Annotated in this window: 95 protein-coding genes, 2 tRNA genes and 2 riboswitches (2 of these 99 running past the window's edge); of the genes, 50 read left to right on the top strand and 47 right to left on the bottom strand. The window is 68.8% G+C overall.

From position 1 onward, the window contains the following. Positions 1–985, bottom strand: partial view of a tyrosine-type recombinase/integrase gene (locus tag MLG87_RS14290; protein WP_243294390.1) — the 5' portion only. Its footprint begins 383 nt before the window's first position; the window shows 985 of its 1,368 coding nt (coding positions 1–985); its start codon is at positions 983–985; its stop codon lies off the left edge, out of view. A gap of 510 nt (positions 986–1,495) precedes the next feature. Continuing rightward, positions 1,496–2,245: a cytidylate kinase-like family protein gene (locus tag MLG87_RS14285; protein ID WP_243294389.1), complete on the bottom strand. Its 750-nt coding sequence runs from the start codon at positions 2,243–2,245 to the stop codon at positions 1,496–1,498. Positions 2,246–2,413: 168 nt separating this feature from the next. Here MLG87_RS14285 and MLG87_RS14280 point away from each other — a divergent pair, with 168 nt between their 5' ends. Next, positions 2,414–3,490: a VanZ family protein gene (locus MLG87_RS14280; RefSeq protein WP_243294388.1), complete on the top strand. Its 1,077-nt coding sequence runs from the start codon at positions 2,414–2,416 to the stop codon at positions 3,488–3,490. On the opposite strand, the gene yihA is transcribed toward MLG87_RS14280, so the two are convergent. Next, on the bottom strand, positions 3,479–4,066 hold the full coding sequence (yihA, locus tag MLG87_RS14275; RefSeq protein ID WP_243294387.1) for a ribosome biogenesis GTP-binding protein YihA/YsxC: 588 nt from the start codon (positions 4,064–4,066) through the stop codon (positions 3,479–3,481). The two genes, MLG87_RS14280 and yihA, sit on opposite strands and share 12 nt — an antisense overlap. 88 nt (positions 4,067–4,154) lie before the next feature. Further along, positions 4,155–4,841 carry a cell division ATP-binding protein FtsE gene (gene ftsE / locus MLG87_RS14270; RefSeq protein WP_243294386.1) on the bottom strand — a complete coding sequence of 229 codons (687 nt, stop codon included), beginning with the start codon at positions 4,839–4,841 and terminating at the stop codon, positions 4,155–4,157. Between the two features lie 171 nt (positions 4,842–5,012). Here ftsE and purU point away from each other — a divergent pair, with 171 nt between their 5' ends. Then, positions 5,013–5,867, top strand: a complete 855-nt coding sequence (gene purU / locus MLG87_RS14265; protein ID WP_243294385.1) for a formyltetrahydrofolate deformylase — start codon at positions 5,013–5,015, stop codon at positions 5,865–5,867. Between the two features lie 8 nt (positions 5,868–5,875). On the opposite strand, the gene MLG87_RS14260 is transcribed toward purU, so the two are convergent. The 5 genes from MLG87_RS14260 to zwf all read right to left on the bottom strand — a co-directional run bounded on the left by MLG87_RS14260 (position 5,876) and on the right by zwf (position 11,014). Then, positions 5,876–7,048, bottom strand: a complete 1,173-nt coding sequence (locus MLG87_RS14260) for a thiolase family protein (protein WP_243294384.1) — start codon at positions 7,046–7,048, stop codon at positions 5,876–5,878. A 73-nt stretch (positions 7,049–7,121) separates the two neighbouring features. Next, positions 7,122–7,964: an SHOCT domain-containing protein gene (locus tag MLG87_RS14255; protein WP_243294383.1), complete on the bottom strand. Its 843-nt coding sequence runs from the start codon at positions 7,962–7,964 to the stop codon at positions 7,122–7,124. 60 nt (positions 7,965–8,024) lie between these two features. Continuing rightward, entirely contained in the window at positions 8,025–8,867 is an 843-nt protein-coding gene (locus MLG87_RS14250) for an SIS domain-containing protein (RefSeq protein ID WP_243294382.1), read from the bottom strand. Continuing rightward, on the bottom strand, positions 8,864–9,553 hold the full coding sequence (gene pgl, locus MLG87_RS14245) for a 6-phosphogluconolactonase (protein WP_243294381.1): 690 nt from the start codon (positions 9,551–9,553) through the stop codon (positions 8,864–8,866). Before pgl ends, MLG87_RS14250 begins: the two co-directional genes overlap by 4 nt. Then, positions 9,554–11,014: a glucose-6-phosphate dehydrogenase gene (zwf, locus tag MLG87_RS14240; protein ID WP_243294380.1), complete on the bottom strand. Its 1,461-nt coding sequence runs from the start codon at positions 11,012–11,014 to the stop codon at positions 9,554–9,556. It abuts the gene before it with no gap. Positions 11,015–11,122: 108 nt separating this feature from the next. On the opposite strand from zwf, the gene edd reads away from it, so the two are divergent. From edd to MLG87_RS14220, 4 genes are read left to right on the top strand one after another with little or no spacing between them, the layout of a single operon-like run. Beyond that, positions 11,123–12,955 carry a phosphogluconate dehydratase gene (edd, locus tag MLG87_RS14235; protein ID WP_243294379.1) on the top strand — a complete coding sequence of 611 codons (1,833 nt, stop codon included), beginning with the start codon at positions 11,123–11,125 and terminating at the stop codon, positions 12,953–12,955. Beyond that, a complete protein-coding gene (locus MLG87_RS14230; protein WP_243294378.1) occupies positions 12,952–13,578 on the top strand; it encodes a bifunctional 4-hydroxy-2-oxoglutarate aldolase/2-dehydro-3-deoxy-phosphogluconate aldolase in 627 nt (208 codons plus the stop codon). The genes edd and MLG87_RS14230 overlap by 4 nt, the downstream gene beginning before the upstream one ends. A 22-nt stretch (positions 13,579–13,600) precedes the next feature. Continuing rightward, the gene (gap, locus tag MLG87_RS14225; RefSeq protein ID WP_243294377.1) at positions 13,601–14,599 is read left to right on the top strand and encodes a type I glyceraldehyde-3-phosphate dehydrogenase; all 999 of its coding nucleotides are present in this window, start codon (positions 13,601–13,603) and stop codon (positions 14,597–14,599) included. A gap of 60 nt (positions 14,600–14,659) precedes the next feature. Further along, positions 14,660–16,144 (top strand): AGE family epimerase/isomerase, encoded by a 1,485-nt coding sequence (locus MLG87_RS14220; protein WP_243294376.1) that lies wholly within the window; start codon positions 14,660–14,662, stop codon positions 16,142–16,144. Between the two features lie 374 nt (positions 16,145–16,518). Here the strand turns inward: MLG87_RS14220 and MLG87_RS14215 are convergent, their stop codons facing one another. The 11 genes from MLG87_RS14215 to MLG87_RS14165 all read right to left on the bottom strand — a co-directional run bounded on the left by MLG87_RS14215 (position 16,519) and on the right by MLG87_RS14165 (position 32,647). Beyond that, the gene (locus tag MLG87_RS14215; protein WP_243294375.1) at positions 16,519–18,786 is read right to left on the bottom strand and encodes an alpha-amylase family glycosyl hydrolase; all 2,268 of its coding nucleotides are present in this window, start codon (positions 18,784–18,786) and stop codon (positions 16,519–16,521) included. A 19-nt stretch (positions 18,787–18,805) separates the two neighbouring features. Further along, entirely contained in the window at positions 18,806–20,458 is a 1,653-nt protein-coding gene (glgP, locus tag MLG87_RS14210) for an alpha-glucan family phosphorylase (RefSeq protein ID WP_243294374.1), read from the bottom strand. Between the two features lie 71 nt (positions 20,459–20,529). Continuing rightward, on the bottom strand, positions 20,530–22,185 hold the full coding sequence (locus tag MLG87_RS14205) for an alpha-amylase family glycosyl hydrolase (RefSeq protein ID WP_243294373.1): 1,656 nt from the start codon (positions 22,183–22,185) through the stop codon (positions 20,530–20,532). 205 nt (positions 22,186–22,390) lie between these two features. Then, positions 22,391–22,822 (bottom strand): pullulanase-associated domain-containing protein, encoded by a 432-nt coding sequence (locus MLG87_RS14200; protein WP_243294372.1) that lies wholly within the window; start codon positions 22,820–22,822, stop codon positions 22,391–22,393. 56 nt (positions 22,823–22,878) lie between these two features. Then, complete coding sequence (gene malG / locus MLG87_RS14195; RefSeq protein WP_243294371.1) at positions 22,879–23,769, bottom strand: maltose ABC transporter permease MalG; 891 nt, start codon at positions 23,767–23,769, stop codon at positions 22,879–22,881. Positions 23,770–23,780: 11 nt separating this feature from the next. Beyond that, complete coding sequence (gene malF, locus MLG87_RS14190; protein ID WP_243294370.1) at positions 23,781–25,313, bottom strand: maltose ABC transporter permease MalF; 1,533 nt, start codon at positions 25,311–25,313, stop codon at positions 23,781–23,783. A 76-nt stretch (positions 25,314–25,389) separates the two neighbouring features. Next, positions 25,390–26,595, bottom strand: coding sequence for a maltose/maltodextrin ABC transporter substrate-binding protein MalE (malE, locus tag MLG87_RS14185; protein ID WP_243294369.1), 1,206 nt, complete (start codon positions 26,593–26,595; stop codon positions 25,390–25,392). A gap of 45 nt (positions 26,596–26,640) precedes the next feature. Then, on the bottom strand, positions 26,641–27,738 hold the full coding sequence (locus tag MLG87_RS14180; RefSeq protein WP_243294368.1) for an ABC transporter ATP-binding protein: 1,098 nt from the start codon (positions 27,736–27,738) through the stop codon (positions 26,641–26,643). Between the two features lie 62 nt (positions 27,739–27,800). Beyond that, positions 27,801–29,489 (bottom strand): alpha-amylase family glycosyl hydrolase, encoded by a 1,689-nt coding sequence (locus tag MLG87_RS14175; RefSeq protein WP_243294367.1) that lies wholly within the window; start codon positions 29,487–29,489, stop codon positions 27,801–27,803. Between the two features lie 70 nt (positions 29,490–29,559). Next, complete coding sequence (locus MLG87_RS14170; RefSeq protein WP_243294366.1) at positions 29,560–30,918, bottom strand: maltoporin; 1,359 nt, start codon at positions 30,916–30,918, stop codon at positions 29,560–29,562. Between the two features lie 79 nt (positions 30,919–30,997). Continuing rightward, positions 30,998–32,647 carry an alpha-glucosidase gene (locus tag MLG87_RS14165; RefSeq protein WP_243294365.1) on the bottom strand — a complete coding sequence of 550 codons (1,650 nt, stop codon included), beginning with the start codon at positions 32,645–32,647 and terminating at the stop codon, positions 30,998–31,000. A gap of 429 nt (positions 32,648–33,076) precedes the next feature. Here MLG87_RS14165 and MLG87_RS14160 point away from each other — a divergent pair, with 429 nt between their 5' ends. From MLG87_RS14160 to MLG87_RS16220, 5 genes are all read left to right on the top strand, one after another. Further along, positions 33,077–34,111, top strand: a complete 1,035-nt coding sequence (locus MLG87_RS14160) for a glucokinase (protein WP_243294364.1) — start codon at positions 33,077–33,079, stop codon at positions 34,109–34,111. 71 nt (positions 34,112–34,182) lie between these two features. Continuing rightward, positions 34,183–35,151, top strand: coding sequence for a LacI family DNA-binding transcriptional regulator (locus tag MLG87_RS14155; RefSeq protein ID WP_243294363.1), 969 nt, complete (start codon positions 34,183–34,185; stop codon positions 35,149–35,151). Between the two features lie 115 nt (positions 35,152–35,266). After that, positions 35,267–36,169, top strand: coding sequence for a DUF4097 family beta strand repeat-containing protein (locus tag MLG87_RS14150; protein WP_243294362.1), 903 nt, complete (start codon positions 35,267–35,269; stop codon positions 36,167–36,169). Between the two features lie 13 nt (positions 36,170–36,182). Then, positions 36,183–37,862, top strand: coding sequence for a M16 family metallopeptidase (locus MLG87_RS14145; RefSeq protein ID WP_243294361.1), 1,680 nt, complete (start codon positions 36,183–36,185; stop codon positions 37,860–37,862). Further along, positions 37,859–39,136 (top strand): M16 family metallopeptidase, encoded by a 1,278-nt coding sequence (locus MLG87_RS16220; RefSeq protein ID WP_279341073.1) that lies wholly within the window; start codon positions 37,859–37,861, stop codon positions 39,134–39,136. The genes MLG87_RS14145 and MLG87_RS16220 overlap by 4 nt, the downstream gene beginning before the upstream one ends. On the opposite strand, the gene MLG87_RS14135 is transcribed toward MLG87_RS16220, so the two are convergent. Together MLG87_RS14135 and MLG87_RS14130 are read right to left on the bottom strand one after the other, a co-directional pair. Beyond that, entirely contained in the window at positions 39,137–40,015 is an 879-nt protein-coding gene (locus MLG87_RS14135; protein ID WP_243294360.1) for a phosphoribosylaminoimidazolesuccinocarboxamide synthase, read from the bottom strand. It abuts the gene before it with no gap. A gap of 93 nt (positions 40,016–40,108) precedes the next feature. Further along, positions 40,109–41,152: a tetratricopeptide repeat protein gene (locus MLG87_RS14130; protein WP_243294359.1), complete on the bottom strand. Its 1,044-nt coding sequence runs from the start codon at positions 41,150–41,152 to the stop codon at positions 40,109–40,111. 92 nt (positions 41,153–41,244) lie between these two features. Between MLG87_RS14130 and MLG87_RS14125 the strand changes: the two genes are divergently transcribed. Both MLG87_RS14125 and MLG87_RS14120 read left to right on the top strand, forming a co-directional pair. After that, positions 41,245–41,841 (top strand): hypothetical protein, encoded by a 597-nt coding sequence (locus MLG87_RS14125; RefSeq protein ID WP_243294358.1) that lies wholly within the window; start codon positions 41,245–41,247, stop codon positions 41,839–41,841. A gap of 77 nt (positions 41,842–41,918) precedes the next feature. Continuing rightward, positions 41,919–42,680 carry an MBL fold metallo-hydrolase gene (locus MLG87_RS14120; protein ID WP_243294357.1) on the top strand — a complete coding sequence of 254 codons (762 nt, stop codon included), beginning with the start codon at positions 41,919–41,921 and terminating at the stop codon, positions 42,678–42,680. Positions 42,681–42,687: 7 nt separating this feature from the next. On the opposite strand, the gene MLG87_RS14115 is transcribed toward MLG87_RS14120, so the two are convergent. The 8 genes from MLG87_RS14115 to MLG87_RS14080 all read right to left on the bottom strand — a co-directional run bounded on the left by MLG87_RS14115 (position 42,688) and on the right by MLG87_RS14080 (position 49,641). Further along, positions 42,688–43,047: an Hpt domain-containing protein gene (locus MLG87_RS14115; RefSeq protein ID WP_243294356.1), complete on the bottom strand. Its 360-nt coding sequence runs from the start codon at positions 43,045–43,047 to the stop codon at positions 42,688–42,690. A 94-nt stretch (positions 43,048–43,141) separates the two neighbouring features. Then, on the bottom strand, positions 43,142–43,564 hold the full coding sequence (atpC, locus tag MLG87_RS14110; RefSeq protein ID WP_243294355.1) for an ATP synthase F1 subunit epsilon: 423 nt from the start codon (positions 43,562–43,564) through the stop codon (positions 43,142–43,144). Positions 43,565–43,679: 115 nt separating this feature from the next. Continuing rightward, positions 43,680–45,101 (bottom strand): F0F1 ATP synthase subunit beta, encoded by a 1,422-nt coding sequence (gene atpD / locus MLG87_RS14105; RefSeq protein WP_243294354.1) that lies wholly within the window; start codon positions 45,099–45,101, stop codon positions 43,680–43,682. Between the two features lie 113 nt (positions 45,102–45,214). Beyond that, on the bottom strand, positions 45,215–46,096 hold the full coding sequence (atpG, locus tag MLG87_RS14100; protein WP_243294353.1) for an ATP synthase F1 subunit gamma: 882 nt from the start codon (positions 46,094–46,096) through the stop codon (positions 45,215–45,217). A 117-nt stretch (positions 46,097–46,213) separates the two neighbouring features. Then, complete coding sequence (gene atpA / locus MLG87_RS14095) at positions 46,214–47,782, bottom strand: F0F1 ATP synthase subunit alpha (protein WP_243294352.1); 1,569 nt, start codon at positions 47,780–47,782, stop codon at positions 46,214–46,216. 37 nt (positions 47,783–47,819) lie between these two features. Continuing rightward, on the bottom strand, positions 47,820–48,362 hold the full coding sequence (gene atpH, locus MLG87_RS14090; protein ID WP_243294351.1) for an ATP synthase F1 subunit delta: 543 nt from the start codon (positions 48,360–48,362) through the stop codon (positions 47,820–47,822). After that, the gene (locus tag MLG87_RS14085; protein ID WP_243294350.1) at positions 48,359–49,126 is read right to left on the bottom strand and encodes an ATP synthase F0 subunit B; all 768 of its coding nucleotides are present in this window, start codon (positions 49,124–49,126) and stop codon (positions 48,359–48,361) included. Before MLG87_RS14085 ends, atpH begins: the two co-directional genes overlap by 4 nt. Before the next feature lie 2 nt (positions 49,127–49,128). Next, positions 49,129–49,641, bottom strand: coding sequence for a F0F1 ATP synthase subunit B family protein (locus MLG87_RS14080; protein ID WP_243294349.1), 513 nt, complete (start codon positions 49,639–49,641; stop codon positions 49,129–49,131). Positions 49,642–49,836: 195 nt separating this feature from the next. Between MLG87_RS14080 and MLG87_RS14075 the strand changes: the two genes are divergently transcribed. After that, positions 49,837–49,912 (top strand) — tRNA-Val (locus MLG87_RS14075). 22 nt (positions 49,913–49,934) lie between these two features. After that, positions 49,935–50,011, top strand: a tRNA-Asp gene (locus tag MLG87_RS14070). Positions 50,012–50,239: 228 nt separating this feature from the next. On the opposite strand, the gene MLG87_RS14065 is transcribed toward MLG87_RS14070, so the two are convergent. Continuing rightward, positions 50,240–50,584: a hypothetical protein gene (locus MLG87_RS14065; RefSeq protein ID WP_243295777.1), complete on the bottom strand. Its 345-nt coding sequence runs from the start codon at positions 50,582–50,584 to the stop codon at positions 50,240–50,242. A gap of 115 nt (positions 50,585–50,699) precedes the next feature. On the opposite strand from MLG87_RS14065, the gene der reads away from it, so the two are divergent. Then, entirely contained in the window at positions 50,700–52,274 is a 1,575-nt protein-coding gene (gene der / locus MLG87_RS14060) for a ribosome biogenesis GTPase Der (protein ID WP_243295776.1), read from the top strand. Positions 52,275–52,938: 664 nt separating this feature from the next. Continuing rightward, positions 52,939–55,365: a M4 family metallopeptidase gene (locus tag MLG87_RS14055; RefSeq protein ID WP_243295775.1), complete on the top strand. Its 2,427-nt coding sequence runs from the start codon at positions 52,939–52,941 to the stop codon at positions 55,363–55,365. 384 nt (positions 55,366–55,749) lie between these two features. On the opposite strand, the gene MLG87_RS14050 is transcribed toward MLG87_RS14055, so the two are convergent. The 3 genes from MLG87_RS14050 to pdxR form a co-directional block, all read right to left on the bottom strand. Then, positions 55,750–57,432, bottom strand: coding sequence for a DNA repair protein RecN (locus MLG87_RS14050; protein WP_243295774.1), 1,683 nt, complete (start codon positions 57,430–57,432; stop codon positions 55,750–55,752). A gap of 9 nt (positions 57,433–57,441) precedes the next feature. Continuing rightward, entirely contained in the window at positions 57,442–58,647 is a 1,206-nt protein-coding gene (locus tag MLG87_RS14045) for an amidohydrolase family protein (RefSeq protein WP_243295773.1), read from the bottom strand. Between the two features lie 185 nt (positions 58,648–58,832). Next, the gene (gene pdxR, locus MLG87_RS14040; RefSeq protein WP_279341296.1) at positions 58,833–60,305 is read right to left on the bottom strand and encodes a MocR-like pyridoxine biosynthesis transcription factor PdxR; all 1,473 of its coding nucleotides are present in this window, start codon (positions 60,303–60,305) and stop codon (positions 58,833–58,835) included. 219 nt (positions 60,306–60,524) lie between these two features. On the opposite strand from pdxR, the gene MLG87_RS14035 reads away from it, so the two are divergent. The 13 genes from MLG87_RS14035 to metH all read left to right on the top strand — a co-directional run bounded on the left by MLG87_RS14035 (position 60,525) and on the right by metH (position 78,395). After that, positions 60,525–60,920: a rhodanese-like domain-containing protein gene (locus MLG87_RS14035; protein ID WP_425250899.1), complete on the top strand. Its 396-nt coding sequence runs from the start codon at positions 60,525–60,527 to the stop codon at positions 60,918–60,920. Between the two features lie 24 nt (positions 60,921–60,944). Next, complete coding sequence (locus tag MLG87_RS14030) at positions 60,945–61,868, top strand: ATP-grasp domain-containing protein (protein ID WP_243295770.1); 924 nt, start codon at positions 60,945–60,947, stop codon at positions 61,866–61,868. Next, positions 61,865–63,301, top strand: coding sequence for a pyridoxal phosphate-dependent decarboxylase family protein (locus MLG87_RS14025; protein ID WP_243295769.1), 1,437 nt, complete (start codon positions 61,865–61,867; stop codon positions 63,299–63,301). Before MLG87_RS14030 ends, MLG87_RS14025 begins: the two co-directional genes overlap by 4 nt. A 92-nt stretch (positions 63,302–63,393) precedes the next feature. After that, positions 63,394–64,395, top strand: a complete 1,002-nt coding sequence (locus MLG87_RS14020; RefSeq protein WP_243295768.1) for a PLP-dependent cysteine synthase family protein — start codon at positions 63,394–63,396, stop codon at positions 64,393–64,395. Further along, on the top strand, positions 64,392–65,354 hold the full coding sequence (locus MLG87_RS14015) for an alpha-ketoacid dehydrogenase subunit beta (RefSeq protein WP_243295767.1): 963 nt from the start codon (positions 64,392–64,394) through the stop codon (positions 65,352–65,354). Before MLG87_RS14020 ends, MLG87_RS14015 begins: the two co-directional genes overlap by 4 nt. 272 nt (positions 65,355–65,626) lie before the next feature. Continuing rightward, on the top strand, positions 65,627–67,753 hold the full coding sequence (locus tag MLG87_RS14010; protein ID WP_243295766.1) for a hypothetical protein: 2,127 nt from the start codon (positions 65,627–65,629) through the stop codon (positions 67,751–67,753). Next, on the top strand, positions 67,750–69,447 hold the full coding sequence (locus tag MLG87_RS14005) for a tetratricopeptide repeat protein (protein WP_243295765.1): 1,698 nt from the start codon (positions 67,750–67,752) through the stop codon (positions 69,445–69,447). The genes MLG87_RS14010 and MLG87_RS14005 overlap by 4 nt, the downstream gene beginning before the upstream one ends. A gap of 20 nt (positions 69,448–69,467) precedes the next feature. Beyond that, the gene (locus tag MLG87_RS14000; protein ID WP_243295764.1) at positions 69,468–69,872 is read left to right on the top strand and encodes a response regulator transcription factor; all 405 of its coding nucleotides are present in this window, start codon (positions 69,468–69,470) and stop codon (positions 69,870–69,872) included. A 12-nt stretch (positions 69,873–69,884) separates the two neighbouring features. Then, a complete protein-coding gene (locus tag MLG87_RS16215) occupies positions 69,885–71,036 on the top strand; it encodes a HEAT repeat domain-containing protein (RefSeq protein ID WP_279341295.1) in 1,152 nt (383 codons plus the stop codon). After that, positions 71,033–72,475 (top strand): glycosyltransferase family 2 protein, encoded by a 1,443-nt coding sequence (locus tag MLG87_RS13990; RefSeq protein WP_243295763.1) that lies wholly within the window; start codon positions 71,033–71,035, stop codon positions 72,473–72,475. The genes MLG87_RS16215 and MLG87_RS13990 overlap by 4 nt, the downstream gene beginning before the upstream one ends. A gap of 73 nt (positions 72,476–72,548) precedes the next feature. Continuing rightward, positions 72,549–72,652: riboswitch (SAM riboswitch) on the top strand. 69 nt (positions 72,653–72,721) lie between these two features. Continuing rightward, positions 72,722–74,581 (top strand): bifunctional homocysteine S-methyltransferase/methylenetetrahydrofolate reductase, encoded by a 1,860-nt coding sequence (locus MLG87_RS13985; protein WP_243295762.1) that lies wholly within the window; start codon positions 72,722–72,724, stop codon positions 74,579–74,581. Next, positions 74,578–74,865 (top strand): 2Fe-2S iron-sulfur cluster-binding protein, encoded by a 288-nt coding sequence (locus tag MLG87_RS13980; protein ID WP_243295761.1) that lies wholly within the window; start codon positions 74,578–74,580, stop codon positions 74,863–74,865. Before MLG87_RS13985 ends, MLG87_RS13980 begins: the two co-directional genes overlap by 4 nt. Positions 74,866–74,972: 107 nt before the next feature. Then, the gene (gene metH, locus MLG87_RS13975) at positions 74,973–78,395 is read left to right on the top strand and encodes a methionine synthase (protein WP_243295760.1); all 3,423 of its coding nucleotides are present in this window, start codon (positions 74,973–74,975) and stop codon (positions 78,393–78,395) included. Positions 78,396–78,427: 32 nt separating this feature from the next. Here the strand turns inward: metH and MLG87_RS13970 are convergent, their stop codons facing one another. After that, positions 78,428–78,934 carry an SHOCT domain-containing protein gene (locus MLG87_RS13970; RefSeq protein WP_243295759.1) on the bottom strand — a complete coding sequence of 169 codons (507 nt, stop codon included), beginning with the start codon at positions 78,932–78,934 and terminating at the stop codon, positions 78,428–78,430. Positions 78,935–79,152: 218 nt separating this feature from the next. On the opposite strand from MLG87_RS13970, the gene MLG87_RS13965 reads away from it, so the two are divergent. The 4 genes from MLG87_RS13965 to MLG87_RS13950 all read left to right on the top strand — a co-directional run bounded on the left by MLG87_RS13965 (position 79,153) and on the right by MLG87_RS13950 (position 84,257). Continuing rightward, on the top strand, positions 79,153–80,340 hold the full coding sequence (locus MLG87_RS13965) for a hypothetical protein (RefSeq protein ID WP_243295758.1): 1,188 nt from the start codon (positions 79,153–79,155) through the stop codon (positions 80,338–80,340). 99 nt (positions 80,341–80,439) lie between these two features. Beyond that, positions 80,440–80,548: riboswitch (SAM riboswitch) on the top strand. Between the two features lie 119 nt (positions 80,549–80,667). Continuing rightward, positions 80,668–81,972 carry an O-acetylhomoserine aminocarboxypropyltransferase/cysteine synthase family protein gene (locus tag MLG87_RS13960; RefSeq protein ID WP_243295757.1) on the top strand — a complete coding sequence of 435 codons (1,305 nt, stop codon included), beginning with the start codon at positions 80,668–80,670 and terminating at the stop codon, positions 81,970–81,972. Positions 81,973–81,981: 9 nt separating this feature from the next. Continuing rightward, a complete protein-coding gene (gene metA / locus MLG87_RS13955; protein WP_243295756.1) occupies positions 81,982–82,917 on the top strand; it encodes a homoserine O-acetyltransferase MetA in 936 nt (311 codons plus the stop codon). Next, positions 82,914–84,257, top strand: a complete 1,344-nt coding sequence (locus tag MLG87_RS13950; protein WP_243295755.1) for an aspartate kinase — start codon at positions 82,914–82,916, stop codon at positions 84,255–84,257. Before metA ends, MLG87_RS13950 begins: the two co-directional genes overlap by 4 nt. A 21-nt stretch (positions 84,258–84,278) precedes the next feature. On the opposite strand, the gene MLG87_RS13945 is transcribed toward MLG87_RS13950, so the two are convergent. Next, a complete protein-coding gene (locus MLG87_RS13945; RefSeq protein WP_243295754.1) occupies positions 84,279–84,509 on the bottom strand; it encodes a hypothetical protein in 231 nt (76 codons plus the stop codon). A 239-nt stretch (positions 84,510–84,748) separates the two neighbouring features. Between MLG87_RS13945 and MLG87_RS13940 the strand changes: the two genes are divergently transcribed. Further along, the gene (locus tag MLG87_RS13940; protein WP_243295753.1) at positions 84,749–85,306 is read left to right on the top strand and encodes a hypothetical protein; all 558 of its coding nucleotides are present in this window, start codon (positions 84,749–84,751) and stop codon (positions 85,304–85,306) included. 22 nt (positions 85,307–85,328) lie between these two features. Here the strand turns inward: MLG87_RS13940 and MLG87_RS13935 are convergent, their stop codons facing one another. Next, a complete protein-coding gene (locus MLG87_RS13935) occupies positions 85,329–85,721 on the bottom strand; it encodes a YidB family protein (RefSeq protein WP_243295752.1) in 393 nt (130 codons plus the stop codon). Between the two features lie 168 nt (positions 85,722–85,889). Between MLG87_RS13935 and MLG87_RS13930 the strand changes: the two genes are divergently transcribed. Genes MLG87_RS13930 through MLG87_RS13915 form a run of 4 tightly spaced genes read left to right on the top strand, consistent with a single transcriptional unit; the run spans position 85,890 to position 89,798 of the window. Continuing rightward, a complete protein-coding gene (locus tag MLG87_RS13930; protein WP_243295751.1) occupies positions 85,890–86,144 on the top strand; it encodes a GlsB/YeaQ/YmgE family stress response membrane protein in 255 nt (84 codons plus the stop codon). After that, entirely contained in the window at positions 86,144–87,091 is a 948-nt protein-coding gene (locus MLG87_RS13925) for a DUF4126 domain-containing protein (RefSeq protein WP_243295750.1), read from the top strand. The genes MLG87_RS13930 and MLG87_RS13925 overlap by 1 nt, the downstream gene beginning before the upstream one ends. A 57-nt stretch (positions 87,092–87,148) precedes the next feature. Further along, on the top strand, positions 87,149–89,191 hold the full coding sequence (locus MLG87_RS13920; RefSeq protein ID WP_243295749.1) for a M13 family metallopeptidase: 2,043 nt from the start codon (positions 87,149–87,151) through the stop codon (positions 89,189–89,191). 16 nt (positions 89,192–89,207) lie between these two features. Continuing rightward, positions 89,208–89,798 carry an isochorismatase family protein gene (locus tag MLG87_RS13915; protein ID WP_243295748.1) on the top strand — a complete coding sequence of 197 codons (591 nt, stop codon included), beginning with the start codon at positions 89,208–89,210 and terminating at the stop codon, positions 89,796–89,798. Positions 89,799–89,804: 6 nt separating this feature from the next. On the opposite strand, the gene MLG87_RS13910 is transcribed toward MLG87_RS13915, so the two are convergent. Continuing rightward, positions 89,805–91,052, bottom strand: a complete 1,248-nt coding sequence (locus MLG87_RS13910; RefSeq protein WP_243295747.1) for an FG-GAP repeat domain-containing protein — start codon at positions 91,050–91,052, stop codon at positions 89,805–89,807. A 108-nt stretch (positions 91,053–91,160) separates the two neighbouring features. Here MLG87_RS13910 and MLG87_RS13905 point away from each other — a divergent pair, with 108 nt between their 5' ends. Then, positions 91,161–91,790 (top strand): uracil-DNA glycosylase family protein, encoded by a 630-nt coding sequence (locus tag MLG87_RS13905; protein WP_243295746.1) that lies wholly within the window; start codon positions 91,161–91,163, stop codon positions 91,788–91,790. Here the strand turns inward: MLG87_RS13905 and MLG87_RS13900 are convergent. From MLG87_RS13900 to MLG87_RS13890, 3 genes are read right to left on the bottom strand one after another with little or no spacing between them, the layout of a single operon-like run. Beyond that, complete coding sequence (locus MLG87_RS13900) at positions 91,757–92,107, bottom strand: PadR family transcriptional regulator (RefSeq protein ID WP_243295745.1); 351 nt, start codon at positions 92,105–92,107, stop codon at positions 91,757–91,759. The two genes, MLG87_RS13905 and MLG87_RS13900, sit on opposite strands and share 34 nt — an antisense overlap. 44 nt (positions 92,108–92,151) lie before the next feature. Then, positions 92,152–92,658: a hypothetical protein gene (locus tag MLG87_RS13895; protein ID WP_243295744.1), complete on the bottom strand. Its 507-nt coding sequence runs from the start codon at positions 92,656–92,658 to the stop codon at positions 92,152–92,154. Then, positions 92,655–93,128, bottom strand: coding sequence for a hypothetical protein (locus MLG87_RS13890; RefSeq protein ID WP_243295743.1), 474 nt, complete (start codon positions 93,126–93,128; stop codon positions 92,655–92,657). The genes MLG87_RS13895 and MLG87_RS13890 overlap by 4 nt, the downstream gene beginning before the upstream one ends. Before the next feature lie 211 nt (positions 93,129–93,339). Here MLG87_RS13890 and MLG87_RS13885 point away from each other — a divergent pair, with 211 nt between their 5' ends. The 3 genes from MLG87_RS13885 (at position 93,340) to MLG87_RS13875 (ending at position 98,717) form a co-directional block, all read left to right on the top strand. After that, positions 93,340–96,153, top strand: coding sequence for a M16 family metallopeptidase (locus tag MLG87_RS13885; RefSeq protein WP_243295742.1), 2,814 nt, complete (start codon positions 93,340–93,342; stop codon positions 96,151–96,153). Positions 96,154–96,286: 133 nt separating this feature from the next. After that, positions 96,287–98,239, top strand: a complete 1,953-nt coding sequence (locus MLG87_RS13880; RefSeq protein WP_243295741.1) for an RluA family pseudouridine synthase — start codon at positions 96,287–96,289, stop codon at positions 98,237–98,239. Positions 98,240–98,273: 34 nt separating this feature from the next. Continuing rightward, the gene (locus MLG87_RS13875; protein ID WP_243295740.1) at positions 98,274–98,717 is read left to right on the top strand and encodes a hypothetical protein; all 444 of its coding nucleotides are present in this window, start codon (positions 98,274–98,276) and stop codon (positions 98,715–98,717) included. 19 nt (positions 98,718–98,736) lie between these two features. Here the strand turns inward: MLG87_RS13875 and MLG87_RS13870 are convergent, their stop codons facing one another. Further along, positions 98,737–99,045 carry a 4a-hydroxytetrahydrobiopterin dehydratase gene (locus MLG87_RS13870; RefSeq protein WP_243295739.1) on the bottom strand — a complete coding sequence of 103 codons (309 nt, stop codon included), beginning with the start codon at positions 99,043–99,045 and terminating at the stop codon, positions 98,737–98,739. Positions 99,046–99,091: 46 nt separating this feature from the next. On the opposite strand from MLG87_RS13870, the gene MLG87_RS13865 reads away from it, so the two are divergent. Continuing rightward, on the top strand, positions 99,092–99,850 hold the full coding sequence (locus tag MLG87_RS13865) for a 3-oxoacyl-ACP reductase family protein (protein WP_243295738.1): 759 nt from the start codon (positions 99,092–99,094) through the stop codon (positions 99,848–99,850). A 188-nt stretch (positions 99,851–100,038) separates the two neighbouring features. Here MLG87_RS13865 and folD read toward each other — a convergent pair whose 3' ends face one another. After that, entirely contained in the window at positions 100,039–100,950 is a 912-nt protein-coding gene (folD, locus tag MLG87_RS13860) for a bifunctional methylenetetrahydrofolate dehydrogenase/methenyltetrahydrofolate cyclohydrolase FolD (protein ID WP_243295737.1), read from the bottom strand. 242 nt (positions 100,951–101,192) lie between these two features. Between folD and MLG87_RS13855 the strand changes: the two genes are divergently transcribed. From MLG87_RS13855 to hppD, 4 genes are all read left to right on the top strand, one after another. Then, positions 101,193–101,762: a ribosome maturation factor RimP gene (locus tag MLG87_RS13855; RefSeq protein ID WP_243295736.1), complete on the top strand. Its 570-nt coding sequence runs from the start codon at positions 101,193–101,195 to the stop codon at positions 101,760–101,762. A 1-nt stretch (position 101,763) separates the two neighbouring features. After that, on the top strand, positions 101,764–103,092 hold the full coding sequence (nusA, locus tag MLG87_RS13850) for a transcription termination factor NusA (RefSeq protein ID WP_243295735.1): 1,329 nt from the start codon (positions 101,764–101,766) through the stop codon (positions 103,090–103,092). A gap of 57 nt (positions 103,093–103,149) precedes the next feature. Then, positions 103,150–106,254 (top strand): translation initiation factor IF-2, encoded by a 3,105-nt coding sequence (gene infB / locus MLG87_RS13845; RefSeq protein WP_243295734.1) that lies wholly within the window; start codon positions 103,150–103,152, stop codon positions 106,252–106,254. A 181-nt stretch (positions 106,255–106,435) separates the two neighbouring features. Next, positions 106,436–107,569, top strand: coding sequence for a 4-hydroxyphenylpyruvate dioxygenase (gene hppD / locus MLG87_RS13840; protein ID WP_243295733.1), 1,134 nt, complete (start codon positions 106,436–106,438; stop codon positions 107,567–107,569). Positions 107,570–107,630: 61 nt separating this feature from the next. Here hppD and MLG87_RS13835 read toward each other — a convergent pair whose 3' ends face one another. Both MLG87_RS13835 and MLG87_RS13830 read right to left on the bottom strand, forming a co-directional pair. Then, positions 107,631–108,104, bottom strand: a complete 474-nt coding sequence (locus MLG87_RS13835; protein ID WP_243295732.1) for a DinB family protein — start codon at positions 108,102–108,104, stop codon at positions 107,631–107,633. 46 nt (positions 108,105–108,150) lie between these two features. Beyond that, positions 108,151–109,164 (bottom strand): guanosine monophosphate reductase, encoded by a 1,014-nt coding sequence (locus MLG87_RS13830; RefSeq protein ID WP_243295731.1) that lies wholly within the window; start codon positions 109,162–109,164, stop codon positions 108,151–108,153. A gap of 107 nt (positions 109,165–109,271) precedes the next feature. Between MLG87_RS13830 and MLG87_RS13825 the strand changes: the two genes are divergently transcribed. Next, entirely contained in the window at positions 109,272–109,676 is a 405-nt protein-coding gene (locus MLG87_RS13825; RefSeq protein ID WP_243286864.1) for a type II secretion system protein, read from the top strand. 70 nt (positions 109,677–109,746) lie between these two features. Further along, positions 109,747–110,283 carry a DUF4149 domain-containing protein gene (locus tag MLG87_RS13820; RefSeq protein ID WP_243295730.1) on the top strand — a complete coding sequence of 179 codons (537 nt, stop codon included), beginning with the start codon at positions 109,747–109,749 and terminating at the stop codon, positions 110,281–110,283. On the opposite strand, the gene MLG87_RS13815 is transcribed toward MLG87_RS13820, so the two are convergent. Together MLG87_RS13815 and MLG87_RS13810 are read right to left on the bottom strand one after the other, a co-directional pair. Then, a complete protein-coding gene (locus MLG87_RS13815; RefSeq protein WP_243295729.1) occupies positions 110,250–111,368 on the bottom strand; it encodes an efflux RND transporter periplasmic adaptor subunit in 1,119 nt (372 codons plus the stop codon). The two genes, MLG87_RS13820 and MLG87_RS13815, sit on opposite strands and share 34 nt — an antisense overlap. Continuing rightward, on the bottom strand, positions 111,365–113,831 hold the 3' portion of the coding sequence (locus MLG87_RS13810) for an efflux RND transporter permease subunit (protein WP_243295728.1). The gene runs 758 nt beyond the window's last position; 2,467 of the gene's 3,225 nt are visible here — the last part of the coding sequence; its start codon lies beyond the right edge, outside the window; it ends in the stop codon at positions 111,365–111,367. Before MLG87_RS13810 ends, MLG87_RS13815 begins: the two co-directional genes overlap by 4 nt.

Raw genomic sequence — 113,831 nt, 5'->3', positions numbered from 1 at the left:
TGAAGTATTCCTTCCCCTCCTCGGTCAGCATCGCTCGTCGGGGCTTCCCCCCCTTCGCCTCGCGCACCAATACGGTGCCGCCGAGGCTGTCGAAATCCCCCACCACCATCCTCGTCAATTCCCCGTACCGGCACCCGGTCAACAGCGCCCCTGTCACCAGCCGCTTGAAGTCGGGTTCTCGGATCGAGTTCAGAAGCCGCTGCTGCTCTTCCGGGGTCAAGTAGCTTTGCCGCGCCTCATCCACGGCCTGGAACGGCCTGACGCTCCGCCAAGCATCATCAGGGCAGTGAACGAGGCCACGGCTTTTCGCATAGGTCAGGGCCGCCTTCAGCGTAGATAGAACGCGGTTGGCCGTGGCCTTTCGCGCACGCTTTTCATCTGCGGTCTTCGGGGTTTTTGGGGCAGGCTTCAAATACTTCTGTGGTTTCCTGGGTTTCGCAGGTAGTGGGCGCTTGCGTTGCTTAATTAATCGCGGGGATGCGGCAAGCTCGTTCTTCCACTTGTCGAGCCGGAGGCGGGTCAACTTTTCGACCTCCACCCCACCAAGGGCGGGGAGGATGTGGTGTTCCGTCCTCTTGCGGGCATCGGCAGCGGACTTCTTCCCTTCCTGATCCATGTGGTCGAGATATGCCTCCATCGCATGAGCCACCGTGAAGGGGCCGCGATGAACCCGCTCTCCCGCGGCCTCGGCCATGGCCTGGGCGAACCATTCCCGGGCCTTGGCCTGCGCCTGGGCATAGTTGAGAATCGTTCGACCATCGGCATCGGCGTGGTCATCGGCTGTGCCCAGGGCCTTCTTCTGTTTGGCCCGGGTCTCGGGAAGGTAGATTCTCGCCCGCCAGGTTCCCGATGCCCCGCCCTCCGGCTTGAAGTAGCCCAAGGCCTGATTTGGTGCGATGGAAACCCAATGCGGTTCATGCTGGGCGGCCAGCTTTCGGCGGGCCTCTCGGCGATCCAGTTTCGGGCTTCGCATGGTTCTGGCCATCACTTCACTCCGGGGGGAAACCAGGGGGAAAATATGTTCCCGAACTCGCCCGAACTCAAGTGAATGCAAATATCGAACCATTGCAGTGTTTTCAAATACTTCTGTGTTCACGGAAGATCGCTCATGTCCGTGAATTCGTATTTTCAACCCCTCTCACAGCGTAAACAGGGGTTCGATTCCCCTTGGGACTACCAAACGGCCCGGCGCAAGCCGGGCCTTCTTCTTGTCCCAAGGGGAATCGAAGTCACGGATGGCGAAGCCCAGCCGGGTGGCGAGGGAGATGGCAAAGGCCGTCTTCCGAGCCGGGCCCCCGGCGGGCTGAGCATCATGTCCAAGTTGTCTCTGCCTAGCCGCGCCAGCCGCCCGCAGTCGCCCCTCCCCGGCGCTATCCTGAAGGCATGGCCGCCTCTGTTCCCATTCCCCCGCCGGCGCCCAAGGCCGCGCGCCCCGCCTGCTCCTGGACCTGCCTGGGCCACTGCCCGACCTGCCAGGCCCGGGCCATGGAAGGGGTCAGCTCCGGATCACCAGGCCCACGCGCATCGGGTCGTGCCTGAAGTAGTCCGGATCGGGCCAGCCGCCGACCACGATCCGCCGACAGGCCTGGGCGATGGTCTCCACGCTCTGGCGCTCGTTGTTGAACACGGCGTCGTACCAGCGGGAGGACGTGACGTCCGCGTGGAGGCATTCACTGATGAACTTCTCCCGCAGCTTCGACTGCTTCCGGACCAGTTTCTCGGCCTCCGCCAGGGGGATGTCCAGGCGGCGGGCGATGGTCGAGATCCGGAAATCGAAGCCGGCCTCCAGGCGGAAATGGAAGCAGTTCTTCAGGTCCTGGCAGGCCACGGCTCCGCCCCGGCCGACGATGATGGCGCTACCGACCATGGCGATCTGGACGAGGTGCTTCACCACCTTGGCGTAGGCGTCATCGTGGGTGAGGTGGCCGAAGTGGGTCCGGAGGACATCCTGCGCGTGGCTCTCGTCCCCCAGATGGCCCAGGAGCTGGCGGGACAGGTTCTCATCCGAGGCCACCTGGTCCACCAGCGCCTTGTCGAACAGGTTCCAGGGCTGGCCGGAGGCCTCCTCCAGCAGCACCTTGAGCCGCTGGCCCAGCGCATAGCCCTCGCACCCGTACTGCCTGGAGATGGTCACGGACGGATGAGCCTGGGGCCGATGGGCCTGCTCGAAGCGCTCCCGGAGGCGCATCCAGCCGGCTTCGCGCTGCTCGATGCTGGGAATAAGGGAATCGAAGCTCTTGGGCATGGAACCTCCGGCTTCTGAGCGGCCAGATCCGGGGCCTACGCCCGGAAGGTACGGCCTCCACGGGCGGTGGCAAGGTCCCCGCGCGCTGATATTTCGGGGATCGCCCGGTTCCAGAGCCGCCTGGGCGGGCCGGCTCGCATCTCCCCATCGCCTGTGGTTCGATGGATCATGCGCTTCCGTGGATATTGGCTCCTTCCCCTGGCTTTGGCCGGAACGATCTTCTGGCTGAGTGCGCAGGGGCACTACCCGGGTGGGATCGAGCTGCCCTCGCCCCTGGACAAGGCCGCCCATGCCTCGGTGTACGCGCTGCTGGCCCTGGCCTTGGACCGGACGCTGCGCCACACTGCCACCGGCCTGCCCCTCTACCGTCGGCACCTGTGGATCCTGGCCGCCGTCGCCCTCTACGGCGCCTCCGATGAGCTGCACCAGTTCTTCGTCCCCGGCCGCTCCTGCGAGTTCGGCGACTGGCTGGCGGACTGTTTCGGTGGGGGCCTGGGCCTGACCGTGGGCTCCCTCCACCTCCTGTTCACCCGGCGCCTGGGAGCCCTCTCCTGGCGCCGCGGCACGCCGCGCAGGTCGGACCCCGCCCGGGATCTCATCCTCGTCGCAGACCCCCACTGGAACGCCACGCTCACCGGCCTGGAGGCGGCCACCGCAGCCCATCCGGAGGCCGACTGGCTGCTCCTCGGCGATGTCTTCGACGTGTGGGTGGGCTTTCCGGGCATGGAAACGGAGGCGCAACGGACCTTCCTCGCCTGGGTGGACGCCCGCCGCGCCTCGGGTCGCTGGGTGGGTCTGTGGATGGGGAACCGCGAGTACTTCCTGGACCGCCACGCCGCGCGCTTCAACCTCATGGGCGAGGGCATCGGCGGGGCGCTGGAGGACGAGTTCCTGGCCTGGGAGCACGGTGACCTCATCAACACCGCGGACCGCCAGTACCGCCTGTGGAACCTGGTGTCCCGCTCCGGAGCCCTGTGGCTGGTGTTCCGCCTGATGCCCGCGGGCACGGCCCGGAAGGTGTCCGCCTGGATGGAGCGGAAGCTCCGCACCACCAACGCCGCCTACAAGCTCACCTTCCCCCGCGAGGCCTTCCGCGCCACCGCCCAGGCCCACCCCGGCGCCACCTTCCTGACCGGCCACTTCCACACCCACGAGGTCGAAGCCAACGGCATCGCCCTGCCCTGGGCGCACGAGGGGCGGTTCATGGTGTGGCGGGGCGGGAAGGTCGAACCGCTAGAGTTCTAGCAGGTCCGCCACCTCGCGCCGCAGCTCGGGAATGCCCGTGCCCTTGCCAGCGCTCACCCAGGCGATGTCCCCGGCATGCAGGCCCAGGTCCGCGGCCACGTCCTTGCGCTGTTTCAGGGCCCTGCTGGGCTTCACCTGGTCGGCCTTGGTGGCTACGACGCGGAGGGGCAGGCCCTCGGCGCGGAGCCACTCGATCATCTGGTGGTCCAGCTTCGTGGGGCCCACCTCGGCGTCCACCAGCACGAAGACCATGCGCAGCGTGGCCCGGCCCGTGAGGTAGCCCTCGATCATCTTCTGCCAGGTGGCCCGCTCGGCGGCGGGGCCGGTGGCGAAGCCGTAGCCCGGCAGGTCCACGATCCAGCGGTCAGGCCCCGTGAGGAACACGTTGATGAGCCGCGTGCGTCCTGGCGTCTTGGATACCCGCGCCAGCTGCTTCTGGTTGGCCAGGGCGTTCAGCAGCGAGGACTTCCCCACGTTGCTGCGCCCCACAAAGGCCACCTCCGCGTGGCATACCCCCAGCGTCCGCGCGTCGGAGGCGGAGGTGACGAAACGGGCATCGGTGAGGGGCTGGGCCATGGGACCTCGGGTGGCTACGACGAAGGTCGAGGCAAATTCAAGATTAGCGCCCTTCCAGGCCGTCCGCAGTCTGGAGTCCGGACTGCCCCTACACCGTCACCAGGCTCGTGGGCGCCGGCTGGTCGAAGGCGATGCGCCCGTGGTCGAGGCCGATGACGCGCTTCCTCATGCGCTGGATGAGGCTGCGGTCGTGGGTGGCCACGACGACGGTGGTGCCCTGGCCGTTGATGCGCTCGAAGAGGGCCATGATCTCCTGGGCGAGGTCGGGGTCCAGGTTGCCCGTGGGCTCGTCCGCCAGCAGCACCAGGGGGTCGTTCACCAGGGCCCGGGCGATGGCCACGCGCTGCTGCTCGCCACCGGAGAGCTGGAGCGGATAGCTGCTGAGCTTGTGCTGGAGGCCCACCATTTTGAGGGCCCGGAAGGTGCGCTGCTTCTGCTCCGCGGCGCTGACGCCCAGCACCCGCAGGACGAAGGCCACGTTCTCGAAGATGGTGCGGGTCCGGATGAGCTTGAAGTCCTGGAACACCACACCCAGCTTCCGGCGCAGCAGGGGGATCTCCTTCTCGGGCATGGCGGACAGGCGGTGTCCCGCCAGCTGGATCTCGCCGCTGCTGGGCACCTGCTCGCGGAAGAGCAGCTTCAGCAGCGTGGACTTCCCCGCGCCGCTGGGCCCCGTGAGGAACACGAACTCGCCTGAATCGATGGCGAAGCTCACATCCGAGAGGGCGGTGTGGATGCGGTCGTACTGCTTGCCGACGTGGGTGAGGGTGATCATAGAAAAAAAGTAACCGCGAAAAACGCGAAAACACGCAAAAGAAGAGGTTTTCATTTTCGCGCTTTTTGGCGCGTTTCGCGGTTCCAGTCTTTCGATCCTCTCCACCAGCATGGCCACGTCCCGGCCACCCGATTTGCTTGCGGCCCGGGCAGCCCTGGAGTGAAATCACCTATGTCCAACCCCACGGCCATCTTCCTCATCTCCTGCCCGGACCAGAAAGGCATCGTGGCGCGGCTGGCCGGCTTCGTGTACCAGCACGGCGGCAACATCGTCGACTCGGACCACCACTCGGACCTCCAGGCCGGGCGCTTCCTGGGCCGCATCGAGCTGGAGGTCGAAGGTCTGGACCTGGATCGCGCCGGGCTCCGGAAGGGGTTCGCGGACATCGCCGATCCCATGGGCGGCCACTGGGAACTCCACTTCTCGGACGTGGTCCCCCGGATCGCCATCTGGTGCAGCAAGCAGGAACACTGCCTCCTGGACCTCCTCTGGCGCCACCAGGCCGGCGAGCTGGGGGCGGAGATCGCCCTGGTGCTCAGCAACCACGCCACGCTGAAGCGCCATGTGGAGCCGCTGGGCATCCCCTTCCACGTGGTCCCCATCACCGGTGAGACCCGGGAGGCCGCCGAGGCCCGGGAGCTGGCCCTGCTGCGTTCCGAGGGCGTGGACCTGGTGATCCTCGCCAAGTACATGCAGGTCCTCAGCCCTGCCTTCCTGGAGGCCTTCCCGTCGGTCATCAACATCCACCACAGCTTCCTGCCTGCCTTCGCCGGGGCCCAGCCCTACCACCAGGCCCACGCCCGGGGCGTGAAGCTCATCGGCGCCACGGCCCACTACGTCACGCCGGACCTCGACTCGGGCCCGATCATCGACCAGGACGTGGTGCGCGTCAGCCACCGGGATACCGTCGAGGACCTGGTCCGCAAGGGCCGGGACATGGAGCGCCTGGCCCTCTCGCGGGCCGTGCGCCTCCACCTCCAGCACCGGGTGTTGACCTACGGGAACAAGACGGTGGTGTTCGAGTAGCTCTCGGCCTACAACCGCTCCACCAGCATGGCCACGCCCTGGCCGCCGCCGACGCAGAGGGCGGCGAGGCCGAGCTTCTTGTTCTCGTCCTGGAGCAGGTGGAGGAGGGTGACGAGGATCCGGGTGCCGCTGGCCCCAATGGGGTGGCCGATGGCGATGGCGCCGCCGCGGCGGTTGACTTTGGCGGGGTCGATCTCCGGCAGCTCGGCCAGCACACCCAGGCTCTGGGCGGCGAAGGCTTCGTTCAGCTCGAAGAGGTCGATGTCCGTCAGCTTCACGCCGGTCTTCGCCAGCAGCTTCTGGATGGCGGGCACGGGGCCCAGGCCCATGGTGGCGGGATCCACGCCGGCCTGGGCGAAGCCGAGGATGCGGGCGATGGGCCGGTGGGCCTTGGCGGCGGCCTCGGAGGCCAGCACCAGGGCGCCGGCGCCATCGTTGATGCCACTGGCGTTGCCGGCGGTCACGGTGCCGTCCTTCTTGAAGGCCGGCTTGAGCTTGGCCAGGCCCTCGGCGGAGGCGTCGGCCTTGATGTACTCGTCGCGGTTGAAGAGGACATCGCCCTTCTTGCCCGCCAGAGTGACGGTGAACACCTCGCGGTCGAAGGCCCCCGCGGTCTGGGCGGCGGCGGCCTTCTGCTGGCTGGCGAGGGAGAAGGCATCCTGGGCCTCGCGGGTGATGCCGTGCTTGGCGGCCACGTTCTCGGCGGTGATGCCCATGTGGGTGTCGCCGTGGCCACACCAGAGGCCGTCCTGGATCATGCTGTCGATGAGCTGGGCGTTGCCCATGCGCGCGCCCCAACGGGCGGCGGGCAGCAGGTAGGGCGCGTTGGACATGCTTTCCGTGCCGCCGGCCACCACCAGGTCCGCGTCGCCCATGGCGATGGACTGGGCGCCCAGGGCGATGGCCTTGAGGCCCGAGCCGCACACCTGGTTCGGCGTGTGGGCGGGGGTCGAGAAGGGCAGGCCCGCCTTGAGGGCGGCGAGGCGGGCGACATTCTGGCCGCTGCCGGCCTGGAGGACGTTGCCCATCACCACGTCGCCCACGGCCTCCGGCGCCACGCCGGCCCGCTTCAGGGCCTCCGTGATGGCGAGGGCGCCCATCTGCACAGCATTCAGCGGCTTCAGGCCGCCCCCGAAGGAACCGACGGCGGTGCGGGTCGCAGACAGGATGTAGGTGGACATGGCGGACTCCGGAGGATCCCCACAGGGTATCGCGAAGCCGCGCCCGCCAGGACCCGGCGGTCTCCGGGCGGCCTCAGAGCGTCTTCAGGATGGCCTGGCGCTTCTCCTGGTATTCGGCCTCGGAGATCAGGTTCTCATCCCGCAGGCGCTTCAGGGCCTTGAGGCGCTGGTACTGGAGGTCGTAGAAATCCTGATCCGGCTTCGGGGCCGCGGGCACGGCCGCCTGAGGAGACGATGCCGCCGATCCGGGTGCCAGCAGCGAGGCGGGTGCGGGTGTGGGCGCGGGTGCCAGTGCGGTGGCCGCTGGCGTCACCGCGAGGGGGATGGCCAGCCAGTCGGACCGGAGGTTCGTGGCGCCCTCGGCCTTGAGGGACACGGCGGTGCCCGCCGTCCGCGACCCGTAGGCGAAGGTGGGCAGCGTGCGGTCCGCGGAATAGCGGTCCATGAAGTCGAGCCGGGCATCGTGGACGATCAGGTTGAGGGCCCCCGCCTTCACGAAGAGCCGCGCCGTCACGGCCAGGGCGGGATCCATGAAGTGCCCGCCCCGCCGCTGGGTGCTCAGCAGGACCAGATCCTCCGACGGCCGGGCGGCGGCGAAGGCCTCCTCCAGGGCCTTGGCGAGCGCGGCGGCCTCCTTGGGCTCGAAGAGGGGCGTGTCGGCCCCGTCCACCTGCGCCATCACGGCGCCCAGGGCCTTCTGGAGCACGGCCTGGGAGACCTGGGCCGGATGGCCGTTGGCGGCGACTCCCACCTCGGCCGGAACCCGGTTCACCCAGGTGAAGTTGGCCAGCTTCCACTGGGTCCGTCCCGGGTCGGCCGCCCGGACGGACAGGCCCGGGAGCAGGGCCGCCATCAGCACCAGCATCAGCACCGGCCTCAACATCGGCGCCCGCATCACTTCGCTCCTGTGTCGCATGCTTCCCCCTTGGTGGTGTGCGGTCGGATCCGTCCCGGAAGCATAGCCCGAAGTCCCGCCCTACCGGGGTTCCCGGGTGGCCTGGAGGGACGCCTTGGCGGCTTCCATCCGCGTGATGGCCGCGGGGCCCTTGCGCAGGGCCAGGGCCACGGTGAGCACGTCGATGATGGCCAGGTGGACGAGCCGGGCCACCATGGGCGCGTAGACCTCGGGGTTCTCCTGAACGTCCGCGGGCAGCAGCAGGTCTGCGGCCTCCGCCAGGGGCGTGCCCGAGCGCGTGAGGGCGATGACCGTGGCGCCGGATTTCCGCGCCAGGGCGACGACCTCCAGCAGGTTCCGGGTGCGCCCCGAGTTGGAGATGGCCAGCACCACCGCGTCGGCGGGCAGCAGGGCCGCGGCCACGCGCTGCATCTGGGAATCCGTGCAGGCCACCGTGGGCGTCCCCATGCGGAACAGCTTCATCTGGGCGTCCTGGGCGGTGACGGCGGAGTTGCCCAGGCCATAGCACTCGATGCGGCTGGCCCGGTCGAGGGCCTCCACGGCCCGGGCGAGCCGCTCCGGCCGCAGGGCGTCGCGTCCCCTCGCCAGGCCCGCCAGCGCGCTATCGAAGACCTTCGAGATCAGGCGGTCCATGCCGTCGCCGGCCGCCAGGCGGTCGTGGACGAAGGGGATGCCGGCGCCCAGATCGCCCGCCAGCTTCAGCTTGAAGCCGGGCAGGCCCGGGAACCTGAGGCGGCGGCAGAACCGGATGACCGTGGGCTGGCTCACGTCGGCCAGGGCGGCGATCCGCGAGATGGGGGCGGAGACCACCTCCACCGGGTGGTGGAGCACCAGGTCCGCCACGCGCCGTTCCGAGGGCGGCAGCTCCGGCAGGAGGGCCTGGATGCGGGTCAGGAGGCTCATGGCGCCCAGCATACCGAGACCGGCACCGCAGTCTGGCGCAGGATGGCCCGCACGGGCAGATCCTCCACCGGCCCGTCCTCCAGCGCCCGCTCCAGCACACGGCGCTTGGCCGGACCTGAGATCATCAGCACGAGGTCGCGGGCGTCCAGCAGGGCGCGCAGGGAGAGGCTGAGGCGCGGGTGGGGCGCGTGGGGGGGATGCACGGCCAGCGCCGCGGCTTCCGTGGTCAGGCCCTCGTCCAGCTCCGCGGCCCCCGGGAACAGCGAGGCGATGTGCCCGTCTTCGCCCATGCCGAGGATCACCCGGCTGAACGGCCGGGGCAGCTCCGCGAGCGCGGCGCAGACAGCAGGGGCGCCCTGCTCCGGCCCGGCGTCCCCCGTGAACAGGGGCACGAACCCCGCCGCGGCCGCACGGCTCTGCAGGAGGTGGTCCCGCACCAGGGCCTCGTTGCTATCGGGATGATCCGCCGGCACCCACCGCTCGTCGGCCAGCGTGACCGTCACGCGCTCCCAGGGCAGCGCCAGCCGGGACAGCGCCTGGAAGAGGGGCACGGGACTGCGGCCTCCGGAGACCACGAGCACCGTTCGATCCTCGTGCGCAAGATCCTCCTTGAGACGCCGCGCGACGTCCTGGGCCAGGGCCGCGGTGAGCGAGGCCTGGTCGGCATGCTCGCGTAGGGAGAACACCTAGTCCTCCTCGGACCAGGCCAGGCCGTCCCGCGAGAGCAGGGCGCTGGAGGCCGCGGGGCCCCAGCTTCCGGCGGTGTAGGACTTGGGCCGGTCCTCGCTGGCGGCCCAGCTGTCGAGGATGGGCTCCACCCAGCGCCAAGCCGCCTCCTGCTCGTCGCGGCGCACGAAGAGCGTGAGGCGTCCGCGGATGGCGTCCAGCAGCAGCCGCTCGTAGGCCTCCAGGCGCCGCGCGCGGAAGGACTCGGCGAAGTCGAGGTTGAGGTTCACCGGATGGAGGGCCATGGCGTCGCCGGGCTGCTTGGCCACCAGGTAGAGGCGCATGCTCTCGTCCGGCTGCATGCGGATGACGAGGCGGTTGGCCCGGGTGCCGTGGGCGGCCTCGCCGAAGATGAAGTGGGGCACCTGGCGGAAGTTGATGACGATCTCCGCCAGCTTCTCGGGCATGCGCTTGCCGGTGCGGAGGAAGAAGGGCACGCCGGCCCAGCGCCAGGTGTCGATCTCCGCCTTCGCGGCCACGAAGGTCTCCGTGCGGCTCTCCGGGGCCACGCCCGGCTCCTCCACGTAGCCGGCCACGGGCCGCCCCCCCACGGCGCCGGCCTTGTACTGGCCCCGCACGGTCTTCGCGGCCACGTCCTGGGGCGTGAAGGCGCGCAGGGAGCGCAGCACCTTGAGCTTCTCGTCGCGCACCGCGTCGGGATCGCTGGCCGTGGGCGGCTCCATGGCCACGATGCAGAGCAGCTGGAGCAGGTGGTTCTGCAGCATGTCCCGCAGGGCGCCGGTGCCCTCGTAGAAGTCGCCCCGGCCCTCCACGCCCAGCTGCTCGGCCACGGTGATCTGCACGTCCTGCACCCACTCCCGGCGCCAGAGCGGCTCGAAGAGCACGTTGGCGAAGCGCAGGGCCAGCAGGTTCTGCACCGGTTCCTTGCCCAGGTAGTGGTCGATGCGGAAGATCTGGCGTTCCGTGAAGTGCCGTCCCACCGCGTCGTTGATCTCCCGCGACGACTCCAGGTCGTGGCCCAGGGGTTTCTCCACCACCACACGCGAATGCGCCGTGATGAGGCCCGCCCCGCCCAGGTGGGCGGAGATGGCCGCGAAGAAGTCCGGCGAGGTGGAGTAGTAGAAGACGCGGATGCGGTCGGGATGCTGACCCAGCGCCGCGCCCAGCGGCCCGTAGCTGTCCTCGGACTGGACGTCCATGGGGAAGTAGCTGATGCGCTCCGCGAAGGAGGCCCAGGTGACGGTGTCGTAGTCCGCGCCCAGGAAGGGCTTGCAGCTCGTCTCGGCCAACTCCAGGAAGGCCTCCCGGGTGAGCGACCGGCGCGCCGCGGCGAGGATCCGGGAACCCGGGCTCACGGTTCCCGCCTTCACCTGCTGGTAGAGCGCGGGCAGCAGCTTGCGCATGGCCAGGTCGCCGGTCCCGCCGAACAGCACCATGTCGAAATCGGGCAGGGTTCTCATGGGATCTCCGGATGTAGAAATACTACGACTTTTTTTATGCAACCGGTTACAAAAAGTAATAATGTTACATACACCCGGTCCACCGGGACTCCGGGAAGGAACCTCCCCATGGCCCTGAACGCCCACGTTTCCGCCCTCACGGACCGCATCCGACAGCGCAGCCACGCGGGCCGGGAGGCCTACCTGGCCCAGCTCCGGGAGACCGGGGCGGCCCGTCCGCACCGCTGCGACGTCTCCTGCGCCAACTTGGCCCACACCTTCGCCGCCGCCGGCGCCGACAAAGCCGCGCTGAAGGAGGGCCGCGAACCGAACCTGGGCATCGTCACCGCCTACAACGACATGCTCTCGGCCCACCAGCCGCTGGGGGCCTTCCCCGCCTGGATCAAGGAGGCCGCCCGCGAGGCCGGCGCCACGGCCCAGGTGGCCGGCGGCGTGCCGGCCATGTGCGACGGCATCACCCAGGGCCAGCCGGGCATGGAGCTGTCCCTCTTCTCCCGGGACGTCATCGCCATGGCCACGGCGGTGGCGCTCTCCCACAACGTCTTCGACGCGGCCCTCTGCCTGGGCGTCTGCGACAAGATCGTGCCGGGCCTGCTCATCGGGGCCCTCCAGTTCGGGCACCTGCCCGTGGTCTTCGTGCCCGGCGGCCCCATGCCCAGCGGCCTCTCCAACGAGGAGAAGGCCAGAGTCCGCCAGCGGTACAACGCCGGCCAAGCCACCCGAGAGGAGCTGCTGGCCGCCGAGGGCGCCGCCTACTGGGCGCCCGGCACCTGCACCTTCTACGGCACCGCCAACAGCAACCAGATGCTCATGGAAGTGATGGGACTGCACCTTCCGGGCGCCTCCTTCGTGCCCACGGGCACGCCCCTGCGGGAGGCGCTCACGCGCCGCGCCGCCGCCCGCGCCGCCGCCCTGGTGGAAGGCGGCGCCGAGTACACGCCCCTGGGCCTGGTGATCGACGAGCGCGCCATCGTGAACGGCATGGTGGGTCTGCTGGCCACGGGCGGCTCCACCAACCACACCCTGCACCTGGTGGCCATCGCCCGGGCCGCGGGCATCGTCATCGACTGGAGCGACTTCGACGAACTCTCCGCCCACGTGCCCCTCCTGGTGCGGGCCTACCCCAACGGCCAGGCGGACGTGAACGCCTTCCACCGCGCCGGAGGCATGGGCTTCCTCATCCGGGAGCTGCTGGACGCGGGCCTGCTGCACGGCGACGTGCTGACCGTGGCGGGGCCGGGCCTGCGGCCCTACACCCAGGCTCCGGCCCTGGAGGCCGGCGAGCTGGTCTGGCGGGACGCCCCAGCGGAGAGCGGCGACGAGTCCGTGCTGCGCCCCATGGCGCGGCCCTTCGATCCCAACGGCGGCCTGCGCCTGCTCACGGGCAACCTGGGGCGCTCCGTCATCAAGGTCTCGGCTGTGAAGCCCGGGCATCGCCGCGTGGTGGCGCCTGCCCGGGTCTTCGACAGCCAGGAGGCCCTGCAGGCCGCCTACAAAGCCGGGAGCCTCACCGGCGACCTCGTGGCCGTGGTGCGCTTCCAGGGCCCCCGGGCCAACGGCATGCCTGAGCTGCACCAGCTCACCCCGACTCTGGCCAACCTCCAGGACCAGGGCTTCCACGTGGCCCTGGTCACCGACGGCCGCATGTCGGGCGCCTCGGGCAAGGTGCCCGCGGCCATCCACCTCTCCCCCGAGGCCCTGGCCGGTGGCCCCTTGGCGAAGCTGCGCGACGGCGACCTCATCGAGCTGGACGCCGAGCGGGGCCTGCTGGAGGTGAAGGTGGACCCGGCCGACTGGGCCGCACGCCCCTTGGCCGCCCTGCCCGCGCGCCACGACCACGGTACGGGCCGCGAGCTGTTCGGGCTCTTCCGGGCCCACGCCACCGAGGCCGAGGCCGGGGCCACCTCCTTCGGCGAGGCCTTCGACCGGAGCCGGCCATGAGCGCCTCCCTCGAGACCATCCTCCGCGCCGCGCCGGTGATGCCGGTCATCGCCCTGGACCGCCTGGACCAGGCCCTGCCCCTGGCCGCGGCCCTGCTGGAGGGTGGCATCCCCACCCTGGAGGTCACCCTGCGCACCCCCGTGGCACTGGAGGCCATCCGGCAGATCCGCCGGGCCTTCCCCCAGGCCCACGTGGGCGCCGGCACCGTGACCACGCCTGAGGCCCTGCGACAGGTGGCGGACGCGGGCGCGGCCTTCGCCGTAAGCCCCGGCCTCACCCGCCCCTTGCTGGAGGCGGCCGCCGGCTCGGGCCTGCCCCTGCTGCCGGGCGTCATGACGCCCACGGAGGTGATGGCCGCCATGGATGCGGGCTTCCGCTTCCTCAAGCTCTTCCCCGCCGAGCCGGCGGGCGGCATCCCCATGCTCAAGGCCCTGGCCGGCCCCTTCCGCGACCTCGCCTTCTGCCCCACCGGCGGCATCAACCCCGCCACTGCCGCCGCCTACCTGGCCCAGCCCAACGTGGTCTGCGTGGGCGGCTCCTGGCTCGCCCCGAAAACCCTCATGGACGCCGGCGACTGGGCCGCCGTCACCCGGCTGGCCCGCGAGGCCGCGGCGCTCCGCTGACCCCTTCACTCAGGAGCTTTTCATGACCCTCAAGATCGGCATCAATGGATTCGGCCGCATCGGCCGCATGGTGTTCCGCGCCGCCGCGCAGGACTTCCCGGACCTGGAGGTGGTGGCTATCAACGATCTGCTGGAGCCCGACTACCTCGGCTACCTGCTGCGCTATGACTCGGTGCACGGCCGCTTCCGGGGCAAGATCTCCCTCGAGGACGGACACCTGGTGGTGGACGGCCGGAAGATCCGCCTCACCGCCGAGAAGGACCCGGCGGCCCTGCGCTGGAACGAGGCGGGTGTGGACATCGTGGTGGAGGCCACCGGCCTCTTCCTCACAGAGGAGCTGGCCTCGAAGCACCTGGCCGCCGGGGCCAAGAAGGTGGTGCTCTCCGCGCCCAGCAAGGACGCCACGCCCATGTTCGTCTACGGCGTGAACCACGACACCTACGCCGGACAGGCCATCGTCTCCAACGCCTCCTGCACCACCAACTGCCTGGCGCCCCTGGCCAAGGTGCTGAACGACACCTTCGGCATCAAGCGCGGCCTCATGACCACCGTGCATGCCGCCACCGCCTCCCAGCGCACCGTGGACGGCCTCAGCCACCGCGACTGGCGCGGGGGCCGGGGCATCCTGGAAAACATCATCCCCAGCAGCACCGGCGCGGCGAAGGCCGTGGGCAAGGTGATCCCCGAGCTGAACAAGAAGCTCACGGGCGTGTCCTTCCGCGTGCCCACCTCGGATGTCTCCGTGGTGGACCTCACCGCTGAGCTGAAGACGGAGACCACGTACGAGGCCATCTGCGCCGCCATGAAGGCCGCCTCCGAGGGCCCCATGAAGGGGATCCTGGGCTACACGGACCGGAAGGTGGTCTCCACGGACTTCCGCGGCGAGAGCTGCACCTGCGTCTTCGACGCCGACGCCGGCATGGCCCTGGACGGCACCTTCGTCAAGCTCGTGGCCTGGTACGACAACGAGTGGGGCTACTCCAGCAAGCTCCTGGAGATGGTGCGGGTCATCACGAAGTAGGCGTAGGGTCCGGGCCGCCGGATCACCGCTATCCTGGTCCGGTTCCCCGGCGGAGTTCCCATGTCCAAGCCCCTCGTGCTGTTCGCGAGCCTCCTGCTCCTCGCCCCCGGGCTCCCGGCCCGGGCGCAGCTGGCCCCGGTGTCCCAGGTCCAAGTTCAGGTCCCGGCCGACCTGCCCACAGGCGAGCGCTGGCTGCGGCACTTCCGCGAGGACCTGCTGCCCTTCTGGAACCTGCCGGATGCCTGGGGCTCGCCCCGGGGCGACTTCCCCACCTTCCGCGGCAACGACGGCAAGGTGGTCGACTGGGCCAAGCCACCCGCCGAGCTGGCGGACGCGCCGGGCTGGATCAAGGCCGAGTTCGGCCGCGAGTACGTCCGCATGAAATCGCGCCAGACCTATTTCTACGGCGCGGCCTACCACCTGACCGGCGACCCGAAGATGCTGGAGCTGGCCCGGGAAGGCGTGGCCTTCATCCGGTCGAAGGCGCTGGATCCCGCCACCGGCAGCGCCGTCTCCTGGTTCGAGAAGGGCGAGCCGAAGCCCGAGGTGCTGGCCCGCACCAGCCAGGACCTGGCATACGCGGAGCTGGGCATGGCGATGTACTGGTACCTCACCCGTGACGAGGCCGTGCTGGCGGACATCCGGCGGCTCAAGGAGCACATCTTCTCCCAGTACTGGAACCCGGACTGGCAGGCCTTGCGCTGGGTGGTGAAGGAGGACGCCGACAAGGATCAGCTCCGCCAGGAGCTGGTGGCCCAGCTGGACCAGGTGAACGCCTACCTGCTGCTGGTCACGCCCTTGCTGCCTCCCAGGGAGCGCCGGGCCTGGACCGCCGACCTGAAGCGCCTCGCAACGGTCATGGTGAAGGACTACCACGACGCCGACCGCCACCTGTTCTGGGGCACCATCGACGACCCCGCCCAGAAGCGGCTGGGATCCCGCCACACGGACTTCGGCCACACGGCCAAGGCCTACTGGATGCTGGAGCGCATCGGCCGACTCACCCACGACCAGGCCCTGATCGACCTCGCCACCGCCGGCGCCCAGGCCGTGCTGAAGCAGGCCTACCTGCCGGATTCCGGAACCTGGGGCTCGCGCCTCGGCCGCGATGGCAGCGTGGACTCGGGCAAGGAATGGTGGATCTACGCGGAGCTGGACCAGCTGGCTGAGACCCTGGCCCTGCGGGACCCCGCCCAGGCGGCACCCCTGCCCCGCACCGCGGACTTCTGGTTCCGCCGCATGGTGGACCCTGTGAGCCACGAGGTCTGGGGTGGCGCGGGAGGGCCTGATTTCGAGCCCTGGGAGGGCCCCAAGATCCACCAGTGGAAGAGCGGCTACCACTCCGCCGAGCACGCCCTGGTGGGCTACCTCACGGCCCAGGCCCTCCACCACCAGCCCGCGGTCCTCTACTTCGCCCCCAAGGATCCGAAGGCGGTCCTGCGACCCTACTTCTTCGACGGGCGCCTGGCGAAGCGCACCAGCCATCCCCTGCCCGGCTTTCCCGGGCGCCGGAAGGTGGAGGCCGCCTTCGTCGAGTTGAAGTAGCGCTCTCTCGAACCTGGGAAGGGGAAGGCAAGAAAGGTAAGCCTACCCACCACCAACGCGCCAAGACCACCAAGAACCGCGAAAGACGCGAATCGCCCTGCGGGCGCGCGAACGGCGAACAATCTTCCTTCCGCCTCCACGCGCGGGGCGGGCTTGGCGGCCTTCAAGAGCTGGCATTCCCGCCCCGCGTGTGGCCAGCCGCGCACGCGCGACTGGGGGCCGAAGGCCCAGGTGGCCAATCTCCATCGCGCTTCGCGCCTTTTCGCGTCTTTCGCGGTTCCTTGCTTTTCTGGCTGGGTCAGGCCGATAACCAGGCTTGGCTTTTCTTGGTGTCTTCGTGGTGTTCGTTTATCTTTTGAAAGCGTCGTACAAGACTATTTCCTGAAGATGGCCGAAGTCAGCGGATCCAGAATCACCGAGGAGCCGCTGACGGCCACGCCGGTGGAGGCGGTGATCGCCGTGGTTCCGGCGGTGGCGCCATCAGCGACCAGGGTGGCCGTGGCGAGGTCGATGTCCGCGGTGAAGGTCTTCGCGGTGGTGTCGGCGTTGTGGAAGACGTACCAGGTGCCCGTGCCGTCCGATGACACGGCCTTGTACCCGAAGGCCAGGGCGCTGCTGCCGGCGCCCGAGGCCGGAAGGCTGGTCAGGCTGGCGGCCCGCACGGCGTCTGGCAGCCGGAAGGCGTTGGTGTTCTTGCGGAGGGCGATGAGTCCTTGGACGTAGCGGTAGAGCTGATATCCGTTCTGGGTCGTGTCGTAGTTGGTGAAGCCGCCCGCCAGGGGGTTGCCGCTTGTGTACACCCGGGACCAGGCCACCAGGTTGATGGCGTCGGAGGCGTTGTAGGAGTTGTCCACGAAGTAGCGCCCGCCGTTCGATTTGGTGTTGGCGTACAGCCCGGTGGTCTCCTTCGTCCGGAACATCTCGTCCCCGGCATGGATGAACGCGAGCCCCTGGGAGGTCAGCAGCGCGGCGTAGCCCACCTTGGCCCGCTTGAGGAGGATGGCGTCGCCTGCCGCGGTCTTGGGCGAGGCGGTGGCCATGGCCAGCACGTCATAGAGACAGAGGTTGTCGTGGCAGGTGAGGTAGCTGGCCACGTTGCTGGTGGAGCCCGGCGCGAAGGTCGGGCTGGTATTCGTGGGGACGCCGGCGATGTTGGAGAACAGGGTGGCCACGGACTGGGAGACGCCCGTGAGGAAGGCGGGCTGGCCGTCGTTGGGGTAGCCGTTCTTGAACACCTGGCGGTAGCTGTCGGAGAACATGGCGACGTTCTGGCCCAGAAACTGGGCTGAGTTTCCCTGGTCCGCGCCGGTGGTGGCATCGCCGTTGTAGTCCGTGGCGGGCCCGCTGTAGAAGCCGTTCCACCCTTCTCCGATGAAGAGGGTCTTCGGGTTGTACGACGAGGCCGCGGCATAGGCGGCCTTCACCGTCTGGGTGTCCAGCACGCCCATGAGGTCGAAGCGGAAGCCGTCCACCTTGTACTCGCGCACCCAGTAGGCGATGGAGTCTACGATGAGCTTCCGCACCATCTTGGCCTCGGAGCGCACGTCCTGGCTGCCCGCGCCGTTCCGGCTGGTGCTGCGGTAGTAGTAGCCCTGGATGCCGGTATCGCCCAGCACGGCGTTGTTGGCGGTGTGGTTGTAGACCACGTCGAGGATGACGCCCATGCCCTGCTTGTGGATCTCGTTGACCAGCGTCTTCAGCTCATTGATGCGGGCGACGGGATCCGTGGGGGCCGCCGAGTACATGCCCGTGGGCGTGAAGTAGTTCTGGGGATCGTAGCCCCAGTTGTAGTTGGCGCCGGAGGTCTTGGCGATGTCCAGCTCCCGGGTGCCGATCTTGGTCTGGTCGTAGGTGTAGTTCTCCAGGGGGCAGAGAAGCTGCACGTGGGTGACGCCCAGCTTCTGGATGTGGGGCAGCAGGTCCACCAGCCCCTTGAAGGTGCCCCAGGTGTGCCCGGCGGCGAAACCGCTGAGGTTGGGATCCACCGTGAGGTCGCGCACGCCGGCCTCGTAGATGATGGCGTCCCGGTTGGAGGCGAAGGCGTAGGGAGCGGCCGTGGCCCCGTCCGGCCCCTTCATGGCCGATCCGTCGAAGTAGTAGGAGGCGCCGGCGTAGGGTGTCCAGCCTCCGTCCGGTCCGACGGATGCGGGATCGATGATCGCTCCCTTGCCGATGCTGTCCCCCGTGATCGAGGCGCTGGGCGTGCGGACCCACTGCGCCATGGACTTGGCGTAGGGATCCAGCACGTACTCGCCGCCCACCTTGAAGATATAGAAGCTCTGCGCGGGGAGTGCGATGGCCCCGGTGCTCCAGACGCCACCGGATCCGCGGGTCATGGCCACCGTGGCGGCCGGCGCGTTCAGGGCGTCGTTCCAGTGGGCGTAGAGGCAGAGGCTCACACTCGCCGCGTTGGGGTTCCAGTAGGAGAAGCTCACGGTTCCGGGACCGAAGACGGGGCCGAGGGAGGTGCTGGGCACCTTGTAGTAGCTGGCGTCAGGGGCCGGCGTGGCGTTCGGATCCGCATCAAGGGCCGAGGCGCTGGGGTTGGAAGGGCTCGTGCTCCCTCCCCCACCGCCTCCACCTCCGCAGGCGAGCAGGAGGGCCAGGCTGGCGGCCAGGGGAGACAGGGCGGCTCGGGACATGGGGCCTCCTGCGGAGGAACTAGCGGGAGACCCGCTTGTACATCCGGCTGTAGTACTCGTCGAGCATGCGCTCGACACCGAAGGCATCACGGGTGCTCCGGATCGAGGCGGCCATCATGTCCACCCAGGCGTCGTGGCGATCGTAGTAGGTGGGCAGCACCTCGTCGGACAGCACCTTCTTGAAGGCTTTGAAGTCGTGCTTGTCCAGCAGGGCCTCGTCCTCGCTCTCGAACCCGTCGCCGAACTGCCAGCCGTTCACGCCGTGTTCGCAGGCCTCGGGCCACCAGCCGTCCAGGATGGAGAGGTTGAGCACACCGTTCATGGCGGCCTTCATGCCGGAGGTGCCAGAGGCCTCCTTGGGCCGACGCGGGTTGTTCAGCCACACGTCAGAGCCGCGGGTGAGCATGCGGCCGATCTCCATGTCGTAGTTCTCGAGGAACACGACGCTCTCGGGGTACCGCTTCGTCATCTCCAGGATGTTCTCGACGATGCGCTTGCCGTTGTCATCCAGGGGATGGGCCTTCCCGGAGAAGACGATCTGGACTTTGCCTCCCTTCAGCAGCGGCTCGATGAACTTCCGGTCGGTGAAGATGAAGTTCGAGCGTTTGTAGGGCGCGGCGCGGCGGGAGAAGCCGATGAGGAGCCGGTCAGCGTCGAGCTTCACGCCCGTGCGGGCCTCCACGAAGGCGATGAGCTTCTTCTTGTTGTCCAGGTGCGCCTTCCAGAGGGAGTCCTTGGCCTTCTTCGTGCCATCGTAGGCGGCGCCGAGGTCGAGCATGCGGGCATCCACCCAGGTGGGGCGATGGATGGCGTTGGTGATGCCGATGATCTCGCTCCGGCCCTCGATGTGCTTCCACATCTTGTTGGAGGTGACGCGGTGCAGGTCCGCCACGGCATTGGAGATGCGGGACAGGTGCAGGGCCCCTACGGTCATGTTGAAGGGGCTGCCCCCGAGCTGCTTGAGCTGGGCCTTCGTCATGCCCAAGTTGGCGCCCATGTAGAGGAAGCGGTCGATGGGATGGGACTCGTTCCCCTGGACGATGGGCGTGTGGGTGGTGAAGACGACCTCCTCGCGGGTCTTGGTCCAGGCGGCCTCGAAGGCGGCACCCTTGGCCATGCGCTGGTGCATCAGCTCGAAACCCGCGAACAGGGCGTGACCTTCGTTGAAGTGGTAGACATCGGGCTTGATGCGGAGGGCCTGGAGGGCGCGGACGCCGCCGATGCCCAGCACCATCTCTTGGGCCACGCGCTCCTCGCCGAACCAGCCGTAGAGCTGGCCCGTGATCCAGCGGGCCTCGCCATCGTTCTCCTCAATGTCCGTGTCCAGCAGGTAGAGGGAGTCCACCCCATAGCTGTTCACACGCCAGACCTTGATCTTCACCGGCCGGCCCTTGATCTCCACCTCGACGGTGACGCCGGTGTCCTCCAGGAACTCGTGGCTGGCGTTCTTGTAGGCGTCGTAGACCTTGCCGGTGGAGGGGTCCACCATCTGCTCGCCGTAGCCCTGCTTCCAGCGGATGCCGATACCCACCATCGGGTAGCCGTGGTCCTTCACGCCCTTCAGGTAGTCGCCGGCGAGGATGCCCAGGCCGCCGGAATAGATCTTGAACGAGCTCTCGAGGGCGTATTCCATGCAGAAATACGCGACCCGGGGCAGCTTCTTGGTGGTCATGCAGGCTCCTTCGTTCCCGATTTGTGCGATGTTCAGCGCGCCATTCGTGCCGAATGGCGCGGAGGTCAAATTCAGTGGGCTTCGCCCTGCACCCGCTCCAGCAGCACGACGCCATCGGCCTCCAGCGTGACCTTTCCGGCCGCCACCGTGGCGGTGCGTCCGGTGTAGGCGTCCCGCAGCGTTTCGCCGTCCTGGAACGCGCCGGCCACGGGCAGGCTCACCTGGCCCTTGGCGCCCAGGGCCACCACCACGTGGTCGCCGCTGGCCGCTTCGACGCGGCTGAAGGTGTAGGGAGCGTCGCCCAGCTGCTTGTGTTCGCCGGTGGCCAAGGCCCGGTGGCGGGCCCGGAAGGTGCCGAGCTTGCGCCAGTGGGCGAGGACCTTCGCATCCACCTTGCCCCAGTTCATGTCCGAGCGGGTGGCCTGCTGCTTGTCCGTGCGGGGCATGGGCCCCTCGGGCCGCGCGGTCTCGTCGCCGTAGAAGATCTGCACACCGCCGGGGGCCAGCAGGAGGGCCGTGCCCCCCTCGATGAGCCGCGCGCGGTCGAAGAGCTCGGTGTCATGGGACGAGAGGTAGTTCAGCATGTGGACGGGCTTGCCGGCCTGGGCCTGGGCGTAGCTCCGGAAGAGCTTCTCGGGCTTGGCGAAGGCGCCGTCCTGCTGCTGGAAGTCGAAGTTGATCATGGCGTCGAAGCCGAAGCCCGTCATCTTGTGCTTCTCGGGCCCCGCGCCCCAGTACTCGCCCACCATCCAGAAGGGGGCCTCGTCCACCTTGCGGGTGGGGTTCTTGGCCTTGAACTCCGTCAGGGCCTTCACGGCCTCGGTCTTGAGGGCGGCCCAGGCCTCCGGCTCCACGTGCTTCACCGTGTCGCAGCGGAAGCCGTCCACGCCGTACTCGCGCACCCAGTCCGTGAGCCACTTGATGAGGTAGCCGCGCACGGTGGTGTTGGCGAGGTCCACCGCCTTCGTGTCCGTCTTCTCCTTCAGGAACTTCGGGAGCTTCACGGCCTCGGTGCTCTCGGTCCGGAAGTCCGGCAGGAAGGCCAGCTGCATGGTGAGGTCGTTGCGGCCCCCATCGATGTAGCCGGGCAGCCCGGCGCGCACCCAGGGCCGGCCCCACCAGTCGCCGAACTTGAAGGAGTTGTAGTCGATGTAGTTGTGGTAGTTCCGCAGCAGGTTCGGGTCCTTCTCCCAGCCCTCCCAGAGCACATCCACCTTCAGGTCCTTGGCGGTCTGGATGTCGAGGTAGCCGGGGTGGTTCATCACCACGTCGAAGAGCACGCGGATGCCCTGGGCGTGGGCCGTGTCCACCAGTTCGCGGAGGTCCGCCGCCGTGCCCAGGTTCTGGTCGATCACCGTATAGTCCAGGGCCCAGTAGCCGTGGTAGCCGTAGTGCTTGAACTCCCGCTGGCCGCCCTGGACCCAGCCGTGGATCTGCTCGTAGGGCGCGGTGATCCACAGGGCGTTGACGCCCAGCTCCTTGAACCAGCCCTCCTTGAGCTTCTGGGTGAGACCCTTGAAGTCGCCCCCGTGCCAAGTGCCCACGTCGTCCTTGGGATTCATCTCCCGCTGGCGGCCGTAGGCGTGGTCGTTGGAGGGGTCACCGTTGACGAACCGGTCCGTCATCACGAAGTAGACGATGGGGTTCTCGGCGAAGGTGCCGGGAACGGCCACAGGCGCCTGGGCAAGTGCGGACAGGTGGGTCGCAGCGAGTCCAACCGCCAGCAATAGGGAACGAAAAGCCGGGCGGCTTTGAAGCGGAAACATGGGACCTCGGGTAGAAACATTCAACATGACGGTGATTCAAGGCAGGCCTTCTTGTTCACCGTTCATCACCGTCTATCACTGGTTCCTTTTTCTTGAGCGCTCTGTTCGAGGAAAAGGAAGGTCAACCGGTGATGAACGGTGATGAACGGTGAGAAGGCTGAAGGCCCTACTTCTTGCAGACGTGGTCCTTCAGGGCCTCTTCCTTGGAGAAGAAGATGGTGCGGTCGCCGTTGACCACCCAGATCTCCTTGTGGGCGCGGCCGTCGAAGGCCATGTCCTTGGCGCCCTGCTCCTTGATGTCGCCCTTGTGGATGATGTAGTTCACCTGGGACTTGGAGCCGGTGTTGAACTCCTCGAGGTCCACCTGCCAGAAGACGCCGAAATCGGTCTTGCCGGTGGGCATCATGGGGTTGGGCCACTCGATGTCGGGCAGGGGCATGTTGGGGCTCTTCCAGAGGTGTACGCCCCACTTCTCGTACTTGCCGTCGCAGCGGTGGTAGTTGATCTGGATCTTGCCCTCGGGCGGCGCGGCGAGGGCGGGGGTGATGATCAGGGCGATCACGGCGATCGCCTTGAGGAAGGTCGTGCGGAGGCTCATGCGTGACTCCTTGGGGGAAGGGAGGGCTCGGCCCTCGGGTTGGGTGGGAAAGCGGTTCAGCCCTTGTTGGCGCCGGCGGTGAGGCCGGAGATCATCCAGCGTTGGACGAGGATGAAGACGATGGCGATGGGCAGGCCGGAGAGGATGGCAGCGGCCGCGAAATCGCCCCAGAGGTACTTCTGCTGGTAGAGGAACTGCTTCATGCCCGCGGCCATGGTGAGCTGGTCCTGGCTGCGCAGAAGGATGGAGGCCACCGGATATTCGTTGACCGCGCCGATGAAGGCCAGCAGGAAGATGACCATGATGATCGGCAACGCCATGGGCAGGAGCACCCGCCAGAACGCCTGCCAGGGCGTGGCCCCGTCCACGGTGGCGGCCTCCTCGATCTCGGCCGGGATGGTTTCGTAGAAGCCCTTGATGGTCCAGATGTGCAGGGCGATGCCGCCGGAATAGGCGAGGACCAGCGCCCAGGGGCTATCGATGCCGAAGGCGGGGAAGGTGTGCCCGAGCCGGGAGAAGATCGAGTGGATGGCGATGAGGGCCAGGATCGTGGGGAACATCTGCATCAGCATCAGCCCCACGAGCGAGGCCTTCTTCCCGGCGAACTTCATGCGGGCGAAGGCGTAGGCGGCGGTCGTGGAAAGCAGGACCGCCGTGGTGGCCGAGAGGGTGGCCACCTTCACCGAGTTCCACAGCCAGCGCAGCACGGGCAGGTCGGGCAGGATCACCCGGCCATCGGCGTTGGTCACCGGGAGGCCCAGGGCGAAGCGCCAGTGCTCGAGGCTGATGGTCGTGGGGATGAGGCTCCCAGAGGCGAAGTTCCCGGGACGAAGCGAGATGGAGACCACCATCAGCAGCGGGAAGATGACCAGGGCGCAAAGGCAGATCAGGAACACGTGGGCGGCGACGACGCGCCAGCGCTGGGATTTGTCGATGACGATGGCCATGGCGTCTCCCCTCAGCGCTTGGTGTCTTCGGCGATCCGGGTGGACCGGATCTGGATCATCGAGATCACGGCCACCATCAGGAACACCACGGTGGAGATCGCGGCGCCCAGGCCGAACTTCTGGCCCGAGTCCTGGAAGGCCATGCGGTAGGTGTAGGACACGAGGATGTCCGTGGTGCCCGCCGGCGTGGAGGTGTTGAGGAAGTCCGGCAGCCCGCCCGTCAGGAGGTTGATGAGCACGAAATTGTTGAAGTTGAAGGCGAAGGAGGAGATGAGCAGCGGCGTCAGGGGCTTGAGGATCAGCGGCATCGTGATCCTGAAGAAGTTGGTGATCGGCCCCGCGCCCGCCACCGCCGAGGCCTCGTAGAGGTCCTGGGGGATCGCCTTGATGAGGCCCATGCAGACCACCATCATGTAGGGGAAACCCAGCCAGGTGTTGACGATGAGGATCATCGTCTTGGCCAGGAACGGATCCGAGAACCAGGTGGGCTTGATGCCGAAGAGGCCGTTCAGCACCAGGTTGATCTCACCGAAGTTGTTGTTGAAGAGGCCCTTGAACACCAGGATGGAGATGAAGCCCGGCACCGCGTAGGGCAGGAAGAGCAGCAGCCGGTACAGTCCCCGGAACCGCAGGTTCTCCCAGCTGAGCAGCACCGCCAGCACCATGCCGAGGGTGGTGCAGAAGACCACCGTCAGGGTCGAGAAGACGATCGTCCAGATGAAGATCCGCCACAGCGGCTCGCGCAGGGAGGTGTCCGTGAAGATCTGGACGTAGTTCTTCCAGCCGATGTCCACCTGGAAGCCCGGCGTCACCTGCTCGCCGTCGGCGGTCTCGTAGAAGCCGGTCTTGTGGTTGGGCCGGAGGATGCTCTGGTCCTGGTTGTTCGTGAGGCTGCCGTCGGGGTTGCGGGCGTACTGGGGCCGGCTGGGCGCGAACTCCCTCAGGCCGGTCATGCGCACCTGGCCGCCATCGGGCATGGCTACCGTGATGCCCTTGAGGAAGGGCTGCTGGTCGATCAGGTCCTTGAGGGGCATCTCGTCGCCGGGCAGCGGCTCCGTGGCGGGCTGGGCCTTCAGGATGAGGTGCGTCCCCTCGGCGCCCAGGGCGAAGGGCTCCGTCGCGAAGGCGGCGCCGCTGTCGGCGTCCTCCAGGTGGAAGCGCCAGCGGCTGCCGTCGGCGTGAAGCGCGGACGTGTAGGTGGCGCCCTCGGCCCGGTAGGTCTCCTCCAGCAGGTACTGGGTGGCCCGCTTGAAGGTCAGGAGGTTCGTGGAGCTGTAGTTCGTGAAGCCGATGCGGATGGTGTAGAGCATCGGGAAGACGACGAAGATCAGCGCCGCGCCGATGCCCGGAAAGAGGTACCGGTACGCGTAGGTCTTCTTCGAGGTGTAGATCCACACGAAACAGACCAGGGTCACGAGCATGACGCCCGCCAGCAGGGTCTCACCGGTGGCGTAGATCACGGTGACGACATACAGCCCGGCCAGTCCCAGGAGGGCCATCAGGAGGGGCGGCAGGAGGCGTTTGAGAACCGGCGGCATGGGCATGGGTGGATCCGAATCGGGAGGAGGGCCCCGGGCGGCGGAGCGGACCCAGAGGCCCGCCCCGCACCGGGAGGAACGGCTACTTGAGGATCCGCTTGGCGGCGGCGTCCAGGGCTTCCTTCGGGGTCTGGCGGCCTTCGGTCATGTTGTTCAGGGCGGAGACCATGGCGGCCCAGAAGCGGCCCATGCGGGGGTTGTTCGGCATGACGACGCCATCGGTGGCGCTGGCCATGGAGACCTGGATGAAGGGATCGTTCTTCATCTTGGCGTAGGCGGCCTTGTTGGCGGGGGCGCCGATGGCCACGTCGGCGTTGATGGTCTCGAGCCCCTTCAGCGTCAGCATGTTGTTCTCGATGAACTCGCGGGCGATGTCCACGTTCCCCGCGGAGGAGGCGGCCTTGGTGATCATGGCACCCATGTAGCCCACGAAAGGCTTGGCGGGCTTGCCGGCCACGCTGGGGAGCTTGGCCACGCCGAAGTTGATCTTGGCCTTCTTGAGGTTGTCCCAGGCCCAGGGGCCGCTGATCATCATGGCGAGCTTGCCCTGGGCCATCTGGGCTTCCATGTCGGCATAGGTGGCGCCCTTGGGCATCACGCCCTCCTTCACCAGCTTCGTGAGCAACTCGGCGCCGATGACGGCCCCGGCGTTGTTCACGCCCGTGTCCTTCTGGTCATAGGTGCCGTCGGCGTTCATCTTGAATGCGTAGCCGCCGTTGGCCGCCAGCATGGGCATGGTGAAGTAGGTGTTCGTGTAGTCCCACAGGATGGCCTTCTTGCCCTGGGCCGCGAACTTCTTGTCGAGGGCGAAGATCTCCTCGAAGGTCTTGGGCGGGGTCTTGACCAGGTTCTTGTTGTAGATGAGGGAGACCGCCTCGATGGCCACGGGGTAGGCCCACACCTTCCCCTTGATGGTGAAGGCCTGCCAGGCCTTCTCATCGATCTGGTCCTTGATCTTCTTGCCGGGGGTCACGGCGTTGATGACGCCACTGTCGGCCCACTCGCCCACGCGGTCATGGGCCCAGATCCAGATGTCGGGCCCCTTGCCCTCTTCGGCGGCCGCCTGGAACTTGCCGGGGGCGTCCTCGGGGTGCTCGACGACGACCTTCACGCCGGTCTTCTTGGTGAACTCGTCGCCCACCTTCTGGAGGCCGTTGTAGCCCTTGTCGCCGTTGATCCAGATGAGGAGCTTGCCCTTCTCGGCGGCCTGGGCCACGGTCAGGGCGCCGGCGACGAGCAGGGTGGCGGTGGTGGCCGCCAGTTTGCGGAGGGTGGATGGATGACTCACGACAGTCTCCTTGGGTTGGGCCGGAAGGTCCGGTGGATGAGAACGCTAGATGAGGCGGGTGCAGGCCCGGCCGTCCGGGCCGAACAGGTGGCAGTGCTTGGCCGGGAAATGGAGGTGGGTCTCGTCGCCGGTCCGGAGGGGGGTCTCGGGCAGGGCCTTCACGGTGAGCTGGCCCTGGCCGCCGGGGGCATGGACGTACAGGAAGACGGTGTCGCCCAGGTGCTCCGACACAATCACGGAGGTGCGGGCCGTGCCTTCGCCGGAGGCGGTCTCGGCCAGGAGGCGTTCGGGGCGGATGGCCAAGGTGAGCGCCGCGCCCTCGGCCTGGCCCCGGGCGTCGACCTGGGCGGTCACCTGGGTGCCATCCTCCAGCCGCACCGTGGCCAGCGCTTCCGTCGCGGAGACCAGCGTGCAGGGGAGGAAGTTCATCTTGGGCGAGCCGATGAAGCCGGCCACAAAGCGGTTGGAGGGGCGCCGGTAGAGCTCCAGGGGCGTGCCCACCTGCTCGATGCGGCCCTCGTTGATGACCACGATGCGATCGGCCAGGGTCATGGCCTCCACCTGGTCGTGGGTGACGTAGACCATGGTGGTGGCCAGGTCCTTGTGCAGGCGGGCCAGCTCCACCCGCATCTGCACGCGCAGGCCGGCATCCAGGTTGGACAGGGGCTCGTCGAAGAGAAAGACGCCGGGCTTCCGCACGATCGCCCTGCCGATCGCCACCCGCTGGCGCTGTCCCCCCGACAGCGCCTTCGGACGGCGATCGAGCAGGGGTTCGATCTGGAGGATCTGGGCGGCCCGCTGGACGGCCTCCGTGATCTCCTGTTTCGGACGCCCGGCGAGCTTGAGGCCGAAGGCCATGTTCTCGGCCACGGTCATGTGGGGGTAGAGGGCATAGCTCTGGAACACCATGGCGATGCCGCGCTTGGAGGGCGGCACCTCGTTCACCTGGCGGCCTCCGATGTAGAGCTCGCCGCTGGTGATCTCCTCCAGGCCGGCGATGCAGCGCAGGAGCGTGGACTTCCCGCAGCCCGACGGCCCCACGAAGACGACGAACTCCCCGTCCGTGATGCCGAGGTCGATCCCGTGGAGGATCTCGATGTCCCCGAAGGACTTGCGGAGGGCTTTGAATTGGAGGTCGGCCATGGGGATTCCGGTGGAGACAGGTGGAGCCAGATGGATAGGGCCGCGGGGCCCGGGAGGCAAGGTCAGTTCAGGTCGCCGTGGAGGGTGCCCTGGAAGCCTGTGCCGGCCACGTAGAGCACGCGAACCCCGAAGGAGGGCAGGCCGGTGGCGGTGTAGGTGTCGCCGCTGAGGGCGCCGGCGCCCTTCAGGTCGCCCAGGATGGCCTGCACGGGACCGGAGACGGGCACGCCGAGGGCCGTCAACCCGGAGACGGTGACGGTCTGGGCCGCGCCCGTGAGGTTGGCCACCACCAGCACCCGCTCGGTGCCCGCGTCCCGGAGGTAGGCCAGGGCCTTGCCGGTGCCCACGTCGGTGGAGAGGGTGGTGTAGCCGCCGCGCAGGGCCGGGTAGGTCTTCCGGGCCTGGATGAGGTAGGTGCACCAGCTCAGGATGGAGTCGGGCTGGCCCGTCTGGGCCGCCACCGCCGCCCAGTCCATGGGCTGGCGGAGGTTGATGTCCGAGCCCGCCTTGCCGGTCATGCCCACTTCGTTGCCGTAGTAGAGGATGGGCGTGCCGGGGGACAGGAGGTTCAGGGCCTCGGCCAGGATGATCCTCCTCCGGTCGCCGCCGTACTGGGTGCCGGGGCGCGAGATGAGGTTGTCGTGGTTCGAGTCGAAGGTGGCCGAGCGATAGCCTGCCGGGTAGGTGCGCTGCTCATACTCCCAGAGGGAGGTCAGCTGCGTGGCGTCCCCCCGGCTGATGGTGTTGTAGACCGCCCAGGGCGCGCTGAAGTCCAGGCACAGGTGGAACTCGTTCGTCCCATTGCCGTAGTAGGGGGCCACGCCGGATGCATCGTTGGTCCAGGCCTCGGCGATCATGGCCTTGCTGCTGTGCTTCGTGGGGTCGCCACCCGGATGGGGATGGAGGTCGCCGCTGTCGTACTCGTCCAGCAGCGCGCGGAAGGCCTGGAGGCGCGCGTGGGTGTCCGGCTGGTCCGCCTGCTGGCCGGGGCCGGTCTCGCAGAGGTAGCGGACGGCGTCCACGCGCATCCCGTCGAAGCCGCGGTCCAGCCAGTAGGCCTGGACCTTCCGCATCTCCGCCTGGACGGCGGGGTTGTAGAAGTTCAGGTCCGCCAGGGTGTCCGTGGCGAAGGAGGTGTAGAAATAGCCCGAGGCGCCGGATTTCCAGACGTCCTGGGGCGTTCCGCCGCCCCAGGGGAGGCCCCAGCCCGCGGGCTGGCCGGCGCTCCAGATGTACCAGCTGTCCCGCGTGGCGGCATTCGTGAACCAGGGGTGCTTCGTGGAGGTGTGGTTCGGCACGAAGTCGAAGAGGATCCGCATCCCCTTCGCGTGCACGGCCTCGATGAGGGCCTTGAGGTCCGCGCGGGTGCCGAAGCGGTCGTTCACGGCGTAGTAGTCCGTCGTGTCGTACCCGTGCATGTTGTCGCCCTTGTAGCCGCACTCGAAGATCGGCGAGAGCCACAGGGTGTTCACGCCCAGGGACTGGAGGTAGTCCAGCTTCCCCTGGAGGCCCGGCAGGTCGCCGATGCCGTCCTGGTAGGCGCCGTCGGCGAAGGCCTTCACCCAGACGTGGTAGACCACCGCGTCCCGGTACCAGCCGGGGGCATTCTCCAGCTGCTGCCCGGGGGCGATGGTGGTGGTGTCCACCGGGTAGCGGCTGGCGTCGCTCGATTTGGGGCCGACGCAGGCCATCCCGCCCACCAGGAGGTAGGCGAGCAGGGCCGTGGCCGTCATCAGGCGGGGGATCTTCACATCCGGTCCTTTGCGTCAGGAGCCAGGAAACGGCCCGTCCCGGAGGACGGGCCGTTTCGTCAGCCAGCCATTACCACCAGGCCTCGACCTGGGCGCCGAACGTCAGGCCCTGGAGGGAGTTGCCGAACTGGCCTTCTCCGATCAGGTTCCAGTTGTTGGCGTTCTTGTTCCAGTCCGCGCGGGTGACGAAGAGGCGGATCACCGGGCGGCTCCAGAAGGAGGCCTGGGGGCTCCACTGCAGCGCGATGGTGTTCTTGAGGAGCTTGCGAGCCTCATCCTCGTTGTCGAACTTCAGCTTGTCGAAGCCGACTTCATACGCCACGGAGAAGTGCTTGGTGAAGAAGTAGGTGGGACGCACGCCGACGGAAGTCCAGGCGTTCGTGGTGCCTTCCATGGTGCCCTTGCCGTTCTGCTTCCGGTACTGCACCACGCCCTGCATCTCGAGGTTGGACACCGGCTTGATGTAGAAGATGTCCATGACGTGCCACCAGTTGTTCTCGGTCTTCACGTCGGGGTTGTACCAGTTCCAGTAGGTGGAGCCGTTGCCCCAGGTGGCGTAGACGCGGTTGTCGCCGCCGAGCACGCCGGCCTGGTTGACGATCAGGTTGTACTGGATGCCGTTGTTCTTGTTGCCATCGTTCTCGTAGCCGGTCTTCGTGCGGGCGTCGTTGTACTGCACGCCGAAGGTCAGCGATCCGCCTTCCCAGAGCTTGATGTCGGACACACGCAAGTCGTGGGAGCCCACGATCGTGTGGCCGCCGCCGCCCACCCACTGGCTGTAGGGATTCACGGTGCCCAGGATGGCGCCGTTGTTCCAGTCGCTGCCCAGGTTGCCAGTGTCGTGCTGGATGTAGGCGTAGTGGAGCTTGAGGGCGCCGAAGTCGATGTTCTCGATGCCCACGCCGTCGCCGCTGTTGTTCCAGTACCACTGGTCGCGGATGTGGAGGTCCTGGCGCATGTAGAAGCGCCGGCCGGCCCACAGGGAGGCGTCCTTGAAGGGGCCGCTGTTGCCGAAGATGCCGGTGGCCTCGCCCCAGGTCTCACGGAGGTAGACCATCTGGTTGGGGTTGGCGACCTTGCTGTTGTCCACGTTGCCACCCGCGTCGGCCGACGCGTCGCGCACCTGGTAGAACTGGCGGAAGGTCGGGCGGAAGTGCAGCTTGAAGGTGGTGTTGCCCTTCTCATAGGCCTTCACGTCCACGGCCAGCTCGAGGTAGTTGTCGGTCTCGTTGCCGAGGCGGTAGCCGGGGCCGTTGGTGGGGGCGCCGCCGGTGTTGGCCATGAAGAACGACACCTGCTCGCCGCCGTTCGACGAGCGGCCGACGCCCATGCGGGTGTAGCCGTGGATTTCGACCACGTCCTGCGCGAGGAGCGGTCCGCAGGCCAGCGCCAGGGGCAGCGCGGCCTTGATGAGGGAGAGAGACTTCATGGTCTTGCCTCCAGTGGGAGAAGCCGCGGGGGCGGCGGGTTGGGTGGGAAGCTTGCGGAGGGAGGGCCGGCGCATGGGATCAGGCCATGCGGCCGAAGAACCCTCCCCAAGGGGGAAGGTGGAGGGTCCGGCCTTCAAGGCGGCAGGCCGGGAGGCCAGGCCCGTCGAGGGGCTGGACGGAACGGGGAACCGTGTGGCTGATGGGGTTGGGGCTCAGGTTGAAGGCCGCCAGGATGTGCTCATCGCCGGCCTCGCGGCGGAAGGCCAGAAGGGGCTCGACAGTGCGCTGGAACCGGATGGTCCCGCGCCGGAGGGATTCGAAACCTTTCCGCCAGGCGAGGAAGCGCCGGTAGAAGCCCAGCACCGAATCGGGATCGGAGGCCTGGGCCGCCACGGAGCGGCGCAGGTGATCCGGGAACATGGGCAGCCAGGGTTCCACCGTCGAGAATCCGCCCCGCGGCGCCTCGCTGGTCCATGGCATGGGGGTGCGACAGCCGTCCCGACCCTTGAAGTCCGGCCAGAAGGTGATGCCGTACGGGTCGATGAGGCGGTCGAAGGGCACCTCGGCCTCGGGCAGGCCCAGCTCCTCGCCCTGGTAGATGCAGAAGCTTCCCCGCAGGGAGCCCAGCACCGCCAGCAGCAGCTTCGGGAAGGCGGGATCATCCACGCCCTTGCCCCAGCGGGTGACCACCCGGACGCTGTCGTGGTTGGAAAGCGACCAGCAGCCCCACCCGCCGCCGCGACGGACATGGCGCTCGAACTCCTCCACCACGGACCGGATGCGCCCGGCGCTGAACTCGTCCGTGAAGAGGCTGAATCCGTAGGCCATGTGCAGCTTGTCGCCGTCCGCCGTGTACTCGGCCATAGTGGCGAGGGCGCTTTCGTCGCCGATCTCGCCCACGCTCATGGCGCCGTACTGGTCCAGCAGCGTCCGGAGGCGCTTGAGGAACCCCAGGTTCTCGGGCTGGGTCTTGTCGTAGCGGTGGATCTGCCGCCCGTAGGGGTTGCCCTCCTGGACGGAGGTGAGCTCCACGGATCCGGGCCGGGCCGCCGGGTTGTTCCGCAGCCGCTGGTCGTGGAAGTGGAAGTTGCAGGCGTCGAAGCGGAAACCATCCACGCCGCGCTCCATCCAGAAGCGAACCTCCTCGAGCATCTGGGCCTGCACGGGCTCATGGTGGAAGTTGAGGTCCGGTTGGGACTCCAGGAAGTTGTGGAGGTAGTACTGCCGTCGCCGCGGCTCCCAGGTCCAGGCGGAGCCGCCGAAGACCGACTGCCAGTTGTTGGGCGGCGTGCCGTCCGCCTTGGCCTCGGCCCAGACGTACCAGTCCGCCTTGGGATTGGTCCGGCTGGCGCGGCTCTCCTTGAACCAGGCGTGCTGGTCGGAGGAGTGGGACAGCACCTGGTCGATGAGCACCTTCAGGCCCAGGCGGTGCGCCTCGGCCACCAGCCGGTCGAAGTCCGCCAGCGTGCCGAAGGTGGGATCCACGCCCCGGTAGTTCGACACGTCGTAGCCGAAGTCCTTCATGGGCGAGGTGAAGAAGGGCGAGATCCAGATGGCGTCCACCCCCAGGCCGGCCACATGGGCCAGGTGGGCGGTGATGCCCGGAAGGTCGCCGATGCCATCCCCGTTCGTGTCCTGGAAGCTCCGGGGGTAGATCTGGTAGACCGCCGCCCCGCGCCACCATTCGGTGCCTGGGATCGGGTGGGTGACGGTATCCCGGACGGGCATGGTCTGAGTTCCTTTTGGAGTGAGGACGAAGGCGGGAAGTGGGAAAATCGAATGTAACCGGTTACAAATCGATATTCGCGGTGGATCAATCCTGGGTATCTGCAGGAAACATGGATGGGGACAGGGGTGTGGCGTCGAGGGGTGTGTAAACGGTTACAAGGAAGTCGCAGGTATGGTCGACTGGTGTCATGGGCGTGTCAAGAAAGGAATTCAGGGGAGGGGGAACTTTTTGACGATTCGCATGCGATGCAGCATTCAGGCTGCTTTCAGTCGCCGAGGCCCAGCCGGGGGTCATCCTGATCCGTCGGGAGCGGGTCGTGGGATCCAGTGGACGCCTCGCTCCGGAGGGAACAATCTGATCCTGGCCGGCCGTCATGGCCTGAAGGGGCGGTACTGCCCCGCTTTCGGGACCTGCTGAGGTGATATCCAGTGGATGCAACCGTTGACAACCTCATCCTGGTGGCGGACGTGGGCGGCACCAACCTCAGCCTGGCCCTGCTGGCGCCCGGCGAATCCGGCTACCGCCTCCACCGGAAGGAACGCTTCAGCACCCAGGATGAGCCGTCCATCCTGGGGCCGATCCGGCGGTTCCTCGCCTCTGCTCCGGCTGACCGGCCGGTCCGGGCCTGCCTGTCCGGGGCCGGCCCGGTCCTCGATCGCCGCATCCGCCTCACCAACGCCCCCTGGGACATGGACGGCGCCGAGCTGGAGCAGGCGCTGGGCATCCCGATCCGCCTGATCAACGACTTCACCGCCCTGTCCTGCGGCGTGCTCGAGCTGGACCTCTCGGACGGCCGCCAGGTCCTCCCCCTTCCCCACGGCGACGGCAGCCTCCCCAAGGCAGATCCCAAGGGCCTCGCCCTGGTGGTGGGCGCCGGCACGGGCCTCGGCGCGGGCTTCATCGTGCGCACGCCCCAGGGCGCGCGGGCCTACCCCAGCGAAGGGGGGCACATCGGCCTGCCGGTGTTCGACGAGGACTCCCTGGCCCTCTGGAGGCACCTGGCTGACGGCCTGACTGGCCCGCCGGGCGCCGAGCTGGCCGTCTCCGGACAGGGCCTGGCCCGCATCCTCCGCTTCCTCCTCGACTCGGGCCGCGCGCAGGGGGCGGCTGGAACCACTGCCCTCCTGGACCTTCCCGCCGCGGACCAGCCCGCCGCCATCTCCGCCCGTGCTGGCTGGGATCCGGCCTGTGCCCGCGCCATGGCGATGTTCGTGGACCTCTACGCCCGGGTCTGCGCCGAGCTCTGCGCCGCGTTCCTGCCCACGGGGGGGCTCTTCCTCGCCGGGGGCATCGCCGCCAAGAACTCCGAGCGATTCCTGGAGGGCGGCCGTTTCATGGCCCGGTTCGAGCGGAACTACCGCCCGCACATCGACGTCCTCACCCGGGAAACGCCGGTCTTCATCACCCGGGACTACGACCTGAGCCTCTACGGCGCGGCCCGCGCCCTGGACTGCCTGGATTGACGCCCGGATGACCGAACGCTATTCATGGGTGGTCCCTTCCCTTCTCCCGAGCTCCTTTCCCGGCGGCCCCCATGAAGATCACCATCGGTGAGATCGCCCGCCAGGCCGGTGTTTCCACGGGCACGGTGAGCCGCGTCATCAACGGCAAGCCCACCGTGGCCGCCGAAACGCGGGAAACGGTCCTCGCCGTGATGAAGAAGCTCGGCTACGAGCCGGACCCCGTGGCCAGGGAGCTGTCGCGGCGCAGCAAGCACACCCTCGGCATCTGGGTGGGCGCTGGCGAGAACCGGCTGTCGCCCTACTTCAGCGTCATCTGGCGCGCCCTGCTACGGGAGATGCAGATGCACGCCACCCAGTTCATCGAGCTTCCGGTGGACATCACCCCCGTGCGGCGGCGGCTGGACGCGGTGCTGATGTTCCATTGCACCGACATCGACCAGCGGCTGGCGACCCTCTGGCGGCGCGGGGTCCCGGGCGCGCTCATCGGCCACCACCCGGGCGTGTCCTGCGTGGCGCCCGACGACATCGGCGGCGGCCGCCTCGCCGCCATGCGCCTCCTCGCGCTGGGCCACCGCGACCTGCTGCACCTCACGGTGGCCGATGAGCACCAGTGGGCCGTGGACCGCGCGGCCGGCTTCACCGCCGCCCTGGCCGAGCACGGCGGCCAGTCCCTGGCCCCCGTCATCCTGCGGGGCGGGGGCTCGGTGCTGGGCGGCTACCGGCTCATGCGGGACGCCTGGCAGCAGGGCCACCGCCCGACGGGCATCTTTTGCGCGACGGACGAGATGGCCGTGGGGGCCCTCGGCGCCCTGGCCGACCTGTCCGTGGCCGTCCCCGAACAGGTCTCCGTGCTGGGCTTTGACGGCCTGGTGGACCTCTACCCCGGGCTCGCCTCCGTGGCCCAGGACATCCCCGCCATCGCCCACGAAGCCGTCGCACTGGCCCTCGGGGCCATCGAGCGCGACGCCATCCGGCACGTGGTGGTCCCGGTGAAGATCGTCGAGGGGTCCACGCTGGGGCCCGCCCCCAGGAAAAGCTGAGGTCCGGCCGCCCCGGCCGGGACCGGGACAAGCCCTGGTGACTAAACGCCCCCGAGGCATTACCGTGAACTTCACATCCAGGCCCGCCCTGGTTCTTTCCTCCACGGAAGCCGCCATGACCGTCTCCAGCCGTTGGATCCCCCTGTTCCTGGTCGGGAGCGCCCTGCTGGCCCAGGCTCCCCCTCTGCCGCCACCGCCTCCCCCGCCGGCGCCCCCGGCTCCGATGGTCGGGGTGGACGTGCCTTCCGGCTCGCGCACGGAGCAGCGAACGGAGAAGCTCGCCTACGGGTCGAAGCTCTGGGTGAAGAACCGCAACGGCGGCATCCGGGTGACCGGCTGGGACAAGGAGGAGGTCGCCCTCACCGCCCAGATCCGCGACAGCGAGAAGCGCCGGGTGGAACTGGTGCTCCAGCACAAGGGGTCGGACCTGGACATCGAGGCGATGTTCCAGCAGCCCTCCTGGAGCTTCGGCGTCTACATCAGCCCCCGCTGCGAGATGACGCTCCAGGTGCCCCGTCGGGTCCTGGGCTATTTCCGCACCACCAACGGCACCGTGGCCGTGGAGCACCTCGAGGGCTACGCCCGCTGCGAGGCCACCAACGGCGCCATCCTGGTCGCGGACGTCCGGGGCGAGGTCCAGGCGGACACCACCAACGGCCCCATCGAGGCCCGGAACCTGGCGGCCCGGATCAAGGGCGGCACCACCAACGGACGCATCGTCCTCGAGGACGTGGCCGGCGGCATCCGCCTGGAAACCACCAACGGCAGCGTCCGGGCCCGGAACCTGGACGGCTGGGGCGAGGGCATCTACCTGGAATCCACCAACGGCAGCATCGAGGTGGAGCTGGGCAAGGCCACGGGCGAGCTGATGGCCGAGAACAGCAACGGCTCCATGGACGTCAAGGTCCCCGGCGCGCAGATCGTCGAGATCACCAAGCACAGCGCCCATGTGAAGGTGCCCGGCCGAACGCAGCAGATCCGGCTCGAAACCACCAACGGCAGCATCCGGGTGAAGTAGTACCCTACGGACCATGCGACGCCTGGTCCTGCCCCTTCTTGCCGTCCTTGGCCTGAGCGCCCAGGCGCCCCTCCTCGACTCCCGCACGGAGGACGTGCAGGAGCGGCGCCTGGCGAACGGCGTCCGACTCCTGGTGGTGGAGCGGCGGGCCGTGACCGCCTTCCACGCCGCCCTGGTCTTCCGGGGCGGCCGGGCGGAGGAACCCCCGCCGCTGGCCGGCGCCACCGACCTGCTGGCCCGGGCTCTCTATGGCGCCACCTGGCCCGAGGATCTGGACCCGGCCAAGGGGAACGGCTCGCTCGATGCCCTGCTCAAGGAGGAGGAGGGCCTGCTGGAGGCTTTGCGGCTGGAGCGGCTCCGCCAGCGGAAGGCGCCCGAGGCTGCGAACCAGGCTCAGGCCCTGGGAGCCAATCTCTGGACCCTGCACCAGGCCGTGCGAGCCCGCTACTCCACCTCGCCCCTGGCGGACCTCTACGCGGCCCGCGGCGGACGCCAGACGGCCACGGCCGGGGCCGACGCCCTGCTGGTCCAGGCCGAACTGCCCGCCTCGGACTTCGAGTTCTGGTGCCGCACCGAGGCCCAGCGGCTGACCATCCTCCAACTCAGCCGGTTCTCCGAAGCCCGCGCCGCCCTGGCGGCGGAGCTGCGGTCCCGCGGCCCCCAGGGCCTGCCGATGATCCAGGGCGCCGCCCTGCCCGGCCACCCGTACGGCCGCGACCTGGCGGACCACCTTCCCGCCCTGGAGGCCATGCGCCGCTCGGACCTCCAGGCCTGGGCCCGCCGCGCCTGCCGGCCGGACCAGCTCACGGTGGTGCTGGTGGGCGGCCTCGGCATGGACGCGGCCCTGCCCCTCGTGGAGCGGACCTTCGGGGCCCTGCCCGTCGGCGCGGCCAGTGCCTCGACGGAGGACTCCCTCCTGCCGGAGATCCCCGCGGACCTCGGCGACCGGCGCATCCAGGCCAGCCTGGGCGGGGCGCCCGCCCTGCTGGTGGGCTGGCGCATCCCGGCGCGCCCCCACCGGGACCACCTGGCCCTGCGCATGGCCGCCCGCCTCCTGGAGGGCCCCTCGGGCCGCCTGGCCCAGCGGCTGGTGCGCCAGAAGGCCGTGGCCCAGTCCGCCGAAGTGTGGATGGATGTTCCCGGGGGCCGTCTGCCCGGCCTGCTGGTGGTCCGCGCCGTGCCGTCGGAAGGCCACAGCCTCGCGGAACTCGAAGGCGCCCTGCACACGGAGATCCTGCGGCTCCAGCAGGAGCCCATCCCCACGGACGAGTGGCAGCGTGCCCTGACCCAGATCGACGTGGAGCAGCTCCGCATCCAGGATGAGCCCGGAGCCCTCGCCTCGACCCTGGCGCGCGCCTGGGCGGAGGCCGGGGACTGGCGGCAGGCGGAACAGGAGGTCCAGCGCCTGCGGAACCTGGGGCCGGAGATGGTCCAGCTGGCCACCCGGACCTGGCTGAACCCGAGCCACCGGACGACCCTCTGGCTGCAGTCGGGCACGGACGAGAGCCAGGATCCCCTGGAAGCAGAGACGGCGCGGGTGCTGAAGGCCCTCGCGGCCACCCGCATCGAGGACCTGGCCCAGCGGGAGCACCTGGTCTCGGAGGGACTCCGCCAGCTCCGGATGCTCAGCCTCGACGAGCGCCGCCGGACCCTCAAGCTCCTGGAAGCCCAGCTCACCCCGGAGAAGCGATGAAACCCCTGGCGGCGCTGGCTGCGATCCTCCTCACCCTCCCGGGGCGGGCCCAGATCTCGATCCGGCCGCAGACCTTCAGCCTGCCCAACGGGATGCGGGTGGTCCTCCTGGAGGATCACGAGCGCCCCCTGATCCGGGCCCGCCTGAACGTGCTCCTGAGCCGCGACCTGGAGACGGTCCACCCGGGCTTGGCGGCCCTGGCCCTGCGTGTCCTGGGGCATTCGGACGCCGGCGCCTTCAGCGTCGACGAGTTCGAGCAGCTCCTCGCCGGGGCCGGCATCGAGCTGGTCCCCGCCCTCCGGACGGACGGCCTCTCCTGGAGCCTTCTGGCCCGGAGCCGGGATCAGGATCTGGCGCTCGGCCTGCTGGCGGATCGCGCCTTCCGCTCGGTGGCCACCTCCCTCACGCTCGAGACCGACCGCCTCGCCAGCTGGCGCGAGACGGAGCGCCTGGAGGCCGCGCCCCGGGCCAAGCTGCGCCTGCTGCTGGAACCGGACTGGACCCTCCAGGCTCCCACCCTCGAGCACCTGTCCGCCATCAACCACCCGGACCTGCTGGCCTTCTACGCTCGCGCGCTGAGGCCCGATCGGGCGGTGCTGATCCTCCAGGGCGACCTCGGCCTGGAACAGGCCAAGCGCCTCGTGCTCCTCAGCTTCGGCACCTGGGTGGTCCAGGCGCCGCCGCCGGTTCCGGCCGCCACCGAGGCCGCCACCCAGGTCCCCGCCCAGGCCGCCGCCGCACCAGCGCCCGCAGCCGCTTCAGCCCCCGCTCCCGCGGCCCCGCAGGCTCCCCGGATCCTGGTCCGGAATCCTCGACCCGCCCTCATGGCCATGGCGGTGGCGGCCCAGCCGGAGGACCTGGACCCGGAATCAGCGGCGCTTCTCGCCCTGCTTCTTCCTGGAGACCCGGCCCTGGCTCCCGCGCAGCTCCGATTGGAGGGTCTGGACCTGGTAGGCGAGCTGGAGTCGGATCCCTCCGGATCCGCGGCCAGCGCCGAGACCTCGATGCTGGAGCGCCTCCAGGCCATCCGTCAGCGCGGCTTCACCGAGACGGACCTCCGCCGCGCCCAGGCCGCCTGGTCCGAAAGCCGCGCCCTCATCACCCTCCACCCGGAAGCCCAGGTGGCCGAGGCCCTGGCCGACGCGCGGGGACGGTCGGTCTCTCCCGCGCGCGTGAATGCGCTCACGGTGGAGGCCCTGAACCAGGGGCTCCGCCGGTGGCTGGACCCGGCCCGCATCCGGACCGGGGTCCTCGCCGGCCCCGTCGGCCCCTGATCAGACCTGCACGCCGAACCGTCCGGCCAGATCCAGGTACCGGGCCCGGATCCCTTCGATGACGGCCTCCGGCAGGTGCGGCGCCGGCGGCTGCTTGTTCCAGCCCGGAAGCGTCTCCAGGTAGTCGCGGAGGAACTGCTTGTCCAGGCTAGGCGGGTTCTTCCCCGGCGCCCAGCTGTCCGCCAGCCAGTAACGGCTGCTGTCCGGCGTGAGGGCTTCGTCAATGAGGATCAGCTCGCCGGCATCGCTCAGGCCGAACTCGAATTTCGTATCCGCCAGGAGGATTCCCCGCTGGGCCGCCAGCTCCGCGCCGCGCTGGTAGAGGGCCAGGCTCAGGTCCCGCAGCCGCGCCGCAAGGTCCGCGCCCACGATCTCCGCCATGCGCTCGAAGCTGATGTTCTCGTCGTGCCCTTCCTCCTCCTTGGTGGCGGGCGTGAAGATGGGTTCGGGCAGGCGATCCGCCAGACGCAGGCCCGCCGGCAGCGGCACGCCGCACACGGACTGGCCGCTCTGGTATTCCTTCCAGCCGCTGCCCGCCAGGTAGCCGCGTACCACGCACTCCACGGGCATGGGCCGCGTCTTCTCCACCACCACGGCGCGGCCGGCCAGGGCCTCGCGGTAGGGTTCCAGGGCCGCCGGCCAGGCGGGATTGCCGCGGAAGTGGTTGGGCACCAGGTCCTCGGTGGCCTCGAACCAGTAGGCCGCCACCGCCGTGAGGATGCGCCCCTTGTCCGGGATGCCCTCGGGCATCACGCAGTCGAAGGCGCTGATGCGATCCGTGGCCACGATGAGCAGCTGCTTGCCGAGGTCATACACATCCCGGACCTTGCCCCGGCGGAAGACGGGAAAGGGGAGATCGGTGCTCAACACGACGGCCATGAAGCCTCCAGAGTCGAAACATCCATCCTAGCGGTCGGCCGTCACCGGTCCGTCACTGATCACTGATAGCCGATAGCCGATAGCCGACAGCTCCTACACCAGATCCGGCAGGCGCCGAGGGGTGGGGGCCGCCCAGTTGAGCCCCCCAGGCAGCAGGGCGTAGCGGTTCATCACGCCCGCCCACCGGGCCAGTTCCGATTCGCGCACGGCGCCCTCGGGCCCCGTGAGGGGCAGCCCCAGGAACTGGAGGAAGTCCTGGATCTCGGCGCCAGAGACGCCGAGGAGGGCCGGCAGCGCGTCCAGGGGATGGACCCGGTCCCCGGCCGGGGGCTCCAGCAGCCGGTAGTCGAAGGTCTCCCGCAGCACCGAAGCCGTGGCGGCGGGATCCAGCTCCTGGGCCGCGTCCAGGTGCGGGAACGGATTGCCCCCCAGCATCCCCAGGGCCTGGGCCATGCCGAGGTGGCCCAGCAGGTGGACCGGCTGGGTCTTCAGGACGGCCTCGAAGGCCGCTCGGGCCTCCCGCGCGTGCCCCAGGCGCAGCTGCGCCTCACCCAGGCGCAGCTGCCCCTCCAGGCGGCCGGGCTCGGCCTTGACCCACCGCTCGGCCACGGCCGCCATCTCCTCGGCCATGCCCTGGTCGCGGAAGAAGGTGGTCAGGTAGGCGAGACTGGCGACATCCTTGGGCGCGAGGAGCAGCAGGCGATCCAGCACTTCGGCGGCCCGGAGGGCCTGGCCCTCCTGGTCCAGGCGGTTCGCCCAGTCCCGCAGGATCTCCACCTGGCGGGCCACGGGATGGTTCGGCGTGGAACGCGCCGCCTCGGCCGGATGGAGCAGCTGGGTCCTGACCCACAGGTAGCGCAGGGGGTTTCGTCCCTCGGGGCCGGGCAGCTCCTCCTCGATGGCGTGGATGACGGTCTTGAGGCCATGTTCCCAGAGGGGCGGCACCGGCATCTGCACGTGCGTCCGGAGCTGGCGGCTCAGGGGGTCCAGCGCGTTGCCGGCCCTTCCCAGGTGCAGGTGCAGGCGGATCAGGTCCATGCCGGGCTCCGGCCCGGACTGGAAGGCCACCCGCAGGGCGAGCTCGCCCGTATCGGGGTCGAAGCCGTCCAGGATCAGGAAGCGAAGGTGGGCCCGCATGACCAGAGGTTAACAAGATGCCGGGACCAGCGGAGGTTGACCACAGCCACCGAAGGCCCGATGATGCCATATCTGCCGGATTGGGGGACCCTATGCGCAGGCAACTGCTTTCACTCGCGGCGCTCGCCGCCATGACCGCCCTTCCGGCCTCCGCCGGCGAGGTCGGCGTGCTGCTGGACAAGCAGGTGGGCAAGGCCCAGGCCGCTTCCTTCGGCACGGGCCAGAAGTACGACGCCGTGAGTCCCACGGGCTTCGCCATCCGCGGCGGCTTCGACATCGTGGACCTGAAAGTGGCCGCCCTCCAGCTGAACGCCACCTGGCACAACAAGACCACCGGCGATCTGACCTACGGCGGCACCAAGTACGGCGAGCTGGAGAACCAGTACTGGGCCGTGGGCGCCATGGTGAACTGGAAGCTCTTGGTGAACGTGGGCGCTGGCGTGGAATACCGGTCCGAGAGCCTCACCTTCCGCCCCACCGCCGGTGCCAGCACGGACAGCACCCTGGGCCGCCCTTGGGCCCGCGTGAACGTGGGCTTCAGCATCCCGACCCCCATCGTCAGCCCCTTCTTCACGCTGGAAGTGGCCGCGCCCCTCACCAAGAAGGACACCACGGCCACCTACAAGGACTTGAACGAGGCGCTGGCTCCCCAGGTGCAGATCGGCATCTACGGCGGCATCCGCTTCTAGGGTCGGCCTCCGCGACGAAAAAGGGGCGCCTCCGGCGTCCCTTTTTCGTATGATGAGTCCACTTACACCGAGGGACGATGGAACTCAGGGTCCTGGGCTGCAGCGGCGGAGAGGTCGAGGGCGAGCGCCTCACGGGCCTGCTCGTCAACGGGTGCGTGGCCATCGATGCCGGCTCGCTGACCGCGGCCCTCACGGTGGCCGAGCAGGTGGCCATCCAGCATGTGTTCCTCAGCCACTCGCACCTGGACCACATCTGCACCCTGCCCTTCTTCACCAAGAACATCTTCGGGCACACCCACGAGGCCGTGGAGATCCACGCCCTGCCCGAGACCCTCGACGTGCTGCGGCGCCACCTCTTCAACGACGAGCTGTGGCCCGACTTCAGCGTGATCCCCAGCCCCAACGACCCCACCATCCGCTACACGGAGATCGAGCCCGAGCACACCTACCGCGTCTGCGGCCTGGCCATCACGCCCATCCGCGTGAACCACCTGGTTCCCTGCGTCGGCTACAAGGTCGACGACGGGAAGGACGCCTTCATCTTCACCAGCGACACCGCGGGAACGGACCGCATCTGGGCGGAAGCCAACGCCACACCCAACCTGCGCCTGGTCATCACGGAAGCCAGCTTCCCCAACGAGCAGGCCGGCCTCGCCGAGGCCTCCAAGCATCTGACCCCCGCCATGCTCGGAACCGAGCTCCGGAAGCTCACCCGGGACGTGCCCGTGAGGATCTACCACCTCACCCCCGGCGACAAGGCCACCATGCTGCCCCAGCTGCAGGCCCTGGGCGACCGCCGGGTCAGCCTGCTGGCACAGGACGAACGGCTGGTCTGGTAGGGGACGGTCAGGCCTCCGGAAAGGCCGCCCGGATCGCGGCCAGAGCTTCCTCATAGGCGGCGGGAAACGCCTCCAGGAGGTGGCGCGCGGCCTCCCACTCGCCGGCGCGGAGGTGCTCCTCCATCCGGTGGCCCAGGTCGGCGAAGCGCCGGAGCCCCATGGTCCCCAGGGCCCCCTTCAGCTGGTGGGCCTCCGGTATCGCGGCATCGCCGTCCTCGCGCGCCAGGGCCTGCCGCAGGACGGCCATCCGCGCGGGGACATCCGCCTCCAGCAGCCCGATCAGCTCCGTCACCAGACCCGGCTCCGCCCCCATCTCCAGGAGGTCCCGGAGGGGACGGGGATCGAGGACGGGCGGAAGGTCCGGCAAGACAGCTCCGACAGGAAGACTTCACCCGCCCTCATCGGCCCGGGGCAGCGGGTCCATGAGGACGGGTGGAAGACGTCGGCGGGAGATGAACTGATCAGAATCCGTGGCCGGCCGGGTGCCCCGCGGCCTGGAGGCGGATGAGGCTGGCGTCGAGAGCGGCCTGGGCGGAGGCCAGGTCATGCTCGGTCTGGGCCTCCTTGAGGAGCTTCAGGGCGTGCTGGCGGTCTGCTTCGACGCGCTCGAGGTCGATCATGTCCACGGTCTCGCTCTCGCGGGCCAGGATGGTGACGCGATCGGGGCCCACTTCCGCGAAGCCCCCGAACACCGTCAGCCAGTGCTTTTGGCCATCCTGCACGTAGTAGAGCAGGCCGTCGCCCACCGCGGTCATCAGGGGTGTGTGGCCCGGCAGGATGCCGTAGTAGCCGCGGGCCGCGGTGGGGAACTGAACCTCCGCCACGTCGGCCGAAAAGACGGGACGTTCCGGGGTCACGACTTCAAGCTTGATGGATTGGGACATGATTGCCTCTCGGGATCCGTGGCCATCTTCTCGGAATCCGCTTCGCGGATTGCCGAGACATCAAAGGTGGATGCCTCGGCGTACCGTTCCATGACTTTTCAACCTGGCTGGGTGGTTAAACCGCCGCCAATTTCTCAGCCTTCTCAACGGCTTCCTCGATGGTGCCGACGAGGTAGAAGGCCTGCTCGGGCAGGTGGTCCCACTTGCCGTCGCAGATCTCGCTGAAGCCCTTGATGCTGTCCTCCAGCTTCACGTACTTGCCCTGCATGCCCGTGAACTGCTCGGCCACGTGGAAGGGCTGGCTGAGGAAGCGCTGGATCTTGCGGGCGCGGGCCACGACGAGCTTGTCGTCGTCGGAGAGCTCGTCCATGCCCAGGATGGCGATGATGTCCTGCAGTTCCTTGTACTTCTGGAGGATGGCCTTCACGCGCATGGCGGTGTTGTAGTGGGCCTCGCCCAGGATGCGGGGATCCAGCAGGCGGCTGGTGGAGGCGAGCGGGTCCACGGCGGGGTAGATGCCCAGGGCCGCGATCTCACGGCTCAGGTTCGTGGTGGCGTCCAGGTGGGCGAAGGTGGTGGCGGGCGCGGGATCCGTGTAGTCGTCCGCGGGCACGTAGACGGCCTGCACCGAGGTGATGGAGCCCTTCTTCGTGGAGGTGATGCGCTCCTGGAGCTCGCCCATCTCCGTGGCCAGCGTGGGCTGGTAGCCCACGGCGGAGGGCATGCGGCCCAGCAGCGCGGACACTTCGGCGCCGGCCTGGGTGAAGCGGAAGATGTTGTCCACGAAGAGCAGCACGTCCTTGCCTTCCACGTCGCGGAAGTACTCGGCGACGGTGAGGCCGGTCAGCGCCACGCGGGCACGGGCTCCGGGGGGTTCGGTCATCTGACCGTAGATGAGCGCCACCTTGCTCTTCGAGATGTCGTCCTTGTTGATGACGCCGGAATCCATCATCTCGTGCCAGAGGTCGTTGCCCTCGCGGGTGCGCTCGCCCACGCCGGCGAACACCGAGTAGCCGCCGTGGCCCTTGGCGATGTTGTTGATGAGCTCCATGATGAGCACGGTCTTGCCCACGCCGGCGCCGCCGAAGAGGCCCGTCTTGCCGCCCTTCGCGTAGGGCTCCAGCAGGTCGATGACCTTGATGCCCGTTTCGAACATCTCGGAGGAGGTGTTCAGGTCTTCGTACTTGGGGGCTTCGCGGTGGATGGGCAGGGTCATCTTGTGGCCGATGGGGCCGCGCTCGTCCACGGGGTCGCCCACCACGTTGATGATGCGGCCCAGGGTCTCAGGACCCACGGGCACGTTGATGGCCTTGCCGGTGTCGGTCACGATCTGGCCGCGAATCATGCCTTCCGTGGGCTGCATGGAGACGCAGCGCACGCGGTTCTCGCCGAGGTGCTGCTGCACCTCCAGCGTCACCGTGACGCCGGCGATCTCGGTGTGCAGGGCGTTCATGATCTCGGGCAGGTGGGCGTCGAACTCGACGTCCACGGCGGGACCGACGATGGCGATCACGCGGCCTTGAAGTTGGTTGGACATGGGAACCTCGAAAGAGTAGGAACCGCGAAAGACGCTAAATCACGCGAAACAGAAAAGAAAAGACGAAGAAGTGGGATCCGCACATTTCGCGATTTTTCGCGATTTTCGCGGTTTCAAGCATTGGCGCCCGACACGATCTCGATGATCTGGTTGGTGATGCTGGCCTGGCGGATCTTGTTCATGGTCAGCGTCAGCTTGGCGATCATCTCGCCGGCGTTGTTGCTGGCCTTGTCCATGGCCGCCATGCGGGCGCCGTGCTCGGAGGCGCTGCTCTCCAGGAGGTTGCGCAGCAGCTCGGTCTCCACGAAGCGGGGCAGCAGGGTCTCCAGCACCGCGTTGGGATCAGGCTCGAGCAGGTGGGGCACCTCGGCGGCCTCGCGGCTCTCGGTGCGCCGGTCCAGCTCCATGGGGAAGACCTTGAAGACCGTGGGCGTCTGCGCCACAGGGCTGTTGAAGTAGTTGTAGATGACGTAGAGCGCGTCGATCTCCCCCGCATGGTACTGGGCGGCGGCGCCTTCGGAGATCTCCGTCACCACACGCTGGAAGCCCGCGAGGGGGATGTTCAGGTATTCCCCGGTGGCGGTCAGCTTGCGCTTGCGCGCCCACTCGGCCGCGCGCTTGCCGACCACGTCCAGATGCACGATCTCAGCCTGGGTTTCCGTCGCGAAGGCGGTGGCGGCCTTGAGCACGTTGGCGTTGAAGCCGCCGCAGAGCCCCTTGTCCGAGGCCACGAGGACCACGCGGATGCGCTTCTCCTCGCGGGGAGTCAGGAAAGCCTGGGCGGCGGGACCCGGCTGGATCTCGGAATCACCCTTGATGCGGCCCACGACGCGGTGGACGACGTCCATCATCTTCCCGGCGTAGGGGCGCAGGGCCACCAGGCGTTCCTGGGACTTCCGCAGCTTCACCGCGGAAATCATCTTCATGGCCTTGGTGACCTGCTGGGTGTTCTTGACTGACCGAATACGGCGTCGGATGTCTTGGAGGCCGGCCATGGCTAGTTACTCCAATCCGAAAGGGGTCGGTAAGGCAAGCTCATGGCCTTGGTGACCTGTTGGGTGTTCTTCACCGACCGGATGCGGCGGCGAATGTCCTGGAGACCGGCCATCGGACTAGGCTCCCGCGGCCTGGTTCAGGGAGGCCAGGAAGGTCTCCTTGAAGGTCGCCACCTGGGTCTTGAGCTGGGCCTTGGCGTCGTCGCTCAGCACCTTGGTGTCGCGGATGCCGCGGAGCAGCTCCGGGGCGTTCACGTCGAGGTAAGCCATGAACTCGCTCTCGAACCGGCGCACCTGGGGCACCGGCAGGTCATCCACGTAGCCGTTGGTAGCGGCCCAGATGCTGACGACCTGCTTCTCCACGGACATGGGCTGGTACTGGCCCTGCTTCAGGATCTCCACGAGCCGCTGGCCGCGGTTGAGCTGGGCCAGGGTGGCCTTGTCCAGGTCGGAGCCGAACTGGGCGAAGGCCGCCAGCTCGCGGTACTGGGCGAGATCGAGCTTGATGGTGCCGGCCACGGACTTCATGGCCTTCACCTGGGCGGAACCGCCCACGCGGCTCACAGAGATGCCCACGTTCACAGCGGGACGGACACCCGCGTTGAAGAGGTCGCTCTCGAGGAAGATCTGACCGTCGGTGATGGAGATGACGTTGGTCGGGATGTAGGCGGACACGTCGCCGGCCTGGGTCTCGATGACCGGCAGGGCGGTGAGCGAACCCGCGCCGCGCTCGTCGCTGAGCTTGCAGGCGCGCTCCAGCAGGCGGGAGTGGAGATAGAACACGTCGCCGGGGTAGGCCTCGCGTCCGGGAGGGCGGCGCACCAGCAGGGAGATTTCGCGGTAGGCCGCGGCCTGCTTGGAGAGGTCGTCGTAGATGCAGAGCACGTGGCCGCCGGGGTTGTCCTTGCCCGCGGGCTTGCCGTCCTTGCCGTGCCACATGAAGTACTCGCCCAGGGCCGCGCCGGTCATGGGGGCCAGGAAGAGCAGCGGGGCGGCCTCGGAGGCGGAGGCGGCCACCACGATGGTGTGCTTCATGGCGTCGTACTCTTCCAGGGTCTTCACCACCTGGGCGATGGTGGAGCGCTTCTGGCCGATGGCGACGTAGATGCAGATCACGCCGGTGTCGCGCTGGTTGATGATCGTGTCCACAGCTACGGCGGTCTTGCCGGTCTGGCGGTCGCCGATGATCAGCTCGCGCTGGCCGCGGCCGATGGGGATCAGGCTGTCGATGGCCTTGAGGCCCGTCTGCATGGGCTCGTGAACGCTCTTGCGGTCCACGATGCCAGGGGCGATGCGCTCGATGGGGTTGGTGGAGGCCGCCTGGATGGGGCCCTTGCCATCGATGGGGTTGCCCAGGGCGTCGATGACCCGGCCCACGAAGGCGGGGCCCACGGGCACGGACATGATCTTGGCGGTACGCTTGACGGTGTCGCCTTCCTTGATGGCGGCGGCATCGCCCAGCAGGATGATGCCGACGTTGTCCTCCTCCAGGTTGAAGGCGAGGCCCATCACGCCGTGGGGCAGCTCCAGCAGCTCGCCGGCCATGGCCTTCTCGAGGCCGTAGGCGCGGGCGATGCCGTCGCCCACGCTGATGACGGTGCCGACTTCGGCCACGTCCACCTGGGCGTCGAAGCCTTCGATCTGGCTGCGGATGATGCGGGAGATCTCTTCCGCGCGGATGTCCATGAAGTCCTCCAAAACCTGCGAGTGAAAGCGAAGGGGATTAAGCCGAAAGGAGCTGCGTCTTGAGCTGGCGGAGCTGGCCCTGGAGCGAGGCGTCCAGGACCGTGGAGCCCACCTGGACCTTCAGGCCGCCGAGAAGGGCCGAATCCTGCTGCCAGGAGAGGCGGATGGTCTTGCCCGTGCGGGCGGCCAGCGACGCGACGAGGGCCTTGGACTGGGCCTCGCTCAGGGCCTGGGCGCTGGACACGCGGGCCTCGACGATGCCGGCCCGCTCGTCCACCAGCTCCGCAAAGGTGCGGTGGATGTCCGCGAGCAGGTTCAGGCGGCCGGCCTCGGTCACCACCCGGAAGAAGTGGCGGAGGGTCTGGCTCACCTTGGCGCTGGCGAGGATGGCCTCGAAGACCTCGGCCTTCCTGGTGGGCAGCACCAGGGGCGACGCCACCAGGCGGGTGAGGTCGGCATTGGCGGCCACGGTGGCGGCCACGGTGTCCAGCTCCTGCTGGAGCTGGGGCACGTTGCCCTGCTTGTCGCCGATCTGGAGGAGGGCCTTGGCGTAGCGCCGGGCGGTCAGGCGGTTGCTCACTGGATACCCCCGGTCTGCTGGCCGATCTGCTGAATGGCGCGGTCGATGGCCTTGGCGGCGTCAGGGCCCGCCAGCTTGGCCTCCAGGCGCTTGGCGGCGCCTTCGACGGCCAGCTCGGCCACGAGGGCCCGCAGCTCCTGCTCGGCCTGCCGCTTCTGGAAGCCGATCTCCGCCTGGGCCTGGGCCAGGATCTGGGCGGCCTCGGCTTTCGCGGCCTCCAGCACGCGCTGCTTCTCGGCCTCGGCGTCGGTCTCGGCCTTGGCCAGGATGCCTGCCAGCTCGCCTTCAAGCCCGGCCATCTTGGCCTCCATCTCCTTCATCTGGGCCTCGCCCTCGGCCTTGTCCTTCTCCGCCTGGGCGAGCATCGTTTCCAGCTCCTCCTTGCGGGACTTGAACATGGCGGACAGGGCGCCCTTCAGCAGGAAGAAGAGGGCCGCGGCGTAGATGGCGAAGTTCAGCAGCTGGACGAGGAAGGCGCCCAGGTTGCCGTAGGCCTTGCCGAAGAGCTTCATGGCCGGGCCGTGGTGGGCGCCGCCATGCGCTTCATGCCCTGTAGCTTCGTGGCCGGCGGCCTCGGCTCCGTGGGCTTCTGGCGCGTGGCCCTCCGCGGGCTGGGCTTCATGCCCGGCCGCCGGGGTTTCGTGCTTCTCGGCAACGGGAGCTTCGTGGGTGTCGTGGGCCTGGGCCGACAGCCCGAGGGGGCTGAGCGCCAGGGCAGCGGCGAGAGAGAGTCGGGTCAGCGTCTTCATGCTCAGGGTCTTCATGCTCAGGCCTGCTTCAGGAGGGTCTGGGCCATGGTCTCGGACAGGGCGTCCACCTGGGCCAGCAGGTTCTGCTTGGCTTCGGCCTGCTGAGCCTTCAGGGAAGCTACAGCGGCCTGACGCTCGGCCAGGGCCTTGGCCCGGGCCTCGTCAAGCAGCTGCTGCTTGTCCTTGCCGGCGGCATCCGCCAGGGCCTTGCGGCGCTCGAAGGCCTGCGCACGGAGATCCTTCAGGCGACCCTGATAATCCTTCTGACGGGCCTCCAGCTGCGCCGCGGCCTCGGCCTTGGCATCCCCGCCGGCGCTCAGGTCCCGCTCCCGGTCGTCCATGACCTGGGTGATGGGCTTGAAGAACACCACCTTGAGGTAGAGGTAGAGCACCACGAGCAGGACGATCACGAACAGGATGGCCGGCAGGTCCGGGCGCATGGGATCCGGCATCTGGGCCAGGATGCGCGCGACGGGGCCGTCCCCTTCCGGTGATCGGAGCGTCAGATTCGCCAGTTCCAGCAGCGCCACAGGCCACCCTCCAGAAACGTCCCAAGGCCACGGCCGAAGGGATCGGCCAGGGTCACACCGACACCAGCGAAAGGTCCCCGGGAACCCCTGGCACGGAAGTCTGAAAACCTTACCAGATCTGGAGGAAACCCTCAACGCAGACCTTTGGCCTTGACCCTTCCTGCATCCTGTGTGAGCATCATGGTTCGGCGATTCGGGCGATTAGCTCAGTCGGTAGAGCAGCTGCCTTACACGCAGCATGTCGGCGGTTCGAGCCCGTCATCGCCCACCAGATTCATCTGGTGAAAAAGCAAGGGGTTGTAGCTCAGTCGGTTAGAGTGCCGGCCTGTCACGCCGGAGGTCGCGGGTTCGAGCCCCGTCAGCCCCGCCAAAAAGCGCCCAGTCGGGCGCTTTTTGGCGTTTGGGGCTGACGGGGCTCGGACCCGCGAGTGCGGAGACGACAGCGTCAGCGGAGGCCCTCCAGTGGAGGGCCGGAGTAGCTGTCGGCTACGCGGCGGACCCTAGCCCGAAGGGCGACGGGGACGCGTTCGAGCCCCGTGACCACATGGGTCGGCGCGAAAGGGGGAGAACGGCGGCTCGACAGAATCAGGCCCCCCCCCTACCGCATCTCGCTCTTGAACGCCGCGATCTCCCTTCGCAGGATCGTGGCCCGGTTCTTGGCTTCGGTCGACTTCAGCTGGGGCGTCAGATCCGCCAGTTCCTGGTCGAGGCGATCCAGAGTCGCCAGCGGAGTCTCGATCTGGCTGGACGCATCCACGCCCAGAGCCTGGGTCCGGCCGGCCGCCTGCCACTGCTGGCGGGCCCGCTGGAACTCCTCGCCCAGAGCGATGACCTGCTGTTCCTCCTGAGAGAGGGCCACCCAGGGCAGGCGGCCTGTCATGACGTAGTAGACTCCGGTGAACAGCCCCGCCACGACCAGGAAGACCGCCAGAATCCTCTTCATGAACGCACCTCGTCGGATTTATCCACTCCAGCTTACGGCGGAAGTGATGGCGCGTCCTCATTCCTGCGCTGTCTTTTCCCGTCCAGACCGATAGACTGGAGGGCTTGGAACAGATATGAAACTGCCCCTCGTCGCCCTCTGCGGACGCCCCAACGTGGGCAAGTCCACCCTCTTCAACCGGCTCACCCGCAGCCGGGCGGCCCTGGTTCACGACCTGCCGGGCATGACCCGGGACCGCAGCTATGGGCGCGTCACCTGCCTCGACGACGAGGGGACAGCCGAGGAGGTCTTCGAGCTGGTGGACACCGGCGGCCTGGATTTCGAAGGCGACGATGTCATCACCCAGGGCATCACCCGCATGGCCGAAGCGGCCCTGGGCGAGGCTCATATCGCCATCCTGCTGGTGGACGGCCATGACGGCCTCACGGCCGGGGACGAGGAGATCGCCGCGCGCCTCCGCCGCCAGGGCAAGCCCATCCTGCTGGTCATCAACAAGCTGGACGGCATGAAGGGCGGCGCTCCCGACGCCGGCTTCTACGGCCTGGGCTTCGACGCCGTACTCTCCATCTCGGCGGCCCACGGGTCCGGCGTGCCCGAGCTGCTGGAGGCCATCCGCGCCCGCCTGCCCTTCCACCGCACTCCGGAGGAAGCGGCCATCCACAACCTCTCGGACGAGCTGCGCTTCGCCCTCATCGGCCGTCCCAACGTGGGCAAGTCCTCCCTCACGAACCGCCTGCTGGGCTATGAGCGCAGCCTGGTGAGCGACGTGGCCGGCACCACGCGGGACACGGTGGACACGGTCTTCCACGTGAAGGGGAAGGTCTACCGGATGATCGACACGGCCGGCATCCGCAAGAAGGGCAAGACTCACGAGGGCGCCGAGAAGCTTAGCATCCTCAAGGCCAAGCAGGCCATGGCCCGGGCCGACGTCAGCCTCCTGCTGCTGGACGCCGTGGAAGGTGCCACCCATCAGGACGCCGTCATCGCCGGCTACGCCCAGGAGGCCGGCGCCGCCGTCATCCTCGTGGTGAACAAGTGGGACTTGGTGGAGAAGGACACGCACACCATCTACGGCGCCGAGGAGGACCTCCGCCGCAGCCTGGGCTTCCTGCACCACGCGCCCATGATCTTCCTCTCCGCCCTGACTGGACAGCGGGTGTCCAAGCTCTTCGGCATGATCGACGAGCTGGCCGAGGCCCACGCTCGGCGCATCCCCACAGGCGAGCTGAACCGCTTCCTGCGCGAATCCGTGGCGGCCATGAGCCCCCACGCCGTGGACGGCAAGCTGCCCAAGCTCTACTTCATGACCCAGGTGGGCGTGCGGCCTCCCAGCTTCGTGGTGAAGGCCAACACGGATCGGGGCCTGCACTTCAGCTACGTGCGCTACCTGGAGAACCGCCTGCGCGAGCAGTTCGGCCTGGCGGGCGTGCCCCTGCGCCTCAGCGTCCAGAAGAAGCAGAAGGGCGAAGGCGAGGAGACCGAGGTGGCCCCCGTGCGCCGCATCCTCGATCCCGGCGAGGGCCTCAAGCCCTCCCGCAGCAACGAGTCCCTCCAGGCCCAGCGGGCGGACAAGGTGAAGGCCCGACCCAAGCCCAAGAAGAAGGAGGGCCCGCGGCCGGCGGCCAAGCAGGCTCCCCGCAAGGGTGCCGGCCCGAAGCGGGTCCGCCAGAAATCCACCAAGCGGCCCTGAGAGGTCGTAACAAAATCCCACGTCGCCGCGCGAGGGGCGCCGGGCGAGCGAGGCCAGGAAGGCAAGGTGAGCGTAGCGGGGACCACGCGATCCGAGCCTGACGCAGCATCGCCCTCCACCTGACGGGCCCTGCCTCGCAGGGTCCTCCCGCTCGTTCCTCGCGGAGGCGGAGCCTCCCCGCCACCCCTCGCCCGGAGAGATGAAGCCGGGCGGGCGCTCCGCGGCGTCACCGCCCTTGAACGATGTCCCGCATCGCCCTGCGGGCGCTTCCTTCTCGGTATCGCCTGCAGCGATACACGAGACGAACTGATATCTGCGGTGCACCCGGCCCGGCTTCATCGCGGCATCGCAGGGTTTTGTTACGACCTCTTAGCTCCGGATCTGATCCCGGGGTTCCAGAAGGAAGGGATCCCTTCCCTGCCTTTGCTCAAAATAATCAAACCGGACCAATGGATTATTTATCAACCGTTGGTATCAATAATTTTGTACTGCATGTTTTTAAATAGAAATGATTCTCAAGAAAATTAACAAGCCTTAACTTGAGGGGTTGACGCGCGGTAGGGACTCTGGTTCCGACTTTCCGATCTTTTCACCCCCACCCAGCCTCCGTCCTCGCCTCGGCGAAGCGGACAGGCCTCCCCCCCCCTCAAGTCAAGGAGCCCCCATGGCGATCTCCACGGGCCGTACGGCCCTGTCCTTCCTCACCGCGGCCCTCGCCGCCGGTTCCCTGAGCGCTCGGCTTCCGCAGGATTCCCCTCGCGCCGATGCCGCCGCCCAGCATCTTCTGGCCAGCCGCGTGCAGCTGGGACTGAATGCGGACCACGCGTTCCTCCTCCGCGGCGCCCACTCCGACCAGCTCGGCCAGTCCCACGCCCACTTCCAGCAGACCTACAAGGGCGTGAAGGTGTGGGGCGGCGACGCCATCACCCACACCGCCAAGAACGGTTCGGAGCTGCCCCTCACCAACGCCCTGCTCAAGGGCATCCAGCTGAACGTGACTCCCTCCCTCGACGCGGCGGAGGCGCTGGCCGTGGTCCAGGGTGACCTGGCTCCCAAGGGCGCCTATGCCTACGCCCCGACCACCGAGCTGGTGGTCTACCCCGAGGTGACCGAGGTCGTCCGCGCTGGCCGCGCCGCCGCTGACCTGAACGCCGAGGACGTGTCCCGCGAAGTGCTCCGCTACACCCTGGCCTACCATGTCCACACCGAGCTCGAGAACGACCAGGACGGCATCAAGCACACCGACTACCTGGTGGACGCCCACAACGGCGCCATCCTGAAGTCCTGGAACACCCTCCACACCACCGCGGCCACCGGCACCGGCAACAGCCAGTACAACGGCACGGTCTCCCTGCCCACGAACTACACCGGCAGCACCTACGAGCTGCGCGACACGACCCGCGGCAGCGGCGGCTCCTTCGGCAACAACGTGGTCACCAACATGGCCCACGCCTCCACCAGCAGCACGGCCACGGGCACGCTCTACACCGACGCCGACAACACCTGGGGCGACGGCGCCAACTATGTCGAAGGCGGCTCCACCACCGCCGCCAACGGCGAGACCGCGGCCGTGGACGCCATGTTCGGCATGATCAAGAGCTGGGATTTCTACAAGAACGTCTTCGGCCGCAACGGCATCGACGGCGCCGGCACCGCCACCTACAGCCGCGTCCACATCGGCAACGGCTACGACAACGCCTTCTGGTCCGACAGCTGCTTCTGCATGACCTACGGCGACGGCACCAGCTTCACGACGCTGACCGCCCTGGACGTGGCCGGCCACGAAATGAGCCACGGCGTCTGCGCCCGCACCGCCAACCTCACCTACTCCGGCGAATCGGGCGGCCTGAACGAGTCCAACTCGGACATCTTCGGCACCATGATCGAGTTCTACGCCCGCGGCGGGTCGGGTTCCACCATCGGCAGCACCGGCGGCAACTGGACCATCGGCGAGCAGCTCGCCACCAACCCCCTGCGCTGGATGTACAAGCCCAGCCTCGACGGCTCCAGCCCCGACGCCTGGTCCTCCACCATCGGCAGCCTGGACGTTCACTACTCCAGCGGCCCCATGAACCGCTGCTTCTACTTCCTCAGCCAGGGCGCCACCACCACGGGCAACACCAGCACCACCTACCTGCCCAGCGGCATGACCGGCATCGGCAACGACAAGGCGGCGGCCATCTGGTTCCGCGCCCTGACGGTCTACATGACCTCCAGCACGAACTACGCCGGGGCCCGCACGGCCGCCATCAGCGCCGCCAAGGACCTCTACGGCGCCGGTGGCGTCGAGGAGCAGGCCGTGTGGAACGCCTTCCACGGCATCAACGTGGGCTCCGCCTGGACCAGCGGTTCCGGCGACACCACCGCCCCCACCGTCTCCGTCACGGAGTCCGGCACCAGCGGCACCATCACCTTCACCGCCACCGCCAGCGACAACGTGGGCGTCACCAAGGTGGAGTTCTACGTCGATGGCGCCCTGAAGGGCACGGACACGGCCACGCCCTGGACCCTGTCCTTCGACAGCACCACGCTGACCAACGGCTCCCACAACCTGGTCGCCAAGGCCTATGACGCGGCCGGCAACGTGGGCACCAGCACCACGGTCAGCTTCTCCGTCTCCAACAGCACCTCCGGCACGGAACTGGTCCTGAACGGCGGCTTCGAGAGCGGCGCCACCAGCTGGACGCAGACCACCGGCGTCATCGGGACCTACACCGGCGAGCCCGCCCACACGGGTTCCTACGATGCCTGGATGTGCGGCTACGGCTCCGCCCACACCGACTACATCTACCAGCAGATCGCCATCCCCAGCACCGCCACCGGGACCCTGACCTTCTGGCTCCACGTCGACACGGCGGAGACCACCACCACCACCGCCTACGACACCATGAAGGTGCAGGTCCTCAACACCTCCGGCACCGTGCTGGCCACCCTGGCCACCTACTCGAACCTGAACAAGGGCACGGGCTACACCCAGAAGTCGCTGAGCCTCAGCGCCTACAAGGGCCAGACCATCCGCCTGCGCTTCTACTCCGTAGAGGACAGCAGCCTCCAGACCTCCTTCGTCGTGGACGATGTGAGCGTCAAGTAGTCGGAACAAACCACGGGAAGGGCCGCCTCCGGGCGGCCCTTTTTCATCCTCTTCCGCAGCGGATCCCACCGCAAACGCCGGCCAATCCAGAATGTTCTTGCGGGTCACGGAAGACGCGGAAGAAGGCCGGAAAACGCGGGAAAAAGCACTTGGTACCCCAGCCCGGACATCCGGGCCTCCGACCCCAGGTCGCGCTTAGCGCGGCCTGCTTCATGGGCGGCGGCCACGGCGGTCCTCGGAAGCCGTCCGGAGCCGCCGCCCGTGAAGGGATGCCCGCGGTGGGTCGAGTCCCTTCTGGGTCCTCTGTGCGCACTCAACGGGCGCTTCTGTGCCTTCTGTGTCCCTGCTTTTCTGGCTGAGGCCTGCAAGCCTAAAAAACCTGGATCAACCTTCCAGCAGCACCTTGGCATGCTCCAGGGCCTCAGGCCGGTCGGGGTGGCCCGAGAGGAGCCGGGCCAGCTCGCGGTGGCGGGTCTCGCCCGCCACCCAGCCCAGGGCGCTGCGGGTGCGGCCGCCTTCCGTCTCCTTGTGCAGGCGCCCGTGCCGGTCCGCGCGCGCGGCCACCTGGGCCAGGTGCGTCACCGCCAGCACCTGGTGGGCCTTCCCCAGCTCGGCCACGGCCTTGCCCACGGCCAGGGCCGTCTCGCCGCCCAGGCCCGCGTCCACCTCGTCCAGCACCAGGGTGAGGCCGTCCCGGACGCCTGCGCCGAGGGCGAGACCGGCCCCCACGAGCGACAGCATGAGGCGGCTCAGCTCGCCGCCGGAGGCGATCTTCGCCAGGGGGCGGAAGCCCTCGCCGGGGTTCGGCTCGATCCAGATGGCCAGGGCCGAGAAGCCCTGGGCCGCCACGCGGACGGGCCGGCCGCTCTGCTGGACGGGGCTGCCCGGTTCCTCCGCCAGGGTGAGCCGCAGCTGGATCCGCGCCCCCTTCATGCCCAGGCGGCCCAGTCGCTTCTGGACCTCGGCTTCCAGCTTCGGAATGGCCTCGGAGCGGCGGCCGTGCAGCACCTCGGCCACCTGCCGGTAGGCCTCCACGGCCTTCGCCAGGGCCTTCTCCAGCTCCTTCACAGAGACGTCGCCGGCCTGCAGGGAGCGCTGCTCGTCCTTGAGAGTCTGCTGGCGCGCGGCCAGCTCCTCGGGCTCGCAGCGGTGCCGGCGGGCCAGGCGCTCGTAGAGGGCGAGGCGGGCCTCCATGGCCTCGATGCGGTCGGCGCCGGCCTGGGACCAGCGCAGGGCCTGGTCCTGGGCCAGGGCCAGGAGGTCCTCCAGCTCCAGGATGGCGGAGCGCAGGCGATCCTGCTCAGCGACCGCATCCGGCCAGTGCGTCACGGCGCGCACCAGGGCCTTGTGGGCCAGCTCCACCTTGGGGATGCCCGCATCCAGGGCTTCCGCCGCCTCGCGGAAGGCCTGCTCCAGGTGGACGGCGTGGCGCAGGGGTTCGCGGTCCGCCTTGAGCTGGGCCCACTCGCCGGGCTTCGGCGCCAGCTTCTCCAGGTCCGCCAGGGCCTCCGCCAGCTGCTCCAGGCGCTGCTCGCGCTCGGCCTCGCTGCGGCGCCGGGCCTTCAGGGCCGCTTCGGCCTCGCGCACGGCGGTGGCTTGGGGCTCCAGGGCCGGCTCGATGCCCAGCACCTCGTCGATGAGCGCCAGGTGGCGGTCTTCGCCCAGCAGGGACTGGTGGTCGTGCTGGCTGGTGAGGCGCATCCAGAGCCGGCCCGCCTCTCGCAGGTCCGCCAGGGAGCAGCTGGCACCGTTGACCCAGGCTCGGCTGCGGCCCGCCCCCACCTCGCGCCGCAGCACCACGGGCTGCTCCTCGGGCAGGCCGCGCTCCGCCAGGAAGGCCCGCCAGGCCTCGAAGCGCCCCTCCACCACGGCCTCCACCGTGGCGCGCTCCGCGCCGTGGCGCACGAGCTCCCCGTCGCCCCGGGCACCCACCAGCAGCGAGAGCGCATCCACCAGCAGGGACTTGCCCGCGCCCGTCTCGCCCGTGAGCACCGTAAAGCCAGGTCCCCAGTCCAGGGACAGGTCCTCCACCAGGGCCAGGTTCTGGATTCTGAGAGACGAGAGCATGGGTTCAGTCTAGCGGAGCCCTTGAACCAGTCGGACCTCCCGCCTCACCGTATTGATGACGAGTTCCCGCATGGGGGGGCGTCCCGGCGCCGGCCCGTAGCCCGCCAGCAGCTCCTCCAGGCTCAGGCGCTGGTCCTCGAAAGGCGGGAAGAGGCTCCACTGGGCGGCGTAGGCCAGGCCGTGGGGCATGCCGTCGGATCCGAAGATCAGGTCATGGCCGGGCCGGAACCCCACCCGGTCAATGAGCATGCGGAAGGGGTTGTTCCGCGCCAGCATGTCGGGGCTCAGGCGGTCGCCGTAGTCCACGCTGTCGCTGGAGAAGTTCGGCTGCATGGAGAGCACCACCCCCAGATCCCGGGCCCGGCGGGCCTGGGCCGCGGTGATGAACTGGGCGTGCTCCAGGCGGACCAGGGGGAAGCGGAGGCCCTGCCGGTCCAGGTCCTCCAGAGCCCCCAGCGACTGGCCGATGGCCCGGTCCCCGATGGCGTGGATGGCCACGGCCTTGCCGTGGGGGTGGAGGTCGGCCAGGGCCTGCCGCAAGCCCTCGTCGGTGTGGAGCAGGAGGCCCGGCGAACCGTCCAGGAAGGGCTCGGCCAGGGCCGCCGTGCGGGCGCCCAGGGCCCCGTCGGTGAAGAGCTTCAGCCCCGCGCACTCGACCTGGGCCTCCGCGGGCATCGCGTCGAAGAGGGCGGGAACGGTCCACCAGGGCAGGCGGTCCGCCCACCGGGAGGCCCGCACCACCCGCCAGGCGTCCTCTCCCGTGAGGAGCAGGTCCTCCACCGCGCCCACGCCCGCCGCTTCGAGCCCCTGGATCCAGGCCTCCAGCTTGGCGGGCGTGAGGCCCGCCGTGCGGCCGTAGAGGACCAGGAGCCGGTCCAGGTTCCGCTCGCACCAGGCAGGATCGGCGTGCCCCGCCACCAGCTCCGGGTCCGTGTTCCGGAGCAGCTCGGCGGCTCCAGGGCTGAGGCGCAGGCCGTGGAGGCTGAAGTTCACCAGGAGCACCGGCGGCAGCCCGGCGAGGTCGGCCTCCGACAGGGGCAGGCGCCCGCTGTGCCAGCCCCGCACCAGGGAGAGTCGGTCCTCTGGTAGGCCCCGCATCAGGCGCAGCGCGGCGGCCGGATCGGCGCTGGTCGAGAGGTCCAGGCAGCCCTGCAGGGCCGCATAGAGGCTCACATGCGAGTGGCGGTCGACGATGGGCGCGAAGGGGTGCGACATGGGATCCGTGGGGAGAGGCGGCTCCCCTGAGCCTGCCAGTGCCGGGACCTCCTGCGTGCATTTTTCGCCGCGCCATGAGCCACCCAGGCGTCAGGCGGAGCGGGCCCCCCCGGCCTCCTGGAGGGCCGAACGCAGCCCCGGCGGCGGCTGAGGCGGCGAAAGGAGAGCGAGTCGACCTTCAGCTTTCAAAGAATTTTCGCCAATCCCGCGACGCCCTGAAGAATCTGTGAGGGGGTCAACGCGGCGAAGCCGAGAACGAATCCGTGGGCAGGCCCTTCTCTCAGGTACATGCGCGAGAGCGTGGGTAGCTCCAGCCCGAGCTTCTCGCCCTTCGTGGAAAGCGTGGTGTCGTCGGCCCCTTGAGGGAGGAAGGCTGTCAGGTGGAAGCCGCCCTCTCCTTCGATCACCCGCAGTTTTCCAGAAGTCCGGGCGGCGAGTGCTTCCAGAAGGATGGCCCTCCGCCCTTGGTAGAGGTTCTTCATTTTCCTTAGGTGCGTGGAGATGTGGCCGTCATGGATGAAGTCCGCGAGCACGGCCTGGCTCAGGGATGGGGAATGGCCATCCTGCAAGGACCGAGCGCGGGTCATGGCCTCGGCGATGCGCTTCGGCGCGACGACATAGGCGAGTCGAAGGCTCGGGAACAGCGCCTTGGTGAGGGTTCCCACATAAACCACGGGGGCATCAGCCTCGAGCCCCTGAATGGCTGGATGGGGCCTTCCCGTGTAGCGGAATTCGCTGTCGTAGTCGTCCTCGATGATCCAGCTTCCGGTCCGCCGAGCCCACTTGAGGAGCGCCAGGCGCCGTTCCAGGCTGAGCGCCGGGCCCGTGGGGTACTGGTGGGAGGGCGTGACGTACGCCAGCTTTGCCTTGGGCGCCAGCGCGATCCCCTGTTCCACAGCCAGGCCCTGCTCATCCACGGGAACGGGCACCAGCTCCGCCCCTGCGTTCTGCAGCGCAACGCGGGCTCCGAGATACCCTGGATCTTCGATCCAGGCCTTGTCCCCTGGGTCCAGGAGCATCCTGCAGGCAAGGTCCAGGGCCTGCTGGGAGCTCGTGAGGATGAGCACTTGTTCGGGCGAGCACCTCACGCCGCGCGAGCTGATGAGGTATTCCGAAAGGGCCTCGCGCAGGGGACTGTACCCGGCAGGATCCCCGTAACCCAGCAGCGCCTGGCCACTCGCTCTGGAGCGGCGCAGCATCAGGCGATGCCAGAGATCGTAAGGGAAGGCTTCCGGAGCCGGCTGTCCACCCACGAACGGTCTGCAGACGAGAGGCTCGACGCACCCGCGAGTCTCGGCCATGTAGGCACCACGCTCAGAGAGGTCCGGTCGGCGCCCAGCTGCGCCTGTGCGGGATGTGGCGCCGGAGGCGGGACGGAATGATGTCGGCAGGTACTGGCTGACGTAGGTTCCGTCACCCACTCTGCGGGTAAGGAAACCTTCTCCCTCCAGCTTGGCCAAGGCCTCTTCTGCGGTGGTCCGGGAGACACCCAGGTCCGCGGCCAAGGTCCGGCTGGAAGGCAGTCGTGTCCCAGGTTTGAGGCCTTCCGTCAGGATGGCTTCTCGAATCCGTTTGTATAGCCTCAGGTAGAGAGGCTCTGAGCCCGGAGACGTGAGCGCGAGGGAAGGGAACAGAACACCGCCTTGCGTCTTGCTCATACGCAGCCTCCCGGAAGGACCAACATTCAGCCGACAAATGGTCTTGTCAATCTTTCAATAATGGATATTTCGATCAATCCAAAACGATCCACACTCCAGCTGTCGGGGCCACAAAGCCATTCGACAAAGGAGATCCCCATGAATCAGTCCAACCCTCCCGCCAGCGAAGCCATCCCGTCCCGGGTGTTGGAGTACCTTTCCGAGGCACATCCGGATTCGATGGCGGCCGGATTCCTGGCCAAACTGGCCCATGCCACGGATCCTTCCGATGTGGCCGTGGATATGGAGAACGGCGTGACCGGGTTCATCGTGGTGGACGCCCGCACACCCGAGGCCTACTTTGACGGCCACGTTCCGGGGGCCATCAACTTCCCGCACCGCGCCATGAATGCGGCATCCACGGCGCACCTTTCGAAAGAGCTGGTGTACGTCACCTACTGTGACGGCATCGGGTGCAACGCCTCCACCAAGGCTGCCTACAAGCTCGCCGCTCTGGGGTTCAAGGTGAAGGAGATGCTGGGCGGGTTGGATTGGTGGATTCGAGATGGGTACGCCGTGGAAGTCGGAGCTGAGACGGTTCGCGTCTCGGGGGATGGCATCCGGTGCGGCTGCTGAGCCGCCTCTCGAAAGGATGGATCCATGGATATCGCGATGGCGACCTGCCGGGATTGGCCGGCTGGTCATCCGGAGGATCAGCTTCTTGTGTCGGCCCTGGCCCGCATCGGCCTTGAGGGCCAGGCTGTGATCTGGGATGAAGTGACACCCAGAAATCCCCGTCACGGCTGGCTTTTCCGCAGCGTGTGGGATTACCACCTGCGCCTGGATGAATTCCTGAGGTGGGTCGATGCGCGCTCGGCTGAAGGATCCTTGTGGAATTCACGAGCGCTCATCCGATGGAATGCCCACAAGGGGTACCTCAAGGACCTTCAGCTCCAGGGGCTGCCCGTCATCCCGACGCTCTGGGTCCGGGGTGACGGCGCCCAGGACATCGATCTCCTGGGTCGTGGCTGGGAGGATGTGGTGATCAAGCCGGCTGTTGGAGCCAGCGCACACCGTGCCGTGAGGTTGCCCGCGCGCGCCAAGGACGAGATCCGCGCCCACATCCAGGCCATCACGCGCTTCACGGAAGCGATGATTCAACCGTATTTCCCTGAAGTGGAGAGCTACGGCGAGCGTTCCTTCTTCTTCATCGAGGGGGTTTTCACCCACGCGGTACGCCGCCCTCCAGCGTTGCAGGAAGGCGTGGATCAGGAGGTTCGGCTCGCCAGGGTCGAACCCACGGACGAGGAACTGGCGATCGGCCGCAAGGTCATCGAGGCGCTTCCTGAATTGCCGCTTTACGCTCGGATGGATCTTGTTCCTGATGGGGACGGACGGCAGCACTTGATGGAAGTGGAGCTCATCGAACCCCGTCTCTTCCTCCGGGAGGGCCCTGAAGCCGCGACCGCCCTGGCAGACGCCCTCGGTAGCCGCATCGCCGGAAGCCTGCGGGCGTCCACCCTCAAGGCCGACACCCAGATCAAGGGGACCCGAATCCACCCTGGCGCACAGGAGGACCGATGACGATGCACAGCCCCCTCACCAACCGCGATCAGGGCGTAAGCCTTTCCCGGGACATCTGGGCGCAATTCGCGGATCAAGCAGAACATTTCCAAACCACCATGCGGGACCGCAAGGTCCTTCCGGCCGCGGATCCGAATCAGCTCCGGGCGCGCATCGCTCGGACATATGATTTCCAATCGCCCATCGACGCCGGCTCCCTGCTGGACGATGTGGGTGACCTGTTGGCCAATGGCCTGGTCCACGTCACGCATCCCCGGTACTTCGGCCTGTTCAACCCCAGCGTCCGCCCCATCAGCGTCTTGGGGGACGCGCTGACCGCACTATATAACCCCCAGCTGGCGGTATGGTCTCACGCTCCCGCTGCCTGTGAACTCGATCGCCGCGCCCTGGCTGTGATAAAGGGACTGATCGGCTGGGAGGAGAGCGAAGGACTCAGCAGCTTCACCACGGGGGGCGCCGAATCCAATCTCTGCGCGGTCCTTTCGGCCCTGTCGAGGGCCTTCCCGGAATGGGACGAGAAGGGATTGGCGGAACTCAGGCTCCGCCCGGTCATGTACCTTTCCGCGGATGGGCACCACTCGTTCGTCAAGGCCGCGCGGATGGCGGGCCTCGGAACGCATTCGGTCCGCGAGGTTCCAGTCGATTCAACAAGGAGGATCGACCTTGAGCAGCTTGAAAGGCTCATGGCCAAGGATCGGGCAGAGGGGTACCACCCCTTCCTGCTGGTTGGAACCGCCGGAGCCACTGGCACCGGCGTGATCGATCCGCTGGTCGAGCTCCGCGAGATCGCGGACCGCCACCAGCTCTGGTTTCATGCCGACGCGGCATGGGGCGGTTCTGCCCTCATGAGCACCACTCTGAGGGTCCATCTCAGAGGCATCGAACGAGCCGACTCCGTGAGCTGGGATGCCCACAAATGGCTCTCTGTCCCCATGGGGGCGGGCATGTTCTTTTCGCGGCATGCAGAGGCCACCCATAGGGCTTTTTCGATCAACGCCACGTACATGCCTGTCGCGCAGGATGCCATTCCTCAGGATCCCTTCGCGACCACCCCTCAATGGTCCCGCCGCGGCATCGGCCTGAAGGTGTTCATGGCCCTGGCCGAGCTCGGGCTTCCCGGGTACGCGCGCCTCATCGACCATCAGGCCTCCATGGGGGACCTCCTTCGCGTGCGTCTTCTCGAAGATGGCTGGGAGATCGTCAACCAGACACCCCTACCCGTCGTCTGCTTCAACCGGCCCGGGGTGGATTCCGCGGCCGTGATCGGACGGTTGCTCAACCGGCTGTACGAGGATGGCCAGGTATGGATCTCCAGCCTGGCGTTGGGACCGGATGCCCATGTCCTCCGTGCTTGCGTCACCAGCTACCACACGACCGAGGAGGATGTGGCCTTTCTCGTTTCAGCCCTCAATACCGCTTCAACCCGCCTCTAGGTGGGGTAGAAACCCCTGCTCTTACAAGAGAAGGGGAGCCAGGGGATCATGCGCGCAGCCGCCCCAGTCATACTGACTTCCGGAGGATCCCCATGCAGTACCGGAAGCCCTGCGGCAGTGTCCTGGAAGCCATCGGCAACACGCCGCTGGTGCGGCTGCGCCGCGTGGTGTCGGACCTTCCGGCGGAGGTCTTCGCCAAGCTCGAGTTCCTGAACCCCATGGGCAGCAGCAAGGACCGCATCGCCAAGCACATGATCGAGGCAGCGGAGCGGGATGGCCGCCTGAAGCCCGGCGATACCATCATCGAGAACTCCTCGGGCAACACGGCCATGGGTCTGGCCCTCATGGCCATCCAGAAGGGCTACAAGCTCAAGGTCGTGGTGCGCGACACCATCAGCCAGGAGAAGCTGAACCAGCTGCTGGCGCTCGGCGCCCAGGTCCACAAGGTGGACACCAGCCTGCCGCCGGAGCACCCGGACAGCTACAACAACATCACGCCCCGCCTGGCCCGAGAGACGCCTCACTGCTTCTTCCCCGACCAGCACGGCAACCGGGAAAACAACGCCGCCCACTACGCCGGCACGGGACCGGAGATCTGGGAGCAGATGGAGGGCCGCATCGACTACCTGGTGGCGGGCGCCGGCACCGGCGGCACCATCGGGGGCGTGGGCCGCTACCTGAAAGAGAAGGATCCGAAGATCAAGGTCGTGGCCGTGGACCCCGTGGGCTCGGTGTTCACGCCCCACTTCCGCGGCGAGAAGGAGCTGAAGGCCGGGCCCTACAAGATCGAGGGACTGGGCGACGAGTTCCTCATCCCCACCATGGAGTTCGAGCTCATCGACGAGATGTTCCAGGTGACGGACCGCGACGCCTTCCACCACGCGCGGCGGCTGGTGAAGGAGGAGGGCGTCCTGGGCGGCGGCTCCAGCGGCGCCGCGCTCTGGGCGGTGCGGCAGGTAGCCGCCAAGCTGCCACCCATGGATCGCCCGACGCGCATCGTGACCGTGTTCCCCGACGGCGCCGGCCGCTACCTCAGCAGCATCTTCAACGACGCCTGGCTCGCGGAGAGGGGCCTGCTCGAGGCGAAGGGATGACCGCCTTCTCCGGTACCTACGTCGACGCCATCCACCAGGCCCTCTTCGACGCCATGGAGGCCGATCCCCGGGTCTGCTGCCTGGGCGAGGACATCGGCACCTACGGCGGCGCCTTCCGCGCCACGGAGGGCCTGCTGGAGCGCTTCGGCCCCGACCGGGTGATCGACACGCCCATCTCCGAGCAGGCCATCGCCGGCGCCGCCATCGGCGCGGCCCTCATGGGCCAGCGGCCCGTGGCGGAGTTCCAGTTCATGGACTTCGCCCTGCTGGCCTCGGACCTCATGGTGAACTTCGCCGCCAAGGCCCACTGGCGCTGGGGCGCCACCGTGCCCGCCGTGTTCCGGGGCCCCTCCGGCGCCGGCAACGGCGGCGGGCCCTTCCACAGCCAGAACCCCGAGGGCCACTTCCTCGGCAGCCCCGGTCTCAAGGTGGTGGCCCCGGGCACCGTGCGCGATGCCTACGCCCTCCTGCGCGCGGCCATCGACGACCCGGATCCCGTGCTGTTCTTCGAGCACAAGCACCTCTACCGCCGGCTCAAGGACGAGTGGGACGAGGCTCCCACGGCGCGGCTCGGCGAGGCCGCCCTGCGCAAGGACGGCTCGAAGGCCTGCGTGGTCACCTACGGCGCCGCACAGCACGTGGCCCTGGAAGCCGCGGCGGACCTGGATGTGGCCGTGCTGGACCTGCGCACCCTCTGGCCCCTGGATGACGAGGCCATCACCGAGCTCACGAAGCGGACCCATCGCGTCCTGGTGCTCACCGAAGCCAGCCTCACCTATGGGCCCGGCGCCGAGCTGGCGGCCCGCATCGGCGAGACCTGCTTCGGCTGGCTGGACGCCCCGGTGCTGCGGGTGGGGGGCGCGGACACGCCGATCCCCGCCAGCCCTCCGCTGGAGGCGGCCTACCTGCCCGGGACGAAGGCGGTGCGATCCGCCCTGGACCACCTCCTGGCCTGGTAGAGCCCTCCGAAGACCCGCCACTCGATCAAAGGCCCAGCTCCTGATTTTCTGCTCGTGAACGGTAAATTTCCGCTCTAATGAAGCAGATGATTCGGCCTTTACCAGCCCTGAAGATGCTTGGCCTCGCCCTGTTCCTTTGCCTCCTGGGGGGCGAGGTCCCCCTGTCGGCGATCCCGGCGCCTCCTTCCCGCCCTCGGGCCAACCCTCCGCGCCCGGTCCTTCGCCCCACCCAACCCCAGATCCCAGCGCGCGCCCACGACCGCCGGTTGGAAGTGGCGGATGGCGCCGGCGGCTGGCATCCCTTCTACGTCAAAGGCGTGAACCTGGGCGCCGCCATTCCAGGCCGACACCCCAGCGAGTTTCCGGACCGGGCCACCTACGACGGGTGGATCCGCGAGATGGCGGAGGCGGGCTTCAACACGATCCGCGTCTACACCATCCATCCACCCGCGTTCTACGAGGCCCTGCGCGCCTACAACCTCGGCGCCAGGAAGCCCATGCGGCTCATCCACGGCGTCTGGACCGAGCTGCCCCCCCGCCACGACTTCCTGGATCCCGCCTGGCTCGCGGCCTGGCACCGGGAGATGCGGGACGTGGCCGGGGTGCTCCACGGCCAGGCGCGCATCCCCGCCCGCCCGGGCCACGCCAGCGGCACCTTTGACGCGGACGTCAGCCCCTGGACCCTGGCCGTCATCCTGGGCCGTGAATGGGAATCCTCCAGCGTGGTGGCCTTCAACCGCCAGCACCCCGGGACCTCGACCTGGACCGGCCGTTTTGTCGCGGTGCGGGAGGGCCATGCCATGGAGCGGTTCCTCGCCCAGAGCCTGGATCACTTCCTCGCCGAGGAATGGGACCGGTTCCAGGCCCAGCGGCCCATCGCCTTCACCAACTGGCCCACCCTGGACCCCCTCTTCCACATCACCGAATCCACGGAACAGGAGGAACGCGCCCAGCGGCTGAAGCTCGGCATGGCGGTCGAGGCCCCGACCCCGAATCCCGAGGACGAGGACGCCGCCAGCCTGGACATGGAGAAGTTCGAGGGCACGGTTGAGCTCAGGGCCGGGCTCTTCGCCAGCTACCACGCCTACCCGTACTACCCCGACTTCATGAACCTGGATCCCGGCTACGCCCAGGCCCGGGATCACCTGGGCCCCAGCCATTACGCGGGGTATCTCGCCGCCCTGGTGAAGCATCACGCCCACCATCCGGTGCTCATCGCGGAATTCGGCGTGCCTTCCTCCCGCATCGTCGCCCACTGGCAGCCCCAGGGCATGACCCACGGCGGCCAGGGCGAGCGCGAGCAGGGCGAGCAGGATGCCCGGCTCCAGCAGGACATCTACGACGCAGGCTGCGCCGGGGGTGTGCTCTTCGCCTGGATCGACGAGTGGTTCAAGAAGAACTGGCTCACCCTGCCCTTCGAGCGTCCCCTCGAGCGGAAGCCACTCTGGTACAACGCCATGGACGCCGAGGAGAACTACGGGCTCATCGCCTACCGGCCTGGCACCAAGGGGCCCTCCATCCTGATCGACGGCAAGGCGGAGGACTGGGCCCGGATCCCGGCGTACCTCGAAGGCCGCGGCCTCTCCCTGAAGGTCGTGGCGGACGAGGGCTGGCTCCACCTTGGCCTGTTCCTCCCTCGCCCCATGGACTTCTCGAAGGAAGCGATCCTCGTGGGCCTCGACACCGTGGACGCCAGCCGGGGCGACCACCGGCTTCCCTGGGTGGCGGGCCCGCGCAGTGAGGCCGGCCTGGAGTTCGCGGTCCTCTTCCAGGGGCCGGTCCACACGGGGGTGTTCGTGGATGCCCCCTACGCCATCCCCGACTACCGGCCCCTGCCCCACCGCCGTTATCGGAGCGTGGCCAACGAGGCGGGCCGCTTCCTCATGCCCACGGCCAAGAGCAACCATCCCCGGATCGGCCGGGACGGAACGCGGTTCCCGGGCCACACCACGGAGATCGGCTGGCTCCGCCAGGGGACCCAGGACCGCGCCGATCCCGCCTTCGACTCCCGCGCCGAATGGCAGGCGGGCCGGGGTCCGGGAGGCCAGGGGTTCATCGAGGCGCGGATCCCCTGGACACTGCTCCAGGTCACAGATCCGAGCCAACGGATGGTGCTGGATGATCCCGGGGGGAAAACCGCCGGCCCCCTGGAATCTTCCAAGTCGACCGGGTTCAGATTCGTGCTGGCGGTCCTGGATGCCGACAAACCCCTCGGGGAAGGTCCAAGCACCCTCCGTTTCACCCTCCCCGCCGCCGTTCGCGGCAGCATTCCCGTGCCGCCGCTCTACACTTGGCCGACCTGGAGCCGACCGACCTTCCATCGCTTCCGCAAGCTGTCCTTCGCCATCTACCAGAAAGCCCTGGCCGCCACTCCCGACGAACCGAGGTTGCCCCGATGATCCATCCCGCCCCGCCCGCCATGCAGGAGCCCGCCCCGGCTCCGGATGCCGCCGCGCTCCTGAAGCAGGCCCGGGAGCTGCGCTCGCAGAAGCGGTTCACCGAGGCCGTGGCGGTCTACACCCGGATGCTGGAGCTCTGGAAGGACCAGCCCGACGCCCTCCTGGAGCGGGCCCGGACCTTCAGCTGGATGAAGCGGTTCGACGAGGCCATCCGCGACCTGAAGCGGCACCGGGAGGTCCATCCGGAGCTGGCGGCGGAATCCGAACCGGTGCTGGCCCGGGTCACCGCCTGGTCCGGACGTTTCGGCGAGGCCGTGGAGATCCTCCGGCCCTACGTGGCCAAGGGCGACCGCCAGGCCACCCTGGACACGGCCACCTACCTGAGCTGGGACGGGCGCATGGACCAGAGTCTGGCCCTGACGGATGCCTGGCTGCAGGCCCATCCCGCCGACACGGACTTCCACCTGCTCCGGGGCCGGGTGCTCGGATGGCGCGGGCGGCACGGGCAGGCCCGCCGGGCCTATCAGGAGGCCCTCGCCCGGACGCCGGGGAACCGCCAGGCGATCCTGGGGCTGGCCCAGCTGGATCTCTGGGCCGGCAATCCCGAAGCGGCCGAGCGGCGCCTGGGCGGTCTCGGATCCGAGGATGCCCGAAGCCCCGAGGCGGAGCTCATCCAGGCGCAGATCGATCAGCGGATGGGACGTCTTCGCCGGGCGCGGACCCGTGCCGAGGCCCTGCTGGACCAGCCGGACGCGCGCGAGGACGTCCAGGCCCGCCTCCGTGGCCTGGTCGATGCCCAGGGCCCCTGGATCGAGCTCTCCCAGACCCGCACGGACTCCAACGAGGGCCTGCGCGCCCAGGCCCGGCGGGTGGACGCGGCGGTGCCGTTCTTCGACGGCAGCCTCCGGGCCGGCGGCAGCTTCGACCTGCTCGACCAGAGCGGCCAGGCCGAGCGCAAGCCCCGTGAGTGGTCGCTGGGCCTCAGCCACCCCCTGGGGTCGCGGGTCACGGCCTCGGCCCAGGTGGGCCGGGTGGATGACGTGGGCGGAGAACCCGCGGGCTTCCACAGCCTGGCCCTCGGATGGCGCGCCGCCCCGGGCCTGAACCTGGTGCTGTCCCACACCTTCGCGCCGAACCTGGCCACCCCCCGGGCCGTGGACCTCCGCACCTTCACCCGGACCTGGGGGCTGGGAGGAACCTGGGTCTTCAACCAGACCCTCGACCATGCGTCCCTGTCCCTGGAGCGGGCCTTCCTCTCCCCAGGCGCCGCCCGGACGGGCGTCCGGGCGGAGGCGGGGCATCGCTTCCCCTTCGAGTGGGGGGAGTGGCGCGCGGGACTTGCCACCCGGTTCATCGACCAGGACCAGAGCCTCCGCATCGGGTTCTTCAATCCCGAGCGCTACCGTTACTACGGCGCCACCGCCGGTGTCTCGGTGCGGCGCGAAGAGCGCTGGGAGGTGGCCCTCGACGGGTGGGGCGGAAGCCAGGTGGTGAACCAGACCGCCAGCCAGTTCACCTGGGGCTACACCCTGGCGGGAACCTGGACGCCCGGGGGCTCCGCCGCCACCCTCTTCGCCTCCTGGAGCCAGAGCGTGGCGGGCCTGCCCATCGCCGATCCCACGGACCCCACCAGCTACCGCGACCACACCCTCCGGTTCGGGATCCGGGTCCGCGGGAACCGATGGTTCTGGTAGAAAGGGGTAGACTTTTTCCGATGACCCGACGCTGGCCAGCCCAAACGACGATCCTGGTGGTCGAAGACGACCCTGCGACCGCGAAGATCATCCAGGTCCGCCTGGAGATGGAGGGGCTGAAGGTGCTCGTGGCCGCCAACGGCATGGAGGCCCTCGAGATCCTCCACCGCGAACCGGTCGACATGATCACCACCGACCTCATGATGCCCGCCATGAACGGGTTCCGGCTGGTGCAGGAGGTGCGGGACCTCGCGCCGCCCAAGGGCCGCATCCCCATCCTGCTCCTCTCCAGCAACCACAGCGAGCAGGACATGGTGCGCTGCCTGGCGGCCGGCGCGGACGACTACATGGCGAAGCCGATCTCGGTCCAGGTGATGGTGGAGCGGCTCTGGCGGCTCTACGAACGCTCCCACCGCGTGGGGTGAGCCATCCTGTCCATGCCCTTTCCCCACGACCTGCTGCTGCCCATCCTCCGCTGGGCGACATTCGGCCTGCTGGTCCTGACCGGCGGACTGGTGCTGGTGGGCACCATCCTGCAGTACCGCAAGGACCGCCAGAACCGACATCGCATCGCCTGCTACCAGGCCTGGGAAACCCAGCTCACGGACTACCTGTTCAAGAAGGGCTACGAGCACGAGTCCTTCGGGCCGGTCCCCTGGGCCGATCGGTGGCTGTTCAGGGACTTCCTCGCCCGCTACCAGTCCACCATCGCCGGTCAGGAGTTCGAGCTGCTCCGGGAGCTCTACCTGGGCATGGGCCTCCACGCGTCCCTGCCCCAGCGGCTGAAGGACCGCGATCCCAACGTCCGGGCCCAGGCGGCCAGGGAGATCTCCGTTTTCCGCCTGGACGAACCGGCGGAGCACGCGCCGCCCCCGGTGACGGAGCGCCCCTGGCGCTGGAAGCCCGGCATCCGCATGGAGGGCTACCTGGAGCAGGTCCTGCCCCTGCTCGATGATCCGGTCCCCTTCGTGGCCCACACGGCGGCCCAGGCCCTGACCCACAGCCGGAGCCTGCGGTTCGCCGCGCCGGTGCTGGCCTGGGTCATGCGCGAAGAGCTCTACCAGCGGGAGCGGCTCCTCCGGGTGCTCGAAGGGTTCGGGCCGGACCTGCTGCCCTGGATGAAGGAGAACCTGGAGTCGCCGAACCAGAACCCGGAGCCCTGGATCCTCTACGCCCTGCTGGTGGGCTCTCATCGCCACCGCGAGTCCCTGCCGCGCCTCCTGTGGCTGCTGGACGTGCCGAGTGTGGACCTCCGGGCCTCCGTCCTCAAGGCCCTCATCATCCTGGCGGACCCGGAGGTCTACCCGCGGGTGCTGAGCCTCGCCGCAAGCCCGGCCTGGGAGATCCGCGCCCAGGTGGCCCGGGCCCTGGGCGTGCTGGGCGGCCCCTCGGCGGTTCCCGACCTGCTCCCGCTGATGACCGATCCCGTCTACGAGGTCCGCCGCAACGCCGCCCAAAGCCTCGTGGACCTGGGCCACTCCGGCGTGTCCGCCCTGTCCTGGCTGGCGGACGATCCCGCGTCCGACCGCTTCGCCCGCGACATGGCCCGGGAGCGGCTCGAGTGGGCCGATGAACGGGGGCACCTGTGACTTTCCGCGCCGTCATCCTGGCCTTTGCCGAGTGGGGCATCCTCCTCTACTACCTGGCCATGCAGCTGACGAATCTGTCGCTGATCCTGCGGGCCTTCTTCTCCATCCGCAGCTACCTGGACGCGGTAAGGATCGACCGTCTCGACACGGCCTTCGAGACCAGCCACTACAAGCCCATCACGCTGATCTGCCCGGTCTACAACGAGGAGGCCGGCGCGGTGCCCAGCGTCAACAGCCTCATCAGCCTGCGCTACCCCGAGTTCCAGGTGGTGGTGGTGAGCGACGGCAGCACGGACGCCACCCTCGAGCGCCTGATCAAGGCCTTCAAGCTCCAGCCGAGCCAGCGCGTCGTGCGCCACCTGCTGCCCACCCAGGAGGTGCGTGGCATCTACGAGAGCGCCTACGTGCCCAACCTGGTGGTGGTGGACAAGGCCAACGGCGGCAAGGCCGACGCCCTGAACTGCGGCATCAACCTGGCCCGCTACCCGCTGGTCTGCTGCATGGACGGGGACAGCCTCCTGGAGAATGACGCCCTCCTCCGCATCGCCCGGCCCTTCATGGACCGCCCGGACATGGTGGCCTCCGGCGGCGTGGTGCGGCCCGTGAACGGCTGCAAGGTCACCCCCATGGGCATCCGCGGCATCTTCCTGCCCGGTTCCTGGCTGGCGCGCTTCCAGATCGTGGAGTATCTGCGGGCCTTCCTCTTCGCCCGCGTGGGCCTGGCCTCCCTGGACAGCATGTTCATCGTCAGCGGCGCCTTCGGTGTGTTCCGCAAGGACCTGGTGGTGGCCGCGGGGGGCTTCGAGACCGCCACCATCGGCGAGGACTTCGAGCTCGTCGTGCGCCTCCACCGCTGCCTGCGCGAGTGGAAGCGCCCCCACCACATCACCCTGGTCCCCGATCCCGTGTGCTGGACCGAGGTGCCGGAGGATTTCCACGGCCTGGGCCGGCAGCGGAACCGCTGGCAGCGCGGCCTGCTGGAGACCCTCTGGCGGCACCGGACGATGTGCTTCAATCCGAAGTACGGGCGCATCGGGTTCTTCTCCATGCCCTACTTCATCTTCTTCGAGGCCCTGGCCCCCGTGGTCGAGGTGGGCGGCTACCTCGTCTTCGCCTGGTCCGTCTGGACCCACTCGCTGAACACGCCCTTCGCCATCCTCTTCATCTACGTGGCCCTGCTCCTGGGCGTTCTGAACTCCGTGGTAGCCGTGGTGCTCCAGGAGATCAGCGGCCACCGCTACCAGGGCCTCAAGGCCTGGGCCCTGCTCCTGTTCGCGGCCGTGGCCGAGAACTTCGGCTACCGGCAGCTGACACTGTGGTGGCGACTCCGGGGCACCTTCGACTGGATCCGCGGCAAGGACAGCTGGGGCCACCTGAAGCGCAAGGGCCTCACGGCCCATCCGGCCGGGGAAGGGGTCGCCCCGCCGCCGCAGGCTTGACGGACAGGCGTGGTCAGACCATGCTGGTTCCTCGATCTTTGGCAGTCCCCATGAGTGCCCCCGGCACTCCATAGCGCTATCCAGAAAGGTGGAGGGAAAGGCCCTGTGAAACCTTGGCAACCTGCGAACGCAAGGTGCCAACTCCTGCCCCCGGCATGCCCGGGGGGAAGATACCGAACGACCCGGACTGACCCGAGACCTCCTGGATACCGATGAGGACCGCCCTGATCACCACCAGGCGCATCCATGACCGAATCCACCTTCCGGCAGGCCCTCGACGAGGGCGAGTGTTTCCTCTTCGACGGAAGCACGGCCTCGGCCCTGCATGACCGCGGCATCACGCTGCAGCGGAGCTTCGAGGAGTGCAACCTCAAGACGCCGGACCTGCTGCTGGCCATCCACGGTGAGTTCCTGGCCGCGGGCGCGCAGGTGCTCACCACCAACACCTGGGGCGCCAACCGGCTGAAGCTCGCCGCCCGGGGCCTGGAGGGCCAGCTCGACGCCATCAACCGCGAGGGCGTGGCCCTGGCGAAGCAGGCCATCGCCCAGCAGCAGACCCGCGCCTGGGTGGCGGGCTGCATCGGGCCCCTGGGCGTTCGCATCGAGCCCTGGGGACCCACCTCCTTCGACGAGGCCCGGGCCCTCTTCCGCGAGCAGGCGGAGGCGCTCATCGGGGCCGGCTCCGACCTGGTCGTGCTGGAGGGCTTCGAGGACCTCAACGAGATCCACCAGGCCATCCTCGCCGTCCAGGGGGTGCGCGACCTGCCCCTCGCCGCCCTGATGACCACCAACGACGAGGGCCAGGCCCTGTTCGGCGCGGAACCGGAATGGTTCATCAAGCAGCTCGACACCTGGGGCGCGGACCTGGTGGGCCTCATTGGCGGCAACGGCCCCGCGCCCCACCTGCGGCTGCTGGAGCACCTGAAGGGCGTCACCACCCGGCCCATCGTCCTGCTGCCCAACCCCGGCCTGCCCCACATGGTCGATGGCCGCCTGATCTACGGGGCCAGCCCCGAATACCTGGGCGGCTTCGCGGCCCGGGCCCTGGCCGGCGGCGCCCGCGCCGTGGGCGGCTGCAGCGGCACGACGGCCGCCCATATCCGCGCCATGCGGGGGGCCTTCCGCCAGGAGCGGGCCTTCGTCCAGGCCGGGGGGCGCTACGAGCTCAAGCCGCACGAGCAGCCACAGCCCGAGGTGCCCTTCGCCTTCCGCAGCCGCTTCAGCCTCAAGCTCGCCCAGGGCGAGTTCACCCACACCGTCGAGCTCGTGCCGCCCAAGGGCATGGAGTACGACAAGCTCCTGGCGAAGACCCGCCAGTGCCGGGCCCTGGGCGTGGACGCCATCAACGTGCCGGACGGCCCCCGGGCCATGGCCCGCATGTCCGCGCTGGCCACGGCCCTCATCATCGAGCAGCAGGTGGGCGTGGAGACCATCCTCCACTACGCCTGCCGGGACCGCAACCTGCTGGGCATGCAGAGCGACCTCCTGGGCGCGGCGGGCCTGGGTCTGCGCAACATCCTGGCCGTCACCGGCGATCCCCCGAAGCTGGGGCCGTACCCCCAGGCCACGGCGGTCTTCGACGTGGACGCCATCGGCCTCGTGAACATGCTCAAGCGCCTCAACACGGGCCTCGATCTCGGCGGCGCCAGCATCGGCAAGCCCACCTCCTTCAGCGTGGGCGTGGGCGCCAATCCCGTGGCCCCGGACCTGGAGCGGGAGAAGACCCGGTTCCGCTACAAGGTCGAGGCCGGCGCCCAGTGGGCCATCACCCAGCCCGTCTTCGACCCGGACAGCCTCTTCCGCTTCCTGGACTTCGCCGAGGGTGTGGCCCCGGACCTGCCTGTCATCGCCGGCATCTGGCCCTTCAAGAGCCTGCGCAACGCCGAGTTCATGGCCAACGAGGTACCCGGCGTCCTCGTGCCGCCCGCCCTGCTCACCCGCATGGCCAGGTGGGCCACCGCCGACGACCAGGTCAAGGAGGGCCTGGCCATCGCCCAGGAGACCATCGAGGCCATCCGCCCCCGCATCCGCGGCCTCCAGCTCAGCGCCCCCTTCGGCCAGGTCGAGCTCGTGGCGCCGCTCCTGCCGAAACGGGAGGTCGCATGAGCGTGAAGGTCCATTTCCTGCTGGAGGATCTGCTGGTCGAAGCACCGGAGGGGACGCCGCTGCAGACGATCGCTGACGCCGCCGGGGCGGACATCACCTTCGGCTGCCGCACGGGCTCCTGCGGCACCTGCCGCGTGCGCGTGGCCGAGGGCCTGGGCCACTGCAGCGAGATGGGGCCGGAGGAGCGGGACTTCCTCCAGGGCCTGGACGCGCCGGCCGACCAGCGCCTCGCCTGCCAGGTGACCGTCCACGGCGACGTGGCCATCGACTACCTGGGACTTTAGCCACAGATGAACACGGATGAACTCAGATATGGATTTCAGGCACGAGATCTCTCTCAACCCCATCCGTGTCCATCTGTGTTTATCCGTGGCGAATTAAAGGTTTTCCCATGACCACCATCGACGCCCTCCTCCGCGACAAGGTACTGCTGCTGGACGGCGGCATGGGGACGCAGATCTTCGCCCGCACGCCCACGGTGGAGGACTACGGCGGCACGGCGCTGGAAGGCTGCGTGGATCTGCTGACCGAGCGCCAGCCCCAGTGGATCCGCGAGATCCACGAAAGCTATCTCAGCGCCGGCGCCGACGCGGTGGAGACCAACACCTTCGGGGCGAACCCGCTGGTGCTCGGCGAGTTCGGACTCTCGGCCAGGGCCTACGATCTGAACGTCCAGGCCGCCTCGCTGGCCAAGGAGGTGGCCCGCAGCTTCGACCGGCCCCGCTTCGTCATCGGCTCCGTGGGTCCCGGCACCAAGCTCATCACCCTGGGCCACGTGGGCTACGCCGAGCTGCTGGCCTCGTACCGCGTGCAGATGGAGGGCCTGCTGGACGGCGGCGCCGACGCCATTCTCATCGAGACCTGCCAGGACCTGGGCCAGATCAAGGTGGCCGTGCGCGCCGCGCGCGAGGCCATGGCCGCCAAACGCCGGAAGGTCCCGCTCTGGGTGCAGGCCACCGTGGAGACCACGGGCACGCTGCTCGTGGGCTCCGACATCTCCGCCGTGCTCACCAGCGTGGAGCCGCTGGGCATCGACGTGCTGGGCCTCAACTGCGCCACGGGCCCGGACGAGATGCACCAGCACCTGCAGACCCTCTGCGAGGCCAGCCCCTTCCCCATCAGCTGCCTGCCCAACGCGGGCCTGCCGGAGAACGTGGCCGGCGAGGTGGTCTACCCCCTGGACCCGGCCGCCTTCGCCCCCAAGGTGCTGCATGCCGCCTCGGAGTTCGGCCTGGCCATCCTGGGCGGCTGCTGCGGCACCACGCCGGATCACATCCGCGCCCTGGCGCCCGGCGTGACGAAGCTGAACCCGCCGAAGCGCGCGCCGAAGCTGGAGCGCAGCGCCGCCAGCCTCTACCAGAGCGTGACGCTCAAGCAGGAGCCCGCGCCCCTCATCGTGGGCGAGCGGACGAACGCCAACGGCTCGAAGAAGTTCCGCGACCTGCTGGCCGCCGAGGACTGGGACGGCATGATCGCGCTGGCCAAGGAGCAGCAGAAGGAGGGCGCCCACCTGCTGGACCTCTGCGTGGCCTACGTGGGCCGGGACGAGACGCGCGACGCGGACGAGCTGCTGGGTCGCCTGGTCTCCCAGATCACCCTGCCCCTGGTCATCGACAGCACCGAGGTGCCGGTCATCGAGAAGGCCCTCCAGCGCAGCCCCGGCAAGTGCGTGGTGAACTCCATCAACTTCGAGGATGGCGAAGGCAAGGCGCGGAAGATCCTGGACCTGTGCAAGACGTACGGCGCGGCGGTGGTGGCCCTCACCATCGACGAGCGGGGCATGGCCAAGACACGGGAGGAGAAGCTGGCCGTGGCGAAGCGCCTGCACGCTCTGGTGGTGGGCGAGTACGGGCTGGACCCCGGCGACCTGATCATCGATCCGCTGACCTTCACTCTGGGCAGCGGCGACGAGACGTTCCGAGGTTCCGCCGTCGAGACCCTGGAGGCCCTGCGCCTCATCAAGGTCGAGCTGCCGGGCGTCATGACCATGCTCGGCGTGAGCAATGTGAGTTTCGGCCTGAACCCAGCGGCCCGCCACGTGCTCAACGCGCTGATGCTCTACCACGGCGTGAAGCACGGGCTGGACATGGCCATCTTCAACGCCTCGAAGGTGCTCCCCGTCGCGAAGATCGACCCCGAGGAGCGCCGCATGGTCGAGGACCTGATCTTCGACCGGCGCGCCGAGGGCTATGACCCCCTCAAGGCCGTCCTGGCGCGCTTCAGCGACCGCAAGGCCACCCACGCCGACGACCACCGGGCCGACCTGCCCGTGCTGGAGCGCCTGCACCGCGGCATCCTCGATGGCGAGAAGCAGGCCATCCTCGCGGACGTGGACGAGGCCCTGAAGGACCACGACCCCCTGAGGCTCATCAACGAGGTGCTACTGGGCGCCATGAAGGTGGTGGGCGAGCGCTTCGGCTCCGGCGAGATGCAGCTCCCCTTCGTGCTGGAGAGCGCCGAGGCCATGAAGGCCGCCATCAAGCGCATCGAACCCCACCTGCCCCGGGAGTCCACCTACCAGAAGGGCCGCATCCTGCTGGCCACGGTGAAGGGCGACGTCCACGACATCGGCAAGAACCTGGTAGACATCATCCTCAGCAACAACGGCTTCGAGGTAAAGAACCTGGGCATCAAGCAGCCCATCGAATCCATCCTCAAGGAGCTGGAGGCCTGGCCCGCCGATGCCATCGGCCTCTCGGGCCTGCTGGTGAAGTCCACGGTGATCATGAAGGAGAACCTGCACTTCCTGGAGGAGCAGGCCCAGCAGGTGCCCGTCATCCTGGGCGGCGCGGCCCTCACCCGCGACTACGTGGAAGGCGACTGCCGCCGGTCCTATTCGGGCGCGGTGCTCTACGCGGAAGATGCTTTCGAGGGCCTGCGGCACATGCAGGCTCTGGTGGCGGGCGACCTCAGCGTGCCGGCGCCTGCACCAGCCGCTTCCGCGGCGGGCGATATCAAGATCCTGAAGCGAGGGAGCGCTTCGGTGCCGCTCACGGAAGCAGGCCAGAGCAGCTGGGTGCGCCATGACGCGCCTTCGCCGGAGCCACCCTTCTGGGGTGTGCGGGAGATCGCCGACGCGCCCGTGGACCTCTTCGAGCACCTGGACGAGTTCGCCCTGGTGCGGAACCGCTGGGGCTTCAGCCAGGGCAGCCAGGGTGACGAGGCCTTCGCGGCCGTGCTGCGGGACAAGGCCGAGCCCCAGCTGGCGCGCTGGAAGGAGCGCCTCGCGGCCGATCCAGTCTTCCAGCCGAAGGCGCGCTACGGCTACTTCCCCGTGCGGGCCGAGGGCGATGCACTGCGGGTGCTCGATCCCAGCGACCGTTCCAGGACCCTCGCCGTGCTCGGCTTCCCGCGCCAGGGCGCAGGCCGCCGCCTTTGCATCGCGGACTTCTTCCGGGCGGACGCCACCGATGTGCTGGCCCTCCAGCTCGTCACCCTGGGCCAGGCTGCCGCGGACCATGCGGCCAGGCTCTACCGGGAGGATGGCTACGCGGACTACTTCGCCTTCCATGGCCTCGCCACGGAGCTGACGGAGGCCTACGCCGAGCGGCTCCACGCCCGCATCCGACGGGAGCTGGGCATCCACCACAAGGACCTGCCGGGCCGCGCCCTCTTCGCCCAGGGCTACCAGGGCTCCCGCTACTCCTACGGCTATCCCGCCTGCCCCGACCTGGAAGGCAACGGCCCCATCCTCGACCTGCTGCGCGGCGCGGAGATCGGCGTCCACCTCAGCGACAGCCACCAGATGGATCCCGAGTACAGCACCAGTGCCCTCGTGGCCTGGCATCCCCAGGCGCGGTACTTCTCGGTTTGACTGGCCTGCCGACGGACCCCCTGGGTGGGTCCCTACTGAGCCTTCGCCTTCTCCATGACCTTCTGCCGAAGCTCCTGGAACTCCGCCTCGGAGATGAGTCCATCCTTTTTCAGTTTCTCCAGCTTCTCCAATTCGGTGCGCAGGTCGAATGCAGGCGAGGCAGGTGAAGCTCCCCGCATATCGGCAGCCCCCTCCGACCCGCCCGGGCTGGCCTTCACCCGGGCCTCCTGCGCCCTGCGGGAGGGCCGCCCGGCCTTCAGGTCCTCCTGGGTCCCGAAGGCGTCCACTCGACCATTCACAAGACGGACGTACTGGGTTCGGCTGTTGATCTTGATGGCCCCGTACCGATCGTAGGCCTCGTACTCAAGCACTTCGGTGTCGTTGGCGACCGTCGTCTTGGAGGGACCTCCCACGCGTTCGAGCACTTCCTTCTTGGTCATCCCCACCCTGAGCTTCGTCACATCCAGATCCGGCTTGGTACAGCCCATGGAGACAACCGCCGGGAGGGCGAGGATCAAAGCGGCGAAGCGGCGTTGCATGGTGAGGCCCCCCAATCCGTGGCAGGCAGCCCTCGCAGAGGGCGGAGCTTGCCAAGAAGAGCAGTGTGGCAGAGGTGACCTTTCCAGACAGCGGCCGGCAAGGCGTAGCAGGCCAGGAGGAACCGGGCACTCGGGAACGAATGGCCCGCTCTGCGGTCGTGGCTGGGGCACGTCGGGCCATGATCCAATGGTCGGGTGATCGGGCGTGGGAGGTGGCCATGAAGCTGGCCCTGAGGGGTGGATGTCTGCTGCTCGCGGCGCGGGCGCTCTCCGGGCAATCCATCGTGGCCCTGGCAGACCGGCAGGAGGTCGTCCTGGAAGGCCAGGTGCTGCGGCGAACCACCGCGGAGTCAAGGCTCGCTCCGGTCGGAGACCTGCCGGACTTCCGGCCCGGCCTGAAGCCTCTGGGGCGCATGGAAGTGGCCTGGGATGGGTCCAAGGTCTACCAGGTCGGATTCACGGAAGACCACCATCTGGTGGCCCGTTCGGGAAAGCCCTTCTTCACGGATGCCGGGGAACGGCGATGGGCCTGGACTGAGCCGAAGGCCCTTCCCGTCAAGGCAGGGGAAAGCCGGAAACTCCTGGGGGGCTGGGAAGACCGCCTCCTGTTCCTCCAGATGAGCCGGGATGCCAAGGCAGGGCCTCAATCAGCCCCATCTCCCAGGGGCGGAGCCGCATCCCAATGCCTGGTCCGGGTGGATCTGCTGACCGGGGAGGCCGCGCAACTCCTGGAGGTACAAGTCGGAAGCGATGCGCGCATGACAGCCGCGTTTTCCGGTGATGCCTTCTACCTGTTCACGGCCACGGGGAGGGCGGTCCGTGTGCGGGTGCGCACGGAACCCTGGTCCGTGGACCTGATCCACGCCGGGTTTTGGGGCGAGGCCGGCATCACCTTGTGCAAGGACACGGGGGAATTCCGGAATCCCTCTCTGTTCGGCAAAGCGTTTCTCGATGGGGACGGAGCCATCCTGGTCCCGGCCCAGGTGTTCCTGCCCCTGGACCGTGCGGACATCGATCTGGCCTGGTCCAAGCTCCCCCAGTTCCGGAAGGCGGAACTCATCCAGTCCGGGTTCTGGCCGATTCCGGCCGACAAGGAGGTCGGCTGGAAGGATGATGTGCGCTTCCTGAGGTTCGATCCTGTAACCACCCGGTTCACCCAGGTGGACCATTCCCGTTTCGATCATCTCGTGGTGGAAGAGGAGAAGCCTTTCGTGGTCCGCCGGTTCGAGGCGATCGAGTCCACCCAGGACTTCACCTCCGAAGGGGGCAGGATCATGCCGCTGGAGGAGGCCCTGAGAACGGCCGAATCCCCACCAGCGCCCAAAGGCAAGCCCGCCACGACAGTCAATCCCGCCCCCAGGCCCGGCCCAGCTCCCACGAAGCGGAAGGAGCCGGCTCCTCTGTGAAGACAACGAAAGGGGTTGCCAACCAGGTTGCCCGGCGTTACTGTTCTCCACCGGCCCTTCGGGGCCGTTCTCTTACGAGATCCTTGTCAGTTCCATAGCGAGTTATCCAGAAAGGTGGAGGGACGGGCCCTGTGAAACCTTGGCAACCTGCGAAAGCAAGGTGCCAATTCCTGCCGCGATTGAGCGATCAAGCGCGGAGAGATGTCGAGCTGTGTCGAACTGACGCAATCATCGAAGGGGCCCGAGCAATCGGGCCCCTTTTGCTTTTCCTGGACTTGCTTGGACAGACGAGGCCTCGGCCTTTCCATCCCTTTTCCAGGAGACGCCATGAGCGCCAGCCCCACCCCCCGCTTCGAGACCCTCGCTCTCCACGGGGGCCACAGCCCGGATTCGGACACCAAGAGCCGGGCCGTGCCCATCTACCAGACCACCAGCTACGTGTTCGACAGCACCGAGCACGGCGCGGCCCTCTTCAACCTCGAGGTCCCTGGCAACATCTACACCCGCATCATGAACCCCACCACCGCCGTGCTGGAGCAGCGCGTGGCCCAGCTGGAGGGCGGCATCGCGGCCCTGGCCACGGCCTCGGGCCAGGCGGCCATCACCCTCACGCTTACCACCCTGCTCCGCGGCGGCGACCACGTGGTGGCCGGCAACAACCTCTACGGCGGCACCTACAACCTGCTGAGCCACACTCTGCCGCGCGCGGGCATCACCACCACCTTCGTCGACTCGACGAAGCCCGCGGCCTTCCGCGCCGCCCTGCGGCCCGAGACCCGCGCCATCTACATCGAGGCCGTGGGCAATCCCAAGCTGGACGTGCCCGACTTCGAGGCCATCGCCGCCATCGCCCACGGGGCGGGCATCCCGCTCATCGTGGACAACACGCTCCCCAGCCCCTACCTGCTGAACCCCTTCAAGCTCGGCGCGGACATCGTGGTGCACAGCGCCACCAAGTACCTCGGTGGGCACGGAACCTCGGTGGCGGGCCTCATCGTGGACGGCGGCACCTTCGACTGGAAGGGCGGAAAGTTCCCCGAGTTCACCGAGCCCTTCGCCGCCTACCACGGCGCCATCCTGGCGGACCTCGCCGGCCCCGCGGCCTTCATCACCAAGGCCCGCATCGAGGGGCTGCGCGATACCGGCGCCGCCCTGAGCCCCTTCAACGCCTTCCTCATCCTCCAGGGCATCGAGACGCTGCACCTGCGCGTGGAGCGGCACGGCGCGAACGCCCTGGCCCTGGCCCAGTGGCTGGAGACGCACCCCAAGGTGGCCTGGGTGAACTACCCCGGCCTGCCCGACAACGCGAACCACGCCGCCGCGGCCCGGTACTTCCGCCAGGGCGCGGGCTTCGGCGGCATCCTCACCTTCGGCCTCAAATCCTCAGCATCGGGGGGAGGGTTGAAGGCTGGCGGGGCCGTCATCGACGCGGTCCAGCTCTTCTCGCGCCTGGCCAACCTGGGCGACGCCAAGAGCCTCATCATCCACCCCGCCACCACCACCCACGCCCAGCTCTCCGCGGAAGCGCGCGCGGCCACCGGCGTCACCGACGACCTGGTCCGCCTCTCCGTGGGTCTCGAGCACATCGACGACCTCATCGCGGACCTGGATCAGGCCCTGGCGAAAGCGTAGGCCCCAGCCATGCCCGTGAAGATTCCCGACACCCTGCCAGCCCGCGGCGTCCTGGAGGCGGAGAACGTGTTCCTGATGGAGGAGCGCCGCGCCCTCCAGCAGGACATCCGGCCCCTCCGCATCGCCATCCTCAACCTGATGCCCACCAAGATCGCCACGGAGGCCCAGCTCCTGCGCCTGCTGGGCAACTCCCCTCTGCAGGTGGAGGTGACGCTGCTCCACATGGCCTCCCACGAGGCGAAGAACACCCCGGCGGAGCACCTGCTGGAGCACTACGTGTCCTTCGCGGACGTGCGCGGGCAGGCCTTCGACGGGCTCATCGTCACGGGCGCCCCCGTGGAGACGCTACCCTTCGAGGCGGTGGACTACTGGCCGGAGCTGGCGGAGCTGCTGGACTGGGCCCGGACGAACGTCTTCTCCAGCTTCTTCATCTGCTGGGGCGCCCAGGCCGCCCTCCACCACTACTACGGGATCCCCAAGCACCCCCTGGCGGAGAAGCAGTTCGGAGTGTTCCCCCACCGGGTGAACGCGCGCCAGGAGCACCTGGTGCAGGGCTTCGACGATGTGTTTTTCGCGCCCCACTCGCGCCACACGGAGACCCGCCGGCCGGACGTCCTGGCGGAGCCGCGGCTCATGCTCCTGGCCGAGTCGGACGAGGCCGGCGTGTACCTGCTGCAGTCCACGGACCGGCGGCAGGTCTTCGTCACGGGGCACTCGGAGTACGATCCGGGCACCCTCCAGGGCGAGTATGCCCGGGACCTGGGCAAGGGCCTGCCCATCGGCATCCCCCGGAACTACTTCCCGGAGGACGACCCGACCCGCGAGCCCCTGGTGCGCTGGCGGAGCCACGCCAACCTCCTCTTCTCGAACTGGCTGAACTACGCCGTCTATCAGGAGGTCCCCTTCCAGGCGGACGCCCTGCCGGTGGAAGGGAGGCAGGCATGAGCCTGAAAGTCCTCAAGTTCGGCGGCAGCTCCGTGGGCAGCGCCGACGCGCTCCGCCGGGCCGCCGCCATCGTCCACGAGGAGCTCCCGGCGGGCGGCCTGGTGGTGGTCTCGGCCCTGGGGGGCGCCACGGACCGCCTCCTGGAGGCCTGTGCCTCGGCGGGCCGGGGCGACCTGCCCGGTGCGCGGGAGCATCTGGTCGCCCTGAGGGACCGGCATCGCCAGGTGGCCTCCGAGCTGAGCCTCTGGGCCGAAGTCCGGCCTGCCTGGACGCCCCTGTTCGAGCGGCTGGACCAGCTGCTCACGGGCATGGCCATGCTGGGCGAGGCCACGGCCCGGGGGCGGGACTCGGCCCTGGCCCTGGGCGAGACGCTGTCGGCTCATCTGGCGGCCCTCTGCTTCGGCGGGACCTTCAAGGACGTGCGGGACGTGATGCGGACCGATGCCCGCTTCGGCAAGGCGCGGCCCCAGCTCGCGGCCCTGCGCGCCGCCGCCGCGCCCTGGCGCGAGGGTCTGGCGGCCGGCGCCCTCTGGGTCACCCAGGGCTTCCTGGGCGCCACGGCCGAGGGGCACACCACCACCCTGGGACGGGGCGGCTCCGACACCAGCGCCACCCTGCTCGGGGAGGCCCTCGGCGCGACCGAAGTGCAGATCTGGACCGACGTGGACGGCGTGCTCACCGCGGATCCCAGCCTGGTGGCCGAGGCCCAGCCCATCCCCCAGATGAGCCTGGGCGAAGCGGAGGCCCTCAGCGCCTTCGGGGCCAAGGTGCTGCATGCGGACTCCCTGGCTCCCGGCGGCCGGGCGGGCTTCCGGCTCGTGGTGGCCAACACCCTGCGGCCGGCGGCCTCCCGCACGGAGATCCTGCCCGTGCCGCCAGCACGGGCACCGGGCGCCGTCACCTCCGTGGCATACAAAGAAGGCCTCAGCCTCCTGCGTTTCCCGGCCTCGGACGGCCTGGAGCCGCCCCTGGAGGCCGCGCGGCGCCTGGAGGAGGCCGGAGCCCTGCGCTTCGGACTGGTGTCCAGCCCGGCAGGCACCCTGCTCGCGGTGCGGCCGGACACGCCCGCGGCGACCAGGGTGCTGGCCGACCTGGCTGCCGAGGGCCCGGACCTGGAAGCCGGCTGGGCCGTGGTGGCCCTGGTGGGCGAGGGCCTGCGGGCCGATCCGCTGGCCGCCCTGCGCCACCTGGCGGCCCTCGGCCAGGAACCGGTCGGCGGCCTCCTCACCGGCGGCAGCACGGTCTCCATCGCCTTCCTGGTCCCCGAAGCCCGGCTGACGGACCTCATCCCCCGCCTTCACGACCGCTGCGTCCTGGACACCCTCCAGACCCAGCCCTGACCGGATTTTCGCGGTCCCGAATCAGCCCTGGCGCAGGAGCCAGGCGGTCAGGCGCGTGTGGAAGTCCTCGGGGTGCTCCAGGTCCGTGGGTCGCAGTCGGGCGGGATGAGCCGGATCCGCCAGCAGGAGGGGGGCCGCATCCACCAGGTTGGGCAGGCGGTGGCCATCCGGCAGGGACCATAGGGCCCCTCGCGCCTCGTCTTTCCGCACTTCCGGCGCATGGCGCCGGTCGCCCCGTGTCTCGCAGGTCATCACTTCCTCTGTGAATTCTAAAGATAGGGCTCCCCACCCCCTGCGCCACCACCCCCTGATCGGGCCGTGCCTCCTCCGCCCAGGTCGGCCAGGATGACGGGAGAACCGATCCATGACCCAGTCCATACAGCGCCTCAATTCAACATGGATTTTCCCGCGACGGCATCTGACCCCGCTCCCCCGCCGGACGTACATTTCCCGTACGCGGACGCATCCCCCGCGCGAACTGGGGGCAGGTTATGAGGTCACTCAGCGAATCCACCACCAACATCCTGGAATGGCGGCGGTCGGGAGCCAATCCCAGGAGCTTCGAACTGCACGTGGAGCAGGAGGTCTTCGGCACCATGACCTTCATGGACGAAGGCTGCATCCTGGCCCGCGTCGAGACAGCCGAAGGAACCTGGACCCTCAAGCACCTGGGCGTGATGAACCCGGTGGTGACCCTGCGGGAGGAGGGCGGGAAGGTGAACCTCGCCACCTTCCACCCCCACGCATTCCGGCACGGGCGCCTGGAATTCGAGGACGGCGCCGCCTTCGACTGGATCTGGCATCACGGGGTCGGCCCCGGCGGGACCTTTGCGGATCTCAGTGGCATGCCTCTGGTGCGCCTCCATGCCCGCACGGGCCGGGACGCGACTTCCCTTCCCGGCTACGAGCAGGGCGACGTGGAACTGGACACGACACATCCGGCCCGCTTCCGGCATGCCATCCTCGCGGCCATCGGGTGGTACCTGATCGTCTTCGACCACCTGAAGGTACGCGACGCCACGGCCGCGGAGACCGCGCTCCGGATGTAGCGTCCCGTTTTTTCAGGCGCGATCAGCCCAGGAACTTCTTCAGCAGATCCATGCCGATGCCGCCTTCGGGCAGGCTGCCCTGGGGGCTCAGCTTGTCGATCACCTGGGGCAGGAGGCTGGCCAGGCCTGAGGCGGCTTCGCCGTGGGAGACGCCCAGCTGGCCCGCCAGCTGCTGAAGCTGATCGGAGCCCAGGGCCGCCTGGACGTGCTCAGCGCTGATGGGCTGGTTCTCGCCGGTACTGATCCAGGAGGCCACCTGGTCGCCCAGCCCCTTCTCCTGGAACTGGCCCAGCAGGCCCTGGAGGCCGCCGGGATGGTTCTGGATGAGGCCCATGATGGCGCCCATGAGCGGGTTGCCGCCCTCCGCCTGACCGCCCTGTCCCAGCAGACCGCCCACCATGTCCAGCAGACCCATGACATCCTCCTCGGGAAGTGGAGCCCCAGCTTCCTCTCCGGTCCTGCCTTCCGCAAGTCCTGAATTCAAGGCATCTCAGCATGATGTGTCCCGGGTTTTGCGATTGACCGCACCTGACCCGAAGCCTAAGGTGGCTGCATCATTGCCCAACCCATCGAGGAGGTCTGCATGCTCCACCTCATCTGGACCTGCATCATCGGTCTCATCGCCGGCGCCGTGGCCAAGCTCGTCATGCCCGGCAAAGATCCGGGCGGGTGGATCGTCACCATGGTCCTCGGCATCGCGGGCTCCTTCCTCGGCACCTGGATCGGGCGGGCCGTGGGCCACTACCAGGAAGGTCAGGGCGCGGGCTTCCTCATGTCCGTGGTGGGTGCGGTGATCCTCCTGGGCATCTACCACCTGTATAAACGGTTCACGGCTTGATGGGCCCAGCGCAGACCCTGGCGGCCATCCTCGGCCTCTCCACCGTCTCCGGCATCAACCTCTACCTCACGGTGCTCCTGGTGGGCGCGGGGCAGCGCTATGGCTGGATCCACGGCCTGCCCCCGGACCTGGCCATCCTCAGCCACCCGGTGGTGCTGGGGGTGGCGGCCCTCCTGTTCCTGCTGGAGTTCCTGGCGGACAAGGTGCCCTTCATCACGCCCATCTGGGATGGCCTGCACACCTTCATCCGGCCCCTGGGCGGAGCCCTCCTGGCCCTGGGGGCCGCGGGCGAGCTGCACCCTGTGGCCAAGGTGCTGGCCCTGCTGGCAGGCGGCACCATCGCCCTGGGCACCCACGGCAGCAAGATGGGCGTGCGGCTCCTGGCCCACACGGCGCCGGAACCCGCCAGCCACAGCGTTCTCAGCGTGGCGGAGGACGTGGGTGTCGTCGGGCTCTTGGCCCTGGCCTACAGCCACCCCGCCATCGCGCTGCCCGTGCTCGGCGCGGTGCTGGTGGCCACGGCCCTCCTCCTGCCGCTGCTGCTGCGGGCCCTGGCCTTCGTGCTCACGGGCTTCCGCGGCGCCCTGCGCTCCCTGGTGGGGCGGGGCACCCGCGACGAGATCCCCCTCTGGGCGGAACTGAAGGCCCTGGAGCTGGCGCCCACCCGCCCCACGGAGATCCTGCCCTGCTTCGCCCGCCGGGTGAAGGGCCTGCCGCGGTTCCACGGCGCCTTCCTCGTGCAGGCGGGCGGAAACTGGCACCTGGTCTACCGGCGCTGGTTCCGCACCCGCAGCCTCGCCTTCGACGCCGCGTCGGGACCAGTCCGCACCATCCCCGGCCTCCTGTGGGACACGGCCGTGTTCCTCCAGGACGGGAAGGCCCAGGTCCTGCTGGTGGGGCGGGATTGGCGCCATGCGCTGCCCGCGGAGATGCCGCAGCCCTCCTAACCCCCCACCTTCCCCAACGGAGCCTTTCGGTCCACCCTGGAAGGTCCTGAGGTACCCATGCGCGGATCTTTGCCCCTCCTTTCCCTGTGTCTCACCGTCCCCGCCCTGGTGGCGTCCCCGCCCAAGGCCGCGCCCCACGGCCTCGACCTGACCGGCATGGACCGCGGCGTGGCGCCCGGCGACGACTTCTTCGCCTACGCCAACGGAGCCTGGGTGAAGCGGACGGAGATCCCCGCGGATCGCGGTTCCTACGGGGTGGGCCGCGAGGTGGCGGACCTCACGGACCGTCGCACCGCCGCCCTGATCCAGGCCGCCGCGAAGGCGCCGGCTGGTTCCGAGCTGCGGAAGGTCGGCGACTTCTACACCAGCTTCATGGCCGAGAAGGCCATCGACAAGAAGGGCCTCGGTCCCCTCCAGCCCACCTTCAAGGCCATCGCCGCCATCCAGGGCCGCCAGGACCTGGCCCGGTACCTGGGGACGACCCTGCGAGCGGACGTGGACGTGCTGAACAACACCCAGTACCACACCGCCAACTTCCTCGGCCTGTGGGTGGCGCAGGACCTGGACGAGCCCACCCGCTACGCACCGTTCCTCCTCCAGGGCGGCCTGGGGCTGCCCGAGCGCAGCTACTACCTGGATCCCTCGGAGGGCATGGCGGCCGTCCGCACCCAATACACCACCCACGTGGCGGCCATGCTGAAGCTGGCGGGCCTGTCGAACGTCCTCGAGCGCGCCACGGCGGTGGTGGATCTGGAGACCCGCATGGCCAAGGCCCATCTGGGCCGCGAGGAGTCCGGCGACGTCCAGAAGGGCAACAACCACTGGACCCGCGCCGACTTCCCCGCCAAGGCCCCGGGCCTGGACTGGGAGGCCTTCTTCGCAGCCGCGGGCCTCTCGAAGCCCCAGGTGTTCGTGGTCTGGCAGCCCGGCGCCGTCACCGGCCTCTCGGCCCTGACCGCGGACGTGCCCCTCGACGTCTGGCGTGACTACCTCATGTTCCACGCCATCCAGCACTGGGCGCCGGTGCTGCCCAAGGCCGTGGCGGACCAGTCCTTCGCTTTCTACGGCAAGGTGCTGAGCGGCGCCTCCAAGCCCCTGGACCGCTGGAAGAGGGGCGTGGCGCTCACCAACGAGGCCCTTGGCGAGGCCGTGGGCAAGGCGTACGTGGCGAAGTACTTCCCGCCTTCCGAGAAGACCCGCGCCGAGCGGATGGTCGCGAACATCAAGGCGGCCTTCCGCATCCGCATCGAGCACCTGGACTGGATGTCCCCCGCCACCAAGGCCAAGGCCATCGCCAAGCTGGATGCGCTCAAGGTGGGCGTGGGCTACCCGGATCGCTGGCGCGACTACCGCGGCCTGAAGGTCGCCGCCGGAGACGCCTTCGGGAACCTCCAGCGGGCGGAGCGCTTCGAGTACGAGCGGAACCTGAAGAAGCTCGGCCAGCCCATCGACCGCACGGAGTGGGTGATGAACCCCCAGCTCGTGAATGCGGTGAACCTGCCGGTGATGAACGCCCTCAACTTCCCGGCGGCCATCCTCCAGCCCCCCTTCTTCGACCCGAAGCGGCCCATGGTCATGGACTACGGCGCTATCGGCGCGGTGATCGGCCACGAGATCAGCCACAGCTTCGACGACTCCGGCTCCCTCTTCGACGCCAGCGGCAAGCTGGAGAACTGGTGGACGCCCGAGGACCTGAAGCACTTCCAGGCCTCCGCCGACCAGCTGGTGAGGCAGTTCGACGCCTACGAGCCCTTCCCGGGCCTCCACATCAAGGGCAGGCAGACCCTGGGCGAGAACATCGCCGACGTGGCGGGCCTCGCCGCGGCCTATGACGCCTACCGCCTGTCCCTGGAGGGGAAGGAGGCGTCCCTGGTGCAGGGCCTCACGGGAGACCAGCAATTCTTCCTCAGCTACGCCCAGAGCTGGCGCGAAAAGACCCGCGAGCCGCTGCTCCGCCAGCAGATCCTCACGGACGGCCACGCCCCGGCCTCCTTCCGGCCCTATACGGTGCGGAACCTGGACGCCTGGTATCCGGCCTTCCAGGTGAAGCCCGGCCAGAAGCTCTACCTGGCCCCGGCGGACCGCGTGAAGATCTGGTAGATCCCGGGAGGTTCCCATGGCCCTGCTCGATTCCAGCCGCAGCATCCTCGTGGTCATCGACCTCCAGGGCAAGCTCGTGGGCATGGTCCACCGGCCGGCCCTGGTGCTGGAGGCCACCCGCCGGCTCATGCGCCTGGCGGACCTCTTCGCCGTGCCGGTGGTGCTGACCGAACAGTACCCCAAGGGCATCGGTCCCACCGAGGAGAGCATCCGCGCCGCCTACGACGCCCTGGCCACGCCGAAGTTCTTCCTGGAGAAGACCGCCTTCGGCTGCTGCGGCGACAGCGGCTTCGAGGCCCTGCTCAAGCAGGCCCGGCCCCACCTGGCCCGGGAAAAGCGCCAGATCGTGGTGGCGGGCATCGAGGCCCATGTCTGCGTGATGCAGACCGTGCTCGAGCTGCTGGGCTCCGGCCACGAGGTGCACCTCTGCTGGGACGCCGTCAGCGGCCGGGGCGAGGAGTACCGCCGCCACGCCCTGGAACGCATGGCCGCGGCCGGGGCCACGCTCACCAACCACGAGTCCGTGGCCTTCGAGTGGGCCCGCGACAAGAACCACCCCCAGTTCAAGGCGCTCTCCGCGCTGCTGAAGGAAGGCCAGCCCGGTTGAGCGCCCTCAGCGCAGCGCCCGCGGGGAGCTGAAGATCCCAGGCGCCGTCTGGACCATCACGCTGGGCCCCTCGTTCAGGACCACATCCGCGCGGCCATCGCCATCCACATCGCCGAGGGCGAGGAAGTTGGAGGACGGCGTCCCATCCATGGCGCTGCCCGCGGCGAAGGCACCGCGGTGGGTGGCGGACTGCAGGAGGACGGTCACCTTCGAAGGCGTGGACAGCGACTGGTACACCAGCGAGATCACCGCCACATCCGGCAGACCGTCGCCATTGAGATCCCCGATGGCCACCTGACGCGCCCCATCGGCCATGGGAATGGCCGTGGCGACGAAGACACCAGGCTGGGCCTGCAGGAAGACCGTCACGCTGGCACCGCCCCGACCACCGCCTGGAGCGTTCCCGGGGTTCGCCGCCACCAGGTCCATCCGACCATCGCCATCAAGGTCCGCCGCGGCCACCCCATCGATCCGCTGCCCCGGGGCGAGGAGCATCGGCGGCACGAAGCCTCCGCCCGCCTGCCGCAGGAGCAGGGCCACACCGCCCGAGCCCGCCAGCACCAGGTCCGATCGGCCGTCGCCATCGACATCCGCCGCCGCCAGGTCGCTGAACCCCTGCCCGGCCGCCACGGGTACCGGGACCGCCGGCAGGAAGGTGCCCGGCGCGTCCGGGGCCTGCGCCAGCAGGAGCATGCGGCCGTTGACACGCACCCCATCCGCCACCGCCAGGTCGGCCAAGCCGTCCCCCGTCAGGTCTGCCACCGCCGATGATTCCGCCGCTCCGCCGGTCCGAACCCAGGCCTGGGGAAGGAAGCGCCCCGGCGTCGCGGGGTCCTGCCGGAGCACGATCAGCCCACCGCTGTCCCCCGGGGTGTTCAGTTGCGGGGGCGTGGAGGCGGGAATGGCCACGACAAGGTCCGGCCGTCCATCCCCGTCCAGGTCTCCCGCCGACAGGCCCCAGGGATCGAAAGCGAGGGGATACGCCGTCGGCGCAGCGAATCCGCCCGCGGCCTCCCGGAGGAAGACCTGCACGCTGCTCCGGTGTGTCCCGCCGTCGATCAGGGTGGCGGGGACCGCCACATCCGCCCGGCCATCCCCGTTCAGGTCCGCCACCACCACCTGGCCCCAGACCCAGAAGGGCGGGATCACCACCTCCCCGCCGCCCCCGCCCCCGCAGGCGACTCCGAGCAGCAGGGCCGCTGCTCCCGCCAACGGGATGGTTCCCTTCCCGAGGTCCTCCGCGAGTCGCCTCACGATCCACCTCCCCGGAGCTTTCCGGTCTAGACCCGCAGATGACCTCTGGCGGAAGGGCGTCCTCCACGCCGCGGGACCATTGCAGAATGTACGCCTTCAGGAAGCGCCATGCCCCGCATTCAAGGCCAACCCGTCCCCGCCCTCTTCCCCGACTCCGGGCCCGTCTCCGTCATGCTCTTCGGCGAAGCCCCCGGCCCCCGGGGCGCGGACCAGTCGGGCCTTCCCTTCTGGGGTGACGGCGCGGGCATCACCGTCTACCGCGCCCTGGCCGCCACCGGCCGGGCCGAGGTGCCAGAGGCGGCCTGGGAGGACTGGGACGGCGCCCGCTTCAAGGCCCTGGCCCTGGCCCCGCGCCTCATCGGCACGGCCCTCAGCAACGCCTATCCCGCCTGCCCCACAAAGGACGGCGAGCACTTCCACGCGCCCTCCAACCGGGACCTGCTGGATCCGGCCAACCTGGCCCGGCTGGCGGCGGAGCTGGCCCGGGCCTCACGGGGCGGCGCTTCCGCGCTGCGCGTCATCGCTTTCGGCAAGCGGGCGGAGTGGGTGCTCTCGCGGCTGGAGGGCGCGCCCCCCTTCGATCTGCATGCCCTCCCGCACCCCAGCGCCCAGGGCCTGCTGCAGGCCGCCCCCGGCAAGGGGAAGGGCCTGCGGCTGGAGGACCTCCGTGCCGAGTGGGAGGCCCGACTCCGACGGCTGCTGGATCAGGGCCGGCCGGAAGGCCGCACCTTCGCGTAGCTGTCCAGGAAGCCCTGCAGGAAGCCGAGCCGCTGGCGGATGTCCTCCTCCCAGAAGCTGAGCCGCTCCCAGCCGAGGAGTGTCAGCTCGTAGATCTTCCGGGCGGGGCCTCGGGTGCCCGTGTCCCAGTGGGCCGTCACCTCCCCGGCCGCTTCCAGGGCCTGGAGCGTCCGGTAGATGGCGCCAGGGTCCCCCTTGAAGTCCGCGAACCGCGCGTGGAGCGCCGCCCGGATGGCGTGGCCGTGCAGGGGCCCCTCGGTGAGGGCCAGCAGGATGAAGGCGGGAAGGTGGCGGCCGTGGCGGTGAGGGGCGGGCATGGGATGAAGGCAGTGTACCCTCAGCGCCCTCCTCAGCGCCTATCTCAGCGGGCCGACCGGCGTTCCAGCCGCTCCATGAGGAACCCGCAGCCGAGGATCCCGGGGACAGTGAGGGCAAGGCGGATCAGGGCGAAGCGCGGGCCCAGGAAGGCGCTCTCCAGCATCAGCATGGGCACTTTGATGGTGGCCCAGGCGCCCAGGAAGATGACCAGGTTGGCGGTCCGGGCCCCCTTCTCCCGGAGCGACAGGCCCAGGGGGAAGGCCGCGTAGATGGGTCCCGCCGCCGCCGTGCCCAGCAGCATGGCGAAGGCCACCCCACGGAGGCCCGATCCCGGCCCGAGGCTCCGCTCCACCACCGCCCGGGGAACCCAGGCGTCGAACAGGGCCAGGAGGACCAGCACCGGGGGCAGGATGGCCAGGATCTGGCCGAAGCCCTGCAGGCCCCCCTTGGCCGAGGCCGCCGCAAGCTGTGGGAACCGCCAAGCCAGGCCGAGATGGACCGCCGCAATGGCGGCCAGGATCCAGAAGACGGGACGCCAGGTCCGGCTCACAGGAGCACCCCCATGGCCGCCCCGATGGTCAGGGCCAGGGCAAGACTCAGGGCCTGCCTCTGGAAGGTGAAGGCCCGGCCGAAGGCCTTGACCTCCAGGGGCGCGGTGAGGACGCCCACCATGGTGAGGGTGGTGATGAAGCTGGCGAGGGCGGGAAGACTGGCTCCCATGCGGTGGAGAGTTCCCGCCAGGGGATAGGCCACCGGCGACGGGATCGTGATCAGGGCACCCAGGCCCGACAGGAGGAGGAAGCCCGCGGCCCCGTGCTCCTGGAACAGCCGCGCCACGGCCTGGGGCGAGATCAGGACCGTGGCCAGCCCGATGCCCGCCGTCAGCCCCAGGAGGGAGGGCAGCAAACCGAGCCAGGATCGCCACGCCGCCTCCAGGGCCTTGCGGGTGCGAGCCCGGTCCTTCCGGGCGGACAGGAGAAGGCCGGACAGGGCCAGCGAAAGCAGGATGAGGGAAGACATGAGAGTTGGCTCCATGTTGAGCATCTAGATGCTTATGACATCTAGATGTATGAACATGATCCCTTCCGCCCCTCCTGTCAACCTCCCCAGGCCCGGCCCCTTCCCGAGGGGAACCTCAGGCCAGACCTAAACATTTCTTAACAAGCGCTTCTCTGCATGCCGCGTAATCTGAGGGTCTCCCATCGGGAATCTTTCACAACCTGGAGGTCACATGCCCTTCTCCCGTCGATTGATGCTGCCCCTCTGCGGGGCCCTGGCCATGGCGCTGGTGGCGGGGGACGCCCCCAGGCCCGCCAGGACTCCCAAGGCCACCGCCCCGGTCAAGGCCGCCAAGGCTGAGCCCCTGGCCACACCCTTGGCCGCGCCCGTACAGGTGACGACGGTGGAGGGCATCACCGAGTACCGCCTGGCCAACGGCCTGCGGGTGCTGCTCTATCCCGACGCCAGCAAGCCCACCATCACCACCAACATCACCTACCTGGTGGGCAGCCGGCAGGAGCACTACGGCGAGACGGGCATGGCCCACCTGCTGGAGCACATGCTCTTCAAGGGCACGAAGGCCCGGCCGGACACCTGGAAGATCCTCAACGAGTTGGGCGGCGACGCCAACGGCACCACCAACTTCGACCGCACCAACTACTACGTCTCCTTCCCGGCCTCCGAGGAGAACCTGAAGAAGGCGCTGGATCTGGAGGCGGACCGGATGCTGAACTGCACCTTCACGGCGGAGACGCTGTGGGGCAAGGACGGCAAGAGCGGCGAGATGACCGTCGTCCGCAACGAGTTCGAGTCCGGCGAGAACAGCCCCTTCCGCACCACCATCCTGCGCGTGATGTCCGCGGCCTACGACTGGCACAACTACGGGAAGCCCGTCATCGGGGCCCGCAGCGACATCGAGCATGTGAACGTGGACCACCTCCGGGCCTTCTACACGAAGTACTACCAGCCGGACAACGCGGTCCTGATGGTGGCGGGGCAGTTCGACGGACCGAAGACCCTGGCCTACATCAACGCCACCTTCGGCCGGCTGCCGAAGCCGGCCCGCACCCTGGAGCCCACCTACACCGTGGAACCCGTCCAGGACGGCGAGCGGCTGGTCACCATCCGCCGCGTGGGCGGCACCCCGCTCCTGGTGGCCGGGTACCACGTCCCCCCTTCTGCCCAGGCGGATCGCAGCGCCACGGACCTGGCGGCCAGCATCCTCACCGACGCGCCCAGCGGCCGTCTCTACAAGGCCCTGGTGGAGACCAAGCTGGCCGCCCAGGTCTTCCCCCTCTCGTTTTCCACCTACGAGCCCGGCCTCCAGATGTTCGGCGTGATGCTGCCGAAGGATGGGGATGTGGAGAAGGTGAAGGCCATCCTCCTGCGCGAGGTGGAGGACCTGAAGGACAAGCCCCTAACCCAGGCCGAGCTGGACCGCGCCAAGGCCCAGGTCCAGAAGGGCGTCGACCAGACCCTCTCCAACACCAAGAACATGGCCATCAGCCTCAGCGAGGCCATGGCCACCGGCGACTGGCGGGAGTGGTTCCTGGACCGCGACCGCACGCTGTCCGCCACCCTCGAGCAGGTCCAGAAGGTCGCCGTCACCTACTTCAAACCCAGCAACCGCACCCTCGGGGAGTACCTCCCCACGGAGAAGCCGGACCGCACCGAGGTGCCCGGGGTGCCCGATGTCGCGGCGGACGTGAAGAACTACACCGGCAAGCAGACCATCGCCCAGGGCGAGTCCTTCGACGCCACCCCCGCCCACGTGGACCAGCGCACCCTCCGCTTCACTGCCCCCAACGGCCTGAAGGGCGCCCTGCTGTCCAAGAAGACCAAGGGCAACATGGCCTCGGTGCAGTTCACCCTGCGCTTCGGGCAGGAGTCCTCGCTGCGGGACAAGCAGGCCGTGCCGGACCTCACGGGCGCCATGCTCATGCGCGGCACCCTCAAGCACTCGCGCCAGGAGATTGCCGACGCCTTCGATAAGCTGAAGGCGGAAGTGATGATCACCGGCGGCGCCACGTCCGCCAATGCCCGGATCAAGGTGCCCCGGGAGAACCTGGCCGCCACCCTGAAGCTCGTGGCCGAGGTGCTGCGTGAGCCCGCGTTCCCGACCTCCGAGCTGGACACCCTCGTGAAGCAGCAGACCACGGGCATCGAGTCCCAGCGCCAGGAACCCCAGGCCAAGGCCATGGAGTTCCTGGGCCAGACCCTGGACGCCTACCCCGCCGGGCACCCCTCGGCCTACCGGCCCCTGGAGACCCGGATCCAGGACCTGAAGGCGGCCAAGGTGGAGGACCTCAAGGCCTTCCATGCCGCCTTCTACGGCGCCGACCACGCCACCTTCGCCGCCTCCGGCGACTTCGACGCCAAGGAGCTCCAGGCCCTCGTGACCGACCTCTTCGGCACCTGGACGTCCGCCTCCCCCTACACGCGCATCCCCGCGCGGATGAAGGAGGTCCCCGGCCAGTCCAAGGTCCTGGAGACGCCGGACAAGCAGATGGCCATCTTCCTGGCCGTGGAGCGCTGGGCCATGAAGGACACGGATCCTGACTACCCGGCCTTCCTCATGGCCAACCAGATCCTCGGCGGCGGCACCCTGAAGAACCGCCTCGGTGACCGCCTGCGCCAGAAGGAGGGCTTCAGCTACGGCGCCGGGTCCTACGCCAACGTCAGCAGCCAGGATCCCGTGACCTCCTGGCAGGCCTACGCCATTTACGCGCCCCAGAACGCGGCGAAGCTGGAGGCGGCCTTCCAGGAAGAGCTGCAGAAGGCCCTGAAGGACGGCTTCACCCAGGAGGAGCTGGACTTCGCCCGCAAGACCTGGCTGCAGGGTGAGCAGACCGAGCGGCAGGACGACCGTGCGATCGCCGGCTGGCTGAACACCTCCCTCTACCTGGACCGCCCCGTGCTCTTCGAGGCCGAGCTGGAGGCCAAGGTCCAGGCCCTCAAGCTCGACGAGGTCAACGCCTCCCTGCGCAAGCACCTGGACCCCGCGAAGCTCGTGATCGTGAAGGCGGGGGATTTCGCCAAGAAGTAGGCTTTGCCCGGCTGGCGAATGGGGGAGCGGCTTGCCGCTCCCCCATTTTCCTAGGTGGGGAAAGCGTTTCATGGTCTTCTGAATGTCCGCTCGGCGTTGACAGTGACGCGGGGCGATGACGGAGGGCGTCGCCATGGCACGCATCGAACGGGAATGGCAGGCGGAGCAGGAGGGCGCGGCCCTGGCTTCGGAGCTGCACAAGGTGATGGTCATCAGCCACCGGCAGGCCAAGGGCTTCATCGACGGCCGCTGCGTGACGGTGAACGGCGAGACCGCCGAGAAGCACGGCCACCGGCTCAAGGCCGGCGACACCGTGAAGGTGGTGTTCGATCCCGAGCTCACCTACGAGGTGCTGCCGCCGCCGAAAAAGCTTAGCTCCGGCCCCTACGAGACGCTGTGGGAGGACAACCACCTGCTCTTCGTCTTCAAGCCCGCGGGCCTGCTGACGGTGCCGGCCGAGCAGGGCGGCGAGCCCAGCCTGGCGGAGGCCATCACCGAGTCCTACCGCCGCCGCGGCTTCAAACGCTTTAACCTCTTCATCGTCCACCGACTCGACCGCTTCACCAGCGGCGTGCTGGTCTTCGCCAAGACCCCGGAGGCCCTGCACGGCCTCAAGAAGCACTTCGAGCTGCACCGCCTCCAGCGCGTCTACTTCGCCATCCTCGTGGGCGAGCTGCCGGAGAACAGCGGCACCCTGGCGGGCCACCTCATCGAGCACGCCAAGTCCCTGAAGATGTCCGTGGCCAAGGTCCGCAAGGGCCCCGGCGGCGGCAAGCGCATGCCCGCGGGCGCCAAGGAGGCCGTCACCCACTACCGCGTGATCGAGCGTCTGCCCGGCCACACGGTCGTGGAAGTGCGCCTGGAGACGGGCCGCCGCAACCAGATCCGCGTGCAGTTCGCGGACCGCGGCTTCCCCCTGCTGGGCGACCAGGTCTACGGCACCGAGAGCCCCCTGCTGGATCGCCAGGCCCTGCACGCCGAGCTGCTGGGCTTCAAGCATCCCGTCACCGAGGAGCAGGTCACGGTGACGGCCCCCATGCCCGCGGACATGGAGGCGGCCCTCAAGGCCCTGCGGAATTCCGCCCGCCTGCAGCGCGCCGCCACCGGCGCCAAGGGCGAGGAGGGCATCTTCCAGCCCACCGAGAGCCGCGACCACAAGCTCAAGCGCGTGGCCCGTGCCAAGCGGTTCGACGAGCGGGAGGCGCCTGCCCGCCCCCGCCCCATCAATGGCGACGAACGGCCCCGTCGCCCCTTCACCCCCGGCGACCGTCCGACCCGGCCGCGCCGCGAGGAAGGCGACGAACGCCCGCGCCGCAGCTTCGGCTCCACCGAGCGCCCCGCCCGTCCCCGCCGTGACGAAGGCGACGAGCGGCCGCGCCGTCCCTTCACCCCTGGCGACCGTCCCGCTCGGCCCCGCCGCGAGGAAGGGGATGAGCGCCCGCGCCGCAGCTTTGGCGCCACCGAGCGCCCCGCCCGCCCGCGGCGCGACGACAGCGACGAGCGGCCCCGCCGGCCCTTCACCCCCGGCGACCGTCCCGCCCGACCCCGCCGTGACGAGGGCGACGAACGCCCGCGCCGCAGCTTCGGCTCCACCGAGCGCCCCGCCCGGCCCCACCGCGACGAAGGCGACGAGCGGCCCCGCCGGCCCATCACCCCCGGCGACCGTCCGGCCCGGCCCCGCCGTGACGAAGGCGACGAACGTCCGCGCCGCAGCTACGGCTCCACCGAGCGTCCTGCCCGCTCGCGACGCGACGAAGGCGACGAGCGGCCCCGCCGTTCCTTCACCTCCGGCGACCGCCCAGCCCGACCCCGCCGCGACGAGGGCGACGAACGTCCGCGCCGCAGCTTCGGCTCCACCGAGCGCCCCGCCCGCCCGCGACGCGACGATAGCGACGAGCAGCCCCGCCGTCCCTTCACCCCCGGCGACCGTCCGGCCCGACCCCGCCGCGACGAGGGTGATGAGCGTCCGCGGCGCAGCTATGACGCGACCAGCCGCCCGGCAGGCCCACGCCGCGAAGGCCCCGGTGGGCGCCCCGCAGGCAAGCCCGGTCCGCGCACCGGGAAACCCAAGCCCCGGAAATCCTGAGGAACCGCATCCCGGCCCGGCTCATCCTTCTTCCATGCACCTCTGCTGGTTCGGTTTCGTCCTCACGTCCTTCCTGGCGGCCCAGGAGGTGGGAACCTTGGATCTGCACACCGATCTGGGCACCGATCCCGTCATGCATCTCCGCCTGGTGCAGCCCGGGTGCTGGGACAGCCTGATCCTGCACGCCGCCCCCCGGGCCTTGCGCGCGCCCCAGCGGGATCCCGCCGGGGCCACGGTGGAAGTGTGGGATCTGGCCTACCGGGACACACCGCGGCGCGAGGCCTTCACCCTCGCCCTCAAGGCCTTGCGGGAGCGCCTGGTCCGGGCCTTCGCGGCTCCGCCGCCCAGCCACGGGAAGATCGAACTCAGCGAACTGGTCTCGTCGGATCCCTCGAATCCCCAGCAACTGGACCTCACCAAGGTGCAGTCCATGCAGGAGCGGTTCAACCCGCCACCGCGCACCCCACCGATGCGCTGAGACGAGGGTGGTCCCCTGGCTAGATGTGCTCCTGGTACATCCGGTCCAGGGCCTCGGCCAGATCCAGATCCCGCTGGGTGACGCCGAGGCTGACGTGGGTGGTGAGGACCGCCACGACCCAGCGGTAGCCGAGGGTCAGGTCCGGGTGGTGATTCACCTTCTCGGCATGTTCCGCGGCGGCCATGACGAAGCCCAGGCCTCGCGGATAGCCGGAGAAAACATAGCGGCGCCGAAGGGTCAGGCCATGGGCATCGCCCTGCGCGACCCAGTCGGGATGCGCCTTCAGGAAGGCCTCCATGGCGTCAGGGCTGACCAGATCCTTGGACATGCTTTCCCCCATGGGGCATCCTAATCCGTTGCCCTGGAATCGCGCCATGCCCTTCAACCAACCTCCCCTGCTCGGCCGCATCGCCTTCGTCACCGGCTCCTCCCGGGGCATCGGGCGCGCCATCGCCGTGGAGCTGGCCCGCTGGGGGGCGGATGTGGCGGTGCATGCCCAGAAGAACCTGGACTTGGCAGAGGCTGTGGCGGCGGAGGTCCGCGGCATGGGCCGCCGGGCCATGGCCGTGTTGGCGGACGTCCGCGTGAAGGCCGAGCTGGAGGCCGCCGCGGACCAAGTGAAGGCCGAGCTGGGGCCCGTGGACATCCTCGTGAATAACGCAGGCACCCGCAAGGATGGTCCCTTCATCCTCATGGGCGATGCGAAGTGGGAGGAGGTCATGGACGTGAACCTCCGGGGCACCGTCTACGCCACCAAGGCCTTCGTCCGCGGCATGATGGCCCGCAAGTGGGGGCGCGTCGTCAACATCGTCAGCCCCACCGGCATCATCGGCATGGCCGGCCAGACCAACTACGGCGCCAGCAAGGGCGCCGTCATGTCCCTCACCAAGAGCCTGGCCCGGGAAGTGGCCCCCTTCGGGGTCCTGGTGAATGCCGTGAACCCCGGGTTCATCCACACCGAGCTGACGGCGGACGTCTCCGAGGAGGCCAAGCGCGTCCTCCTGGCCCCCACCATCCTCAAGCGCGAGGGCGAGCCCGAGGAAGTCGCCAGCGTCGTGGCCTTCCTCTGCTCCGACTGGGCCAGCTACATGAGCGGCCAGATCATCAACGTGGACGGCGGGCTCTGCCCCTGAGCCGAAACAAAAACTGCTAACCGCGAAAATCGCGAAACGCCCTGTGGGCACGCGAAAGAACAGAAGGAAACAGATTGCTTCCAGGCTTCAAGGACGTGGAATAAACCCGAAAGCCGCCGACCCGGAAGTCCGGTTGTCCATCTCCTTTCGGGCTTTTTCGCGTCTTTCGCGGTTCCAGGTCTTCCCTCCTAGGGGTTATTCGCCGCCTGCAGGGTGTTGGTCAGCAGCCCCGCGATGGTGAGGGGGCCGACGCCGCCGGGGACGGGGGTCACGGCGGAGGCCACCTGCATGGCCTCGCCGAAGCGCACGTCGCCGCAGAGGACGGCGCCCTTGGCCATCAGGGTCTCCAGCTTCTTGGGCTCGGCGGCGAAGATGCGCTCCCCCAGGACGAGGTCGTCCACGCGGTTGATGCCCACGTCCACCACCACGGCGCCGGGCTTGATCCAGGAACCTTCCACCAGGCCCGGCTTGCCGACGGCGGCCACCAGCAGGTCAGCCTCGCGGCAGACGGCCGGAAGATCCTTCGTGCGGCTGTGGGCGATGGTCACGGTGGCGTGCTGCTCCAGCAGCATGAGGGCCATAGGCTTGCCCACGATCTCGCTGCGGCCCAGCACCACGGCACGCAGGCCCTTCAGCGCCAGCCCGTGGTGGGCCAGCAGGGACATGCAGGCGGAGGGTGTGCAGGGGCGCAGGCTCGGCAGGCCCTCCAGCAGGAGGCCCTGGTTCACCGGGTGGAAGCCGTCCACGTCCTTCGCGGGGCTGATGCGGTGCAGGGCCCGCTTGGAATCGAGCCCCTTGGGCAGGGGCAGCTGCACCAGGATGCCGTCCACCCCGGGATCCGCGTTCAGGCGGTCGATGAGGGCGTCCAGCACGGCCTGGGGCGTATCCGCCGCCAGCCGATGCTCCAGGGAGGTGATGCCCACCTTGGCGCAGGCCGCGGACTTGTTGCGGACGTAGACGTGGCTGGCGGGATCGTCGCCCACCAGCACCACGGCCAGGGCCGGGGCGCGCTTCCCTTCGGCCAGCCGGGCCTCCACTCCCTGGCGCACCACCTCCAGCATGCGGTCCGCATGCGCCTTGCCATCCAGCACCTGTGCCATGGGCCATCCCTCCTGGGCAAAAGGGGACCCGCCAGCCCCCAATCCAGCCTACCAGCCAGCTCGCCAGCCTGAGGCCGGGCCCACCGGGGCCGGGCACCGCCACCCCCCGATGCGTTCCCGGCCTTGAGAACCCTTGCACATCGCGCTAGACTCATAGGTCAATTCGGCCATGGCCTCCCGGACTCGGGTGCCAAGACTGGGTGGGTTCGGCCCACCTTTTTTGTTGTTCACCCGGAGATCCCGTGGATCTGAAGAAAGCGCAACCCCTCCTCGAGCGCCAGCTGGCCCTGCTGGGCTATGAGCTGGTGCACCTGGAGCTGGCCCGCGAAGGCCGGGACGAGGTGCTGCGCCTCTACATCGACCACCTCGACGGCGCCACCAGCGGCCGCAAGGTCACTCTGGACGACTGCACCGCCGCTCACGAGGGCCTCCTGCTCTGGATGGACGTGGAGTTCCCCGATCTGCGGGAGAAGCTCGGGGTCGAGGTCAGCAGCCCGGGCATGGAGCGCCCCCTGGTCAAGGCCGACCACTTCCGCCGCTTCGCGGGCCGGCTCTGCCGCGTGCAGACCGCCGCGCCCATCAACGGCCAGAAGCGCTTCAAGGGCTGGATCGGCCCCGTGGAGGGCGCCAGCGTCACCGTGGAGGAGGACGGCGTCCTCAAGAACATTCCCCTTGAGTCCATCCAGAAGGCGCGCCTGGCGCCCTTCGATGAGGACAAGACCCCGCGGCCGAAGCACCTGGCCGCCCGTTTGACTGAAGTACCCGATGCCGATGGCGTAGAGACAAGCGCCGTCGAGGACGAGGAGGCCTGAGATGGCGAACGTGGCAACGACCTTTTTCGATAGCGTGAAGATGATCGCCGCCGAGAAGGGCATCAACGAGGAAGATGTCTTCGCGGCGGTGGAGGAGGCCCTCGCCAAGGCCGCGGACAAGTTCTTCAACGCCCAGGATTTCTACGGCAACTTCCAGGCCCAGATGGACCGGGAGACCGGTGAGTTCCACGTCTACGCCCTGAAGCAGGTGGTGGCCGAGGTCGAGGAGGAGGACCTGGAGATCAGCCTGGCGGAAGCCCAGACGCTGAACCCGGACGCGGCCGAGGGTGACACCCTCTGGCTGCCCCAGGACACCAGCCAGCTCGGCCGCATCGCCGCCCAGGCCGCCAAGCAGGTGCTGGTGCAGAAGGTCCGCGAGGCCGAGCGCGAGCGCATCTTCACCGAGTTCGCCGACCGCATCGGCGAGGTGGTGGTGGCCGAGGTCAAGCGCTTCGAGAAGAGCGCCATCATCCTCGAGATCGACCGCGTCGAGGCCATGCTGCGCCGCTCCGAGGCGCTGCGCGGCGACCGCTTCGACAAGGGCCAGCGCATCAAGGTGGTGATCGTCAGCGTCGACCGCAGCGCCAAGGATCCCCAGGTGCAGGTCAGCCGCACGGATCCGCGGCTGCTCATCAAGCTCTTCGAGAACGAAGTCCCCGAGATCCACGACGGCACTGTGGTCATCCGCAACTGCGTCCGCGAGGCCGGCGACCGCGCCAAGGTGGCGGTGCACAGCCTCGATCCGGATGTCGATCCCGTGGGCGCCTGCGTGGGCCTCAAGGGCAGCCGCGTGCAGGCCATCATCCGCGAGCTGAAGAACGAGAAGATCGACATCGTGCGCTTCTCGGATGACGCCGCCCAGTTCATCGCCAACGCCCTGAACCCCGCCAAGTCCATCCGGGTGAACCTGGTGGACCCCGAGGCCCACCGGGTCGAGGTGGTCGTGGACGACGAGCAGCTCAGCGTCGCCATCGGCAAGCGGGGCCAGAACGTCCGCCTGGCGGCCAAGCTCACGGGCTGGAACATCGACGTCCGCAGCGAGGCCGACAAGCGCCGCGAGGCCGAGGTCGCCATGGGCCTGGCCCTCCCGGAGATGGACGCCGAGGCGGCCCCCGCCGCCGAAGCCGCCGCCCCCGCCTCCACCCTGCTCGACGAGATCCAGGTCGAGGGGTTGGACGCCGCCCTCGCCGACCGGCTGGCCGCCGCGGGCTATTCCGATGCCAAATCCCTTTACACTGTCACTGCCGAGCAGCTCATGCAGGTGGAAGGCATGGATCAGGATCTGGCCTTCCGTCTCATCGATGCCGTGCAGGCGTACTTCGGGGAGTAGGCTGTAGTCCTGCAGCCCTTCCCGTTTCCCACCCCCAGGCCGAGGTAATCCCCTTACATGCTGCGTATCAACCAACTCGCCAAAGAGCTCGGAGTCGCCAACCAGGAGGTCATCGAGGCCTGCGAGAAGCGTCTGGGCCTCCAAGGGAAGAGCCACAGCTCCAACCTCACCGATGACCAGGCGGACCAGCTGCGCCGGGCCTTCCAGGGCAAGCACAAGGGGGAGACCGAAGCGCCGCCCCTCGCGCTGCACAAGCCCTCCGCCGCCGTGAAGGTGGTGAAGGGACCCGCTCCGGTCGCCCCCCGTCCCGAGCCCAAGGTCGAGATCCCGGTCGAGGCCCCCAAGGCCGCGCCCGCCGTGCTGGTGAAGAAGGCCGAGCCCAAGCCTGAAGCCCAGCCCGAACCGAGCCCCGAGCCGCACGCGGCGGCCCCCGCGGCCCCTCCTGCGGCCATGCCCACGCCCCAGGCGAAGCCGACCGAACCCGCCCCGGCTCCGACGCCCGCTCCCGCCGCGTCCGCAGCCCCGGCCGCCGCGCCGGCCCCGGTTGAGGCTCCGGCGCCGGCCCCGGCGGCGGAAGCGCCCAAGGAGACCTTCTCCCGCCTGAAGGTGTCCACGGGAGCCGCCCCGGCCCCCCGCGAAGAGAAGCCTGCCCGCTACATCCAGCTCCCGCCCACCCGGCCCGCGGGCGCCCCGGCGCCCCAGCGTCCGGCCCAGCCCTCCGCGGCCCAGGGTTCCGGTCCCCGCCCCGAAGCGGGCGCCCGGCCCATCATCCAGCGGCCCGGCCAGGCCCCCGCGCCCCGGGACGTCCAGCGCTCCGGCATGCCCCAGAAGGAGAAGGCCGTTCTCCAGATGGCCACCAACACGGGCCGCGGAGAGGTGCGCCACGACGCCCCCGCCCCCGTGGCCCCCAGCCGGCGTCCCTACATTCCGCCCGCCATCACCGAGCTGCGCCCGGACCAGGGCTTCAGCCGCATCAAGACCTCGGATACCCCGGCCCCGGCGCCCCGGTCCACGGAACCTGCCCGCTACATCCAGCTGCCCCAGGCGCGCCCTGCGCCCGGCAGCCGCCCCAGCGGCCCCGGCGGTCGTCCGGGCGGTCCCGGCAGCCGTCCCGGCGGCCCCGGCCGTCCCGGCATGGGCTCCCGTCCCGGTGGTCCCGGCCGTCCCGGCATGGGCCCCCGCCCCGGCGGCCCCGGTCGCGGCCCCTCCATCCCGGCCTCGGGTCCCATCGATCCCAACAGCCAGAAGGGCCCTGGTCGCGGCGCCCACGTGGGCGGCAAAAAGAAGAAGGGCGGCTACGTCCGGAGCAAGGAAGAGGAACTCGACCTCAAGCTCCGCCAGCCCCGCTCCCGCGCCCAGCAGGTCGCCAGCGAGTACATCGAGGAGGAGATCGGCATCGTCATGCTCTCTGAGGGCGTGACGGTGAAGGAACTCGCCGAGAAGTGCAACCGGCCCGCCAAGGATGTGGTCGCCAAGCTGCTCCACCGGGGCATCTTCGCCACCATCAACCAGCCTCTCGACACCGAGATGGCCAAGGACATCGCTCGCGAGTTCGGCTACCTGGCCGACATCGTCTCCTTCGAGGAGGACGTGCAGATCGCCGCGGATGAGTCCGGCGAGGTGGCGGGCGAAAAGCTGTCCCGTCCCCCGGTCGTCACCATCATGGGCCACGTCGACCACGGCAAGACCTCGCTGCTAGACGCCATCCGCAAGACCAAGGTGGCCGCGGGCGAAGCCGGTGGCATCACGCAGCACGTGGGCGCCTACCACGTGGCCGTGAAGGACCCGAACACCGGCGAGAAGCGCAAGGTGGTCTTCCTCGACACGCCGGGTCACGAGGCGTTCACCAAGATGCGCGCCCGGGGCGCCAAGGTCACGGACATCGCCGTCCTGGTGGTGGCCGCCGACGACGGCGTCATGCCCCAGACCGTGGAGTCCATCAACCACGCCAAGGCCGCGGACGTCCCCCTGGTCGTCGCCATCAACAAGATCGACAAGCCCGGCGCCAATCCGGACAAGGTCCAGCAGGGCCTGCTCCAGTACGGCGTCCAGACCGAGGCCTACGGCGGCGACGTGCCGGCCGTCCTCGTCAGCGCCAAGACCCAGCAGGGCCTCGACGAGCTGCTCGAAACCCTGCTACTCGTGGCGGACCTGAAGGAACTGAAGGCCGTCTACGACTGCCCCGCCGCCGGGTCCATCATCGAAGGCCGGCTGGACCGCGGCCGCGGTCCCGTGGCCACGGTGCTCGTGCAGCGCGGCACCCTGAAGGCCGGCGACATCTTCGTGGCCGGCGCCACCATGGGCCGCGTCCGCGCCATGTTCGACTACCTGGGCCAGCGCGTCACCGAGGCCGAGCCCTCCACCGCGGTGCAGATCCTCGGCTTCGAGGAAGTGCCCAGCGCCGGCGACAACTTCCAGGTGGTGGAGGACGAGGGCAAGGCCCGCACCATCGTCTCCTTCCGCCAGGAGAAGGCCAAGCAGGCGGCCCAGCAGAAGCAGCGCGCCACCCTCGAGACCCTGTTCAGCACCCTCAAGGACGGCCAGGTCAAGGAGCTGCCCCTCATCATCAAGGCCGACACCCAGGGTTCCGTGGAATCCCTGGTGGGCCAGCTGGAGCGCCTCAGCACCGAGAAGGTCCGGGTGCGCATCATCCACAGCGCCGCCGGCACCGTCACCGAGAACGACGTGCTCCTCGCCGAAGCCTCCAAGGCCACCATCATCGGCTTCCAGACCCGGGCCGAGAAGAAGACCGAGGAGCTCGCCCACGAGGAGGGCGTGGACCTGCGCTTCCACGACATCATCTACAAGGTCACGGAAGAGGTCGAGCAGGCCATGGTCGGCATGCTGGACGCCACCGAGAAGGAGACCGTCCACGGCCAGGCCGAGGTTCGCCAGCTCTTCAAGATCGGCAAGGCCGTCATCGCCGGTTCCTTCGTCACCGAAGGCAAGGTCCAGAAATCGAACAAGGTCCGCGTGAAGCGCGGCGAGGAGGTCCTCTTCGAGGGCGGCATCAAGAACCTCAAGCGCTTCAAGGAGGACGTGACCGAGGTGAAGAACGGCCTCGACTGCGGCATCTCCCTCGATGGCTTCGACGAGCTGAAGGAAGGGGACATCCTCGAGTTCTTCAGCAAGGAGAAGGTGATCGCGACCTCCCTGAGCTGAGGCGATCCGCGCGAAGCGCGGATCGGAAACGGGCCCGCTCCGCGGGCCCGTTTTTCATTGATTTCCATAATTGACTCAATGGTGTTTAAATATTGAATACAATGGGGTAAACATCATTCATGTGATTCCCGTCACGCCCCTGCGGCCCCAGACTGGACGGTCTGCCCCGTGTGAGGTGTCCATGACCGCTCCGAGCTTCGCCCTGACCGCCCCTGCCCACCGGGAGCCCGGCGGCAATCCCATGGGGCTGCAGCGCATCGATCACTTCCAGCTGACCGGCTCCGTCGAGCGCCTGGAGCCCCTCTACCGCCGCCTGGGGTTCGCCCGCGTGGCCAGCGGATCCCACGCCTGGGGCCGGATGGTCCACCTGCGCCAGCAGCGCATGGACATCCTCATCTTCGAAGCCATGGCCTCCCATCCGGCCGGCAGCTACGCCCAGGCCCACGGAGAAGGCGTTTGCGCGCTCAACTTCCTGGTGGACGACCTGGACGTGGCCATGGCCCAGGCCCGCGCCCAGGGGGCCCGCGTCATGCGGGAGCCCGAGACGCACCCGCTGGGCGACGGCACGCTCCGCTTCGCCGCGATCCAGGGCGTGGGCGACGTCTGGAACTTCCTCGTGCAGCGCACGCCGGGAAACGAGGGCGAACGGAAGGGCGAGCTGTCCATCTTCTGGCCCGGCCTCTCGCCCGACCCGGCCCCGGCCTTCTGCGATCCCGGCCTGGTGCGCGTGGACCACCTCACCAACAACGTGGGCCCCGCCGAGATGGACGCCCTGGTGGACTTCTACGAGCGCGTCTACGGCTTCGTCGTCACCCGCGAGTTCCACATCCGCGGTGCCCTGGGCACGGGCCTCGACTCCAAGGTGGTCCAAAGCGCCAACAACCAGGTGATCATCCCCATCAACCAGCCCACGGACGAGAAGAGCCAGGTGCAGGAGTACGTCACTCGGCACAAGGGCCAGGGCGTGCAGCACATCGCCCTCTCCACCAACGACATCTTCCATACCCTGCGCACCCTGCGGGACCAGGGGTTCAAGTTCCTGCGGGTTCCCGACACCTACTACGAGCTGCTGCCCGGGCGCATCGCGGCAAGCGGCTACACCGTGCGCGAGGACCTGGCCACCGTGCAGGAGCTGGGCGTCCAGATCGACGGCGACGAGACCGGCTACCTCCTGCAGATCTTCACCGAGGACCAGATCGGCCCGCTGTTCTTCGAGATCATCCAGCGGCGGGGGAACATGGGCTTCGGCGAGGGCAACTTCCAGGCCCTGTACGACTCCATTGAGCTGGATCAGAAGAAGCGGGGCGTGCTCTGACCACAGACACGGATTAACCACGGAGCCCTGTGGTTAGCCATGCCATCAGGGCTCCCTGGGATCATTCCCTGCTGAGCCGCTTGATGAGCTGGATCTGGCCGCCGTGGTGCAGGTCATGGGCGGCGGTGCCGAGGATGAGGTCGCGGATCCGGTACTGGGCCTTGGCGGAGGGACGGTCCAGATCGGTGGGGTCCAGCGCGGCCACGGCAGCGCGCAGGTCCCGGTGCATGCGATCCAGCAGGGCCAGGTCCGCCTTCCACTGGGTCGCATCGGCGTCCCCCCGCGGGAACCAGTTCGATCCTTTGAGGGGGAAGGCGCCTCGCGGGAGATCGGCCAGCTGGCGCAGCACGGCGTATTTCCAGTAGGCCAGGTGGACCACCAGTTCGTGGATGGAGGGCCGGCCGGGACCAGGGCGGCCGGCGGCCTCCCCCGCGCCCAGCCCGCGCACCGCGCCTTTCAGGTTCGACCCGTGCCAGGACTTGCGGTCGTAGGCCTGGTCGAGGGTCAGGAGGATCAGCTCGATCTCGCGGGACATGGCCCCTCCGGGGAGAGTGTCCCCCAGCATGCCAGCGCGGGGCGCCTCAGCGCAGCGTCTTGTGGGGCAGGCCTTCGACCCAGCCGGCGGGGGAGACCTGAACGTAGTTGAGCTTCCGCTGGAGCTCGCGGATGGTGTTCGCGCCGGCATAGGTCAAGCCCGAGCGCAGGCCGCCCACGATGTCAGCGAGAATCTCGTCTTCGTCCTCCCGGTAGGGAACCTCGGTGGCCACGCCCTCCGCGGTCTTCCACCCGGTGAGGCCTCCCAGGTGGTCGTCCGCCACCTCCTGGCTGGCCATGCCCCGGTACACCTTGCGGGTGGGCGTCCCGGCGTCGTCCCGGAGCGGCTCTCCCGGCGTAGGGCGCGTGCCGGCCAGCATGCCGCCGATCATCACGAAGTCCGCGCCGAAGGCCAGGGCCTTCACGACGTCTCCCGGGGTACGGATGCCCCCGTCGGCCACGATGGAGCGGTCCGCCCGGGAACACTCCTTGATGGCCGTGAGCTGGGGCACGCCGAAGCCGGTCTTGAGGCGCGTGGTGCAGACGCTGCCCGGGCCGATGCCCACCTTCACGATGTCCGCCTTCACGCTCGCCAGGTAGTCCGCCCCCGCGTAGGTGGCCACGTTCCCGGCCATGATGCATTCGTTCGGCAGGATCAGGCGCATGCGCTTGACCATCTTGCCGACGTACTTGGCGTGGCCGTGGGCCACGTCCACACAGAAGTACTGGGCCCCCGCGTCCCGTAGAGCCTCCACCCGCTCCATCTCCGCCTCGGCCGTGCCCACGGAGACGAAGGTGGGGAAGCGGCAGCGCCGGAACATGGCGACGTTCTCCTCCACGGACATGAACCGGTGGAGGACCCCCATGCCACCCCGCTCGCCGATGAAGTCGGCCATGGCCTCCTCGGTCACCGTGTCCATGTTCGCCGTCAGGACGGGCAGCTCCAGCCGGAGCTTCCCGGTCTTGTCGGTCATGCTGATGTCCACGATCCGCCGGGACTCGTGATGGTTGTAGGCCGGGATCAGGAGAATGTCGTCGAAGGTGATCGCGGTTTCGGGCATGGGATCCTCGTCCGGACGCGCCCAGCATACGTCGATCCCGCCGTCCGGGCCCGGGCAATCCCGCAACCACCCCCTCCGCCGGCCCCCGGCTGCGCTAAGGTAATGCCATGCGCCTCGTCCCCTCCCGCCAGCGCGGGTTCACCCTGATGGAACTGCTGGTCGTCATGACCATCCTGGCCCTCCTGGCCACGATCGGTCTGGTGGGCTACCGGTACAAGACGACCGTGGCCCGCGAGGCCGTCCTCAAGGAGAACCTCTTCCAGATCAACCACGCCCTCGAGCAGTACCGGGCGGATCGCGGAAAGTATCCCTCGAGCCTCGCGCCCCTCCGGGAGCTGGGCTACTTGCGGGACATCCCCTGGGATCCCATGACCCAGTCCCGGGACACCTGGCAGCTCGAAACCGAGCCCCCGGATCCCGATAATCCCGATGCCGACCTGGGCGTGTGGCGCGTCCGCAGCGGCTCCGCCGACAAGAGCCCCACCAACCAGATCCCCTACAACGAGTGGTAGGGGGCCCCAGGCCTCAGGGTTCAGTCCTCAATCCTCAATCCTCAGCATTCGGTATTCAGCACGGAAATCCATGAGCCCCAGCACTCTGCACCGCCTCGACCGCATCACCACCGCCCTCCTGCTGCTGTGGGCGGGCGCCGCGCTGGGCTTCGGCGTGTTCTCCGCGCCGGTCTTCTTCCGCGAGCTACCCAGCCGCGACGTGGCGGGCCATATCGCCGGCCTCATCCTGGGTCGCCTGGACTGGGCGGCCTGGACGGTCTTCGGCCTGGCGGGACTGAGCTGGGGCGCCCGGTGGATCGCCGAAGTGAAGGAGGATCTCATCGGCCCCATCCGACTCTGGAGCGCTGCCTGGCTGGTGGCCATGCTCATGTGCCTGGCCAGCACCTTCGTGGTGACGCCCAAGGTCCGGGCCATCCGGACCCGCATCGACGCGCCCATCGAGACGCTGGCGCCGGAGCATGCGGACCGCGTGGCCTACAACAAGGCCCACGGTCTCAGCCGCAACCTCTTCTTCCTGCGCATCCTGCTGGCCCTGGGCCTGGCGGCCACCGTGGGGATGCTGCCCCGGAAGGATCAGGCGCCGGAAGGATTAGGCCCCTCGGCCTGAACCCGGTCCCCGTCCTTCAGGCCGAGGGGCGGATTCAGCACCACCGTGTCCCCGGGCCGCAGGCCACCCAGCACGCGGATGCGCTGATCCTCCTCCTCCCCGAGCTGGAGGGCCTGGAAGCGCACCCGGCCATCGGCCTGCACCACGGCCGCCAGGGGTTTGCCCCCCTGCAGAACCACGGCCTCGGCGGGTACCGCGAAGCGACCGGCGGCGGGCACCTTCAGCGCCACCTGGACGAAGCCCCCCGCCAGGAAGGCCCGGTCCCGATTATCCAGGTCGGCCTCCACCAGCAGGGTGCGGGTCCGGGGATCCAGCGCCCCGGCCACGCGGCTGAGCTTCGCCTTTCGGACGATGTCGAGGCGCTCCGCCGGGCGGATCTCCACCTCGGTGCCCACCTTCACCCGGGCCGCCGCCGAGGCATCCAGGTACACCGTGACGCGGAGGCGGTCCACCTCCGCCAGGGTCACCAGGGGCTGGGCCGTGCTGGTGGCGCCGGCGTTCTGGACCAGGGCGCCGGGATCGGCGAAGCGCTGGGTGACCACGCCGCTGAAGGGCGCGCGGACCACCTGGTAGCCCTTGAGGGTGGCCTGGGAGGCCAGCTTGGCCTCGGCCACCCGGGCGTCGGCCTCCGCCTGTTCCACGTCCCGGGGGCTCAGGAGGCCGTCCCCGCCCAGGGTCCGGCTGCGGGCCGCGTTCCGGCGTTTGTTGTCCGCGTCGGCCTGGAGGGCCTGGGTGTCCCGGTCCGTCTCCGGCGATTCCACCACGGCCACCACCTGACCCTTGGCCACGGCGCTGCCCTTGTCCACGGGGATGCTGCGGAGGAAGCCGCTCACCTTGGCGTAGAGCGTGGTGCTGGCGTAGGGCAGCGCCTCGCCCTCGAGGGCCAGGGCGCGCTCGCCGCCCTGGGTGTCCAGCCGGGTCACGCGGACCCGGGGGCCCGCCTCGGCCTCGGCCCGGAGGTGCCGGGCCTCCCGCTTCAGGTTCGACTGGCGGGCCCAGAGGAGGCTGCCCACGCCCAGGACGGCCACGGCCACGGTGAGGACGCCGCCCAGCTTGAAGGTCGGGGATTCCGGCCGCTCGCTCATGCTTCACTCCCTTGCTGTTCTTCCTGGAACCGGCTCTCCAGCAGGTGGGCCGTGGGCGGCTTCCTCCGCAGGAGGCTGTAGATGACGGGCACGATGAAGAGGGTGACGAAGGTGGCCATGAGCAGGCCCCCGATCACCGCCCGGCCCAGGGGCGCGTTCTGGCTGCCGGCCTCGCCCAGGGCCAGCGCCATGGGCACCATGCCGATGATCATGGCCAGGGCCGTCATGAGCACGGGCCGGAGGCGCACCTTGCCGGCCTCCAGGGCCGCGTCCAGGGCGCTCAGCCCGGGGTTGCCCGCCCGCACCTCGTTGGCGAAGCTCACGATGAGGATGGCGTTGGAGGTGGCGATGCCCACCGCCATGATGGCGCCCATGAGCGACTCCACGTTGAAGGTGGTGCCCGTCAGGGCCAGCATCCACAGGATGCCCACCAGGGCGCCCGGCACGGCCGTGATGATGATGAAGGGATCCAGCCAGCTCTGGAACAGCACGACCATGAGCAGGTAGACCAGGGCGATGGCGATCAGCAGCCCCCCGCCCAGGCTGCGGAAGGATTCCGTCATCACCTCGTTCTGGCCCCGGATCCGGATCTTCATGGGCGGCGGCAGGGGGCCCAGGGCCTTGATCTGCCCTTCGATCTCCTTCACCACGCTGCCCAGGTCCCGGCCGTCCACGTTGGCCATGACGTCGAGCACGCGCTGGACCGTCGCATGGTTGATCTCGCTGGGGGTGCTCACCCGCTGGATCGAAGCCAGGTTGGAGAGGGGCTGGAAGGCGGCCTGGGTGGCGGGCCCCGCGGCCCTGAAGGGCTCCGCCTGGAGCAGCCCGGCGGAGCCTGGGAGTCCGAAGGGCGTCGCGAGCAGCTTGTCGGGAGAGTCCAGGTTCGCCAGGGGGGACTTCACGACCACGGTGTAGTTCACGCCGTTGGCCGGGTTCAGGAAGTACGAGGGCGCCAGCTGACCGTTGCCCGAGAGGGAGACGAGCAGGCCGTTCGCGACATCCCGCTGGGTGACGCCCGCCCGCGCCGCCCGGAGGCGATCCACATCGATGCGGTAGGCCGGGGCCTCCGTCACCTGCTTCACGCGCACGTCCACGGCCCCGGGAATACCCTGGATGGCGGCCTTCAGGCGCTGGGCCACCGCCCCGCTGGCCCCCAGGTCGGGCCCCTCGATCTGGACATCGATGGGCGCGGCCACGCCGAAGTTCAGCACCTGGCTCACGATGTCGGCGGGCTGGAAGTAGAAGCTGACGCTCGGCAGGCGCCGCGGCAGCTCCTCCCGCAGGCGCCGCATGTGCTCGCGGGTGTGGTGCCCTTCGGGGGCCAGGGAGATGAAGATGTCCGCGTCCTGGCTCGTGACGTTGTCGCTGGGCATGTAGGCCATGTTGAAGGCGTTGGCCACGCCTAGGTTGCTGTTGATGGATCGCAACTCTCCGGCCGGGATGAGGCTCCGGATCTCGGCTTCCACCTGGGCCACGACCCGCTCGGTCTCCTCCAGGCGCAGGCCCACAGGGGCCCGCACGTGGAGCTTCATCAGGCCCACGTCCACCGTGGGGAAGAAGTCGCGGCCGATGACGAAGAGCAGGCCCGAGCTCACCGCCACGAAGGCCAGGGACACCATGAGGACGAAGACGCGGTGGTGCAGCACCTGGTCCAGAGCCCGCCCGTAGGCCACCTGGAACCGCCCCAGGGCCCCCTCGCGCCAGGCGTTGAAGCGGCCCACGAGGCTCTCGGGCTCCGGATGGTCGTGGCCCATGAGCATCCGGGCCATGGTGGGCACCAGGGTGCGGGACAGCAGGTATGAGGCCAGCATGGAGAAGACCACAGCCATGGCCAGCGGCGTGAACAGGTACTTGGCGGGCCCCACCAGCAGCACCACCGGGAAGAAGACGATGCAGATGGCCAGGGTGGCCACGATGGCCGGCACGGCGATCTGCCGCGCGCCGTCCAGGATGGCCACGGTGAGGGGCTTGCCCATGGCCTGGTTGCGGTGGATGTTCTCCACCTCCACCGTGGCGTCGTCCACCAGCATGCCGATGGCGAGGCTGAGGCCGCCGAGGGTCATGATGTTGAGCGTCTGGCCCGACAGCTTCAGGCCCACCAGGCCCACCAGGACCGCCAGGGGGATGCTGGTGCAGACGATGAGCATGCTGCGCCAGGAACCCAGGAACAGCAGGATCATCACGGACACGAGCAGGGAGGAGGCCAGGGCCTCCTTGGCCACGTCCTGGATGGCGGCCCGCACGAAGTGGCTCTGGTCGAAGTCGAACTTCAGCTCCAGGCCCTTGGGCGCCGCGGCCTGGATGGCCGGCAGGGCCTCCTTGGCGGCGTCCACCACCGCCAGGGTGGAGGCGTCCGCCTTCTTGAGGATGGCCAGGTAGGTGGCCCGCTGGCCATTGACGCGCACGATGTTGGTCTGATCCGCGAAGCCGTCGTAGACCCGGGCCACGTCGCCCAGCAGCACC

It is taken from the genome of Geothrix mesophila, from assembly GCF_022808835.1.
In the GTDB taxonomy this organism is placed as follows: domain Bacteria; phylum Acidobacteriota; class Holophagae; order Holophagales; family Holophagaceae; genus Geothrix; species Geothrix paludis.
Note: the sequence above shows the minus strand (reverse complement) of the source record. Positions and strands in the feature narration are given on the sequence as shown.

Coding starts and splice junctions, on each gene's coding strand:
- MLG87_RS14285 (WP_243294389.1), bottom strand. CDS start 2,245: ATGCCCAAGAGCTTCGATTCCCTTATTCCCAGCATCGAGCAGCGCGAA.
- MLG87_RS14280 (WP_243294388.1), top strand. CDS start 2,414: ATGCGCTTCCGTGGATATTGGCTCCTTCCCCTGGCTTTGGCCGGAACG.
- yihA (WP_243294387.1), bottom strand. CDS start 4,066: ATGGCCCAGCCCCTCACCGATGCCCGTTTCGTCACCTCCGCCTCCGAC.
- ftsE (WP_243294386.1), bottom strand. CDS start 4,841: ATGATCACCCTCACCCACGTCGGCAAGCAGTACGACCGCATCCACACC.
- purU (WP_243294385.1), top strand. CDS start 5,013: ATGTCCAACCCCACGGCCATCTTCCTCATCTCCTGCCCGGACCAGAAA.
- MLG87_RS14260 (WP_243294384.1), bottom strand. CDS start 7,048: ATGTCCACCTACATCCTGTCTGCGACCCGCACCGCCGTCGGTTCCTTC.
- MLG87_RS14255 (WP_243294383.1), bottom strand. CDS start 7,964: ATGCGACACAGGAGCGAAGTGATGCGGGCGCCGATGTTGAGGCCGGTG.
- MLG87_RS14250 (WP_243294382.1), bottom strand. CDS start 8,867: ATGAGCCTCCTGACCCGCATCCAGGCCCTCCTGCCGGAGCTGCCGCCC.
- zwf (WP_243294380.1), bottom strand. CDS start 11,014: ATGAGAACCCTGCCCGATTTCGACATGGTGCTGTTCGGCGGGACCGGC.
- edd (WP_243294379.1), top strand. CDS start 11,123: ATGGCCCTGAACGCCCACGTTTCCGCCCTCACGGACCGCATCCGACAG.
- MLG87_RS14230 (WP_243294378.1), top strand. CDS start 12,952: ATGAGCGCCTCCCTCGAGACCATCCTCCGCGCCGCGCCGGTGATGCCG.
- gap (WP_243294377.1), top strand. CDS start 13,601: ATGACCCTCAAGATCGGCATCAATGGATTCGGCCGCATCGGCCGCATG.
- MLG87_RS14220 (WP_243294376.1), top strand. CDS start 14,660: ATGTCCAAGCCCCTCGTGCTGTTCGCGAGCCTCCTGCTCCTCGCCCCC.
- MLG87_RS14215 (WP_243294375.1), bottom strand. CDS start 18,786: ATGTCCCGAGCCGCCCTGTCTCCCCTGGCCGCCAGCCTGGCCCTCCTG.
- glgP (WP_243294374.1), bottom strand. CDS start 20,458: ATGACCACCAAGAAGCTGCCCCGGGTCGCGTATTTCTGCATGGAATAC.
- MLG87_RS14200 (WP_243294372.1), bottom strand. CDS start 22,822: ATGAGCCTCCGCACGACCTTCCTCAAGGCGATCGCCGTGATCGCCCTG.
- malG (WP_243294371.1), bottom strand. CDS start 23,769: ATGGCCATCGTCATCGACAAATCCCAGCGCTGGCGCGTCGTCGCCGCC.
- malF (WP_243294370.1), bottom strand. CDS start 25,313: ATGCCCATGCCGCCGGTTCTCAAACGCCTCCTGCCGCCCCTCCTGATG.
- MLG87_RS14180 (WP_243294368.1), bottom strand. CDS start 27,738: ATGGCCGACCTCCAATTCAAAGCCCTCCGCAAGTCCTTCGGGGACATC.
- MLG87_RS14170 (WP_243294366.1), bottom strand. CDS start 30,918: ATGAAGTCTCTCTCCCTCATCAAGGCCGCGCTGCCCCTGGCGCTGGCC.
- MLG87_RS14165 (WP_243294365.1), bottom strand. CDS start 32,647: ATGCCCGTCCGGGATACCGTCACCCACCCGATCCCAGGCACCGAATGG.
- MLG87_RS14155 (WP_243294363.1), top strand. CDS start 34,183: ATGAAGATCACCATCGGTGAGATCGCCCGCCAGGCCGGTGTTTCCACG.
- MLG87_RS14150 (WP_243294362.1), top strand. CDS start 35,267: ATGACCGTCTCCAGCCGTTGGATCCCCCTGTTCCTGGTCGGGAGCGCC.
- MLG87_RS14145 (WP_243294361.1), top strand. CDS start 36,183: ATGCGACGCCTGGTCCTGCCCCTTCTTGCCGTCCTTGGCCTGAGCGCC.
- MLG87_RS16220 (WP_279341073.1), top strand. CDS start 37,859: ATGAAACCCCTGGCGGCGCTGGCTGCGATCCTCCTCACCCTCCCGGGG.
- MLG87_RS14135 (WP_243294360.1), bottom strand. CDS start 40,015: ATGGCCGTCGTGTTGAGCACCGATCTCCCCTTTCCCGTCTTCCGCCGG.
- MLG87_RS14130 (WP_243294359.1), bottom strand. CDS start 41,152: ATGCGGGCCCACCTTCGCTTCCTGATCCTGGACGGCTTCGACCCCGAT.
- MLG87_RS14125 (WP_243294358.1), top strand. CDS start 41,245: ATGCGCAGGCAACTGCTTTCACTCGCGGCGCTCGCCGCCATGACCGCC.
- MLG87_RS14120 (WP_243294357.1), top strand. CDS start 41,919: ATGGAACTCAGGGTCCTGGGCTGCAGCGGCGGAGAGGTCGAGGGCGAG.
- atpC (WP_243294355.1), bottom strand. CDS start 43,564: ATGTCCCAATCCATCAAGCTTGAAGTCGTGACCCCGGAACGTCCCGTC.
- atpD (WP_243294354.1), bottom strand. CDS start 45,101: ATGTCCAACCAACTTCAAGGCCGCGTGATCGCCATCGTCGGTCCCGCC.
- atpG (WP_243294353.1), bottom strand. CDS start 46,096: ATGGCCGGCCTCCAAGACATCCGACGCCGTATTCGGTCAGTCAAGAAC.
- atpA (WP_243294352.1), bottom strand. CDS start 47,782: ATGGACATCCGCGCGGAAGAGATCTCCCGCATCATCCGCAGCCAGATC.
- MLG87_RS14085 (WP_243294350.1), bottom strand. CDS start 49,126: ATGAAGACCCTGAGCATGAAGACGCTGACCCGACTCTCTCTCGCCGCT.
- MLG87_RS14065 (WP_243295777.1), bottom strand. CDS start 50,584: ATGAAGAGGATTCTGGCGGTCTTCCTGGTCGTGGCGGGGCTGTTCACC.
- der (WP_243295776.1), top strand. CDS start 50,700: ATGAAACTGCCCCTCGTCGCCCTCTGCGGACGCCCCAACGTGGGCAAG.
- MLG87_RS14055 (WP_243295775.1), top strand. CDS start 52,939: ATGGCGATCTCCACGGGCCGTACGGCCCTGTCCTTCCTCACCGCGGCC.
- MLG87_RS14050 (WP_243295774.1), bottom strand. CDS start 57,432: ATGCTCTCGTCTCTCAGAATCCAGAACCTGGCCCTGGTGGAGGACCTG.
- MLG87_RS14045 (WP_243295773.1), bottom strand. CDS start 58,647: ATGTCGCACCCCTTCGCGCCCATCGTCGACCGCCACTCGCATGTGAGC.
- pdxR (WP_279341296.1), bottom strand. CDS start 60,305: ATGAGCAAGACGCAAGGCGGTGTTCTGTTCCCTTCCCTCGCGCTCACG.
- MLG87_RS14035 (WP_425250899.1), top strand. CDS start 60,525: ATGGCGGCCGGATTCCTGGCCAAACTGGCCCATGCCACGGATCCTTCC.
- MLG87_RS14030 (WP_243295770.1), top strand. CDS start 60,945: ATGGATATCGCGATGGCGACCTGCCGGGATTGGCCGGCTGGTCATCCG.
- MLG87_RS14025 (WP_243295769.1), top strand. CDS start 61,865: ATGACGATGCACAGCCCCCTCACCAACCGCGATCAGGGCGTAAGCCTT.
- MLG87_RS14020 (WP_243295768.1), top strand. CDS start 63,394: ATGCAGTACCGGAAGCCCTGCGGCAGTGTCCTGGAAGCCATCGGCAAC.
- MLG87_RS14015 (WP_243295767.1), top strand. CDS start 64,392: ATGACCGCCTTCTCCGGTACCTACGTCGACGCCATCCACCAGGCCCTC.
- MLG87_RS14005 (WP_243295765.1), top strand. CDS start 67,750: ATGATCCATCCCGCCCCGCCCGCCATGCAGGAGCCCGCCCCGGCTCCG.
- MLG87_RS14000 (WP_243295764.1), top strand. CDS start 69,468: ATGACCCGACGCTGGCCAGCCCAAACGACGATCCTGGTGGTCGAAGAC.
- MLG87_RS16215 (WP_279341295.1), top strand. CDS start 69,885: ATGCCCTTTCCCCACGACCTGCTGCTGCCCATCCTCCGCTGGGCGACA.
- MLG87_RS13985 (WP_243295762.1), top strand. CDS start 72,722: ATGACCGAATCCACCTTCCGGCAGGCCCTCGACGAGGGCGAGTGTTTC.
- MLG87_RS13980 (WP_243295761.1), top strand. CDS start 74,578: ATGAGCGTGAAGGTCCATTTCCTGCTGGAGGATCTGCTGGTCGAAGCA.
- metH (WP_243295760.1), top strand. CDS start 74,973: ATGACCACCATCGACGCCCTCCTCCGCGACAAGGTACTGCTGCTGGAC.
- MLG87_RS13970 (WP_243295759.1), bottom strand. CDS start 78,934: ATGCAACGCCGCTTCGCCGCTTTGATCCTCGCCCTCCCGGCGGTTGTC.
- MLG87_RS13965 (WP_243295758.1), top strand. CDS start 79,153: ATGAAGCTGGCCCTGAGGGGTGGATGTCTGCTGCTCGCGGCGCGGGCG.
- MLG87_RS13960 (WP_243295757.1), top strand. CDS start 80,668: ATGAGCGCCAGCCCCACCCCCCGCTTCGAGACCCTCGCTCTCCACGGG.
- metA (WP_243295756.1), top strand. CDS start 81,982: ATGCCCGTGAAGATTCCCGACACCCTGCCAGCCCGCGGCGTCCTGGAG.
- MLG87_RS13950 (WP_243295755.1), top strand. CDS start 82,914: ATGAGCCTGAAAGTCCTCAAGTTCGGCGGCAGCTCCGTGGGCAGCGCC.
- MLG87_RS13945 (WP_243295754.1), bottom strand. CDS start 84,509: ATGACCTGCGAGACACGGGGCGACCGGCGCCATGCGCCGGAAGTGCGG.
- MLG87_RS13940 (WP_243295753.1), top strand. CDS start 84,749: ATGAGGTCACTCAGCGAATCCACCACCAACATCCTGGAATGGCGGCGG.
- MLG87_RS13935 (WP_243295752.1), bottom strand. CDS start 85,721: ATGGGTCTGCTGGACATGGTGGGCGGTCTGCTGGGACAGGGCGGTCAG.
- MLG87_RS13930 (WP_243295751.1), top strand. CDS start 85,890: ATGCTCCACCTCATCTGGACCTGCATCATCGGTCTCATCGCCGGCGCC.
- MLG87_RS13925 (WP_243295750.1), top strand. CDS start 86,144: ATGGGCCCAGCGCAGACCCTGGCGGCCATCCTCGGCCTCTCCACCGTC.
- MLG87_RS13920 (WP_243295749.1), top strand. CDS start 87,149: ATGCGCGGATCTTTGCCCCTCCTTTCCCTGTGTCTCACCGTCCCCGCC.
- MLG87_RS13915 (WP_243295748.1), top strand. CDS start 89,208: ATGGCCCTGCTCGATTCCAGCCGCAGCATCCTCGTGGTCATCGACCTC.
- MLG87_RS13905 (WP_243295746.1), top strand. CDS start 91,161: ATGCCCCGCATTCAAGGCCAACCCGTCCCCGCCCTCTTCCCCGACTCC.
- MLG87_RS13900 (WP_243295745.1), bottom strand. CDS start 92,107: ATGCCCGCCCCTCACCGCCACGGCCGCCACCTTCCCGCCTTCATCCTG.
- MLG87_RS13890 (WP_243295743.1), bottom strand. CDS start 93,128: ATGTCTTCCCTCATCCTGCTTTCGCTGGCCCTGTCCGGCCTTCTCCTG.
- MLG87_RS13885 (WP_243295742.1), top strand. CDS start 93,340: ATGCCCTTCTCCCGTCGATTGATGCTGCCCCTCTGCGGGGCCCTGGCC.
- MLG87_RS13880 (WP_243295741.1), top strand. CDS start 96,287: ATGGCACGCATCGAACGGGAATGGCAGGCGGAGCAGGAGGGCGCGGCC.
- MLG87_RS13875 (WP_243295740.1), top strand. CDS start 98,274: ATGCACCTCTGCTGGTTCGGTTTCGTCCTCACGTCCTTCCTGGCGGCC.
- MLG87_RS13870 (WP_243295739.1), bottom strand. CDS start 99,045: ATGTCCAAGGATCTGGTCAGCCCTGACGCCATGGAGGCCTTCCTGAAG.
- MLG87_RS13865 (WP_243295738.1), top strand. CDS start 99,092: ATGCCCTTCAACCAACCTCCCCTGCTCGGCCGCATCGCCTTCGTCACC.
- folD (WP_243295737.1), bottom strand. CDS start 100,950: ATGGCACAGGTGCTGGATGGCAAGGCGCATGCGGACCGCATGCTGGAG.
- nusA (WP_243295735.1), top strand. CDS start 101,764: ATGGCGAACGTGGCAACGACCTTTTTCGATAGCGTGAAGATGATCGCC.
- infB (WP_243295734.1), top strand. CDS start 103,150: ATGCTGCGTATCAACCAACTCGCCAAAGAGCTCGGAGTCGCCAACCAG.
- hppD (WP_243295733.1), top strand. CDS start 106,436: ATGACCGCTCCGAGCTTCGCCCTGACCGCCCCTGCCCACCGGGAGCCC.
- MLG87_RS13835 (WP_243295732.1), bottom strand. CDS start 108,104: ATGTCCCGCGAGATCGAGCTGATCCTCCTGACCCTCGACCAGGCCTAC.
- MLG87_RS13830 (WP_243295731.1), bottom strand. CDS start 109,164: ATGCCCGAAACCGCGATCACCTTCGACGACATTCTCCTGATCCCGGCC.
- MLG87_RS13825 (WP_243286864.1), top strand. CDS start 109,272: ATGCGCCTCGTCCCCTCCCGCCAGCGCGGGTTCACCCTGATGGAACTG.
- MLG87_RS13820 (WP_243295730.1), top strand. CDS start 109,747: ATGAGCCCCAGCACTCTGCACCGCCTCGACCGCATCACCACCGCCCTC.
- MLG87_RS13815 (WP_243295729.1), bottom strand. CDS start 111,368: ATGAGCGAGCGGCCGGAATCCCCGACCTTCAAGCTGGGCGGCGTCCTC.